Below are 115343 nucleotides of genomic sequence, written 5' to 3'. Positions count from 1 at the left end.
GAGTAGACGTCCGGCTTCTCGGTCGATACGCGCACTGCCCGCACTTTCGGATGCGCCAGCATCGCGGCGGCAACGTCATCGCAAAACGTCTCTTGCAGATGGACGTGTCCGCGCGCGACCCGTTGGGCAATGGTCGAGCGCATGAAATCGTAGTCAACGACCTCGGCCAGCTTGTCGGCGCGCGGCGTCGATTCGGCCAGCGGCACGAACAGGTCGATGTTGACGATGACGCGCTGCTCGGCGCGTTTTTCGAAATCATGCACGCCAATGTTGATGGAAATCTCGTAGTTGCGCAGGAACAGGCGCCGACAGTCTGCGAGGCTTGGGTGCGAAAGGGCGGAGAGCATGGGCGATCCAGTCAAAAGTAGAGGCGGTGGCCGCGCGGCATGGCCCGGCCCGGCAGTAAGCACGCAAGCATCGCGCTCACGTATCCGTCATAAACATCACGTCGCGTGGCGACGGCACGAGGTGCTGGCCGCCATCGACCAGCAGCGTCGCACCCGTCACACCGCGCGCGTCGGCCAGGTAGCACACCGCTTCAACCAAGTCGGCCGGCGTCGATGCGCGTCCAAGCGGCGTGCGCCGGTGCGCGTCGCTAAAGCTTTCATCGGTCTGGCTACCGGAGCGCAGCGTGAGTCCGGGCGCGACGGCCACGACCCGCAGCTTCGGCGCGAGCGCCTGGGCCAGCGCCACGGTGGCCGCCTGCAGCGCGGCTTTCGTTAACGTATACGACAGATAGTCCGGATTCATGTTGTACAGCTTCTGATCGAGCACGTTGATGACCGAGCCACGCAACGTCTCGTCTTCGCGCGCCACCTCCGGAATCGATTCGTGCAGCGCCTGCGCGAGCGCCAGCGGCGCGCCGACATTGATCGCCGTCATGTTCAACAACGTGCCGTATCCGAACGTGGCTGCCGTATCCTCGTCAAACAGCGACGCGTTGTTCACCACGCATTCGATGCGCCCGAGCGCGGTGATGCTATCCGGCACCAGGCGCCGCACCTGTGCCTCGTCGGCCAGATCGGCGCGCAACGCGACAGCACGCTGGCCCAGCGCCTGTATGTCGGCGGTCAGCGACTGCGCGTCAGCCTCGGACGTATGGTAGTGGACCGCAATGTCCCAACCCCGCGCGGCCATGCCAAGCGCCAGCGCACGGCCGATGCGCCGTGCTGCGCCGGTCACCAGTGCGACACGGCGCACGGACGGCGCGTAAGAAGGGGAAGCCGGATACTGACCGGCGCACGACGGGTCGCTCATTTACAATGCGGGAATGAAGCCGAATTCAACGCAGCCTGATAGTTTACCCGTTCCTGGCGATACCGAGCTTGCCCACGTTCGTGCGTTAGTGCAGCACATCGCCGGTCAAATCGCTGCGGCCGGAGGGTGGTTGCCATTCGACCGGTACATGGAACTCGCGCTTTATACACCGGGTCTAGGCTACTACAGCGGTGGTCTAGTCAAGTTCGGCCGCGGTCCCGACGATGGGAGCGACTTCATCACCGCGCCGGAACTCTCGCCGCTGTTTGCACAGACGTTCGCCAAGCCGGTGGCCGAGATACTCGGCGCTACCGGCACACGCCACGTGGTCGAATTCGGAGCGGGAACGGGCAAGTTCGCCGCCGGCCTGCTGCGCACGCTGGATGCGCTCGGTGTCGGGTGTGCGCGTTACACGATCGTGGAATTGTCCGGCGAGTTGCGCGCGCGCCAGCGCGAGTGCATTGCGAAAACTGCACCGCAGTTCGCCTCCTGCGTCCAGTGGGTCGATGCGCTGCCCGAGCGCGTGGAGGGCGTGATGGTTGGCAACGAAGTGCTGGACGCCATGCCAGTGCGTCTGTTTGCGCGGCAAAATGGCTTGTGGCATGAACGCGGCGTCGCTGTGGCGGATGCGAGCCGCTTCGTGTTCGCCGATCGGCCGCTGGATGCCGCCGCCGTGCCGGCCGCGCTCGCGTGCGTTTCTGGCCGGCACGACTACGTGACCGAAACACACGAGGCGGCTGCCGCGTTCGTGCGCACCGTGTGCTCGGTGCTCGACCGCGGCGCCGCGTTGTTCGTCGACTATGGTTTCCCGGCTGCTGAGTATTACCATCCACAGCGCACGGAGGGCACGTTGATGTGCCACTACCGGCACCGTGCACACGGCGATCCGTTCCTTTACCCCGGCCTGCAGGACATCACCGCGCATGTGCAGTTCAGCGCCATCGAGCAGGCTGCCCACGACGCGGGCGCGCATTTGCTCGGATACACGTCGCAAGCACGCTTTCTGATGAACGCAGGCATCACGGACTCGCTGGCGCAACTGGATCCGGCCGATCCGGCTCGCTTCCTGCCCGCGGCTAATGCGGTACAGAAGCTGCTGTCCGAGGCAGAGATGGGCGAACTGTTCAAAGTGATCGCGTTTTGCCGCGGCCTGGATGGCGCATTGGGCGCGTTTGAGCGCGGCGATCGTTCGCACATGCTGTGACTCATGAGGCTGACCTGTCGATGTTCCGCTGGTTGCTGACCACCTTCATTGCCACCGTGATTCTTAGCGCGAGCTGGCCCTGGCTCGCCCGACTGGGCATCGGTCGCTTGCCCGGGGATCTCGCGCTCAGCTGGCGCGGCCGCCGTCTGCCGTTGCCGTTCATGTCGACGCTGCTGTTGACACTGCTGGGCTCGCTAATCGTGCGGCTGCTCTAGTCGCCGCACAGCGGCGTGGCTCGAGCAGCGTCAGAACCCGATTGAGCGTCTGCGCGCGTGGCGATCGAGTACCACGTCGTGCGCGCTCACCGCATCGCGTCCCGCCAGCCGCGCATTGCCGAAGCCGTGGATGATGGCGCGCCGCATCACGCGCGGCGACAAGGTTGACAGCACGTCCAGCGGCGCCTCTTCGAGCGCTTGCGGAAAACGCGCGCCCCATGCGTGCGATTCGCGGATCTCTGAGTAGATCGACTGGGCAATACGGCGCGCGCCATCGCGATCCGGCGTCGGGATCTCATAGACGTTCATCCGGTTCAGGATGGGCTCCGGAATGCAGTGCATGTCGTTGGCCGTCGCGATCCAAAGCACACTGGATGCATCGATGGGCACTTCGGCGAACTCGTCGATGAACGACTGCGCGGTGTCATGCTCGAGCAGCGCATACAGCGCGCCGAGTGGATCGTACTGCGCATCGCCGCCCGCCTTGTCGATTTCGTCGATCAGCACCAGTGGGTTCGCATAGGCGCCGTTGACCAGCGCGTCGAAGATCTTGCCTGGCTTGGCATTCTTCCACTGTGACGACGCCCCGGACAGAATCCAGCCCGCGGTGAGCGAACTCATCGCGACATAGTGATAGCCGGTGCCGATCAGGCGCGCAAGTTGCCGGGCAAAATGCGTTTTGCCGATGCCGGGTTCGCCCAGCAGCAGCATGGGCATTAACTCGAGCCTGTCGTCGGTCTCGGCCACGAGCGCGATCTGTTTGCGCACGTCCTCCAGCGGCTCGCTAAAGTTTGGGGACTCGGCGAGGAGCGCGTCGATTGACGGCAACCGGTTGGGCTTGACGCAAAAGCGCAACGCGCCGACCTTCAGCATTTTCTCGTAGGTGCTTCGCAACGCCTCGCTGGCGCCATCGGACAAGTCATGTAAGGCCGTCTCGATCTGACTTAAGTCATAGATCGGCTTGAAAGCCGCCACCGCGATTTCCTGCTTAACCATTGCGTTAGTCATATTCACCTCCTCTGCTGCCACGCCGCCCCGCGCGGCGCCAATTCAGTGTATCGGCGTCAATAAGTTGTGCAAGCTAGCAGTCACGCGGCGTTGCTGCCAACGCCGCGTGGTGTCCGCGCGCGTGGCCAAACCCCGTTATCATGACCGTTTCGTGCATGCAGAACTCGGCCGCCGTGCGGAGCATGAATCCATCGGGCGATCCGAGTCTGAATCCCTTATGACAAGTCTGTTGAATGCCCTTCGTACACTCGCCACCGGCGTGCTGCTGGCCTCGGTTGCCGCCGTGGCATGCGCGCAGGAGGGTCCGCCGAAGGTACGCTGGGATATTGAAGTCGTGCAGGACGGGCGCAGTGTCGACCATTTTGGCGCAACGACCACGGTCGGCCAAGCGAAGTCGGAGACACACAAGCGTAGCGTCGTGCATGAGCTCGGTTGCCAGAACCAACCGGTGGCCAGCATCGAGTTGTCGCGCACGCTGACCGTGTCGCCGACCCACGTTGACGGCGGCAAGGCGGTTCTGTCGCTGGACGTACAGGAGATCTTTGAGGATACGCGTGCCGCACAGACCGCCGAGGGTTGTGCGCTGCCACCGCAGCCGCGTCGAGTCACCGCTGTCCATCCCGGCCTGCTCGTGCCGCCCGGGCGAACGGTAGCGTGGAAGCTGGTGGACCACGACCCGCAACTCGTCTATCGCGTACAGGCGAGCATTGTGGAACAGTGAACGGGTGATGAACTCGCGTAAGGATAGTCGACCGATGCGACACGGCGATACCTTGCCCAGCGTGCCGCGCACCGGCGACAAGGAATTCGTCGCCGTCAGTTGGAATCTGCATAAGGGCCGCTCGCCGCTCGGCTTGCAGGCATGGCAGTCGATGCAACGCTGGATGCAGGCAACGCCGGCCGACCTGTATTTCCTGCAGGAGGCCATGGCGCGCCGGATGCCCGCGCCCGTGCTGGCCAGCAATGGCTTCGGCGAGCCGCTGCAAGGCGCGCTTACCGACGTATGGCAGTGCCAGGCTACCGAAATAGCGCAAGCATTGCGCTTACAGCTGGCGCTCGGGCCAAATGTGTTCAAGCCATCGTGGCGACACGGCAATGCGATCCTGTCGCCGCATCCGCTCGACCTAGGAGGGCGCTGGGACATTTCCGCGCACCGCTTCGAGAAGCGGGGTTTGCTGGTGGCACGCGCGACGCTTTACAACACGCCGATCACATTGCTGTGCGTCCATCTGGCGCTCACCCGCCAGTCGCGATTGCGCCAGATGAACTGGATCGCCCATTGGATCGCCCGCGAGGCGGCAACCGGCCCGTTGGTGCTCGCCGGCGATTTTAACGACTGGAAGAACGACTCGGAGCCGTTGTTCGCCGAGATCGGTTTGCGCGAGGTGGCCTCAACGCTGGGCGAGGCTGGCAAGACGTTTCCCGCATTCTCGCCCGCGCTGGCGCTGGACAAGATGTTCGTACGGGGCATCACGCCAATGCAATGGCTCGAGCCCGCATCCCGCACCGCGTGGTTATCGGATCACTTGCCGTACATAGCGCGGTTGCGGCTGGACTAGGACGGTTCCACGGCGTTGCAACGCGCCTACTACTCGTTGCCCCGCGTGCCGCTCGTTACGTCTGGCGACGCGCCATTGTCCAAGCACCGAATAACTTTGCCGCGACGCGGTAAAATGGTAACGTGCCTAATATATTTAGCCAGACCGTCGCGCGTGCCGGGCCCGACGGCCATCGATCCGACTGAAACACCATGAGCAACCTGACCCAACAAACCGTTCTCAGCGTGCATCACTGGACTGACACGCTGTTCAGCTTCACTTGCACCCGCGATCCGGGCTTTCGATTCGATAACGGTCAGTTCACCATGGTCGGCCTGGAAGTGGATGGCAAACCGCTGCTGCGCGCGTACAGCCTGGCGAGCGCGAACTACGAGGAAAACCTCGAATTCCTGAGCATCAAGGTGCAGGACGGCCCGCTCACATCGCGGCTGCAGCACCTGAAAGTAGGCGATCAGGTCTACATTGGCAAGAAACCGACCGGCACACTGGTAGTCGACAATCTGTTGCCCGGCAAGACGCTGTGGCTGCTCTCCACTGGCACCGGCTTGGCTCCGTTCATGTCAGTTATCAAGGACCCGGACGTCTACGATCGCTACGAGAAGATCGTGCTCACGCATACCTGCCGTTTCGTCGACGAGCTTGCGTACAAGGAGTACATCACCGAGCATTTGCCGCAGCACGAGCACATCGGCGAGCTGATCCGCGACAAACTGGTGTATTTCCCGACCGTGACGCGTGAGCCGTTCCAGAATCGCGGACGCATCACGGAGCTGATTGAAACGGGCGGATTGTTCGAGCGGCTCGGCGTGCCGCCGTTCTCGATCGACAACGACCGCATCATGTTGTGTGGAAGTCCGCATATGCTGCGTGACACACGGCAACTGCTCGATGGCATGGGCTTCACCGAAGGCAGCAATTCGGCTCCGGGCCACTATGTGGTCGAGAAGGCCTTTGTCGGTTGACACGCCGGACCACGGGCGAAATCATCGCCAGGTCGCTGTCCGCCGTGACCGTGATTTGAGGATGATGAGCATGTCGCGACTCGGCACGGCTTCGTCGGGCAGGCTTTGCAGCACCCTATGCAACGTCGCGAAGCGACAGCGTCTTGGGCGCTCGGTACCCGGTGGGCTTGGGCGTATCACGGCACATGATGCCGCCGCCGCAACACGCCGAATTGCAGACCGCCCAGCCGTCAATATGACGACGCGCCGATAGCCGATAATGGCAAACAGCAAGACCGGTGGCCGTGCGCCCGCACGGCTACCGGTCACTCAGTGCATCACGTCAAAATGCCACATAGGGACCATTGCCTGATGGTGTGGACTTGCCGCTGATCGCCACCGCCACGCGCCGCCCATAGAAAAACGGCATGCCTAGGTCGAAGTAGCGGGGCATCGGTCCGGCCAAATCGTTAAACGCAAACGTATTAGGCGTGCTGAGCAGCATCGACGCATTGCCCACGTTGAGATTGACGGCCTGGGTGGCACCATTCGCGCCCGTCACGGTGAGGATCTTGGTCTGTTGGCCAGGCGGGCAATAGAACGGGTTGCCGGAGCCGCACACGGGCAACGACGCGTCGGTGAAGAACAGGCCGTTGGAGCCGGTATCGGTGAACCCGGTGATCCTCGAGCCGTTGTACGTCGCGCTGAAGCTACCGGAATCATCGGTGGTCGATACCATCACACCGCTGCCCAGCTGGTTGTTGGATGCGGTGCCGATACCCAGCAACAAGGTGCCGCTGACCGAAGACTGTCCCGAGGGGCCGATCGCGGGCATATCGACGATTACGCCATTGTTGTCGATCGGCACGTTCGCCACCGGGTTCGCGATCTGTTGGGCAAGCGGCACGACAGTCTGCACGCAGTTGGACGCACTCGCGCAGTTGAAGTAGGAACTGGCGGCCGCATTGGTCGCGCATCGGTTGCCGCAGTCCACGGCTGCCGCCCCGACACCGAGGATGCCGCGAGAATGCAACTCCGACGTGGTGTTCTCCGAGCGGCCTACGACGCAGTCGGATGGCACTGTCGGGAATTTAGCATCACCGATTAAATGGATCGGGATCGCATTGGCGGTCCGCCCACCTAGCGTCACGTCAGCAATGCGCACCGAACCGAACGAATACCCGTCCGCGAACAACGCGCACGATGCAAGCGGCGCATTCGAATTGGGCACGGTGGCCTGCTGCAGCGCGCCGCGCAATGTGGGTGACAATTCCGCGGCGACCACTCGTAAGCCATACGAACCCGTGTCGAGTTGGATGTTGTCAAGCGTCTGGCACCGCGCGGCGTTACCGGCTGCGCAGATGGTGACGGACACAGTGCCGATGTTGGCCACCCGGTCGAGCCCCCGTGCCACCGTGATCGGCACAACGTTGGCCGCCAGGGGAGCGGAACTGACCGCCGAATTGGAATGGCCGCCGCTTCCGCACGCGGCCAGCGTCATGGCGCCCATGAGCGCCGCGGCGCGCCATGTGAGCCCGCGGCGTGTATTGACTAGGGTCACGATAGCACTCCTGTGTTCAGCGGATATCCGCTTCGGTCATGCCGGCCGGCAAGGCCCGCGGTAGGAAGGCTTGCCCGCTGAAGTCGCCCATGTGCCCGCCCGAATGTACGACTAAGTCACCGCTGCGCATCCACACCGGCCCGTGGCCGCCCTGGTCGCGGCGTTGCATCTGGATATCGCTGACGTACTGTGGGAAGTAGGTACCCAGCAACGTGCGCATCTCGGGCATTTGAGGACCGGACCAGGCGATGCCGATTACGGTGCCATCGGCGATGTACTCGCGTACCACGGTGCCGGTGGGTAGCATGGTCTGCTGCACGGTATAGGGGGTGGTCGTTGCGCTGGCGCCGGACGCCGTCGATGGCGACGCGGCAACGGCCGCGCGCAGCGTGGCCTGGCTGGATGCGGCGTTGCTCGCGTAGCTCGGCGCGCTGCCAAGGGCGGCGCACGCGTCGTGTGCCACCAGTACCACGCCGAACGTGGCACCAGCTAGTGCGGTGCACGCTGTTTGGATATTCATTTTGGCTTCCTCCTTGAAACACTGCCTTTTCACCGGTTTTCCCGGCACGCCCAGGCCATGTACGCGATGTAACGAATCACACCCGACTTCGTCGGCGCCGCCCAAAGCCGTTGACGGCGCACCGCCAGGACCCGCGCCTGCGGTGCCCCGTTCCTGTTCCAATGGATTGCAATCGTACGCAGCGACGCATTTGCGCGCCCATCTTTTACTCAATCTCAGCGCCCAAGACTGGTCAATAGATCATCGACCTGGGGCTGATTGGTGACGCTGTCGGTACGCCCTTCGGGATTGATCTGCGGACCATAGGGCAGGCTCAACGGACTCCCCGTCAAGATGGGGCATGCGCGGCGGCGAGCGGCTCATGCCGATCGGCCGACATGTCCTCGGGCAACTGCACGTTGTTGGCTTATGTCGACACGGGCACTTTCTGCAGGAACGAACGCGTGTCGGCCATCAGTGTACGCACTTGCTCGCCGTCGATCGGTGCGCCATACCACGCTGCCCAACGTGAATCGAGTTTCGTAGAACACTCACGGTGCCTAAATCGGAAAGGAGTATCCCGCCCGCGCTGGAAGGTTTCTATATATGGAGAAAATATTCCTACATGAGCACGGTGCAAATTACACATCGGCAATAGGCCAGTGGCGCGTGGCACAACTCTTAAACCTTTAAGAACAACAAGTTGGCAACGTACTCGCAGGCTGGTTCGAATCTTGCCCCCGCCCCGCCCCGCCCCGCCCCGCCTCGCCTCGCGGTTGAGCGTGGCATGATAGGGTCCATTGGAACTGCGTGGCGACGGACAGTGCTTCCCAGCGCCTTCGCCGCGTCGTGATGTGCGAGCGGCTTTCGTCGCGCCTCACGATGTGCTAATGCGGCGCAATGGATCGGAATGCAATATTGCGCCGATGTTTCGCACTGTAACAAAATTAAGGTTTTGAAAAATTGCTCGAATTCCTCGCTTTCGCCTAGATAATAAAACTTCCGATCGCGATATCGCGATCCGTCGGACTGACCGCAACTGCGGCATACTGGCGGTCCGATTCGCCGATTTTTTTCCGCGTTGCCCACACGCAGCGCCTCCAGCAACGAGGCGCAGGGCGATTTTTCGTAAGGAGAGCACACAATGCGTATCGCACAAATCGCACCGCTGCACGAAGCTGTGCCGCCCAAGCTCTACGGAGGCACCGAGCGCGTGGTGTCATACCTGACGGAAGGGCTGATGGAGCTGGGTCACGATGTGACACTGTTCGCGAGCGGCGATTCGCATACTTCGGCACGCCTTGAAGCGGCGTGGCCCCGCGCATTGCGCCTGGACCCGTCCATCCGCGACTGGATGGCGCCGCATATGTTGATGCTCGAACAGGTGCGCCGCGTGGCCCACGAGTTCGACATCCTGCATTTTCACCTCGATTATTTGCCGTTTCCCCTGTTCTCGCAGATCGACACGCCGTTCGTCACCACACTTCATGGGCGCCTAGACCTGCCGGAGCTGCAACCGATCTTTGACAGCTTCCCGCAGGCACACGTCATTTCGATCTCGGATTCGCAGCGTGGGCCGCTGCCGCGTGCCGGGTGGGTCGATACCATCTATCATGGACTGCCGGAAAACCTACTCGTGCCGCAAACGGACATCAAGCCGACGTACTTGGCGTTCCTAGGCCGCATCTGCCCGGAAAAGCGCGTCGATCACGCGATCCGCATCGCCGCGCAGGCCAGTCTGCCGCTGAAAATCGCCGCCAAGGTCGACAAGGTCGATCGCGAATACTTCAAGAATGAGATCGAGCCTCTACTCTCACTCGGCGATGTCGAGTTCATTGGCGAAATCAACGAAGCACAGAAGCCGGCTTTCTTGTCCGGTGCGAAAGCGTTGTTGTTCCCGATTGACTGGTGTGAGCCGTTCGGACTAGTCATGATCGAATCGATGGCATGTGGCACGCCGGTGATCGCTTTCAACCGCGGCTCAGTGCCCGAGGTGGTCGAGCACGGCGTAACCGGCTTCATTTGCGAGGATGTCAACGGCGCAGTGGCCGCGTTGTCGCAGGTAGAGGCGCTGTCCCGCGAACAAATCCGCGCGCGCTTCGAACAGCGTTTCACGGCGCGGATCATGGCACAGCATTACGTCGACGCGTATGCGTCACTGGCGCGCGGCGCGCGCCAGCCGATGCTTCGCAAGGTCGCGGCAGGCTGACAAAGCCGCCCGCGTGGCGGCATCGATCGCATCGGTCTATGCGCCGCCACCCGCAGTGTATGTCGCTCCTCGCCCCATCTATTATGGCTATGACGACGACTATCTCCGTTTTAAGCGGGCTCGCGCTGCGGCGCGAGCAATGCGCGCAAATGGTGGGCGACACCGGCCTCGAAATTGTTGCCGATGCGCGGGACATGGGGTAGCCGCGCGATCAATCGGGGGTTGGCGTTGCCCATCATGAACGGGTGTCCGACTGACTCCAGCATGTCGATGTCGTTCATGTTGTCGCCGAATGCGATGCACCGTTCGGCCGGCAGGCCAAGTTGCTCGAGCACGAGTGCCAGCGCACGTCCCTTCGACACGCTAGCGGCCATCACCTCGAGGCAATCGGGCAGCGAATACGTCACGTACAACGCATCCCCGAAATGCCGGGCCAGGTTACGCTCGATAACGCGCAGGTCAGCGGTGTCTCCGATGTACAGTACCTTCGCCACCCCTTGGCCATCATGTGCCGCGAGGTTGGCAACCTCGTAGCGAAACCCGGAATCCTGATGGAACGTCAACAGCTGAGGCGCTTCGCGATCGATCAGCCATGCATCGTCGACAAACAAATTGACGATGACACGGCCATGCGTGCCGGCGATATCGGGCGCCATTAGCCGCTTGACGATATCCGCGGGCAGATCGTGCGCATGAATGCGGTTGTCTCGCGCATCGTGCACGCGCGCGCCGTTGGAAGTGACCAGATACGGCCGGATGCCGAGCCGGTCACGGATTCCCGCAACGTCGCGGAAATGTCGCCCGGTCGCGATCACAAAATGCAGGCCGCGCGCTTGCAACTCTTGCAGCGTGGCGACAGTGAACGGATCGACCTGGTGATCGCTATTGAGCAGCGTGCCGTCCAGATCAGTGGCGATGACTTGGTACATAGATAGGTCACTGAGAACGAAGTACGCTGGCGAGATACGGCTTGCACGTACGGCCGCGTGCTACTCACGCGCGTGAAACGCGCTAAAGCATACCACTTTAACGCCACTTCAGCGCAGCATGCTCGGCGATTGTGCGGCGGCCATCGACGCCAGGCGCAACGCGCCATCGGCCGAATCTCCAGCCGGAGATACGAAGCGAACCCTCACTGCAGTTCCGACATATTTCGCCATCGGCAATGCCAGACCGCTGCATAGCGCCGCCGGCAGGTTCTCGCCGGCGTCCAGTGTAGCGACCATCGCGTTGATATCGCGGCCGTCCAGCGCGCGCTGTGCGTGCACGATGGCGCGCAAACCAAGCCAAGCGCCGCTCGCCTCGTCACCCGATGGAAATCCATAATCACTGGCTGCCCTGAACTGGCGCCTTTACCGCTCGGTAAGTTAAGGCTTGTCTTCCCCTTTATTTGCCGGATCGGCTGCACGCGCCACCGGAATACTATTCGTGACACAGCGGCCCACCCGACGGTCGTGTTGCTCAGTTGCCGGCAAAGCATGCACGACAGCTTCAATCATCGCGACTGGCAAGACCGCCTTACCTCGATTGCGCAGCAGTTCGATTTGAGATGCGACTTGCTGTGCCGGGTCACCTGAACCGCATTTCACTCGGCAGCATGGAAGGCATGCGCTAACACTTCCCCGGCATGGGCGAATAGCGTATTGTCGGCAGGTATCTTGCGCAACTACGATTGTGCTCGGTACCTTCGAGCGCAAACTTGGGCCACCGTCATCGACGCAAAGACGACAGACGGCCCATGTCCGGTGGACATGGGCCGTCTGGATCGATGCGTATCCGCCTGCGGGCGGACCGGCAAGCCGTTTAGTGGAGCTTCTTCGGCAGTTGCTGGCTACGCAGGCGACGCTGCAGGCGCTTGACTGCGGCGGCCTTCTTACGCTTGCGCACAGCCGTCGGCTTCTCGTACGACTGGCGCTCGCGCAACTCGGCGATCAGGCCATTGCGCTCGATGGTTCGGCGAAAGCGGCGGATCGCCACTTCGAACGGCTCGTTTTCCTTGATAACAATCGTGGTCATGTTGTCCCTGGCTGGTTCAATACATTCATCGCCCTGGCGCCTTGCATTGCCGCTTTCCCCCCGCTCACGCAAGATGCGTCGACACGCGGAAGCCCGATGGGCGCGCAGCAGTATTGACGGTGCCCGGAAAATCGGACCACAACTGCGCCGCCCGCATGATGGCGGGCAGGCCCTCAGGGAATATAGGGGGAAGCAAACGCGTAGGCGGGCGCGATGAGAAGCGGTGGAACACCGGAACAGGTCAACCGGGACACCCTTCTCGCTCCAAAGCGTGGCAGGATAGCATAGACCCCAGCGTTTTTCCAGCGTCTCGGATCATCGCGGTGTGAATCATCGTCGCAACAATCGCCGCCGTCGGTGCACGTCGGGGCCGCAACGCCCGGATCGGGCATCTAAGCCCGCTACTGCTTTTCCATGACGAGCAAAATGCTGGATTTGTCGGGAGTTTGGACAAACATTTCCAGCTGCGTATCGTGCATCATGGCGATCCCGCTTGCCGAGGTATTCGGGTAGGCGCAACCGGCGCCGCCATTGAAATTCAGCGTCGCGTCATAGACGTTGCTGTCTACGCGCGGCGCGAGCGTACCGGAAAACTGACAATGCTGTGATAGGCCGACGATGCTCCCCTTGGCGTCCACGGTGAGCCGCAGGGCATCGAAATCGACTTGTGTTTTCCGGTGAGCCATCCCCGCGCCGCAAAAGCTGCCGGTCGCGGCCACCAACGTCGCTCGGGTCCAGCACGGATCATAGCGCGCATTCAGCTGTGCCGTTCTGCCGTCCGCATAGGTCGCCTTGGCCGCGATCGCTTGGCGGGCCGCATACCTGCCGCTCCAGGTCAGCGTCGTTACGCCTGGGTCGCCGTAGTTGTAGTCGATGCCGCTGCCATGGGCGACGCTCCCGTCCCCCGACGCGATCGTACCTGCGACCACGCCGGCCAGCGCACTCGGTATGTCGGCCTTCATGTATCGCACATAGAAACGGCCATCATCCAGCACCAGGATCCGGGCGGACTGTCCGTTCCAGGTTCCCGAATACGGGCCGACGATACCCGTCGGCGACACCTGGCTACCGTTGCACGCCGCCACCGCCACACTCAACACGCCTACCACCGCCATAATTGCCCGCATTTTTCCTCTCTTGTCGATATTCAGGCTTTTTGCGGCCGATGATTTTAAGAATTGAAATTAAGGCGGCGCTAAAATTGCCCAATCAGTAACGTTGGCGACTGCCTGGCATAGTCGCGTTCGCGCCACGGTTGCCAATCTCGTGCGTGTGCACACCGTACTCGGTCGTGGTCTGAGCAATCAACCGTCCCAACGCAGGATTGCCCGGGTACCCATACGTCATGTCCTGGATGAAGAACGGCACCTCGTTGCTCGTGTAAGTTCCTCAAAAATGAGCGTTGCGGTTTACGTAGTAGCCGGCATTGACTAGACAGCGCACATCGGAAACGATAAGGGTATCGACGTTCAGCACACGACAGCGTTCGCCGATGATGCGATGGCCGTCGATGGCCGCTTGCCGATCGACGCGCCATGACGTCCGATTTGCCGGGCGCCCGGCCCACCATCACAATAATAGAGGATATCAAGATGCCCGCCACCCCCGCGACGGATCGTTATTCCAAGCCCGCCATTTTCTTGCACTGGGCGATTTTCCTGCTCGTTGCACTCGCCTATGTCGCGATCGAGGTACGCGGCCCGAAGGGCAGCGACAGCCGCACATTCTGGAACACAATTCATTTCTGTTCCGGCTCGCTGGTACTGGCCCTCGCGTCGCTGCGGTTACTCTGGCGCCTGTGGCACGGGGTGCCCGCGGAGGTCGAGTCGACACGCATACTGGTGTTCCTTGCGCGCGTCGTGCACTTGGCGCTGTACCTGTTCATCTTCACGCAGCCGCTGCTCGGCATCCTGATGGTCAACGCCGGTGGCAACCCGGTCTCGCTGCCGATCGTCGGGCTGGACATCCGGCTGATCGGCGCGGATCCTGTCGCGCGGCCACTGCTCAAGGCAATGCACAAGTTCACCGGCAACCTGTTCTACTGGGTGATCGGATTGCATGCGTTGGCCGCGATCGGCCGTCACGTGCTGCTGCGGGACCGGACGCTGCGCCGGATGCTGTAGCCCATGCGCCGCGCGCGGCCGGCGCGGCACCGGCCGTCAGCCCAGATGTCGACGACCCGACGCGCATCGAACGCCGGATTTTCCTATTGCAGTTCGGCCGCCACCCGACTCGTCGTCGCTCGACCATGTCCGAGTCCGAATGGTCAAGTGTCAGGAAGAGAGAGGCCCTGCAGGCTCACACACTCGAGAACCCATACTACACCAACGCTTCGCAACTGCCGGTCGGCTTTACCAACGATCCGGTTAAGGCATTGGAGCACCAGGACGAGCTGCAGCGGAAATACACTGGCGGACCGGGCTTGCATCTGTATATGGCCGAGCCGCTGTCGTCGGCGCACGCACCTGTGTCACGCCACCTAGCAGATAATCAAGTAACTCGCGCACTGGACGGATTGCATGGCCGAACGGCAATGTTTCCGAGCCGCGAAAGAACAATCCTCGCCCGACGTCACCCGAGAGCGCATGGGCCAGCCTCATATCAATGCAAAACTGCCCATGCTTGCCAATGCCATCGCGCAGCCCGCACTGCTGCAGGCAGTCGAATCCGACCGTGCATCGCCGCGGCTTGGCGGCCCGCTGCAGCTTCTGCTCCTTCTCGAGATAGCTGGCCAGCCACGGCGTGCGCACGGCACGCGCAGGCAAGCCGGCCACGCTCATGAACGTCACGATGTCCTCTGGCTTTGCCTCGACCAGCACCTTTTTGAAATTCGGATGCGCGTCACCTTCTTCCGTCACCGCAAACGCGGTGCCCAGTTGCACGGCGCTGGCGCCGAGGTCGAGCAGATGCCGAACCTGCTCGTGACTGTGGATCCCCCCCGCGACAATCAACGGGATGTTCTCCATCTCCAGCCCAAGCGTCTTGAACAATTCGCGCGCGCCTTCCAGCACATGCTGGAACGCATAGTTCGGATGGTCGAACCCATCGAGCGTCGGCGCGCCGAGATGCCCAGCCGCATAACGAGGGTTCTCGATGATAATAGCGTCCGGCAGGCGGTTTCTGCGCATCCACTTTTTCAGCACCAGGCCGATACCGCGTGCATCCGACAAGATTGGAATCAACGCCACGTCCGGAAAGTCGGCAGTCAACTCCGGCAGGTCCAACGGCAGACCCGCGCCGACCACGACCGCACCTGCGCCACTTTCGCATGCCTGGGTGACGTATGAGGCATATGAGGACACCGCGCGCATCACGTTGACCGCAACCAAGCCATTGCCCGAAGCTAGCTGCAATGCGGCCGCTACTTCCCGGCGCAGCGCCTCCAGATTCAGCGAATCGATCAATTGCCGGTCGCGTGAACGCTGGCTTTGTTCCATTAAATCCGGATGGTGACGGCGCAAGTCCACACTCGAGATCGTGCCTACCGCGCCAAGCGATGCGACGGTTCCCGCCAGACGATGTGCAGACACGCCCACGCCCATGCCTCCCTGTACGATCGGCAGCAGTATTCTGCCCTTGATCCTGAGGCGTTCGCATATGACATTTTGCACAAGCACGGTTAAACCTCTCGACGATGGCGGGCAAACCCGCTCAAAGCGACAGTGTGCGACACGCAGGGTTGGCGCACCTTAATCTTCGTCAACAAAATGCGCTGCCGGCGCGCACGCCTGGCACCACACATAAGCAGACCAACGCGTCACCTTGCCGCAACGTCGGACCGTACACGTGCGGGGACATCTGGCGCGCCAGCCGTGCCCCGCGCGAATCGCCGCGCGCGATGCCAAAAGGAGCGAATGACGCCCGTCGTGGACCACGACATCTTGGGCTTATACGTCGCTCGAGCGTTGGACCGAGCAGCGCGTTTGCACGGCTATCCGAAATCGCGCCCAACCGGCCAGGGAGCGGAATTTACATTCGTTGATGGAAGTTCGACAGGCGTTCCGATTACGGCATCGCTAGCGCCATTACGCCAATCATCAGTCATCGCCTATACGGCGATTCTGAGATCGCGCCAATACGTCGATCCAATTCGGCTCCGTAGCGGCGATCATTGACAGGTAGTGCGGGCGCGGTCCGAAAATGCGTTTAAGAGTCCAATAGATTGGGGCACCCAGGTCGCGAATGCGGTTGCTGGCTTGAGTGAGGTGAGTAGTGAGATTGTCGTCAAAACCGTGCAGCATGGCGAGTTCGGCGAGCGGCTGATCAATCAATCAAAGCGAACGCAGCGAATGTGGCAAGTAGCGGGCGACTTTAGCAATGATCGCGATGCCACGGGCAGCGGCCACTGGGATTGTATCGATGGTGGAAGACTGATCGACGACGAAAACATCGACAGCGTCGCATCATTCCAGCCCCCTACCAGCGATCACCAGTCACCCACCAGGTCCGGCGACAATACCTCCCGACTGGGGCGGCAATTGTACCGGGCTTGGCTGACCAAGACCCCGATTATCAGAACAGGAATATAGTAACAGGAGGGATTATTATGCTATCGATCTCAATAGTACTTTTTCTGTAAACTTTCCAAAATGTCTTTAAAATCACCGTCTTTCAGCACACCTGTTTTGGCAGCATCCTGGAGGGCATTAGAGTAATAGCTCAAATAATACTTAAGCCCTTCCCTTCCCAGATTGTGGTCTGCCCTTGACAGCTCTTCCAATTTAAGTATGCGGGGAGCGAGCGACTCAGATAGTGATACACTATTCCCGGATAATTTAAGCTTAATCCTATTTAAATCAATAGGAATATTCATATTATCGTGTTCGTTAAAGTACGACTCGAATTTCTCGCAAACCTCGCTGAAATCGACCAAATTTGGGGTGCCCTGTTCCTGCTCCGCAGATTTTTGCAATAATATTGCTTGAGCTAACACCTTAAGCGCATCACTAAAGAAAAATGGGTTAGGTCTCTCACGCCATGGCTCGGTTTCCATTGCGCTGTGCCTAATTATGTCAAACAATGACGATACGTGTTCGTAGCGCCGATGGTGCTCTTCAGCAGGATCACCATAGACGTCCGACAGAGCGGCATAGTATTCGGGACCACGGTGATATAATTTATTTAGTGCTTTGATCACAAATGGAATACTATCGGCGTCGAGTCGAAACCTACGTATCAGCCTAAATACGAGTCGCTCAAGATTTTCATCTTTAATGTTATGATAGGACGTGTTTGGATTACTCTCCAATGTAGCCCTTATATTCTGTAGAAGGGGAGATGCCGGCTCGGCGCTGGCTCTCTCCACATCGGGTGATCGAGGTGCCAATGGAGTTGCAATTGGAGGCGCTCCCTCCGTTAAAAACGGTAACTGGATATTTTCATTATTTGGGTTGATGTGCTGCTCTGCCGGTGAAGCCCTCAATGCAGCGTTAGCCGCTTGGATGTCCGCAAAACTGGTGGCGATTACCTCCACTGGCTCCACTGTTAAGCGATCTGGTGTCCGGCTCTCCTTCGATAAGACGGATAGTTCAGGTCCGGAAGTAGGTGAAATAATATCCTTATCATTTGGGCTTAAAGTGTTCGGTGTATTGCCTCCGCAACCCACGAGCATCGTGATTACACTGAGCATAACCGACAGACCTTTAGGTTGCAGGCAATGCTTTTTTTCATCCAAGTACCTTATTAACTGTATTAACTAACATCAGAAATTCTAATGAATTAGATCAATGGATTCAGCGCAACCTCCGCTACTTTTAGAGACTGTATGGGGAAAGCCGTTTGAGCAAGTGTTGCCAGGAACTGGGCTACGCAGTGACGCAAAAAGGGAAAACACGAAGGCATTCATGCGGATCAGTTCATTAGCGTCAAGCGGTCAAGCCATACAAAATAAGCCATAGGTGCTGTACGCTACTGATACCCTTGGGTGCGTGAGCCTTAATTTCCGCCTTAGGCGCCCAGGAACTGCCGCCTGACATTTATCCCCGCCCATACCGACGCCCGCTTTGCAGGCGCGTAACACCGTTGATTTGCCCATGTTACTGCGCCTGACCACACAGATAATGTCATCAAATTCAATCATCATTCATTCATCGCCCAATGCAACCGATGTTGCGGGTCGTCATTCTAACCAGCGCTTATAAGCTCACGGTACGCAAAACGTTATTGCTCACTTTACACGACCCGGATCTAGTAAATACTTGTCGTGTGTGAACATCATGACGGACCTGTCCGAATTTTTATAGGTGAGGCATATCATGAAAGGCGAAGTCATGGATAGGCCAATGAAAAAACGCACGGTAGCCTCTAGGCGGAGGCCCTTGGGCTGCTGCCTGAATCGCCTAAGGCATGGCTTGGGCAAGCTAGCGAAGGGAGTGATAACATCGCCCAGGGGCAGGACTTGATGCCGGCGTTCAACGAACTCAAGACCGGCGGTTGCCAGGAAATCCTGATTGCGGTGATCAACGATCAAGGGGACTGGCCGAGCCATCGGCGCAGCCTATCCCAGCACAGCGGCGCAGACCTGGATCGTGTATCTGATTTGCCACAGCATCGAATATGCCAGCCGGAAGGATCGCAAAACCGCCCCCCCAAGCAACGCTGTTCAATCGGTCCCGGTCAAGTTAAACACTCAGAGGCGGCTGACGCGCCCGCCCAGTAGGCCCCGATTAAACCTGCCCGATAAGAATTGATGCGTGAATATTTCCCGGTCTACATCTCTTGCAAGCCAGTGTGCAAATTCCAATGTCCATGCCTCGCTGCACAATGGGCAATTGTGTTCCCCCCTGATCCTAAGACGGCGTAATCGCTGAAGGCCGGGCCCACGTCCCACGGCGTCGGCATCTCGTCGCGTTGCTTCGCTCGCTCCAGGAGTGCGGCACAGATACGCGACTTGCGACAATGTCAGCAAGCCTCCCGGCAGCGAGCGAAGAATGGTGTGTTGTGTCGATAAGATGACTGAAATTAACCGGCAGCTCGCAACGTATTACAAACGCTCGAACAGCAGGCAACCACAGCAAACGGCAAACAGATAGCCCACGCGTGCACGCGCATTCGCAGCGCGTTGCCAGAAGCTAGGCGGCGCATGGTCAATATGGTGGGCGATGGTCTACGGCCCGACTACAGCCCCGCCACGGGCACGGCGTACCCTTGTCTATACTTGTTGTTTCGTCCCGTTTTAGGCCCGATTGTGTACCCGAACGAAGATTGACCAGCCGCCATGCGTACGCAACGTGTTGATTTAAAATTAAAAACTTTCGATCACCCACTGCCCTATGGCAGGCAGAAGTGAAGCGGCCAGCGCTCGGCAGGCTCCCCCTGCCACCCCCTCCCAATTCTCCAGAGCAATCGTCGGAGGACCCACGGGGGAAACCGGGCGGGCACGCGGCGGCGCGGGGCCTTACGAATTAGCAAAGTAAAATTAGGTCCGGGCATCGGGGACGGATGGGTACAAATTTGGGTACACTGAAAGTCCCAAGCTAGGCCATTCCGGGCCTTTTTGGATGCATGACTTGCGCGAAAAATCATGCTAATTATTTGATTTTTCGACAAATTTTGGCGCGCCCGGCTGGGATCGAACCAGCAACCCCTGCCTTCGGAGTTTTACCCACACATTGTAACCCTTTATAAATCAATGCTTTGCGCAACTCGCAATTTGTAAAACCAAAGCTAATCAAGGCCAATCAGGGCTATCCAAGCTCACCCAAACTGTAATTTCACTGTATCTCACACCACATCCGATCATGCGGGTTGGATTTGCGTTGCGGCTGAGGACAAGTTGAGCGCAATCCGTCGATGTGTTCGTTCAAGTTCGGTGGAATTCCTTTCCACATCGGATCGAGGATGAAATCGATACCCTCGCGTCGGGCCTGTTTAGCGGCCGGTACGAAGTCGGCGTCTCCGGCTATCAGAACGATTTGATCAACTTGCTTTTTGAATGCCAACGAAGAAACGTCGATCCCGATGCGCATATCAACGCCTTTCTGGTGCACGTCAACCATGACGTCGTCCGGCGTAATATCCGTCATCTGAATTCGCCCAGCCAGTAGGTCGCCGACCTTCTCCGGCTTGATTACCCAGGGTGTCAGCGTCGACAGGTGGCCTAAGCGAAGTGCAACCTTTCGCATTCCGCGTAGATGCTCATGAAGTGCCAAGCGAAACACAGCTTCAGGGGATTTGCCGAAATCGATTGATCTTCTGCTGACCGGATTGTGCATTTTCTTGTCCAGTGGCGGGCAATCATAGAAGAAAATTCGATAAAGCTCCCGTCGTTGATGGCGCACTTGTTGCCTGTCCGCCTGTTCATCATATCCTCCGCCATTTCGGCGGGGCTTCGGCGTTAGATGAGCACATGCCCACCGGTGCGCACATTCCGCAGCTCGCCGTGCGTCATGCGCGTTGTGCGGTTCGATAGCGCGAAAGCGCTTGATAAAGAAAGCCCCATCAATCAGGATCGCTGTTGGCATGTCATCCGCCCCTGTTTTTATGACCCCGGAACGCAAAAAAGCCCAAGGGTTCGGCGCGGCGCTGGATGATGTGCGTCGGCGTACTGCCAAGGGCTCCATAAAGCAAACCATACCAAAGGATATTTCTTAGTGCAAGGCTATGTATGTCTTCGTTGCGCCGAATAGATGCATTGTGGCGCAATGACGTGCATGAAAACGCACGATTCCCGCACACTGGAAAATGTTTGGAAACCCATGTCACAAGGGCTGGCGAGCTGTGCGGCATGGTGCTCGCGTAAGCACAGCCCGCAGGCGAGGAAAGGTCTCGAAATATCAAAAAGTTGACGCTGTTCCGAATCGATGGCAAGCTATTTCAAGGTGCTGAACACACCTTTTCGTAGGCGGAAAACCGCTCCCGTCAGTCAAGCGGCTTTTTTGCGTCCATAGGTTCCGTGTTGTCCTAGTTACGCTGGCAACACTTGCTTATGGCCGGGTGGCGCGCAGCTATACAAGACCCGTAAGGGGAAATCTGCGGGCGGCCCTACGACCGTGTTCAAGTGCCCGGCCGCCTCTCTGACAGGAGGCGAAATTGAACGATTCGTAGGAGGCTAACATGGCCGTGTGCCCCACTTCTCTTCAACCCTTTCAATGGGATGAAATAGATCTTTTCCAGATTGCCCACCTCAACGGCATTCCCCACGCGACGAAAAGCCGGCTAGCTGTCTGGCCAATGCCGAATTTGGTGCTGGTTAGCCAAGCCATGGTGCAATTGCAGTCGGAGGTGTGATATGTCGCTCACCCGACCACTGCCACCTCTACACGAGGTATCTGAGGCCATCGCCAATGCCAGTCACGGGGTCGATGCGTTGTGCGAGTTGCTTGGCAAGACAGATACTGGACAGGTACATGCACAGTCGGTTTATCTATTGCTAGACCCGTTGCGCCGTCAGTTGATAAGCGCATCGAGTGATCTAGACGACATACTGTGAGCTTTGCCGCCCCTTGCCACCGCGAGGGACACCATGCGCATGAAAGTGCACCATTCGCGCATCAAACCGCATTATTTTGTTGCACGCTCAAATGCCCTCAGGCCCGCACGGTGCGGGCCTTCCCGGCATATTCCGAATGCATTAAAAGTGCTGTGACAAGCGAAGCGGGCAGGCGAGGAGGGGACTGCGCGACGACGGCTACAGCGCTCGCAGGTGCGCCCCCCCTCATCCCTCTGAAATGGCCGCCGCGACGCGACAGCAGGCTCCGCAGCGGCCTCGCGCGGGCCGGCTGACCCTGCGCAAGGCTATGAAAAGGCGACGGCACATAGACGGCGCGCGGGCGCGCGAGCGCGTCGTGCCGAATATCATGAAAACCAGTGCGACGATCATGCACTGCTGACGGCCGCCGCAGGCGCCGCGGCTCGCGTCCATCAGCGGTACGGAATGGAGGGACGCGCGCGAGCAAGCAGGCGCCACATTGTCCCTTATGGGTTACAATAGCGTCATGTTCAAAGTTCTGACCACCCCCCAATTCGATGAGTGGTTCGACGAGGTTCGCGACCCGATCGCAAGCGCGGCGATTAACGTTCGCATCGAACGTGCAAAGCTCGGCAATCTTGGGTACTGGCGTGCTGTCGGCGAAGGCGTCTGCGAGATGAAGATCGACGTTGGTCTAGGCTACCGCGCCTACTTCGTGCGGCGGGGCAAAATCATCGTCGTGCTGCTGTGCGGTGGTGACAAATCAACGCAGAAAAAAGACATCAAACTGGCGAAAAAGCTCGCCGGCGAACTGGAGGATTAAGTATGAAAATCAGCGAACTGACTGAATTCGACGGCTCGAAGTACCTGAAGGACGAAGAAACGGTTCGTCACTATCTGGCGCAAGCGTTCGAAGAGGGAGATCCGCGCCTGATTCAAGCCGCGCTCGGGAACGTCGCGAAGGCGCGCGGGATGACGGCGCTCTCGCGCGAGTCCGGTGTGAAGCGGGAAGCGCTCTATCGCGCTCTGTCGGAAGGCGGAAACGCGGAGTTTGCAACGGTCATGAAGGTTGTGCGCGCGTTGGGACTGCATTTGACCATCACTGCATCGCCCGTGCATGCGGCGGAGCCTGCTCCCGCGCCGGCGCCAACTCGGACGCGCGTGCGTACCGCCGCGCACGCGTAACGTCATTGGCGGCTGAATGCGATCGGTGTCGCTGGCGCAATGGCGTATGGACCGAAGCGAACCTGCCGCGGCTGGATTCCGTGGCGCCCGAATACGCGTGCGGCAGTGTCTGACATGCCGAACCCGCCCGAGTTGCTTGGCACGATGCCGAGCAGTTGCAGCGGCAAGCGATGCGCGGCAAGTCGATCCTCACGCGTTACATTCTTGCAGAACTCGTCTTTCACGGCGATTTCGGATTGAACCCGGCGTGACTGCCGACACGGCATGATGCGTTAGGCTGATGCCACGCCGATGGCTGGCGCGGCACCATTCGCGGCAGGCATATCGATCGCATACGGCACAAACCGCACGATTTCGTCACCCGCCCACTCGTTGAACGCGAGGAACTGCGCCTGCAATGGCACAATTTCATTGCGCCCGAACACCTTCGCGGCGGTATCCGCTGCCCCAAAGCCGCCGGTATTGCCCGGTACGATCCCCAGCAACTGTGGCGGTACGCGGTGCGCAGCGAGCAAATCGTCGCGTGTGACGTTCTTGATATTGAAGAACTCATCCTTGGCGGCCACTTCCGACACCGGAATCAGCTGGATCCCGTCTTTCTTGCCATGGGGCGCGTAGTAAAAAAGGTTACGGAAATTGCCCGGCCCCTTCGCGCTTTTAAGCGCGGCGCGCATGTCGTCGATGTCGTCCTGATTCTGTGCCGGATCCGTCACGTACAAGATGAAACCGGCATGGCTGCCATTCTCGTAGTAGCGACGTCGAAAGAGCGTCGATGACTCGTTGAGCCACGCCGCGTGTAGCGCGCCGAGGTACTCGGGCAAGCCATACACTTCCTGATTTACGTCCGGCTCGGCCAAATGGTGGATTGTGCCGGGTGTAAATTCGTGCACGGGCCGCCATCCATCTGTCTGTGCATACCGCTCCAGGTCCGTTGCGCGACGCACGTACTTGGCCGGCACCGCTTCGAATTTGAGCGTGCCGCCCAGCCGGTTCGTCTGCCGCTCGATATACCCGTTGCCGAACATCAAAAAATCGAGCGCCCAGCGACGGAACGTATCACGCGACAGCAGCCGGTGCGGCACGAACGTGGACGCGAGTACATTGCGCTTGAAGTACAGCGCCGACGCGTGATGCGTGCCAGCCCGGAACGACTTCGCCAGGCCCGACCAGCTCACCGGCGGCTCATACCATCCATTAATGGTCGCCAACTCCGTATAGTCGAGCAGCTCGGCGCGATTGAGCACCGGCACTGGATCGCCAAACGTGAAGGCGCTCGCCCGGCCAGGACGGCGTCGAGCCGACAGGTTGCGAGCGCGCCGTTGCCGCTCAGTTTTTCCCATCATGAACAAATCTCCATAAATCCAGCATGACGAGCCGCCCTGCCTTCGAGCGGCTCGTTCGATATCGCGTGCAGCACTGCCCAAGCGAGATCCGCGTGACCGGTTTGCTCGCTGCGGCTGGCCTCATACGTCACCTGACGGCCGCTGGCGGTCAGCGTCTTGCGAATGGCCATAAACGACTGCGCCATATCGGTCCAGCCTGCATCGAACTGCAACCGGGCATGGCCCACCACCGACAGCCCTTTGAGCACGAGCCGGCCCTTCACTTCCGGCGAGTAATTAAACGCAACCACCCGCGGGTAAAACTGACGCACGAGCTGATAGACGCCCTGCCCAATACCGGTCGTATCGATCGCCATATACGTGACGGTGTAACGCTGCGTGATCTGCTCGATGCTGCGCGCCTGCGCTTCGAAGTCCAGGCCGCGCCACTGGTGCTTTTCCAGTATGCGGAAGGGACCCTCGGCCACCAGCGGCGGCGCCACGACAACGCACCCGGCTGAATCCCCCGACAGCGCCGGGTCGTAACCGACCCACACCGGACGATCACCGAACGGGCGCACCGCAAGCGGTTTGAAGTCGTCCGCCCACTCCTGCCATGAATCGACCATGCAGCGCTGCAAATCCGCGAGCCGGAAAATCGACGCGGTGTCGTCGATGAACTGGCACATTAGCAAGTTCGCGTACTCGTCGGCGCTGTACTCATCACGCAGCTCGGCCAAGTCAAAGAGCGTGCAGCCGGCCGCCGCCGCATCCTCGACGGTGACGATCTGACGCCACTGCCGGTCCTCGCACAGCCGGCCACCGGACAGCGCTTGATGTGAGATGTTGAGGTGGAGGTGCTCGGCCTTTGCCCGTCCGCGGTTGCGGTGCTCGCCACTCCAAAACGGATACGCTTCATGGCTCATGCTCGATGGCGTCGAAAAGTAGGTCTTGCGCCAGTGCTGATGCATCGCCATGCCGGAGGCGACCTTGTTTAACTCGCGAAAGCGCGGCACCCAAAAGTACTCGTCGAAATAGAAGTTGCCGTGATAGCTCTGGGCAGTACGCGCGTTCGTGCCGAGGAAATACAGTATCGCTTCGTTCGGCAACACGATCGGATCGCCCGTCAAATCAACGTCGGCTGCTTCGCGCGCGAACTGCGTGATGTACTGGCGGAACACATGTGCCTGCGCGCGACTGGCGGACAAAAAAATCTGGTTGCGTCCCGTGTCGAGCGCATCGACCAGCGCCTCGCGTGCGAAATACCACGTCGCGCCGATCTGCCGTGACTTCAGAATGTTGCGCGTGCGGTGCTGCCCGGCGCGCCACCACATCTTTTGGTAGTCGAACAGCGACGCGCGAAACGCGTCAACCAGGCTCTCGCGTTGCGCGTCACTGAAATCGTTACGCGTTGGCTTTTTCTTCGGCGCGGCATTACGTGCCGCGATATGAGGATTGAGATCCGCTTCCCGGCCACTTTCGCCGTACTTGCGCACGCGCGCAATGCGTTCGAGTTGGCGCATCAGTAGGTCAATTTCTTTGTAATCGGCGCCATCCTTCTTCTCCTTAGCGATCAGCGTGTTGACACGCCTCTCAGTCGTGAACTCGACCGTATCGATCGGTGACGCGTTATGCCAGCCGTCACGTCGCTTCCATGACTCGACGGTCGCCCGTTTGAGATTCAGATGACGCGCGATGGACGACACGCGCCAGCCCTGCCAGTACAGCGCACGGGCTTGCTTGCGGGGATCAACAGGAGGCGGGCGATAGGCAATGTCCGACATGGCGCACAGCGTACCCGCGACACGCGCGCACGCGCAGCGGCGGCGCTACGTGCCCGGTGCGCACACCGACGCGCATCGTTGAATGTACATGCGCAAACCGCGACCATCTCCTCCACGCTACCTACCGTCCGTTACGCCTCCCATGCCAACCTTGGAACACCCTACCAGCAAGTCGAAGTGGTTTCGCATCGCCGTCGAAGGCGCGACCACCGATGGGCGCACCATCTCGCGCGAGTGGATTGCGCAGATGGCGAAGAACTACAGCCGCACGTTGTACGGTGCACGCGTGAATCTCGAACACATCCGCGGCGTGCTGCCCGATGGCCCCTTTAACGCGTATGGTGACGTGCTCGCACTTGAAGCGCGCGATGAGACCGGCGAGTTTGCCGGCAAGGTGGGGCTGTATGCGCAGATTGAACCGACGCCTAATCTGGTCGAGCTTACGCGCGCCAAGCAAAAGATTTATACGTCATGCGAGGTGGACCCGTCGTTTGCCGACACCAAGCAAGCGTATCTAGTGGGCCTGGCGGTGACCGACAGTCCAGCGAGTCTGGGTACCGAGATGCTCACGTTCGCCGCCAGCGCGCAAGCGAACCCGCTTGCGCCGCGTAAGCAATCGCCACAGAACGTGTTTTCCGAAGCGATTGAAACTGCCATGGAATTTGAGCCGACCGCCCTATCACAGGAGCGCAATGAGTCTGTTTTTTCAAAGATTGCCGACATTTTGGGGCTTATCAAAAAGAAGGGGCAAAGCGACGAAAACCGATTCGGCGATTTGACTCGCGCAATCGAGACCATTGCCGAGCACGGCCGCAATCAAGCCGAACAAATGGAGGCCTTGCATGCCCGGCTTGAGCAGCTTAACGCCGATGTCACCCGCGAGCGCAACGCTCATACAGCCACGGCCCAGGCACTGGCTGAGCTGACTGCCACGCTATCTGAGCCGAGCAACACGCCGCGCCCAGTGGCACTGGGTCAGCGTGGCCCAATCACCACCGATTGCTAACCCGCTCCTCTTTTACGTTTTCCGGAGACCGACTCCATGCGCAACACCACTCGGCAAAAGTTCAACGCGTTCACCGCCCAGCTTGCCGAACTCAATGGCGTGCCAAACGCAGCCGAGAAGTTCACGGTCGAGCCCAGCGTGCAGCAGACGCTCGAAAATCGGCTGACCGAATCAAGCGAATTCCTGCAACGCATCAACGTAATTGGCGTGGTCGAGCAGCAAGGCCAAAAACTGGGCCTGGGAGTGGGTTCACCAATCGCCAGTACGACCGACACGTCGGTCAAAGACCGCACGACGGTCGATGCCACGGACCTAGATCCGAGTGGGTACTTTTGCACAAAGACCGACTTCGATACGCACCTGACCTATGCGAAGCTGGACGCGTGGGCCAAGTTTGACGACTTTCAAATTCGCGTGCGCGATGCGATCGTCAAGCGCCAAGCGCTCGATCGTATTTGCATCGGCTTCAATGGTACGAGCCGCGCGGCGAGCTCCGATCGTCAGCAACACCCGCTCTTGCAAGACGTCAACAAGGGCTGGTTGCAAAAGTACCGCGAACAGTCCCCAGAGCGCGTGCTCAGCGAAGGCAAGACATCGGGCAAGATCGCCATTGGTGGCGCGGGCGCGGATTTTGCCACGCTCGACGCGGCCGTCTACGATGCGCTATCCAATCTGGTCGAACCGTGGTATCAGGACGACACGGCGCTGGTGGTCATCTGCGGTCGAGGCCTGCTACACGACAAGTATTTCCCGATTCTGAACACGCAAAACGTGCCCAGCGAGCAAATGGCCGCCGACATGATCGTGGGCCAAAAGCGCATCGGTGGGCTGCCAGCCGTGTCGGTGCCGTACTTCCCCGCCAACGCGTTCCTGATTCAGCGGCTGGACCACTTGTCGATCTACTGGCAGGAAGGTGCGCGGCGCCGTGCAGTCACCGACAATCCGAAGCGCGACCGCATCGAGAACTACGAGTCGTCGAACGATGCCTATGTGGTCGAGGACTTTGGCTCGGGCTGTCTCGTGGAAAACATCGAGATTGCCGCCAAGCACGATGCGAGCGACGACACGAGCCGGGCTCGCGCGAAGGATACGCCGTGATCAGTCTGGCCAAACGTCACATTGAGCGCGTGCGGGCTGCCAAGACGGCCACGCTGGCGCAGTCGGGCGAATCGCTCATCGGGGCAAGTCACTATGAGTTGATGCTGGCCAAACTCGCCAGTGACAAGCGACGCTTGAAGGCGATCCAGTCCGTGGCCCGCAAAATCGACGTGAAGCGCGAGGTGCTGCCTGACTATGCCGCCTATGTGGACGGTGCCCTTGCAGGCGGGCGCGGTGCGCAGGACGATGTGCTGATGACTGTCATGATTTGGCGCATCGACGCCGGCGATTATGCCGGCGCACTGGACATCGCGCGGTACGCGCTGCGGCATGGCCTGACGCTACCCGACCAGTATGAACGCTCGACGGCTGCCGCCATCGCCGAAGAGTTTGCAGACGCGGCATTGGCCGCACTACGCGATGGTGGCCCGTTCGACGCGACGCAGCTGGCCGAGGTACACGCACTCACGCAGTCGTGCGACATGCACGATCCGATCCGCGCGAAGCTGCACAAAGCGTTGGGGCTGCTGGACATGCGAGCCATCGGTCGCGACAGCCTGGATGACGCCAGCGATCGAGCGCGAGCGCAGGCGGCCTTGGCGAGCCTGCGCGAGGCATTGCGGCTCGACGCGCGATCCGGCGTAAAACAGAGCATCGCTCGACTCGACTCGATGTTGAGCGCCGCGCACGGCTCAGCCGCGCGTTCGTAATGAGCCCTTACGGCCATGGCGGCACCGGCGTTCCTTCGCCACACCTGACGGCAACGCGAGGCGAACGTCGGTCCACCGCCATCTACCGACCTCGAAACCATGAGCGGCTTTTTTGCCATCCCCGATATGCCCGGTCGCGCGGTAGCGCGCCCGCCCGCTACACCAGGCACCGTCGCCAACGACGGGTGGTTTCCTGATATTGATCTCGCCGGCCTGCGCGACGCGATGCGGCTCGATGGCACGGTCACGGACGAACGGCTGCGCCTAGCCACACTGGACGCGCTCGCCAGCGTCAATGACGAATTGGCAACGTGGCAGGCCGCCCAGGTCGCGGCCGGCCACACCGATCTAGCCAGTGTGCCGGCGCCGCACGTGGACAGCGTCAGCGTGCACGTCGTGCGCTATCGCCGTGCGATCTACCACCGCGTGCGAGCCGACGTGTTGGAGCAGTATCGCGGCTACGACATGACCAAGGCCGGTGCCAGTCGCGCTGAAGATGTCACAGACGCGATCAGCGAAGCGCGGCGCAATGTGCGATGGGCAATCAGCGCGATTCGCGGCATCCCGCTGTCAACGATCGAGTTGATTTAATGAAAGTCATCTCACGCCAAGGCGACACGCTTGACGCGCTGTGCTGGCGCCATTACGGACGCACCGATGGCACCGTCGAAGCCGCGCTGCAGGCCAATCCAGGATTGGCGGAGCTGGGCGTGATATTGCCGATCGGCACCGTCGTCGAGCTGCCCGACGCAAGCGCAATCGCGAGCACCGCGCCACTTGTGCAACTGTTTGATTGACAGAGGACCTGTCCGATATGGCCGAACCTAACACCACTACCGCAGCGGCGTTATCCGTTGTGATCGGCATCGTCAGCGTTGTGCCTGGCGTCGACGGTAATGCACTGATTGGTGCCTTCACCGGCGCGGCCCTCGTGGTCGTTTCCTCGAAGGATATGGGGTTATTGAAGCGCACCGCGTACCTACTGATCTCGCTGGTGATGGGGTATCTCGCCGCACCGGAAATTGTGCATGCCACACCGATACGATCGAGCGGCGTGGCCGCGTTCTTCGCTGCGGCACTGGTCATCGTCGTGACGCTGCAATTGATCGAACGAATCCGGTCCGCGGACTTGTTCGCGTTTTGGCGCAAGGAGCGCTAGGCATGCCAACGCTTGCGCTGATTACGCTCGCCGCGCATGGTGCCGCGCTACTGCGCGTGCTGACCTATCGCCGCGTGGGCGCCCGACACCGGCCGGGCATCGCATGGCTGGCGTGGACGCTCGCAGTCGCCCTAGGCGGCTCGATCATCGATCGGCTGCTACAAGAGCGTCCGACGGATTGGTTTGACGCGGCCACGGCCGTCTTGCTTGCCGCGTTCACGTGGGCCGTGCGCGGCAACGTCGCGCGGCTGTTTGGCGCTGGAGCGCATACGCGATGAAGCCGCTGCGCCTGGGCGATCAAGGGCAAGACGTCGCACTGCTACAGCGGCGGCTGATCCGCGCCGGCTACGGGCCGCAACTCACGCATGTGTACGACGCCGCAACTGAGGCGGCCGTCACGGCCTTGCAGATTCACACCGGCCTTGTCGTCGATGGCATCGCCGGCCCCAAGACCCTAAGCGCCCTGGCGCGTGGCGAGCGCCATCGGGCGCATTTGAGCGACGCGGATTTGCAGCGCGCGGCCCACACGCTCGGCGTGTCCATGGCTTGCATTCGCGCAGTCAACGAAGTCGAATCGCGCGGCGCCGGCTTTTTGCCCGACGGCAGACCCACGATCCTGTTCGAGCGGCACGTGTTTTGGCAGCGACTGAAGGCGCGCCAGCTGGATCCGGCGGCGCTCACGGCGAAACACCCAAACATCGTCGCCCCGGTGCGCGGCGGCTACCACGGCGGGGCGGCGGAGTACACGCGACTGGCGATCGCTGCTCAAATCGAGTCAGTCGCTGCGCATGAGTCGGCCAGCTGGGGCGCGTTTCAGATACTGGGCCAGCATTGGGCGCGGCTCGGCTACGCGAGCGTCGACGATTTCGTCGATCGCATGCAAGCAAACGAGGCCGAGCAGCTGGACGCGTTCGTGCGCTTCGTGGCGGCGGACCGCCGGCTGCTCGCCGCGTTGCGTGGCCGTCGATGGGCGCAGTTTGCGCGACTCTACAACGGCCCCGGTTATAGCCGCAATCTGTATGACACAAAGCTTGCGCAAGCCTATCGCAAGTACGCGCGGGCCACCGAACTCGCCGCATGAAGGAGACCGCATGAGATGGGCGCCTTTTCGATGGACGCTGGCCGCCGCCGCGCTGCTGGCGATGGTTACCGAGTGGCACGTCATCGGTACACTGCGCGCGCAATTGGACGGGGCGCGCACCGCTGAGCGGCGTGCCCTCCAGATGCGCATCGAGCGTGACGCGATTATCGAGCGACTGTTGCGCGATGCACGCGAGAAGGACGCGCAGCGTGCGCAACTCGAACGCACGCGCGCTGCGATCGACACGACGCTCGCAGCCTACCAAAAGGCCTTTCGGAGATTGATCGATGACAACCAGGCCGTTCGCTCCTGGGCCGCTACTACTCTGCCTGACGATGTTGTGCGCCTGCACGCCTGCCCCGCCATTACCGGCGCCAAAGATTACACTGAACGAATGCGCACGCGTGTCACCGTGCACGATGCCGTCAATGGCGCCGCGCACGAACGGTGAATTGGCTGAGTCGCTGAGCGCGGCCCGCGCCGCGTGGGCCGCCTGTGCTGCGCAGGTTGACATGATCGTCGAGTGTCAGGTTGCCCATCGCGATGAATAAGCCAGCGAGCTTGCGCGCTGCGCTCGTGGCCGCCCTCCCGCCCTTGCAATCGGCACCCGACGCGTTGAGCGTATTCATTGACCACGGCACGCTAGTGGCCACCGGTACGCGCTCGCTATCGTTTGAGTATCGGTATGTACTGAATGTGCTGCTCCTGGACTATGCAGGCGACGCCGATGCGGTAATGGTAGCCATCATTGAATGGGTACGTGCGAACCAGCCCGATTTGGTCACCCACGCCGAGGCACGCGAGGACGGCATCACGTTCGAGGTGGATCTACTGAATCACGAAACGGCGGATCTATCGATCAAGCTTAAACTCACCGAGAGCGTCGTGGTGCGCACCGATGCGGCGGGACGACGCGTGATCGAGCATGTCGACGACACGATCAACGCAGCTGAGACGCAAACTTGGGTCGCGCCATCATGGACGAGCTAACCGCACTCGAACAGTGGGCCGGCGCGCTGCTCGCACGATTGTCACCGGCCACACGCCGCGCTGCGCTACACGACGTGGCGCGGGCGCTGCGGCAGGCGCAAAAAGCGCGCATTGCTGCACAACGCAATCCCGATGGCACCGCGTACGCGCCACGTAAGGCGCGCACCAACGCCCAGCGATTGCGCAACAAGCGCGGGCGAATTAAGCGTACGATGTTTGTGAAGCTGCGCACCGCGCGGCTAATGCGCACCGAGGTGAACAAGCATGAACTAGCCGTCGGATTCGTTGGCCGTGCCTCGCGCATCGCCCGCGTACACCAGTTCGGCGAACGCGAGCAGGTTGCACCACGTGGACCGTACTACCATTATCCAGCGCGCCGGCTACTTGGCTTGACCGACGCCGAGCGAAGGCTGATTCGCGAGCGACTGCTGGCCCATATAGGTCGATAACTGGCTGCTTCTGCATGCCATGGCCCCTAGCTGGTTAACCCGTTACTTCTGCTCGACCCGCCAACGGCTGTGCGCCGTCATGGCTTAGCCTAAGGTCCTAATCGACAACGCGTGATCCGCCTAAAATCTAGCGAGTGCGGCTCATGATTATGTTTATTCGCCTGCTTTCATCTACATTACGGCGCGGCATCGCTTTGCGCTGCGTGTGTCTAACCTCTTGCTGAACTTGCGAATGGACTTCGATCTAAATGCTGCTTTAAACCATCACCAGGCCTACATCTGCGCGTTGGAAACGTGCCCGCAATCCGCCGCGTCAGCACCACCGCCATTGAAGCCGCCAAGCAGTGCCTTGACTAACACGTCAGCCAGCCGGCGCACGACATACCGCGACTTGCCAGCCGAAATTCTTCAACAAGTGGCTGATCACATGCCGGCTGACGACATCGGCAATCTGTCAACGGTGAACAGCCAGACCTATCAGGCGCTGCAAGAAAGGCGACTGAGCTGGCTCTGCCACCAACGCATTTCCCATATCAGTGCACTGAATCGCACGTCGGTACAACAGTTATTGATCGAAATTGAGCGTATTGGCACCGACTTCCTGCGCGCTGAATTGCTTCAGGCGCTGTGGCTACGGATAAAAAAACAGTACGTAGTGAAGCCCGAGGTATTCATACCGGTCTTCCAAGCCGCAGGCCGTATTCCAAAGCAAGGCTTGCAGGTACAAAAAGACATGATTAAGGGCATACGGGCGATTCCGATCCAGCACCAACGCAATATGTACAGGTTCGTATATGCAGACGCCGAACGACGCTCCCCTGAACAGGGCAGTACCTGGGGGGCGGTTGCGTCGCTGCTAGACAGCTACGTTTATGAAGCGCAGTTTGACCCACCGCAGATTGAAAGCGAATATCGGGCTTTTCTGGGCCGACTTCCCGCATTGGACACATCCGGACAAGCGGAATTGATAGCGGCATTAGCCACGCAGCTGGGAGCATTCTCAAATCGTCCCTCGCCCGAATATCCTCCTCATAGTAATGCTTTTACAAGCGCGACAATTATTGAATTATACGAAACACTGTTCCAATGGATGCAACGCTTGCCAGCGTCGCATCGGGGCGCGCCAATCGGCGAACTAGCCAATCGAGTATGGATGTTGCCAAAGGCACAAAGGCCAGTGTACCTCGCCCATCTACGGCATTTGACGCTGTCACTGCCGGATCATCAATTAGGCAGCGCGTTACACTACCTACCAGGTGCTGTAATGATGCTTCTACCACCCGATCAACATGCGCATGAGCTTTCGCTGCTCGAACCCGCCCTGCAGCGCGTGCTACCTGCGCAGCGCGATCTAGTGGTTCTCGGGCTGCTTGAAGAAACATCGCGGTTGAACGACGTGCTGTTAAAGCAGGTATGGCAGCGCGCAATGCGCTTGCTGGACGGCAGCAAGGGACCCGGCATAGCGGAAGCGTTCCACCATATCCACATATGGACTGGACTGAAACTCAATAGCCAGCAATGGGAAGCCGCAAAAACTGAAATGAAGGCCTTCTTCGCGCGTAACCAATTCGATCAGGCAACCTACAATGAGATGCTGAACTCTGATAACTATAGTTGGTTCCGCATGTATCAGACACCGTAATTGGCTTGCGGCCGCGATGCTGCACCAAAACGCCCACGCGCGCTGGTCCATATTGTCGCACTCAAAATCCTCATAGACCGCCTTTGTGCCACCGTGGATGTACTTGCGCATCGGCGGCTGTGCACGCGTGCTCGCATGCAAGCCGCCCGACGAATACGGCGGGTCAGTGAGGACCATATCAATCGACTGGTCGGGCAATTCGCGTGCAAAGTGCAGCGCGTCGCTCGAATGCAGTCGATTGACGATCTCAGACAGCGCGTTGGAACAGATAGACGTAGAACTCATGCGAATCAAGCGATAAAGCACGATGGGGCCGCATTGTCTGATCGGTGCAGGTGCCGCTGCACGATGCGCCGGCTGTGTGGGCCGCCGCGACATAGGCCAATGCGTGCACCGTGCTCGCGCGCCCGGCAACATGGGCGACATGGATGCCAACGAACTGTGTCGCCTGATCGTCAACCTGGTCCGCAAGGGCGTGGTGCTGGACGTCAATTGCGCGAGCCACCCGCCGACCTGCCGGGTGGCCGTCGGTGACGTGACCGATGCGCAGCGCGCAGGCTTGCAGACCAACTGGATTCCGTGGATGACGCTCGCGGCCGGCACCACACGTGAGTGGCTGCCGCCCACGAAGGGCGAGCAAGTGCTGCTGCTGTGCCCGATGGGTGACCCTGCACAAGGCGTCGCGCTGCGCGGGCTGTTTTCGGACTGCGTTGACACGCCGTCGCGTGATCCGGCCGTGCACACGCGCGTGTATCCGGATGGCGCGCAACTCCTGTACGACCATGCGAACCACACACTGAGCGCCACGTTGCCTGACGGCGCCTGCGCGCAAATCGTCTCGCCCGGTTGCGTGACCGTGCGCACCGACGCGGCCACGATCGTCGCCAACCGCATCACGCTCGACGCCGAGCAAACCACTTGCACCGGCGCGCTGCTCGTTCAAGGCCCGTTCACGTTCGAATCGGGCATGACGGGGCAGGGCGGCCAAGACAGCGGATCCGGCGCGACGATGACCATTGATGGACAAGCGCACTTCACCGGCGACGTCACGTCACAGGGCGTGAGCCTGCCACACCACACGCACCGCGACCAAGGCGACGGGCAACTGGTGAGCGCGCCGCAATGAAAGGCATGAACGCGACCACGGGGCGCCCCGTCACCGGCTTGGCCCACCTGTACCAGTCGATTGCGCGCATCATCACCACGCCGCTGGGCACGTGCATCCAGCGCCGCACATTCGGCTCGGACGTACCAGAACACGTTGACGCGCCCAACAACGGCACGACGCGCACGCGTCTGTACGCGGCGATTGCCACCGCGCTGATGCGTTGGGAGCCGCGACTGATCCTCACGCGCGTGCAGCTCAGTGGCAAGCCTGCCGAAATGCGAGCGGGCAGGCAGATGGTCGATATTGAAGGCATGACGGCCGAGACCGGCGAAGCGTTCAGTGTGCGTGTGCCGATGTCCGCTTCGGGTTCGGAGCGCCGCGCATGAGCACCACCCCGATTGACCTGTCGCAGCTGCCCGCGCCCGATGTCATCGAGCCGCTCGATTACGAAACGCTGCTCGCGCAGCGCAAGGCACGATTGATCGCGCTGTACCCGCTTGAAGACCAGGCTGACATCGCCGCGACGCTCGCGCTCGAGTCCGAACCGATGGTTAAGCTCCTGCAAGAAAGCGCGTACCGCGAACTGGTGCTGCGCCAGCGCGTGAACGATGCGGCGCGCGCGTTGCTGCTCGCGTACGCGACCGGTGCCACGTTAGACCACTTGGGTGCACTGTTCGATGTCAAGCGGCTGCTCATTTCCGCCGGCGACCCTCAAGCCGGTCGCGATCCGGTGTATGAGGATTGCGACGATTACCGCGAGCGTATCCAACTCGCGCCGCGCGGTTTTTCAGTGGCCGGCCCGCTTGATGCGTACGTTTTCCACGCGCGCTCGGCCGATGGCCGCGTGCTGTCAGCCGACGCGTACAGCCGTCGCCGTGCGTGATGGTCGTCACCATTCTGTCGCGCGAAGGCGACGGCACGGCCAGCGACGCGCTGCTGGCGGTCGTGCGCGAAGCATTGGAAAAAAAGCGCCCGCAAACGGATGAAGTGATCGTGCGCAGCGCCAAGATTGTCCCTTACACGATTCGCGCGACGTTGAAATTCTTCAGCGGCCCGGACCGCGCGGTGGCCCTCGCCGAGGCGAACCGGCGCACCGCGCAATTCGCGCACGACATGCATCGCATCGGCCGTGAGGTCACCAAAGATGGGTTGTATGCGTCGATGCGGGTGGCCGGCGTGCAGAAAGTGTTGCTCGACACCCCCGCGGACGGCGTAGCAGTGGCCCGCGATGAAGCGGCCTATTGCACCGGCATTGAGCTGATCGACGGTGGGGTGGCCCATGAGTGAGATCGAGCTAATCGACGGCGGAGTGGTCAATGAGTGAGTTGCTGCCACCGAACGCGACGCGACTGGAGCGGCGTCTTGCGAAAACGAATGCGCGCCTGTCGGACATCGCAGTGCCGCTGGGCACACTGATGAACGCCGACGCGGTGCCGCTCGCGCTACTGCCGTGGCTGGCGTGGCACCTGGGTGTCGACACGTGGAAGGACTATTGGCCCGAATCGGTCAAACGCGCGCGCGTGCGCAGCGCGATTCGCATCGCCCGCCAAAAGGGCACGGCCGAAGCGGTGCGGCAAGTGTGCGCGTCGTTTGGCGCGCATGTCGCGATGCGTGAATGGTTCGAGCAGACACCGCGGGGCAAGCCCGGCACGTTCGAGATTGTCATGACCGTGGGCGAGCGCGGCGACCTGCCCTGCACGGCGCAGTACGTGGCCGACATCATCGCCGAAGTGGATCGCGTCAAGCGCGGCAGCGCGCACTACACGTTCACGCAGCACACGGTGCGCGCCGGAACCGTGGTCGTGGTCGCAGCGACCCGCATTGGGCTGTACCGGCGTCTTTTTCTCTCGGATGTTTGACATGACAGGCACGCTTATTACGGTCGCTGACGCGTTTCGCGCCGCACTGATCGCGCCCGGCCACACGGGCACCACGGCGCACCGGGTCACGCACATTGGCTTGTGCACCGCGTCGTTTGATGCGTCGAACCGGTCACTGACGCAGCTGCCCTATGAACTTAAGCGTATTGATACGTTTGGCGGGCAACCGATCGACGCGACGACGATCCACATCACGATGCACGACGACTCGCCCGATCAGTATGCGCTGTACGGGTTCGGGCTCTACCTTGAGGATGGCACGCTCGCCGCGTATTACAGTCAACCGGTCGGGCACGGCCCGATCATGGAAAAATCCGCGGCCGCCACGCTGCTGCTGTCCACTGATATCCGCTTCGTAACGATTGATGCGGCCACGCTCGAGTTTGGACCGGCGTCATTCTTAAACCCGCCGGCGACGACTGGCGCGCGCGGGGTGGTCGAGCTTGCGACTCAGGCCGAAGTCAACGCCGGCAAAGATGACTCGCGGGTGCTCACGCCGCGCACCGCCGCGCGTCGCTATGCCCCGCGCGATTGGGTGCTCACGCATGCGCTGCCATTGCGCGGGGAGCTTGATGCGCACGCGGACCTGAACACGCTCGTGACCTCGGGCATCTATCATCAAACGTATCAGGCCGGACACGCGGCGACCTCCTTAAATTATCCTGTCCCGGTGCCAGGCCGGCTGCAAGTGTATGCGGCCGGGCGCTCCGTGTACCAAACCTATTCGCTGTTTAACAGCAGTGTGCATTACACGCGCGTGCGCTACAACGGCTTATGGAGCACGTGGCGACGCCTATTGGATGATGCCTCTGACATGCTGGTCAACGGCATCGGCGCGTTTTATGGCACGCTCACCGACCTGCCCACGCCGCGCGCGGGCGTGATAGTGGGCGCCAACAGCGGGGGACGCATTGCCTTTCACTGTCCGCATGCGCCAGCAGACCAGAAGGTCTGGGACGTGAAGACGAGCACAAATGCGTTCGACGCGCGCCTGCTCGATGACACCGGGGCCACGGTCCGCCCTTGGCTAACGGTCAATCGTACGGGCACGAGCGTCACGACAGTGCAGCTTGCGCGCAGCGACGGACGCGTGTTGATCGGCGAAGGCGCCACCGACGACGGGGCGAGCACGTTGCAAGTGGCCGGTATAGCGACCGCCGCCACACCTGCCGTCGGAGATGTGTCACGCAAGCTCGCGACGACACAGTTTGTTGCCAACGCGATCCGTGAGGCGTCCATCGGTCAAATCATCATCGAGGCGCGCACCACCGTGCGGGCGGGCTGCCTGAAACTGGCGGGCATGTTGATCCAGCGGGACGACTATCCGCAATTGTGGACCTACGCGCAGACCTGTGGCGCGCTCGTGTCCGAAGACGAATGGCCCTATCACCCCGGGTGCTTCTCCACCGGCGACGGTGAGACGACGTTTCGTATTCCCGAGGTGCGCGGTCAGCACCTGCGCTTTTGGGATGACGAGTACGGCGTCGATCCAGGCCGCGGCATCGGCACGTGGCAGGACAGCCAGAACCGCCGACACGCCCACATGGCAATCACCAAGGCGGCTGGCGAACATCACCATACTGGGCTGACCGATAAAGGAGGCGACCATCAGCATGGCGGCCACGCACACCCTGTGGGCGACCACCAACACGTATCGCCATGGGGTGAAAACCACCCTTGGTATAACCCACCCTGGGGACATCATGGCAGCAATAATCTACCCGGCGCACACGATCACGACGCCGACAACGTATGGGGCATGACCAGCTGGAGCGGCGGGCATGACCACAGTTTGCATATCGACCCCGCAGGTCAGCACTGCCATACCGTGTACCTCGACGCAGACGGCATACATAACCATGACGTGATCGTTAAACACGACGGCGGCAGGGAAGCGCGCCCGTGCAACATCGCGCTGCTCGCGATGATCCGCGCCTACTAATTGCGATAAAGGTCCCCCTATGCTGATCCACCAATACGACCACCAAACCGGCCAATACGTCAGCAGCCGCCTCGCTGACCCGGACCCGATTAATCCAACCCGTTGGCTCATCCCATCTTGCTGCACCGACGTGCCACTGCCAGAGCGCCAGCGCAATCAATGGCCATTTTTCCGCGACGGCGCATGGGTGCTGCTGCCTGACTTTCGCGGCCAGCGCTTGTTCCGCAAAGTCAATGGCGCGGCGGCAGAAATCCTTGCTCCAGGCATCACCGCCGACGACGCGGGACTCACGCCGATCCCGTGCCCTGGTGACGAATACGTATGGACAGACGACGGCTGGCAGATCGATCCGCACATCGTCGCACAACGCGAGCGCGACGCGGCAATGCGCGAATTTGACCGGCGCATGAGCGAGGCGCAGGCGGCCAACGCGGGCAAAGCCGATGCATATGCGGCGGGCCTGCTGTCCGACGAGCAAGTGGCTCTGTTCAAGGCGTGGAGCCATTACCAGATGGAACTCGTCCGCGTCGTGAATGCCGCTGACTTTCCGGCCCACGTCCAATGGCCGGCGCCCCCGGATGAACAGGCCATTGTCACCAAAGCGCTATCGGAGCGCGTGCTCTCGCAGGTGCACGAGCAAAAAGCACATCGCGCGTCACGCTACGCCGCGCAACACGCCGATGACGCGTCGCTCGACGACGAGCCGGTGCCCGGGCTCGATACAGACACCGCCTCCACGCCCGATGTCTCCGACAGCGAATAGCCGACCATCGTTACCCCATGACCTGCCACCGAAGGAGTGTTTAACATGCCGCAGGACTACCACCACGGCGTGCGCGTCGTTGAAATCAACGAAGGCACGCGCCCGATTCGCGTTATGTCAACGGCGATCGTCGGCGTTATTGCTACCGCCAATGATGCCGATGAGGCGACGTTCCCGCTCAACACACCGGTGCTTATCACCCACGTCGCATCGGCGCTGGGTCAAGCTGGCGAGTGCGGCACGCTGCGCAAAACGCTCGTCGCCATCAGCCAGCAAGCTCAGCCCATCACGATTGTTGTGCGGGTAGCCGAAGGCGACGACGAAGCACAAACCACCAGCCATGTGATCGGCACGGTAACCGACGATGGCCAGTACACCGGCATGAAGGCGCTGCTCGCCGCGCAAGCAAAGTTCGGCATCCAGCCGCGCATATTGGCCGCACCGGGTTTGGATACCGCACCGGTGGCGGCCGCCTTGGGCTCGATCGCGCAGGCGCTGCGCGGCTTTGCGTATGTGTCGGCCCACGGATGCAAAACAAAGCAGGAAGCGGTCGCATACCGTCGGCAATTGAGCCAGCGCGAGTTGATGGTGATCTGGCCGGATTTTCTGGCCTGGGACGACACAGTGAACGCTACGGTCGTGGTCCCAGCCACCGCCTACGCGGTTGGGCTGCGCGCAAAGATCGACAACGATATTGGCTGGCACAAGACACTGTCTAACGTCGCCGTCAATGGCGTCACCGGTATCAGCTGCGACGTGTTTTGGGATTTGCAGGATCCGGCCACCGACGCCGGCTACCTGAACGAGCACGAGGTCACCACGCTGATCAACCGCAACGGGTTCCGGTTCTGGGGCTCGCGCACATGTTCGGACGATCCGCTGTTCGCGTTTGAAAACTACACGCGCACCGCGCAAGTAGTCAAAGACTCGATTGCGCAAGCACAGATGCCGGTGGTCGATGGCCCGCTCAATCCATCGTTGCCGCGCGACATGATCGAGAGTATCAACGGCTGGTTCCGCGCGCAGCGCGCCGCCGGCTATCTCGTGGGCGGCACATCCTGGTTTGATCCTGAGCCGAACACGGCCGCCGTGCTCAAGGCCGGCAAGGCGTACATCGACTACGACTACACGCCGGTGCCGCCACTGGAGAACCTCATGCTACGCCAACGCATCACCGATCGGTATCTGGCCGATTTCGCCGCGCGCGTGGCAGCCTAATAGGAGGGATCGACGATGGGAATGCCCCGAAAACTTAAAGGCTTTAACCTCTTTCACAACGGCACGAACTTCGTGGGCCAAGTGGAAGAGATCACGCTGCCCAAGCTCAAGCGCAAGATGGAGCCGTGGCAAGGCAGCGGCATGAGCGGCCCGGTCAAGATCGACTTTGGCAATGAAGAGATCCAGCTCGAATGGACATGCGGCGGCTTGATGGTCGAAGTGCTCGAACAATACGGCGCGATGCAGCACGACGGCGTGCTGCTGCGCTTTGCGGGCGGCTATCAACGCGAGGACAGCACGGACTACGACTCGGTCGAAATCGTCGTCAAGGGGCGTCACGAGGAAATCGACTTTGGCAGCGCGAAGGCCAAGGAAGACACTCAGTTCAAGGTGACGACCAACGCGAGCTACTACAAGCTATCCGTAAACGGGCGCGAGCTTATCGAGTTGGATTTCATCAACATGGCCGAGCGCATCAACGGTATCGACCTGGCAAGCGGGCTGAGTCAAGCGATCGGCCTCTAACACACGGCCCACGCTACGCATGGGCCACGCATTCGATCTCACCACCGACCCGACACGATCATGACCGAAATCAACACCACGAACACCAGGGCGAGCGCCACCGAACTTGAAGCGAGCGCGCAGAACACGCACACCTTTGACACGCCGATCAGGCGCGGTGAACAAAGCCTCACGCAGGTCACCCTGCACAAGCCGACGGCCGGCGCGCTGCGCGGCACGGCGCTCACCGCGCTCGTGAATCTGGACGTCGATGCGTTGCGCAAGGTGCTGCCGCGCATTAGCACGCCGACGTTGACCGAGATGGACGTGGTCAATATGGACCCGGCCGACCTCGTGGCACTGGGGGGGATGTTCGCCGGTTTTTTGATGCCCAAGGCGCTGAAAGCGAGCATGGAATCGCCGAGCGCGTAGAAGACGCGATGGCCGACATCGCGACAGTCTTCGGTTGGGCGCCGCGCGACATGGACGGTTTGAGCCTTGCCGAGTTGATGGACTGGCGCGAGCGCGCCCGGATACGTAGCCAACACCCGTGACGATGGACAACGCGCTCAAACTGCGGGTCATGTTCGACATGATCGACAATTGCACCCGGCCCCTGAAAACCCTACTCAACAGCACTCATGGGCTCGCGCAGTCGCTCAAGCACACGCGAGCTGAGCTGGCTGAGCTGAGCAAGCAGCACAAGGCGGTGGCGTCGTTTCGCCAGATGCGCACGACTCTAGCCGCGACCGCGTCAAAGCTCAATCAAGCGCGGGCGCGCGTCCAAAGCCTGGCGGCTTCGTTGCACGCGTTCGGCCCACCGTCGCGCCAGATGATTGCTGACTTCGAAGCAGCGAAGCGGGCCGCGGCGCGGCTATCTGGGGAGCACGCCAAACAGTCAGCACGCGTGCGCGAGTTGCGCGGCGAACTCGCCAGCACAGGCATTCACACGCGCAACCTTGCGCAGCACGAGCGGGCGTTGCGCGCGAGCATCGCGTCCACGACCGCGGCGATGCACTCGCAGACACGCCAGCTTGAAGCCATCGCCGAGCGCGAGAAGCAGCTGGGCGCAGCGCGTGGCAAGATGCATGCGCTGCAAAGCGCGGCTGGCGGTATGGCGATCGGTGGCTACGCCGCGCGCGCCACGGGCGCACCGATGCTGGGCGGGCTGCGCCAAGCCCTGGGCGAAACGAAGAGCATCCAGACCGAGCGCGCGCGCATCAAGGCGCTAGGCCTGGGCGAGCAGGCGACACAGGACGCCGAGCAGTACGTGCGCTCGATGAAGATGATGGGCGTCAGCACGTCGGAGAACATGACGCTGATGCGCGATGCGCTATCGATCTTCGCAGACGAGCACCACGCGCAGATGGCGCTGCCAACGCTGGCAAAAATGAAGTTTGCCAATGAGGCGATGTTCGGAGCCGAAGATGCGCACGCGAATGAAGAGCAGTTCATGAACATGCTCAAAGTCATCGAACTGCGCGGCGGCACCAAGGATCAAGCGACATTCGAGCGCGAAGCCAACTACGTGCAGAAAGTGTTGTCGGCCACCGGCGGGCGCGTCGGTGGCGATGAGTGGCGCAAAGTCATCCAGCGTGGCGGCGTCGCCGCAAAACAGATGCGCCCGGACGCGTTCTATTACCAGCTGGAGCCGCTCACTCAAGAAATGGGCGGCGATTCGGTCGGTCAAGCGCTCATGTCGGGCTACCAAAACCTGATCGAAGGGCGCACAACAGTGCGCGCGTCGCGCAAGCTGATGTCGCTGGGACTGCTCGATCAGCACAAAGTCGAGTACGACCCGCTCGGCCGTGTCAAGGCGTTCTCAGACGGCGCGCTGCTCAATTCGCAGCAATTCAAGGCGTCGCCCTTCGAATGGCTGGAGCAAACGCTGCTGCCGGCGCTGAAAAAAAAGGGCATCACCGAAGAAAAGCAGGTATTGAGCGTGATCGGCTCAATTTTTACGAACCGTAGCGCAGCCAACCTGTACTCAACGATGTACCTGCAGCGCGCCCAAATTCATAAAAGCGCGAAGCTCAGCCAGGGCGCGTATGGCATCGAGGACATGCACCAGCTCGCTCAAGCGCAAACAAGCGGCAAGGAGCTAGACGCCTACGCGAAGCTGCGTGATCTTAAAAACGAGATCGGCGAGCGTGTCGCACCGATGTACAACGCTGCGCTGGACAAGACGCGAGAACTTGCCGACAAGCTACTAAAGACAATCCAAGCGCACCCAGAAGCGACGAAAGTGGTCGTCGCGCTGGCGGCGGGCCTGGCCGCACTGCTCGCCGTCGTCGGCACGTTCGCGATCGTGCTCGCCGGAGTACTGGGGCCGCTGGCTGTCGTGCGGTTCAGCCTGACCACGCTGGGTATCCAAGCTGGGGTACTACGCACCGTCTTCGGCGCACTGGCGTCTTTGCTACGCAGCGCGCTGGTGCAAGGCGCTGCCGTGGCGTCACGAGCCTTCGCCCTGCTGGGGCGGGCCATCCTGGTGCTTGGCCGCGTCGCGCACGCGCACCCGTTACTCGCCATCCTCTCACTGATCGCCACCGCGGCCTTCTTGATCTGGCAAAACTGGGACACGCTTGGGCCGAAATTCGCGGCGCTATGGCAGACGATCAAGGGCGCATTCGGTGCGGCTTTCGATTGGATTCAGTCGAAATGGGACGCAATGCTCGACTGGGTGAAATCGAAGTTAGGCGGCATGGGCGCTTGGTTCGGCGATATCGGTGCGCGCTTGACGGAAATCGGGGCACACTTGATTGACGGGCTGGTCGGCGGTATTACCAGCCGGCTAGGTAAAGTGCGAGACGCGATTGCGAGCGTGGCCACGAGCACGGTTAAATGGTTTAAGGACAAGCTCGGCATCCATAGCCCGAGCCGCGTGTTCGCGACGCTCGGTGGCTTTGTCAGCGAAGGCGCGGCGCTTGGCATGCAAGGGCAGCAGCGACACGTCGCAAAAGCTGCACTTAGCTTGGCGACCACCGCCGTCGCGTCGTTCGGCACGCCCGTGCTGTCGGTAGACACGGCGCTCGCCAAGCCGCTCGTGTCGCCCACCGTGCCAATCGACAGCCGGCCGCCACTCGCGAAGGCCCCGGCAGCGCAGACGCCAGCGTCGCCACAGCCAGCATCACACGTGACCATCAACATTTACGCCCAGCCGGGACAAGACGCGCAGGCGATCGCACGCGCCGTCGAAGCAGCGCTCGAACGTCGCGAGCGAGCCAAGCAAGCGCGCGCAGGCTCGCGCCTTTCCGATTGACTCGATCATGCTAATGTCCCTTAACCAGTTCGTCTTTAGCCTGTCGAGTGCACCGTTTCACGAATTGCAGCGGCGGCGCACGTGGAAGCATCCGACCAGCTCGCGCGTCGGGGTGCGCGACGCGCGCCAGTTCGCCGGCGCAGGCGAGGACACGATCACGCTCAACGGGCTGGTTGCGCCCGAGATGGTCGGCACCATCGCATCGATTCGCGAACTTGCGGCCATGGCCGATACCGGCGACGCTTACGTGCTGGTTGACGGCGCAGGCCATGTCTACGGCGCATACGTAATCGCCGCACTCGATGAGACGCAGACATACCATGCCGCCGACGGCACACCGTGCAAGATCGAATTCGTGTTGACACTGGAGCGCGTCGACGATGACGCACTGCGCGTGCAGCGCGGCTGGACAATGCGACAACCAGGCAGATTCTGATGACGGCGTCGTCGAGCAGACACACGCCGCGCATTGCGCGTGTTCATCCGCAACCCGACTACCGGATCTTGCTGGACGGCCGTGACCTGTCGCGCCGCCTTATGCCACGGCTCGTATCGCTGTGTCTGTCGGAGTCGCGATCGGACGAAGCCGACACGATCGACCTCGTGCTTGACGACTCAAAAAACGACCTGGCGATCCCTAACCGCGGCGCGCGGATTAAGGTGGCGCTCGGATGGGTAGGCGAGCCGCTGATCGACAAAGGCAGCTTCGTGGTGAACGAAGTCGAGCACAGCGGCAGCCCCGACATCCTCACTGTCCGTGCACGTTCTGCGGCGATGACTAGCGGCATGCAGGAGCGGCGTGAGAAAAGCTGGCACCGACAGACAATCGGCTCGATCGTGCGCACGATCGCCGCGCGCTACGCGCTGACCCCGGCGGTCGGCGACGCGCTCGCGAAAACCTTGATCGAGCACATTGATCAGACGCACGAATCAGACATGTCGTTTCTCACGCGCTTGGCCAAGCGCTATGACGCGGTGATGAACGTCAAAGACCTGCACTTGCTGTTCATGCCGATCGGCAGCGGGCACACGGCAAGCGGCAAGCCGCTCGCCGTGCTTGAACTGACGCGCGCCAGTGGCGACAGCCATCGCTACCACGTGTCCGAGCGCGAGAACTACGCGGCCGTGCGGGCGCACTACCATTTAAACGGGCGCGCAAAGCGCCAGTCCGTGATCGTCGGTGGCCAAAACAACAAGAACGTTAAGGTGCTGCCCGAGGAGTACGCAACGCAAGCGGAAGCACGCGCGGCAGCGCAAGCCGAGTTTAACCGGATGCAGCGCAGTCAGGCGACGTTAAACTATACACTGGCGCACGGCCGCGCCGAGCTATTCCCCGAGATGCCCGTCACGGTGTCAGGCTTTAAACCGGAAATCGACGAAACGCCCTGGCTGGTGAAGCAGGCCCTGCACACCATCGGCGAAGGGGGATTTACCACCGCGCTTGAACTGGAGGTGCGCGGCGATCCCACCACCGACCGGCACCGATCGCATTTCCGCAAAGGCCAGCGCTAGCCACGGGCGCAGAAAACCGTCCTTAGCGCGGCAACGAAGGCGCTGAGCGGGATATCAGCTTTTGATGAAGTCATGCGAATCAGATTCGAGCACGTGTAGGAAATCCCATCCAGAGCACGCACCCAAATATCTCCCCTGGAATTCGTAACCACAAAAACCTGTTGCGCCAGACGGTTTTCGTTACTACAATAATTTGATGAAGGCCATCTTTGACCCCGCGAAAAATGAAGTCAACAAGTGCAAACACGGTGTTTCGATGGAGCTGGCAGACGCTATCGATTGGTCAATGGTCTGGTGTTTCGCCGACGATCGTGCCGACTACGGCGAGTTGCGCGAGATTGGTTATGTGGTAATCAACCAGCGCCTTTACTGCGTGGTATTCACGCAGCGCGGCGACACGTTTCGTGTGATCAGTTTTCGCAAAGCCAATAACCGGGAGATTAACCGTTATGAACAAGCGATCGACGTTGATTCGTAACACTGCGCAGGAAGAAGCTGCGATCGAACGTGGCATTGCCGCTGACCCCGACACGTTCGTGCCCACCGACGAACAATTTGCGCAGATGAAGCGACGTGGCGGACGGCCGAAACTGGAACAGCCCAAAATCGCTGTGACGGTTCGTTACGATGCGGACGTGCTCCAGCAGTTTCGGGCGAGCGGCGACGGCTGGCAAACGCGTATGAACAATGCGCTGCGCGAGTGGCTCAAAACGCATCCAGTCTGAGGTAGCGTGGTGCGCTTCGCACGCATCAGCTTGCGTGCGTCGGCGCGCGCACGCGGCAGACAGCAGCAGAAAAACGTACAGCCTATACTGAGTAATATTGCAGATTGTTTGCTCAGCAAACCACACTACTGCCTACCTACCTATCGTTCTGCTGACTTAAACGATATGGTGTAGTGCCATTGAATAAAGTGACGCTAAATAGCCCGTCACTGAATTTTTTAGACCACGTCCGTCACAATGCATCGTGGATGGCATCTTGCCGCCGCACACTGCCGGCGCTCCGCGATATGCCGCCGTTCGACAAGGAGCGTGTTCGATCATTGGCTGTACCGTGTCAGCGCGTCTTTTGCATCGCGTAGATTTGCCATCGCCTCCAGCACAATCTCCAGCATGAGTCCGACAGATTTCATCGCCTCGTCTACCGCGGCGCATGCGCTGGCCCGCCCGTCGCATACGACATTGGTACGCAAGTACGAGGCCAACACCGGACAGCCAGTGCCAGGGCGGCACTCAGCGATCGACATCGTATCTGCTGTGTCGCGGTTTTGGTTTGCGTTGCTGTGCATTTTTCTGAACTCCTACTTATATATTTACAGACAGGGCTCCTCACCAAGGTACCGTGCCTCGGAAGGAGAGGCCCGTCCACTTGTCGACTACATTAGCGAAGGGAAAACTGTAAACTGTCCTTAATTTCTTGATACTAGGAGCCAGCCGTATCACGACAGCTGGGTGCGGAAGTGCAAAAGTCGTCGCATGCCGCGCGTCCACTCTCGACCGGACTTGAATCACTCCGGAAGTCAGTGTCCCTATATCCGTGAAGGCAACGCTACTTATTTTTTGCTTTATCTGCCCGCTCGCGACGCAAGCGCTCGATTTCCAATTTCGCCCGTTCGACGTTTTCAGCCGTACGCTGATCAAACATCGCACGGCGATTCTCTGCTAGACGCTTCGCGCGTCGCGGCGTGGACGTCGCACTCATCCCGGGCGCCTTCATACAGGTCGCGAGAAACACCTGCAGGGCGGACTTCCCGGCTTCAGTCAAGCTTCGGTAGCTCTCAATCAATTCGGCTTCGTCAGCGTCGTCCCCAACCTTCCCATCTTCGGCCTGGTGCCGCTCGCCGGTTAGCACATAACAGATGTCGACGCCTATCTCGCGAACAGCTAAGAGGTAGTCAGCATCAGGCGAACGCTCATCCGATTCGTACGCGGATTGCGAGCGTCTCGCGACCCCGCCAACAGACGCAAACTCGTCCTGACTGAGCCCGATCCGCAAACGCTCGTCTCGCAAGCGACTGCCTATTTGTGCCATAAATTACTCATCATTATTGACGATTAGTTTTTTGCTCATTACACTAGCCTTTCATACCGCAAGACTATCGCTGAAGTATACCGATCATGACTCGCACCACAGGCCCACGCCGCACGCCGCGCGGCATGCTATCAGGCAGGTTCGTCTATGTTGGATTGACGTCCGCCGAACGGGCTGAACTCGAACAAATCGCCGCTTATCACCACCGCTCGATCTCGAGCATGGCGCGCGAACTCATTTCCATCGGCAAACGCCACTTCGCCGCAGCCATCGACGCGTCCCAGCCCACCGTTCGCAGTTGAATTGAGGAGCACACATGTACCCCGATCCAAAACGCGTTCGCAACCACAAACACACCATTCGCTTCGACGACTACGAACAGGCGCTGCTGCTCGCCCTGGCGAATTACCAAGGTGAGCAGCTTGCGGTGATGATTCGCGAAATGGCCATGCGCGAAGCCGCAGCACTGCTGGCTGAACGCCAAGCCTCCATTTTTGACCACGCCAGTGCCTGAGCCAAGGCACTCAACCGCCCACCATGAGTAGCTTCTACGATGTCGGATACCAGCACGGACATTTTTATCCTCGATGCGGACTGCGACGTGCTGGAACGCGTGCGCCAATATCACGACCTACCATCGATCGATGCCACCGTCGAATGGCTCGTGAAACGACGCTTGCGTCGCACTGCAAAGCAAATGAACGGCCGGGGCCGCGCACTGTATCTCGTCCGGAGTAAGACGACATGCGGATCCTGAATCGTTGCCCACACTGCCGTACACGCGCCAACGCGCGCAGTAGTCGCGAAATGTCGTTGACCTTTCGTGAGGTTACTTACCAGTGCACCAACGCGCAGTGCGGCCACACTTATGTCGTGAACATGGAGTTCGCCCGCACGCTTTCTCCGTCTGCAACGCCCAACTTGTCGTTGAACCTGCCGCTATCGCCACATGTGCGTAGTCAGCTTGCGCAACAGCTAGAACTGTTGGCCTAGCGGCCCAAGTCACTCAACCCGTTTCCCTCGCATCGCGCCGCGCTGGCGTGAGGGACTTTTTTTGCCTACAAAAAGGAGATCCGCATGGCCACCCTCGCTTCTGCTCCACTCGTTCTTCCCTTCGATCCAGCCTCGCTGCCCATGGAGCAGCGCCGGCAGTACCTGCGCACCCTTTGGGATGCCGACATCGATCCCTTCGTGTTCGCAGGTACCGCACGCAGGCTCGGCTATGTGATCCGTTGCGAGTGGGACATCGCCGCTGGCATGCCCGTTTTGCTGCCAATGGTGGCCACGCTGCATTGATACCGATGCATACGTCTATCTCAGAAAGCGAGCTGCGACGCGCATGGCAGCGCCTTCGCATGGTCGGGGACTTCGATACCGCCATGCGCCACACCGCTGTTCGTCGTGTAGTGGAAAGCGCCGCGCGTGCCATGCGGGCTCGCTCGATTGACCGGAAGCGGCCTACTGTCCACCGCCGACGCACAACCGCCAAGGACCAAGACGAGTAACGCAACCGCACCGGCCGCCGGCGCACTCACAAGGAACCACGCCATGAAGTACTACGTTTTCTGCACGACAGTGCTGTTCATGCTGTTCTTTTCATTGACCGGGCTGTATCTCGCACTCCATAGCGTCCTGCGTCACCTCGATCCGCTATTGGGGCCAGCCACCGCATTCGCCGTCAGCATCTTTACGTTCTGCGCTCTCATTGTTGCGCTGGCATGGTCAGTCCCGTCGCGAAGTGACGCCATGAGCTTGGCTCCCCGCCATGGCGAGCCATTCCATCCGAGCCGCTATCCCATGCAACTCTCTGAGCAACATCCATCACCATGGCCTCGATCGACGAACTGAAACAACACATCGACCTGCACGACCTCGCCGATCGGCTCGGCCTAAGGCGCGGTCGCGGCGGCGACAAGGCGCTCTATCACTCCCCACAGCACGAGGACAAGAGCCCGTCCCTGTCGATCTATGTGAACCACCCGAAGCACGGCACCGGCTGGCGCGACCACAGCGCCGACGCCGGCGGCTCGTGCATCGACTTGGTGATCCATGCCCGTGGCGGCACCGTCGCCGACGCCGTGCGCTACCTGCACGACGCCTACGGCATCCCACTGGACCGGCCAACGCACGCCGAGCACCGTGAGAAATCGGCCGTCGAATACATCGCCGATCGATGCTTGGCCGAACGCGATCGCGTGCGCAACTACCTCAGTAGCCGCGGTATCTGCCCGGCGGCGATGAACGCGGCGATCGCCGCACGCACCCTCGGCTTCAACACCTGGACGAGCTCGAAGGTCGCCGCCGGCGAGGTCGGCTATGCCGGCCCGGCCGCCGCGTTCATCGTGCGCGCGCCGGGCGACGGCCGCGTCGTCGCCGTCGACATGCGCTATGTCGATCCCGCGCTCAACGGTGGCGTCAAGACGCAGACGCAAGGTGACAAAGCCGGTTACGGCTGGAGCGCCGATCCTCGCCAGCTCGACAAAGCGAAGCGCGTGTTCATCGTCGAAAGCGCGATCAATGCGCTGTCGATCGACACCTGCGCGATGTCCAGTACCGCCGCGCTCGCGCTGCGCGGCCTCGCTAACGTCGATGGCATCGATTTCACGTTCCTGCGGGGCAAACAAGTCGTCATTTGCCTGGACAACGACGAGCCGTTCTCGGACAGTCACCCGCGCGCCGGCCACCGCCCCGGCCCCGAAGCGGCGTGGGCACTCTACGAGCGGCTCACGAGCTTGAACATTAGCGCGGTGCTCGTTGACCAGGCCGGCTGGCTCGCTGACCTCGCAGACGGCGAGACGACGCGCAAGCCGATCAATGACGTGAACGACTATCTGCAACTGCGTGGCCCGGCCGAGCTGGCACGCGCACTTGAGCAGCTCGAACCTTGGCTGATCGCGGGTCTCGCCGGCGACGCCACACGCCGCGGCCGGCCACGCATCTTTCTGCCGTCGCACGACTTCGCGCAATACTGGCGCTTTCGCGTGCGCCCGGACTTCACCAGCTACATCACGAAGATGGAGCGCAATGAGGAATCCGGCGTTGAAACGCCCGTGATGACGGATCTGTGCGGCTTTCGCATCGCCGGTATCAGCCGCGTGTCGGTCGCAAGCGCAACATCAACGATGACGGGCGACGCCGACCAAGCGCCGACCGTCTACTTCGCCGTGTCCGTGCAGGCGCCACGGCACGGCGCGCAGCTGATCCGCCGCGTGATGCTTGACGATCAGCTGCACAACGTCGACCAGTGGGGCAAGTTCGGCCCGATCTGGGCGCCAGCGCCGTTCAAGCGCATGGTGAACATCCTGGAGCGCGGCGCCAACCTCGGCGCGCGCCAGGCGGCAAACTTCGTCGGGCTCGCATGGCGCGACGGCCGCCTAATCGTCAACGAAGGCCCAGACTGCTATTTCACCGAAGCAGACAAACAATGTCCGTATCACAACCTGACGTTCCCAAGCGGCCCAGTCAGCGACGCGCGCCGCGTCATCACCGCCTACCAAACGACGTTTAAGCAGAACGCCGCGACAATCCCGCTTGTGTGGTCGCTCGGCGGCCATCTAAAAGCACTGCTCGGCTTCTGGCCACATATCACGATCCAGGCGAACAAGGGTGCAGGTAAGTCAACGCTGATCAAGCGGCTCGAACGCTCGCTCGCATTCACCATGTTCTCCGGGCAGTCGCTGCAAACGGAATTTCGCCTACTGACCAGCATTAGCCACACGAGCCACCCGGTCGGATGGGAAGAGCTGTCCGCGCGCCGGCAGGACGTGATCGATAAGGCGGTTGGACTGCTGCAAGAGAATTACCAGTACACCGTCACGCGCCGCGGCACCGATATGACCGAATACCTGCTGTGTGCGCCGGTGATGCTAGCCGGCGAGGACGTACCAGTGCGCAGTCTGCTCGGCAAACTCGTGCGCACGACGCTGACCGGCAAACGTGGCCCGCTGCTGCCCGACAATCTGCCGCGCTTTCCGGTCCGGCAGTGGCTCGAATTCCTCGCCAGTCTGAACAAGCAGGCCGTGCTTGAGCAATACGCGAAGCTGCGCGACATGGCGCTGGCCCATTGCCGCGCGAGCGGCGAGGACGACGGCGCCAAGCGCATGGCCGGTAACTACGCGGCCGTCGCGCTCGCCTGGCGCTACCTGACCGAGTTCGCCGGCATGGACCCGAGCGAAGGCAACTTCCCGCGCGACCTGCTCACCGAGATGAACGGCCACATCGCCGAGACGAGCGCCGACCGCGAGTCATGGGTCTGGATCATGGAAACCGTGCTGTCCGAGATCGACGGCGGCAATTACAAGCACCCGTTCACGTTCGACACTGTCGATGGTGAGTTCTGTCTGTTGCTGCGCACCGGTCACGTGATGGACCACATCGCGCACACGAGCAGCCTGCGTGATAAGTGGAACGGCCTGCCGGTGAAGTCCGACCGCGTGTTCAAAGCGCAGCTCAAGCACGCCGGTGTCGTCGTCGGCGACAAGGAAGTGGAGCGTCGCATCTATACCCGTCGTGTGCCGTATCTCACACCGGTTTCACTCGAACGCTTGACCGGCTTCGGCCTGCATGTGTCCATTCGTGAAGACTTGGCAACCGACGCGCTTGCAAGGGGGCACGTATGAACCGCTTTCAGCCCTTGCAACCACCGTGCGGCGGTAGCCGCTTCCTTCATTTCACCCAATCGCATAGCGGCCATAGATTGCGCTGTCCAGTGCGCGCCGCCATCGGCATACGCCGTCACGCGAGCGCTACTCAGTTCGCTTCGCCCCACTCCCTAGCGAGCCGAAACGGCCGGGCAACGTCGCGAGCGGCGCGGGCGCAGGGCCGCACACGGGTTTTGCCACGCGGGAACCGCCCAGGTAGCGCACGCGAGTCGTGGTTTTGGGGGGGGTGTGCTCGTAAGTCCTTGATTCTTGAGAAGAGTACCGCCATGAGTCATGCTCGATTTGCCACGAGTTGGGCCGTTTTTGCCACGAGTCTGGTTTTTGTGCCGGCCCTCCCCACCCCTATCTTATATCTCTATAACTTATTGAAAAATAAGAAGAAAGAATACAAAGAAGGCAAGAAATCAGCCCCAACACGCTGCCACGAGTCATGTGCGTTTTGCCATGAGTGACGGGCGCTGCCTATTTTTTAGGCCACGAGTTTTTGACCCTTGCCATGCCTAAATGATGGCAATTGATGGCACAACAAATTGTTAAAAATCAATCACTTATGAGAATTCAGGACGCAATCCATCAATCCACGAGTTGCGCTGCGTGTGCTCCCGCCGCGCGAAGTTCGGCCGCCCCCCAGGCGGCAACGGTTGATTTGCTCGGCGCTGCCGCCATGCTGGGCGCGCATCCCGAAACCGTACGCCTGAAAGCCAAGGCCGGCACGTTGCCCGGTCGGAAGGTCGGCAAACGCTGGATGTTTTCGACAGTTGCTCTGCAGCGCTACCTCGCCGGAGAATGGATTCCGCGAGTTGTGCAGGGCGATCAGCAGGAGGAAGTTAGAAAATGTCGCTCTATAAACGCAGTAACAGTCCCAACTGGTATTACCGCCTCACCCCGCCTGGCGGCGGTCCGGTCGTACAAGGCAGCACTGGCACCAGCAACAAAACGCAGGCCCAGGAGTTCTACGACCGCCTGAAGGTCGAGTTGTGGAATCAGGTGAAGCTCGGCCACAAGCCGCGCTATACCTGGAACGATGCAGTCATCCGGTATGTCGGCGAACGCGAGGGGTTGCCGAGCCTGGAAACATCGAAAACGCACCTGCGCTGGCTTGACCAACACCTATCCGGCGTCGCCCTGGTGGATATCGACCGCAGCCGCATCGACGCGATCGCGCTGGCAAAGCGGCGGGAACCCCGCGTAGTACGAACGAAGCGCGGCATCGTGACAACCGACAGGACGGTCAGCGCCGGCACAGTGCGCCGCGTCATCGGCGTGCTGAAGGCCGTGTTGAACGCTGCCGTCGAATGGGAATGGTTGGATCGCGCACCGATAACGAAGTGCGCGAAGGTCGTGCAAAAGCGGATCCGCTGGCTCACGCCGACGGAAGCCGAACGGTTGCTCGCCGAGCTGCCCGAACATCTTGCCGACATGGCGCACTTCAGCCTCGAAACGGGCCTGCGGCGCTCGAACGTGACCGGGCTGCAATGGTCGCAGGTTGACATCGTGCGCCGCGTCGCGTGGATTCATCCGGACCAGGCGAAGGCGAAAAAGGCGATTACGGTGCCGCTGTCCGATATGGCAATCGCCGTATTGCGGCGCCAACTCCCGAAGAAGCGTTCGCCCAAGTTCGTGGACAGCGTGTTCGTGTACCACGGTAAGCCGGTCTACCAGACGGTGACGGCTGCTTGGCGAAAGGCTCTGAAGCGCGCCGGCATCCGCGATTTCCGCTGGCACGATCTGCGGCACACGTGGGCGAGTTGGCACGTACAGCGCGGCACGCCGTTGCAGGTGCTCAAGGAGTTGGGTGGATGGGAAACGCTCGAAATGGTGCAGCGCTATGCGCACCTGTCGGCCGCTCACCTGGCGCAGTGGGTACGGCCACACCTGCCGGCCGCTCAGGGTATCGAGTTACCGCAGGCAACATCGTCAGCAACGACAGAAACACGGCTAACTGTAATTTCACTGTAGTGGGAGGTAACGGTGCTGTAGCGAAACCGCTGGAAGCCTTATCAGGCTTGGCGCGCCCGGCTGGGATCGAACCAGCAACCCCTGCCTTCGGAGGGCAGTACTCTATCCATTGAGCTACGGGCGCATCATATTGAAGGGCATCCGAGGAAAACGGACGCTAAAGCAGTCCAAAAGTATAGCGCAACTCGACTGTGTCGTCCATCCGATATGGGGGGAAATACCAGCCCCCAGCCATCGCGGGTCCCGCAACGATTCCCGTACATAGACGTCCCCGGCTTACCAAGCTCTCAGTAGGTGATGACACGGGATAAAGATTGGCACCGGTACATTCGGGCTTTGATTGGGTAAACACCCGCTTGATCGCACGGGAAGCTCCGTCACGTCCCGTTTCTTTGCGTCTATAATCGATCGACGGTTGTTATCGGCAGTCGTTTTGGCAGGTCCTGTCGTTCGCTACCACGCTTTACCGAATCCATTGTTAGAGAGACGAGACAGCATGAGCGAAGCACACGAAGCCCCGATCAAAAATCCGAAGCAGCTCATCGCGCTGGTCATTGCCAGCTTTGCGCTCCCGGTCATCATCATTGCGCTGCTCGTCAGTTATGTGGACAACGCCACCCGCACCGGTGCCGGCACCGACGGTTTGTCGCACGAGCAGGTTTCCCGCCGTATTGCACCCGTAGCCCGCGTGGAGATCCGCGACGCGAGCACCCTAGGCGAAGTCCAACGCGCGTCCGACACATCGGCCGCCGCAACGCAATCCGCCGCGGCGGCAAGTAGCAGCAGCGCGCAAGCTGCAGCCGCCGCAATCGCCGCGATTTCTTCGGCGCCGCCGTCCGGCAGCGCCGCCACGTCCGCAAGCGCGGACGCCACGCAGGCTGGCAAGGCACTGTACCAGCAGGTCTGCCAAGCGTGTCATGCCGCCGGCATAGCCGGCGCACCGAAGCTCGGTGACAAGGCGGCCTGGGCGCCACGGCTAAAGGAGTCGATGGACACTGTCTACCACTACGCGCTGCACGGCAAAGGTGCGATGCCGCCCAAAGGCGGCTCGAACGCTTCCGATGCCGACGTGAAGGCGGCCGTTGACTATATGGTAGGCGCAGCCAAATAGCCGGATCGGCACGAAGCGGCGCAGTCAACCCGTCTGCGAACTTTAGGCCCGCGCGGCGCGTCGGCTGTCCACGGCGCGCCGCTGTGTTAGCGCCGCTGTGTTAACATCCCGGTCCCAGCGAACCACATCGTTCGACGCGACGCATCCGTGCAGCGCGCGTCGTCGCCCTCCGCTACGCTCCATGTATGGCCTAAACCCCGCGCAAAGTGCCGCCGTCACCTATCTCGACGGCCCCTGCCTCGTGCTTGCCGGTGCCGGTAGCGGTAAGACGCGTGTCATCACGCAGAAGATCGCTTATCTGATCGAGGCAAAAGGTTTCGAGCCACGTCACATTGCAGCGGTCACCTTCACGAACAAGGCGGCAGCCGAAATGCGCGAACGGGTTGGCAAGCTGCTCGAGGGCAAAACGCTGACGACGCCTGGCAAGGAAGGCCGCAAAGTGCCCGTTAATCAGCTGACGGTATGCACGTTCCATTCACTAGGCGTGCAGATCCTGCGTCAGGAAGCAGCACATGTCGGTTTGAAGCCGCAATTCTCGATCATGGACGCGGACGATTGCTTCGCCATGATCCAGGAGCAGGTCGGCACGACGGATAAGGGACTGATTCGCAGGATCCAGTCGATCATTTCGCTGTGGAAAAACGGCATGGTCACGCCGGAGCAAGCCAGTGTGCTCGCGCAGAATGAGGACGAGATGCAGGCGGCAATCGTATTCCGCAATTACGCGGCAACGCTGCACGCGTATCAGGCGGTAGACTTCGACGACTTGATCCGGCTGCCCACGGAATTGTTCCGCGACAATGAGCCGGTGCGCGACAAATGGCAGAACCGGCTGCGCTACCTGCTGGTGGACGAGTACCAGGACACCAACGCGTGTCAGTACGAGCTGCTGAAGCTGATCGCCGGCCCGCGCGCGGCGTTCACGGCAGTCGGCGACGATGACCAGGCGATCTACGGCTGGCGCGGCGCGACATTGGAGAATCTTGCGCAATTGCAAGTGGACTTCCCTCGTCTGAAGGTCATCAAACTCGAGCAAAATTACCGCTCGACGGTGCGCATCCTGAACGCCGCGAACAGCGTGATCGCACAAAACCCGAAACTGTTCGAGAAGAAGCTGTGGTCCGAACATGGCATGGGTGACACGATTACCGTGACGCCATGCAATGACGAAGAGCACGAAGCGGAATCGGTGGTGTTCCGCCTATCAGCGCACAAGTTCGAACGCCGCGCGCAGTTCCGCGACTATGCGATCCTATACCGGGGCAACTTCCAGGCCCGGATCTTCGAGCAGGTGCTGCGCCGCGAGCGTATCCCGTACGTGTTGTCCGGCGGACAGTCGTTCTTCGATCGCGCCGAAATCAAGGACATCTGCGCCTATCTCCGGCTGATCGCTAATCACGACGACGATCCGGCGTTCATCCGCGCGATCACCACGCCGCGCCGCGGTGTGGGCAACACGACGCTAGAGGCGCTCGGTTCGTTTGCCGGCCAGGCGAAGGTGTCGCTGTTCGAGGCAGTCTATATGGGCGGCATTGAGGCGCGGCTGTCGCCACGTCAGATCGAGCCGCTGCGGGTGTTCTGCGATTTCATTCAGCGCATCGCGGCACGGGCCGGCACCGACCCGGCAACGACGCTGCTGGATGACCTGATGGAAGCCATCCATTACGAAGCGTACCTGTATGACGCATTCGACGAGCGCCAGGCGCAGACCAAGTGGACGAACGTGCTCGAGTTCCTCGAATGGCTCAAGAAGAAAGGCACGAAACCGGAGCGCGACGCCACGCTCGGCGGAGCCGACAAGCCGGGCGGCGAGGATGCCGACGATGATGACGAACAACATGCATACGGCTACGATAATGCGGACGGACTGGCCGATACCGGCAAGAACCTGCTGGGTTTGATTCAGACCGTCGCACTGATGTCGATGCTCGATGGCAAGGACGAGGATCCGGACGCGGTACGCCTGTCCACCATCCATGCGTCGAAGGGCCTCGAGTATCCACACGTATTTTTGGTGGGCGTCGAGGAAGGCATTCTTCCGCACCGAGGTGGCGCCGATGATGAGCCGATCGACGACGCGCGGATCGAGGAGGAGCGCCGCCTGATGTATGTCGCGATCACGCGTGCACAGCGCAGCTTGCATCTGAACTATTGCAAGAAGCGAAAGCGCGCGAGGGAGACGCTCGTGTGCGAGCCGTCCCGCTTTATTGCGGAAATGCGTCTGGACGATGCGCCGCCGCCCACGCAGGACGAAGCGCCGATGACGCCCAAGGACCGGCTGGCGAGCCTGAAGGCCTTGCTGCAGAAACAGCCAGGCTGAATACCGTCACGCCGCGCAGCGGACGCGGTACGGCACGGCACGCCGCTGCCAGTCAGCGCCCGTGATGCGGCCGACGGCCTGGCAATCATCGAAAAGGCGCGTGAAAGCGCGGCAACCGGACGGCGCGTGGGCTTCGCACAATGAAAGCCCGTGCGGGTTCGCCGCCGTCGGCCACCACGACTGGCGCGTCCCGATCCGGATCGGCGCGGACACCGCATGCCGCACGCGCGAGCCGATTGACACAGCGGCGCGCGGCGCGCACAATCGCCACGCGCGCCGGGAGAGCGCACCGGCTTCATGCGACGAATCGCAAGCCGGTGCCGCCGAAGGGGCAACCCACAAACTCTCAGGCAAAAGGACCGTGCGCGCCGGACCGCCGACTCGTCGTCGCACGCCGCGCCGCCCATTGGCGCGTGTGCGCCAATGGGCGGCACCGCACTCTGGAGAGCGGTAGTAGCAGCCGTGCGCGTGCAAACGCAGCGGCGCAAGCTACCCACCGAAGGGGCGCGCGCCGATGCGTGGCAAGCAAGCCGCGCGGCGCAATCTCTCAGGTACCGAGGACAGAGGGGTCATGCATGCATCCACCGCTGCTCGGATGCTCGTGCGCCTTTTTATGTTCGCGCTATCGAGAGCTTTCATGACTCAACTCAAGACCACCCCGCTCAACGCGGTCCATCGTGCGCTCCATGCACGCATGGTCGACTTCGGCGGCTGGGACATGCCGGTGAACTATGGCTCACAGATTGACGAGCACCGCGCGGTGCGCAGTGACGCCGGCATGTTCGACGTGTCACACATGTGCGTCGTGGATATCGCCGGCGCTGGCGCACGGGCGTTCCTGCGCATGGCATTGGCCAACAATGTCGACAAGCTGCAAACGCCGGGCCGAGCACTGTACTCGTGCATGCTGAATGCGAGCGGCGGGGTGGTCGATGATTTGATCGTGTACTACTTCGCCGACGATGCGTTCCGCGTCGTAGTCAACGCCGGTACCGCGGATAAGGACATCGGCTGGCTCGGTCAACTCAACGCGGAAGGCGGCTTCGGCGTCACGCTGACGCCGCGCCGGGACCTGGCAATCCTTGCTGTGCAAGGCCCGAATGCGCGAGTGAAGGTCGGGCAGGCCGTGCCGGCGGTGCAACAGTCGGGCGAAGCGCTCAAGCCCTTTAACGCCGCGCGCGTGGACGGCACGCCGTTCGGCGCACTAATGGTCGCTCGCACCGGCTATACCGGCGAGGACGGCTTCGAGCTCATTGTCGAGGCCGCGCACGTGCAAGCATTATGGCAGGCGCTCGCCGCGCAGAGCGTTAAGCCATGCGGCCTGGGCGCACGCGATACGCTGCGGCTGGAGGCCGGCATGAATCTGTACGGGCAGGACATGGACGAAAACGTGTCGCCGCTTGACGCCGGCCTCGCGTGGACCGTCGATTTGTCGGGCGAGCGGGATTTTGTCGGCAGCGCGGCGCTGCGCGCACAGGGTCAGCGCGCGACGTTCGTGGGCCTGGTGCTAGACAAAGACCCGCAGGGCAAGCCGGCGGGTATCCTGCGCGCACACCAGAAGGTGCTCACTACACACGGCGACGGCGAGGTCACCAGCGGCACGTTCTCACCGTCGTTGCAGCAATCCATCGCATTGGCGCGCGTACCGACGGCTGTGTTGGCCGGCGATACAGTACGGGTCGTGATCCGCGACAAGGCGTTGCCCGCGCGGGTGGTTAAACTGCCGTTCGTGCGCCACGGTAAGCCGCTCGTCTGACGGCGGCGCGCCGCCACCGCCGCGCGCCGGGCACGGTGCGCCCGCGCCGCGCCGGCGCACCGATTCACGACCTCAACGATATCAGGAGTCATCCATGACCATCCCGGCCGAACTCAAATACACCGAATCCCATGAGTGGATTCGCAAGGAAGACGACGGCACGCTGACCGTTGGCATCACCGACCACGCGCAGGAAGCACTGGGCGACGTCGTGTTTCTCGAACTTCCGGAAGCCGGCAAGCAGGTCGAGGCCGGCGACGCGATCGCAGTGATTGAGTCAGTCAAGGCGGCCTCCGACATCTATGCGCCGGTTGCTGGCGAGATCGTCGAGTCCAATGACGCATTGATCAGTGCGCCAGACCAGGTCAACGGCGCGCCGTACGAGTCCTGGTTGTTCCGTATCAAGCCCGCGGATACCGCTGCGATAGAGCAACTGCTCGACGCGGCCGCGTACGGCCAGGCGATCGGCGCCTGATTGACCCCAACGGGTCCACGCCGGCCCCGCACGTCGCGGCGGTGTGGACCGACAGGATTTCGATATGAAGCCAGAACACCCGGATCACCTGATGACTCGCGCCAACCGCCCCACGTTCGCCGAGCTTGAACGACACGACGCTTTCGCCGAACGTCACATCGGGCCTAACGCCGACGATCAGCGGCAGATGCTGGCGGTGCTTGGCTTCGATCACCGCGACGCGCTAATCGACGCGGTGATTCCGCCGAGCATCCGGCGTCGCGACAGCCTGCCGCTTGGCGAATTCACCGCGCCGCGCAGCGAGGCCAAAGCGCTCGCGCGGCTGCGCGAACTGGCGTGCCAAAACGAAGTGTTCCGCAGCTACATTGGCCAGGGCTACTATGGCACACACACGCCCGCAGTGATTCTGCGCAACGTGCTCGAGAACCCAGCGTGGTACACCGCCTATACGCCGTACCAGCCTGAAATCTCGCAAGGCCGGCTCGAGGCGCTGCTCAATTTCCAGCAGATGGTGATTGACCTGACCGGGCTGGACACCGCCAATGCGTCGCTGCTCGACGAAGGCACGGCAGCAGCCGAGGCCATGACGCTGCTGCAGCGCGTGGGCAAGCCGCGCTCGAACGTGTTCTACGTGGCCGACGACGTGCTACCGCAGACGATCGAGGTGGTCCGCACGCGCGCACAGCCGGTGGGCATCGACGTGCGGGTCGGCCCTGCCGCAGCGGCGGCGCAAGCCGGCGCGTTCGGCGTGCTGCTGCAGTATCCGGGCGTCAACGGCGACGTGCGTGACTATCGTGACCTGGCTGCCGCGATCCATGAAGCCGGCGCGCACGTGGTAGCCGCTGCCGATCTGTTGGCGCTGACGCTGTTGACGCCACCTGGCGAATGGGGCGCGGATGTCGCGGTAGGCACCTCGCAACGCTTTGGCGTGCCGCTCGCGTTTGGCGGTCCGCACGCCGCGTATCTTGCCGTGCGCGACGCGTTCAAGCGGCAGATGCCGGGGCGGCTCGTCGGCGTGACCATCGATGCACAAGGCAAGCCCGCGTTGCGGCTGGCATTGCAAACCCGCGAACAGCATATCCGTCGCGAGAAGGCGACCTCGAACGTGTGCACCGCACAGGCATTGCTGGCCATCATGGCCAGCATGTACGCGGTCTACCACGGTCCGCGAGGCCTGCGGCAGATCGCCGAGCGCGTGCACCGCACCGCGGCAATTCTGGCGGCCGGCGTGCAGCAGCTCGGTTACGCGCTCGCCAATGACACGTTCTTCGACACGCTGACGATCGAGTCGGGCACGCGCACCGAAGCGCTGCACGAGGCTGCGTGCGCGCGGCGGATCAACCTGCGCCGGATCGACGGCGCGCGCGTGGGCGTATCGGTCGATGAGACGACGACGCGTTCGGATCTGGCCGATTTGCTCGCGCTGTTCGCCGAAGCGGCTAATGAGGCGCCCGCGCTCGCCAGCGTGCAGCCGAGCACCGTGCACACACAAGACGGCGCGCCGACGTTGGACATCGACGCGCTGGACGCCAGCGTCGAAGACGCGCTGCCTAACGCGCTGTTGCGCCGCAGTGCGTACCTGACGCATCCGGTGTTCAACCGCCACCACTCCGAGACGGAAATGCTGCGCTACCTGCGCCGGCTCGCCGACAAGGACCTTGCGCTGGATCGCGCGATGATCCCGCTCGGTTCGTGCACGATGAAACTGAACGCCACGTCGGAGATGCTGCCCGTCACGTGGCCCGAGTTCGCGCAGATCCATCCGTTCGCGCCCGCGTCGCAAACCGTCGGCTATCGCAAGATGATCGAGCAGCTCGAGCAGATGCTGGTGGCATGCACGGGCTATGCCGCAGTGTCGCTGCAACCGAATGCCGGCTCGCAGGGCGAGTACGCCGGGTTGCTGATCATCCACGCGTACCACGCGTCGCGCGGCGAAGGACATCGCAACGTTTGCTTGATCCCGGCTTCCGCGCACGGCACTAATCCGGCATCCGCCCAGATGGCCGGCATGCAAGTCGTGGTCGTCGCGTGCGATGCGCAGGGCAATGTCGACGTCGAGGACCTGAAGACCAAGGCCGCGCGCCATGCAGACAAGCTGGCGGCGATCATGATCACGTACCCGTCCACGCATGGCGTGTTCGAGCAAAACGTGCGGGAGATCTGCGAGATCGTCCACGCGCACGGGGGCCAGGTGTACGTCGACGGCGCGAACATGAACGCCATGGTGGGCCTGACCGCGCCCGGCCAGTTCGGCGGCGACGTGTCACATCTGAATCTGCATAAAACTTTTTGTATCCCGCATGGCGGCGGTGGCCCCGGCGTCGGGCCGGTGGCGGTGGCCGCCCATCTGGCGCGCTTCCTACCGAACCAGCGTTCGGTAGGCTATGTGCGCGAAGACGCAGCGACGCCGGCTGGCAATCCGGACGGGATCGGCGCGGTCTCGTCGGCGCCGTACGGCTCAGCTGCCATTCTGCCGATCTCGTGGATGTATATTGCAATGATGGGTGCGTGCGGCCTCAAGTCAGCGACCGAGACGGCGATCCTAAACGCGAACTACATCGCCAAGCGTCTCGCCCCGCACTACCCGGTGCTGTATTCGGGAGCCGGCGGCCTGATCGCGCATGAATGCATCCTGGACCTGCGGCCGATCAAGGACGCAAGCGGCGTGACCGTCGAGGACGTCGCAAAGCGGCTGATCGACTACGGTTTCCATGCTCCGACGATGAGCTTCCCGGTGCCCGGCACGTTGATGATCGAGCCGACCGAGTCGGAATCGAAGGCGGAGCTGGACCGTTTCATCGACGCGATGATCACGATCCGCGATGAAATCCGCGCGGTCGAGCAAGGCCGCGCGGACCGGGACGACAACCCGCTCAAATATGCCCCGCACACAGCCGCGGTCATTGGTGCCGACACTTGGTCTCATGCCTACGGGCGCGAACAGGCTGCGTATCCGGTCCCGTCGCTGGCGGCCGGCAAGTACTGGCCGCCCGTGGGCCGCGCCGACAACGTGTACGGCGATCGCAATCTATTTTGCTCGTGCGTGCCAGTCTCCGACTATGCGTAGCGCGGCACTGTCATGTTAGCGCTGAACGAGCCCCACGCATGTGTCGTTCATGTTCCCGCGTGGGTTGTTCACTCGTCCAGTTGCTTCACGAACACATGGACCTTGCACGCGGCTCCGTCGCGACCGAGACTCGGCACAGTTCAGCGCACAGCACCGCATCGTTTGCGTGAGCCATCCGCGAAGAAAGGCTAACATCTCGATCTGACCGCAGCCGAGACAGTGGAGCCCCGCATAGTGGACGCGTTTCGATCTGATCCAACACACCGCCGTGCCGCCGCATGCGCCACGATCGCGCTCGTCGCGATAGCGGGCCTGTTGGGCCTGCTCTGCGCGGTGCCGGTGCGCGCAGCGATGAACTTTTGCGCGGCGCCAGCGCTGCAGAGCAGCGAGCGCACCCATGCCGACCCCGGGGTGCAAGCGCTGGTGCAACAGAGCTTGGTGGGGCTCAGCAACGCGCCACGCGCGGTGGATCGATTGCATACCGAAGGCACGCTGCCCCACCAGGGCATCTACGATCAAAGTGTCGACGCGCAAAAGGATTTCGCGCTGATGCGCAACGCCGCGCTCGCGTGGCGCGCAACCGGCAACGAGCGCTTCCTGCGTTATGTTGCACGCCTGCTCGACGCGTGGGTCACGACTTACCAGCCAAGTTTCAATCCGATCGACGAGACGAAACTCGATGGCTTGATTCTCGCGTACGACCTGACCGCCAGCGCACTGCCGGTCAAGACTCGCAACGCGACGATCGCGTTCCTACGCAAACTGGCGCGCGGCTATGTCGAGCGCATCGACAGCCAACCCCGGCCACTTCGGCATACGTTCGCGAACAACTGGCAAAGCCATCGCGTCAAGCTGATCGCGATGACTGCGTTCACGCTGGATGATCGCAAGTTGATCGCTGCCGCGCAGCGGTTATTCGTGGAACAGGTCAGCACAAACATTGCCTCGGATGGCACAACATGGGATTTTGACGAGCGCGACGCGCTGCACTACGTGACCTATGATTTGCAGCCGCTGGTGATGGCCGCACTGGCCGCGCGCCGGCATAACCGCAACTGGCTGCGCGAGCGCAGCGCCTCCGGTGCGACATTGGAGCACGCGCTCGATTGGCTCGTCCCGTATGCGCTCGGCCGCACAAGCCATGAGGAGTTCGTCCACAGCCGCGTGCCGTTCGATGAAACACGTCGCGCCGCCGGACTGCGCGGCTTCAGTGGTGCGTGGGATCCTAGTCGCGCAACAGAGCTGTTCCATCTCGCCGCGCGGCTAAACGGACGGTACCAGCCCGTGGCGCTGCACCTGGCGCCAATGCCGCCGCCATGGCTCGCCGCCTGCCTGCCGCTGCCCGCGCGCTCGAGCGAGCGATGAAACGACGCGAGCGCAACATCGACATTGCAACCGCCTACCCCGCTGGCCCAGCCGCGGGCGTGGCGTGACACATCTGGAGCCGTCATGGCCGTCAGCGTATTCGATTTGTTCAAAATTGGCATTGGCCCGTCGAGCTCGCACACGGTCGGCCCGATGCGCGCCGCACTGCTGTTCGCGCAAGGCCTGCAGCACGACCACTTGCTGCCAGCCGTCGCATCGGTCAAGGTCGAACTCTATGGCTCGCTCGGCGCGACCGGCAAGGGCCATGGCACCGACCGCGGCGTCATGCTCGGCCTGCTTGGCGAAGCGCCGGACACCGTGCAGGCCGAGACGATCGCAGACAAGCTCGAGCACGTCGCCTCGTCGCGCACGCTTGCGCTGCTTGGCACGCACCCAATCCCGTTCCTGCCGAAGGAGCACATCGTGTTCTACCGTCAGGCGTTGCCTGAGCATCCGAACGGCCTGAAGCTGCGGGCGCTCGACGCCGCCGGCAGCGTGCTGTGCGAGTCGACCTATCTGTCCGTGGGGGGCGGCTTCGTGGTCACAGCCGGTGCGTCCAACACACGCGTGCTTAATGCGTACGAGCAGCTGCCGCACCCGTTCTCGACCGGCAGTGAGCTGTTGCAGCGATGTACGCAGACTGGTCGCACCATCGCGCAACTGATGTTTGAAAACGAGCGGGTATGGCGCAGCGACGACGCGATCCGTGCTGATCTGCTGCGTATTTGGAATGTGATGCAGTCATGCGTCGCGCGCGGTTGTGGCATCGGCAATCCTGCGGCGGACGGCAACCTGCCGGGGCCGTTCCAAGTGCGCCGGCGAGCACCGCAATTATATCGCGACCTGTCGGGCAAGCCGGAGGTGGCATTGCGCGATCCGCTGTCGATGGTGGATTGGATCAATTTGTACGCGATCGCGGTCAACGAGGAAAACGCAGCCGGAGCCCGCGTGGTGACAGCGCCAACGAACGGCGCAGCCGGCATCATCCCAGCCGTACTGCATTACTACACACGGTTCGTGCCCGGCGCAAATGACGCGGGCGTCATCGATTTCCTGTTGACCGCCGGCGCGATCGGCATCCTGTACAAGCTCAATGCATCGATCTCCGGCGCCGAGGTCGGTTGCCAGGGTGAGGTCGGGGTCGCTTGCTCGATGGCGGCTGGCGCGCTGGCCGCGGTCATGGGGGCCACGCCCGCGCAAGTCGAGAATGCCGCGGAGATCGGCATGGAGCACAACCTGGGATTGACTTGCGACCCGGTGGGCGGCATGGTGCAAATCCCCTGCATCGAGCGCAATGCGATGGCATCGGTTAAGGCCGTCAATGCCGCGCGGATGGCACTGCGCGGCGACGGCTTGCACTACGTGTCGCTCGATTCGGTGATCAAGACGATGCTCGAGACCGGCGCCGACATGAAAACGAAGTACAAGGAGACGTCCCGCGGCGGTCTCGCCGTGAACATTGTCGAATGCTGACACGGTACGCGGATGCCCTGCTCACATACGGCGCCGATTGAATATTCTGCATGCCTGAAGAGAGATTTCTGGCGGTACTGGGCGCACATACGACGTGCCCGGCCGGATTCGCACCAACGTGTGCCGCCATGAAGCGGCGACTTACTTACCGCCTACGCTTTGCAGCGGGGTCCATTGGCCATTGACGACCTTGTACAGCGTGATGCCGCCGTTCTTCAAATCGCCCTTCGCGTCATACGCGACGTGCTTGGCCGTGACGCCCGACATATCGGTCTTCGCCAGCGCTGGCAGGTACTTCGCCGGATCGGTCGAGTTGGCCTTCTTCATCGCTTCGAACATGGCCATCGCGCCATCGTACGCATACGGTGAATAGGTTTGCACATCTTCGCCGAAACGCTTCTTGTACTTTGCGACGTAGTCCTTGCCACCTGGCATTTCTCCCAGCGGCAGGCCTGCCAGCGACGCGATCGTACCGTTGGCGGCGTCGCTCGCGAGCTTCAGGAACGTGTCAGTCTTGACCATTTCGCCAGCCATCAGCGGCGCCTTGATACCCAGCGCCTTCATTTGCTTGACCATCGGGCCGGCTTGCGCGTCCGCGCCGCCGTAGTAGACTAGATCCGGCATCATCGACTTCACCTTGGTCAGGATCGCCTTGAAGTCGACCGCCTTGTCGTTCGTGTACTCGCGGTCAAGAATCTTCGCGCCCGAAGACTTCGCGGCCTTTTCGAACTGATCAGCCAGGCCCTGACCATACGCAGTTCGATCGTCGATGATCACAATCTTTTTTAGTTTCAGCGTCTTCGCCGCGAACGTGCCGGCCACCAAGCCTTGCTGCGTGTCAGAGGTCATCATCCGGAACGTCGTTTTGTAGCCCTGCTGCGTGTATTCCGGCGCGGTTGCCATCGCGATCTGCGCAATCCCGGCGTTCGCATAAATGCGCGATGCCGGTATCGTCGTCCCCGAGTTGAAATGGCCGAGCATGCCTTTGATACCGTCGTCGACAAGCTTTTGCGCAACGGTCGTACCGGTACGCGGGTCGGCCTGGTCATCGCCGGTGTCCAGCACGATTTGCACCGGCTTGCCGTCAATCACCGGCTTGGTTGCGTTGAAGTCCTCGATTGCAAGCACGATGCCGTTCTGCATATCCTTGCCATAGTGGGCCTGAGCGCCGGTCATCGGTGCGGCAAAGCCCACCTTCACCTGCTCTGCCTGCTGCGCGTACGCTACACTCCCCGCGACCGACAAGGCGGCGAGCAACGTCGCGCCTGTCAGCTTTTTCATCGTGTGCTCCATTGAGACATCTCCTTTTGGCTTTAAGGGTGAAGCGTCGCCCGGAGTCCGCCGTGCCCCGCCTCGCTTCGTGTCAAGTGACCCAGTGGTGTTTAGCCGATTGCCATCAAACTGGCATTACCGCCCGCGGCGGCCGTGTTGACGCTCACCGAGCGCTCGATCAACAGCCGCTCAAGCACATAGTCGTCGCCGGAGGAGCCATCGTCGAAAGCGCCCGCCGCAACGCCCTGCACGCCGACGATCGGGCCACCGCGCGCGGCGATTTGCCGCATCAGCAATTGCAACGCATCGCTGTCACCCTCGAACAGCACAGCATCATACTCGACGCCGAGGTCACCGTCGCAGCTCACCGCCGCGTGGCTGTGCAACGCGGCCGGCAGCGCACCGACCAGTTGCTCGCCGCTCGCGCCAATGAACAGCGCGCGATTGCCGGTGGCTAGCACCGCCGCCAGCTGTACGCGTGCGCCGCTGGCCGTCGACGCGATGCAGAGTACCGTGCCACGTGCGCTGAGCGCATAGGTATTGCACTCCCCCGTCGGGCCCGACAGCGCGGCCGTGGCGCCGACGAGCATCTGGTTCAGGTAGCCGTCGCAACGGGCAGCGAGTTGGGCATCACGCTCGCCGATCAACCAGTCGCGATACGCTGTGAGCGCCGGTCTGCCGCCGGCCGGCATCTTCTTGCTCAGCGATCTAGCCAGCAACGCGGGTATGCCATTCGGACGCTTGGCCAGCAGCCGCTGCAGGTACAGTGGTCCGCCCGCCTTCGGCCCCGTGCCCGAAAGCCCTTCTCCGCCGAACGGCTGCACGCCGACCACCGCGCCAATCATGTTGCGGTTCACATAGATATTGCCCACATGCGCGCGTTCGATGACATGGTCGATCGTCTCGTCGAGCCGCGTGTGGATTCCTAGCGTCAGCCCATAGCCGGTCGCATGAATGGCCTCTAGCAGCGATTCCAGCGCATGGCGGCGGTAGCGCACTACATGCAGCACCGGCCCGAATACCTCGCGTGCCAGCTCGTCAATGCTGTCGAGCTCGATCAATGTCGGCGGCACGAACATGCCATACTGACAGCCGTCCGGCAGCGGCAATTGGAACACCTTGCGGCCCTTATCGCGCATCGCCGCGATATGCGCTTCGATGCCGCGCTTGGCTTGGGCATCGATAACCGGGCCGACATCGGTGGACAAACGCTCTGGATTGCCAACCGACAATTCGCGCATTGCACCGGTCAGCATCTGCAACGTGCGCTGCGCCACGTCATCCTGCAGGCACAGCACGCGTAGCGCCGAGCAACGCTGGCCGGCCGAGTCGAATGCCGACTGCAGCACGTCCGCGACGACCTGCTCGGCCAGCGCCGACGAATCGACGATCATCGCATTCTGGCCGCCGGTTTCGGCGATCAGCGCAATCGGCTTACCGTCCGGGTCTAGTCGTTCGGATAGCGTACGGTTGATGAGGCGTGCGACCTCGATGGAGCCGGTAAACATCACGCCACGGGTACGCGGATCGGCGACCAGCGCAGCACCCACCGTCTCCCCGTCGCCGGGCAGCAATTGCACAGCACCAGTTGGAACGCCGGCCTCGTGCAAGATGCGCACTGCTTGCGCAGCGATTAACGGCGTCTGCTCAGCGGGTTTCGCCAGCACCGTATTGCCGGCGGCCAGCGCCGCCGCCACCTGGCCCATGAAAATCGCCAGCGGGAAATTCCATGGACTGATACAGACGATCGGCCCGAGCGGACGATGCGTGTCATTGGAAAACTCGCTGCGGATCTGGGTCGAGTAGTAGCGCAGGAAATCAATCGCCTCGCGGATCTCGGAAATCGCATTCGGCAGCGACTTGCCCGCCTCGCGCACGACCAGCCCCATCAGCGTAGGGATCTGCGCTTCGAGCAGGTCGGCGGCACGGGCTAGGCAGTCGGCGCGCGCCTGCACGGGAGTGGCCTGCCAAATCGGCGCGGTGGCGAGTGCATGAGCGAGCGCGGCTTGCACGTGCTCTGCTGTCGCGTCTACCACCGTGCCGACTACGTCGCGATGATCGGCGGGGTTGCGCACCTCACGCGGCGTGCCGCTCACCACCTCGCCGGGCTGCAGCGTCGGCGCGGCATGCCACATCACGTTGGTGCTCGCGAGTAATGCCGACGACAGCGATGCGAGGCGATGCTCATTGGACAGGTCCAGCCCCATTGAATTGACTCGTTCGCTGCCATACAACGCGCGCGGCAACGGGATCTTAGGGTGCGGCGTACCGAGCGGCACGATCTGCAATGCCTCGTCGACAGGATCTGCCACCAGTTCGGCCACCGACACCGACTCATCGGCAATCCGGTTCACGAATGATGTGTTCGCACCGTTTTCCAGCAGCCGACGCACTAGGTACGCGAGCAGTGTCTCATGGGTACCAACCGGTGCGTACACGCGGCATGGGCGACTGAGCTTGTCGCGGCCGGTCACTTCCTCATACAGCGGCTCACCCATCCCGTGCAGGCACTGGAACTCGTACTGGCCCGGATAATAATTTTGACCTGCCAAATGGTAGATCGCCGACAACGTGTGGGCGTTATGCGTGGCGAATTGAGGGTACACCGCATCGGGAACACCCAGCAGTTTCTTGGCACAAGCGAGATAGGACACGTCAGTGTAGACCTTGCGGGTGTAGACGGGGTAGCCTTCGAGCCCATCCACCTGCGCCCGCTTGATCTCGCTGTCCCAGTACGCGCCTTTGACCAGCCGCACCATCAGGCGATGTCGGCTGCGGCGGGCCAAATCGATCAAGTAGTCGATGACGAACGGACAGCGTTTCTGGTACGCCTGCACGACAAAGCCGATACCGTTCCAGCCGGCCAGCTCCGGATCGAAGCACAACGCCTCGAGCAAATCCAGTGAGATCTCCAGCCGGTCCGCTTCCTCTGCATCGATGTTCAGGCCAATATCGTAGCGGCGCGCCAGGCGCGCCAGCGCCCGCACCCGCGGCAGCAACTCGCTCATTACACGGTCGCACTGCGCGCGCGAGTATCGCGCATGCAACGCCGACAGCTTAATGGAGATCCCCGGTCCGTCGTAGATGCCGCGCCCGCCGGCGGCCTTGCCAATCGCGTGGATCGTCTGCTCGTACAATGCATAGTAGTGCTGAGCGTTTTCCTCGGTCGTTGCCGCCTCGCCGAGCATGTCATACGAATAGCGGAAGCCGCGCGCCTCGTATTTTCGGCTGTTCGCCAGCGCCTCGGAAATCGTCTCGCCGGTGACGAATTGCTCGCCCATCAACCGCATTGCCATGTCCACGCCTTTGCGAATCAACGGCTCGCCGCCCTTGCCGATCATCCGCGTGAGTGCGCACGACAGGCCCGCCTCGCTGTTGGTCGCAACCAGCTTGCCCGTGATCATCAGGCCCCATGTTACGGCGTTGACGAACAGTGACGGAGCATGGCCGACGTGCGATTTCCAGTCGCCCTTGCTGATCTTGTCACGGATCAGCGCATCGCGCGTGGCCCGGTCCGGAATCCGCAGCAGCGCCTCGGCCAGACACATCAGCGCGACGCCTTCCTGGCTCGATAGCGAGAACTCATGGATCAATCCTTCGACGCCACCGCCGGTACGCTTGGCGCGCAACGCCTCGACCAAGCGCGTGGCGAGCACCTGCACGTCGCTGGCCAGCGGCACCGCCAGCTGCGCCTGCCCGATTAGGAACGGCACGCACTCTGGCTCCGCACGCCGATAGGCCGCGGTGATCGCCGCACGCAGCATCGACTGCGGCTGCACGTTCTGCGCAAATGCCAGGAACGGGTGCGGCGTGCGCTCCAGGCGCAGGGCCGCTTCTTTGAGCCGGGTCCGCAGCAAATCGTCGACCTTAACGCCAAGGGTGGTGCTAGCCATGATTCCTTTCCATCGGCGTCGCCGCCGGACCACTCGAAAAATCTGGCTGATCCTACTTCGTACATTAAAAAGGTGCAACCTTTCCGGCCGATGGTTGCGTCTGCATAAAATGTTTTATTTACAATGACTTACTAAGTTGCTCCCACAACGAATCGAGCGGCTGGGCGTCGGTGTTTTCCCTAGTCATCGGAATAGGGCGGTCCGCCGTTAACAAGACGAAGGGCGCAGCAAGACGGAGCGAGCGCATCGCACCCGTCGCGCGGTGACACGAATTAATCATCGAACCGGCGCCGGCGGCTATCGGCCACGCCAGGATCGAAGCACAAACTGAATACGGAGAGGCCTGCCATGATGTGCTCGAGACTTTTTGCGTCGGCGTCGCGGTGCCGGCAATCGGCACAACTACCGTACACCCGCATCGGCTCGCCGACAGACACGCCGCTGCGGCGCTCGCCCGTCACCGGGGAACGCATTGGCCAGCCCAGTAGTTACCGAGCACGTGCACTGACAGCACGCAGCCGGCTACTCCGTTGACGGTGCGGCTCGTCTCCGTCTTCCGGTTCTGTCTCTGCGTTCCGCGGTTTTGTCTTTCCGTTTCGAGCGGCCAGTGCAGGTGCCGTCGCGACGCTGCCGCGCGATTTGAACCAGTCAGATGCGGCGCGCAAAGCGACGGCTTCGCCGAAGGATAGGGCGTCATGCTAGGCGCGCTTAGATATCTAGCGGATCGACTTCCACATTCCAGCGTAGCGCCCCCTTAAGTTCGCGCAGCCGCGGCACCCAGGCGCGCAGCGTGCGCTGCAGCGCGGCGCGCGAAGCGCTTTCGAGCAGCAGTTGTGCGCGGTGCACGTGCATCACCTTGACGATGTTCAGCGGCACCGGATCATAGCGCGTCACGCACTCGGCGCCGGGTACCGCGTCGAGTATCGCAGCGGCCTCATTGAGAAACCGCAGCGCATCGTCCAAGCTGCGTGCTTCGGCGCGCAGCAAAGCCTGGAAAACGAAGGGCGGCAGATGCGCGTCGCGTCGCTCGGCCAGTGTCGTCTCGGCAAAGCCCACGTAATCGTGGCGCGCCAGCGCCGCATATAACGCGTGCCGCGCATGCCCGGTCTGGATCAGCACCTCGCCGTGGGCGCCGCTCCGACCGGCCCGGCCCGAGACTTGCATCAATTGCGCAAACAGCCGCTCCCCCGCGCGAAAATCATGTGAGAACAACGCGGCGTCCGCATTCAGCACACCGACCAGCGTGACCCGTTGGAAGTCATGTCCCTTCGCGATCATCTGCGTGCCGACCAGGATATCGACATCGCCGGCGTGCACCCCTGACAACAAAGTCTGTGCACTGCCCTTGCGCCGCGTGCTATCCGCATCGATGCGCAACACCCGCGCACCAGGTACCGCCGCACCGAGCGCCTCCTCGATACGCTGCGTACCGCGGCCGAACGGCGCCAAGTCGACGTTGCCACACGCCGGGCATGCCCGCGGGATGCGGCTTTCCCCACCGCAGTGATGGCATCGCATGCGCTGCTCGGGCTTGTGTAGCACCATATACGCGCTGCAGCGCGGGCAGCCTGCGACCCAGCCGCACGCGTCGCAGGCCAGCACCGGCGCGTAGCCGCGGCGGTTCAGGAACACCAAGCTTTGTTCACCGCGCGCCAAGCGCTCCTGCAACGCTTTCACGAGCGGCATCGACAACCCGTCCGCGCGATGGCGCCCCGCCTGTTTCTCCGCCTCCATGTCGATTAACCGGACCCTGGGCAATGCCGCGTCTGCTACCGCGCGCCGCGACAATGCCAATGTCGTATAGCGGCGCTGGCACGCGTGCCACCATGTTTCGAGCGACGGCGTAGCCGAGCCGAGCACGACGGGGAGGCCCAACTGTTTGGCTCGCCACACCGCCAGGTCCCGTGCAGAGTAGCGCAGCCCTTCTTGTTGCTTATAGGCAGGCTCGTGTTCTTCATCGACGATAATCAGCGCCAGCCGCGGCAACGAAGCGAGCACCGCCATCCGCGTGCCCAGTACGATCCGCGCACCAGCGGCGTGCGCCGCCAGCCAATTGCGCGCTCGCTCGCCGTCCGCCAGACCACTGTGCAAGGTCACCAAGGCGGTGGCCGGCCAGTGCGAAAAACGCGCCCGGAACACCGCTTCGAATTGCGGCGTCAGGTTGATCTCCGGCACCATCACCAGCGCCTGCGCATCGGGCCGGCGGGCGAACAAGGCAGCTAAGCCGTGCAGGTACACCTCGGTTTTGCCACTGCCGGTCACGCCATGCAGTACGAACGGTGCGAAGCCGCGGGCGGCATCGATCGCCGCGACCGCCGCACGCTGTTCAGCATTGAGATCGGGCACCGCGCACCGGTCCAGCTGTGACGAGACATCATGCCCGGCCCGCCCCGGTGGCTGCGTCGCGCCGCTCATTTCCAGTGCCTCGACGGCACCGCGCCATTGCACGTGGACCCATCCGTGCTCCTGCCACTGCTCGAGCGTCGCAACAGCCTTCGGGTGTATCACGCGGGCTTCATCGGCGCCCAGCGTGTCCGCCCGCAATAATGCTTGGGCAAGCCGTCGCAGCGCTGCCGCACGGGCCGGCAATGCGTCAGGCAACTTGTTGCGCCCGGCCGCCGTCAGCCGATAAGCCGGCTCGCGGGCGAACAACCGTGGCCAACGGGCAGCATCGCGCAACGCCTGCGGCAACGCTGGCAACGCCACCTCGCCGCGGCCGCGCTGATAGTAATCTGCGGCAAACGCGATCAATTGAAGCCAGTCCGCACTCAGCGGCGGACAATCGATGCACGCGCTCTGGACGTCTCGCAATCGATCCTGTGGCACGTCAGTCTCATCCGCGACCTCGATGACCAGTCCTACTGTCTGCCGGCGACCAAATGGCACTTGCACGAGCATGCCGGGCAGCGGCTGCAACGGCAGGGTCCAGCGGTAGTCGTACAGAACCGAAAGCGGATGGTCCAGCGCGACTCGGACGTAACGAGAAAGCGTCGGTTGCATGGGTCGTGTGTCGGCGCAGCCACAGCGGTCCGAGCCGGCGCGGCGAAGCGTCACAAAAATAAGGGACAGGGCATCGTGAAGTTAAAGTAAAACATCGCAACCACCGCTAAGCCATGGATTCATCATAACAATTCATGGTCGCTCGGCACCCTGTGGATAACTTTGTGTAAAAACCCGCAGCCATCGCCGTGGAACGACCAAGTGGCGCGCCTTTCACCGAAATCGGGCATTGTGTTGGCTCGATTCGAGTTCTTTACAAATCAATAACTTATTCAAATAGGCTGCACATGATGCTACCGTGCTACACCAAAATCCACGGCGTAGCAAAGGTGGCGAAAAACTGTGTATAAGTGGCCGTCGGCAGATCTTGACAAGTCGCGGCTACCGCGGTTTACGCGAGTCTGGGCCCCGGACGTTCAGCGCCCACGCTATGGCATTGCCGCAACGACCGGCGGTCATTCGCCGGCGCGCATCACGCGGCTGTACTGGTGTACTTCGTCGACCAGTTCGGTGACCGCCTGCGCTGGCGTGAATTGCGAAATGCCATGCCCGAGGTTGAATACGTGCCCTGGGTGATTGCCGTAGGCGTCCAGCACCTGCCGGGCCTGCGCGCGAATCACCTCGGGCGGGGCAAACAACACGTTCGGGTCAAGATTGCCTTGCAAGGCAACCCGGCCGCCCACTCGCGTCCGCGCCCGCGCCAGATCAACGGTCCAGTCCAAGCCCACCGCATCGACGCCGCTCGCGGCAATGGCCTCAAGCCACTGCCCGCCGCCCTTGGTAAAGGCAATCACGGGGACGTGCTCGCCGTCATGTTCGCGCTTGAGCGCCGCGACGACCTGGGACATGTACTGCAGTGAAAACGACTGGTAAATGCGGTCGGCCAGCACGCCGCCCCAGGTATCGAAGATCATCACCGCTTGCGCGCCGGCATCGATCTGTGCGTTCAGATAATCGGCGACCGCGCGCGCATTGACCTCCAGGATCCGATGCATCAGATCGGGCCTGGCATACAGCATCGACTTCACGGTACGGAAGTCGTCACTGCCACCTCCCTCGACCATGTAGCACGCCAGCGTCCACGGCGACCCAGAAAAGCCGATCAGCGGCACGCGCTGGCGGCCGTCGGCACCGGTCAACGCGCGACGGATCTGCGCAAGCGCATCGGTCACGTAGCGTAACGTCGCATCGATGTCAGGCACTGCGAGCCGGGCGACGTCGGCCTCGGTGCGCACCGGGCGCGCGAAGCGCGGCCCCTCGCCGGGCGTGAATTCGAGCCCCAGCCCCATCGCATCGGGGATCGTCAGGATATCCGAGAATAGGATGGCCGCATCGAGCGCGTAGCGATCGAGTGGCTGTAGCGTCACCTCAGTCGCGTAGTCGGGCTGCTTGGCCAAACCGAGAAAACTGCCTGCACGGGCGCGTGTGGCGTTGTACTCGGGCAAATAGCGGCCCGCCTGACGCATCAACCAGATCGGCGTGTACTCAGTCGGTTCGCACCGCAGTGCGCGCAGGAAAGTGTCGTTGGCGAGATTGTGGGGCACGGTGCGCTCTGCCTGGGAAAAGCACCATTTTAACGGACGTGCGCCGCGCATCGACGATTCGGGTAATGCTTGTGGAAAACGTGAACGACCGTAACACAAGGCCGCAACGCACGCGCGCAGCGACAGTCGGATTACGAAAACAACCCACTTGCAAATGGCAATCGGAAGGACGTTACAACCTGAAACACTTTGTTACCCCACGCATGGCGGGTTTCGCCCAAAATGCTTGTAATGGGTTCCAACACGGATGTGGTCTGACGTGTCGTATGAGCGGATACGACGCGTGAAGACCGGTCGGCACTGCCGAAGCCCTCCTGCACAGGGGCATCCTTGTTGGAGCCGCGTCAGACGCGGTAACGCAACGCCACCCATGGTCTCCTCGCGCTAACCCCGTAGCGTGTGGTTTTTAGCGGGCTCCGAGCCCGCTTTTTTTTGTCCGCGCTGGCTGCCTACGCGCTCTTTCCCGACGATAGCTTCAATTCGTCGATCATCTTGGCGCGCATCACAAATTTCTGCACCTTGCCCGTTACCGTCATCGGCAAGTCCGACACGAATCGTACGTATTTCGGGATTTTATAGTGAGCGATCTGGCCGTGGCAAAAGTCCCGGATGTCCTGTTCGGTCGCCGTCTCGCCGGGCCGCAACACGATCCAGGCGCACAACTCCTCGCCATATTGCGCGTCCGGCACCCCGAAGACCTGCACCGACTGTATCGTCGGATGTCGAAATAAGAACTCCTCGATCTCCCGCGGATAGATGTTCTCGCCGCCACGAATCACCATGTCCTTGAGTCGCCCTACGATACTGCAGTACCCTTGAGCGTCCAGGGTCGCCAGGTCGCCCGTATGCATCCAGCCGTCGATGATCGACTCGCGCGTCTTTTTGTCGTCGTCCCAATAGCCTTGCATCACCGAATAGCCTTTGGTGCAAAGCTCACCGGTCTGCCCGACCGGCACGATATTGCCCAACGCATCAATGATCTTCGCCTCCAGGTGCGGCTGGATCCGGCCCACTGTCGTGGTGCGCTTTTCGAGCGGGTCTGACGTCGAACTCTGGAATGACACAGGGCTCGTCTCGGTCATCCCATACGCAATCGTAAGCTCGCCCAGGTGCATGCGTGCGACAACCCGCTTCATCGTTTCGATTGGACACGGTGAGCCAGCCATGATGCCAGTGCGCAGTTGGCTCAAGTCATATTGCTCGAAATCGGGGTGGTCAAGCTCGGCAATGAACATCGTCGGCACGCCATGCAGCGCCGTGCAGCGCTCGAGCGCCACTGCGGCAAGCGTGGCCGCCGGATCGAATCCTTCCCCCGGGAATACCATCACGGCACCGGTGGACACACAGGCGAGCACCGCGAGTACCATGCCAAAACAGTGATACAGCGGCACCGGGATGCACAACCGGTCTTGTTCGCTCAGACGCATCGACCTCGCAATAAAGCGCGCGTTATTAACGATGTTGTGATGGGTCAACGTAGCGCCCTTCGGGTTGCCGGTGGTGCCGCTGGTGAACTGAATATTGATCGGCTCATGCGCATCGAGCTTGCCGCTTATCGCGGCGAGCTGCGCCATGTTTAGGCGACTGCGTCCTTGCTGCACCAGATCGTCGTAGCGAAGCATGCCCGGCGTCTGGCCAGTGCCCATCTTGATCACGTGGCGCAGCTCGGGCAGGCGCGCTGCCTGCAGTTCCCCCGGCGCGTGCTGCGCAAGTTCCGGTGCAAGCGTCTGCAGCATTTCGGGATACCGCGACGTCTTGAATTGCTCCGCGGCCACAATCGCGCGGCAGCCAACTTTATTCAACGCATAGTCGAGTTCGGCCAGCCGATAAGCGGGGTTAATGTTGACGAGAATCGCACCGATGCGCGCGGTCGCAAACTGCGTGACCAGCCATTCGACGCGGTTCGGCGACCAAATGCCGACTCGGTCCCCCTTGCCAATGCCCAGCGACGCCAACCCGGCAGCCAACACGTCGACCTCCTGGGAGAATTCGCGCCACGTCCAGCGCACGCCCTGCTCCCGGAACACGACGGCAAGACGGTCAGCGAAGCGGTGCGCGGTCAGCCCAAGGAACTCGCCCACCGTCGCCCCGGACAGTGAGACATCGGTACGGCCACGAACATAGGACAAACCGTCCTTGGGCTCGATTTGCGCCGGCGGCAAGGCGAGTGCAGTGGCCATGATCGTCTCCGGTTTTATCCTCTGATTCGTTCAGGGGAACGTTGACGTATTGGGAAACTTTCAATCGGATTGTGACCGTGCAATATCTCATTGGACATCGATTGAAACCCGGGCGCAACTGCAACGCTCAAAAAGGCGAAAAAAAACCCACATCGTTCGATGTGGGTCCGTTCAGACTGGCGTGGCCGCGCGCTTGCCGCAGCTACGTCTGGGTCAATGCTGTCCGCGACGACGACGCAGTTGCGCGATGGCCGCAAGTTGAGCAGTGGCATAGGCCAGCTCGGCTTGCGCCGTAGCGTACTCGAGGTTCGAGTCGGTGTTTTGCAAGGCCTCTTCGGCACGCTTGCGCGCCTGCTCGGCCTTTGCCTCGTCCAGTTCCGCGCCACGGATCGCGGTGTCCGCGAGCACCGTCACCGCGCCGGGCTGCACTTCGAGGGTGCCGCCGGCAACGAACACGAACTGCTCGTCGCCATTCTCGTCCTCGATACGCACAGAGCCCGGGCGGATACGCGTGATGAGTGGCGTGTGACCGGGCAAAATACCCAGTTCACCCGCTTCGCCCGGCAGCGCGACGAATCTCGCGTGTCCCGAGAAAATACTTTCCTCGGCGCTGACGACGTCTACTTTGATGGTTGCCATATCGACTCCTGGTTGAGCGTGAATCGCTGGGGTAAGAACGGTCAGTTTTGACTATCCCGGCGCCCTCAACAAGAGGACGCCTCCCTGCTACGAACACCCGACCGATTAGATCTTCTTTGCCTTCTCGAAGGCTTCGTCGATCGTACCCACCATATAGAACGCCTGCTCCGGCAGATGATCGCATTCGCCATCGACGATCATCTTGAAGCCGCGGATCGTTTCCTTCAATGGCACGTATTTGCCAGGCGAGCCCGTGAACACTTCTGCCACGTGGAACGGCTGTGACAGGAAGCGCTGGATCTTACGCGCACGAGCCACCGTGAGCTTGTCTTCCGGCGACAGTTCGTCCATCCCGAGAATCGCGATGATGTCGCGCAGTTCCTTGAAGCGTTGCAGCGTCTGCTGCACGCTGCGCGTAATCTTATAGTGCTCCTCGCCAATCACGTTCGGGTCAATCTGGCGCGACGTCGAATCGAGCGGGTCGACCGCCGGGTAGATACCGAGCGACGCGATGTCACGCGACAACACGACGGTGGCATCCAAGTGGCCGAACGTGGTCGCCGGCGACGGATCGGTCAAGTCATCCGCTGGAACATACACGGCCTGCACCGACGTAATCGAGCCGGCCTTCGTCGATGTGATGCGCTCTTGCAGCTTGCCCATTTCCTCGGCGAGCGTCGGCTGGTAGCCCACCGCGGATGGCATCCGGCCCAGCAGCGCCGACACTTCCGTACCCGCCAGCGTAAACCGGTAGATGTTGTCGACGAAGAACAGCACGTCACGGCCTTCGTCACGGAAGTGCTCGGCCATCGTCAGGCCCGTCAACGCCACGCGCAGGCGGTTGCCCGGCGGCTCGTTCATCTGGCCGTACACCAGCGCAACCTTGTCCAGGACGTTCGAGTCCTTCATTTCATGATAGAAGTCGTTCCCTTCGCGGGTCCGCTCACCGACACCGGCGAACACGGAGTAACCGCCGTGCTCCTTCGCGATGTTGTTGATTAACTCCATCATGTTCACGGTCTTGCCCACGCCGGCGCCGCCGAACAGACCCACCTTTCCGCCTTTTGCGAACGGGCAAATCAGGTCGATCACCTTGATGCCCGTTTCAAGCAGCTCCGTCGATGGCGACAGTTCGTCGAATGCCGGGGCCTTCTGATGGATCGAGCGCGTGTTCTCGTGCGAGATCGGGCCCGCTTCATCGATCGGCCGGCCGAGCACGTCCATAATCCGGCCGAGCGTCGGCGTGCCGACTGGCACGGTAATCGGGTTGCCCGTGTTCTTTACCGTCAGCCCACGGCGCAAGCCTTCGGACGATCCCAAACAGATCGTACGCACGACGCCGTCGCCGAGTTGCTGCTGGACTTCGAGCGTCAGATCGCTGCCTTCCAGAATCAGTGCGTCGTAGATCTTCGGCATCTGCTCGCGCGGGAACTCCACGTCGATAACGGCGCCGATGCACTGTACGATCTTGCCTTCTACCAAAGCAGTAGTACTCATCGCATTTCCTTTAGATACTTGATTCTTTCCCCGCGCGCAGCGCGTGGTTCCGAGCTTTGTCCAGGCGTGGCTCAGACCGCCGCCGCACCGCCGACGATCTCCGACAGTTCCTTCGTGATCGCTGCCTGACGGCTCTTGTTGTAGACGAGCTGCAGGTCGTTGATCACCGTCTTCGCGTTGTCGGATGCCGCCTTCATCGCCACCATCCGTGCCGATTGCTCGGACGCCATGTTTTCGGCCACAGCTTGGTACACCAGCGCTTCCACATAGCGCACCAGCAGGTCATCGACCACCGCCTGCGCATCGGGCTCGTAGAGGTAGTCCCACGACGACTTCGGCGTCGGGCCCTCCTCTGCGCGTTTATCGAAACGTTCGTCGGTCAACGGCAGCAGTTGCTCGATCACCGGCTCCTGCTTCATCGTATTGACGAAACGTGTGTAAGCCAGGTACACCGCCGACAACTCGCCTTGCGAATACCGGTCGAGCTGGACCTTGATCGCGCCGATCAACTTCTCCAAATGCGGGGTATCACCCAGATGCGTGACCTGCGACACGACCTTGCCGCCGAAGCGGTTCAAAAAGGCAAGGCCCTTGCCGCCGATTGCGGTTGACTCGGTCTTGATACCCTGTGCGTCGAGGTCCTTGAACTTCTGCACCAGCGCACGCAGCACGTTCGTGTTCATGCCGCCGCACAAGCCCTTGTCGGTGGTCACCACGATGACGCCCGCCGTCTTCGCGCTGACGTTCTTCACCATGAACGGATGACGATACTCCGGATTCGCCTCGCTCATATGCGCGGCAATATCGCGAACCTTGTCGGCGTACGGACGAGCCGCCCGCATGCGTTCCTGCGCGCGTCGCATCTTCGACGCGGCCACCATTTCCATCGCCTTGGTGATCTTGCGCGTGTTCTGCACGCTCTTGATCTTGCCGCGGATTTCCTTCATGCCAGCCATTGCTTACTCCTTGTCCGAAGCGGCGCGGCCCGTCGTGACGGCGCACGATGCAGGCCGCATTCTGTCCGCATTCCCGAGATCAGTAAGCGCCGGACTTTTTGAAGTCCTTGATCGCCGCATGCAACGCAGCTTCATCGTCCTTCGCTAAGTCCTTGTTGTCTTCGATACGCTTAATCAGCGCGGCATGACTGGTTTTTAGAAACTCGCCCAGGCCCTTTTCGAACGGCAGCACGTGCTTCACTTCCAGGTCGTCTAGGTAGCCGTTGTTCGCGGCGAACAGCGCGACCGCCAGCTCCCAAACCTGTAGCGGCTGATACTGCGGCTGCTTGAGCAGTTCCGTCACGCGACGGCCACGCTCGAGTTGCTTACGGGTCGCTTCGTCCAGGTCCGATGCAAACTGTGCGAACGCCGCAAGCTCGCGGTACTGTGCCAAGTCAGTACGGATGCCGCCGGACAGCTTCTTGATCACCTTCGTCTGTGCCGCGCCACCAACGCGTGACACCGAGATACCGGCGTTGATCGCGGGACGAATACCGGCATTGAACAAATCGGTTTCCAAGAAGATCTGGCCGTCGGTAATCGAGATGACGTTGGTCGGCACGAACGCAGTCACGTCACCGGCCTGCGTCTCGATCACCGGCAGCGCGGTCAGCGAGCCGCTCTTGCCCTTCACTTCGCCGTTCGTCAACTTCTCGACATATTCTTCGGACACGCGGGCCGCCCGCTCAAGCAGACGCGAGTGCAGATAGAACACGTCGCCAGGATACGCTTCGCGGCCTGGCGGACGACGCAGCAGCAGCGAGATCTGGCGGTACGCCCACGCTTGCTTGGTCAGGTCATCATAGATAATCAGCGCGTCCTGGCCGCGATCGCGGAAGTATTCGCCCATCGTGCAGCCGGCGTACGGCGCGATGAATTGCATCGCGGCGGAGTCGGATGCCGAGGCGGCCACGACGATTGTGTAGTCCATCGCGCCATGCTCTTCGAGCTTGCGCACGACGTTCATGATCGACGACGCTTTCTGGCCGATCGCGACGTAAATACACGTCAGGTTCTTGCCCTTTTGGTTGATGATCGCGTCAACGGCCACGGCGGTCTTGCCGGTCTGGCGGTCGCCGATGATCAGCTCGCGCTGGCCACGGCCGATGGGCACCATCGAATCGATCGACTTTAAGCCGGTCTGCACCGGCTCGGACACCGACTTACGCCAGATCACGCCCGGCGCGATCTTTTCGATCGCATCGGTGGTCTTCGCGTTGATCGGACCCTTGCCATCGATTGGGTTGCCCAGCGCATCGACGACGCGGCCGATCAGTTCCGGACCGACCGGCACCTCAAGGATGCGGCCCGTCGTCTTGACCGTGTCGCCTTCGCAGATGTGCTCGAATTCACCGAGAATCACCGCGCCGACCGAGTCGCGCTCCAGATTCAGCGCCAAGCCGAACGTGTTGCCCGGAAACTCCAGCATTTCGCCTTGCATCACATCCGACAGACCGTGGATGCGGACGATACCGTCGGTCACGGAGACCACAGTTCCCTGATTGCGGACGTCAGCGTCGGCCTCCAGTCCCTGGATCCGGCTCTTGATCAGCTCGCTGATTTCAGAGGGGTTGAGTTGCATAATCGCTCCTGATGTTCAATTCTGTTGCGCGTCGCGTTGGCTTGACGCTGGCGGATCGCAATTCGGTTATGCGGTCAACGCCGTTTGCATCGCCGCGAGCCGCGCGCGGACCGAGGTATCGAGCACTTCGTCACCGACCGTCACCCGCACGCCGCCGATCAGTGCAGGCTCGAGCTTTACCGCCGGCTTCAGCTTGCGCTGGAACTTGCGCTCAAGCGCCGCGACCAGATCGGCAAGCGACTGCCCGTCCAGCGCAAACGCACTCTCGATGGTCACGTCGGCCGCACCTTCGTGTGCATTCTTCAATGCATCGAACTGGGCAGCGATTTCGGGCAGCAACTGAACCCGGTGGTTTTCCACCAGCAACTGCACAAAGTTCTTCGCGGCAGACGAGTCCTTTGCCGGCGACTTCAGCGCGGCAAGTAGCACGTCGACGACTTGCTGGCGGCCCACCTTCGGGCTCGATACAATCGACAGCACCTCGGGAAGACGCGCAACCTGCGCCAACTCCTGCACCAGTGCAGACCAGGCGGCCAGATCGGCGGCTCGATCGGTCGACGCTACGCCAAACAGCGCCTCGGCGTACGGACGGGCGATGGTTGCTAGTTCGGCCATGATCAGAGCTCGGCTTTCAGTTGGTTCAGCAGTTCGGCGTGCGCGTTCTGGTCGATTTCGCGCCTTAAGATCTGCTCAGCACCCTTGACCGCCAATGCGGCTACATCGCCGCGCAACGCGTCGCGGACCTTGACCACTTGTTGCTCGGCTTCGGCCTTCGCTTGCGCGATGATCCGCGCCGCTTCAGCTTGGGCGTTGCGTTTGACCTCGTCGGCCATGAGCTGCGCGCGCTTTTCCGCCTCCGCGATGCGCTGCTGCCCTTCGTTGCGCGCATTCGCCAACTCCTGGTCGATCCGCTTGTGTGCCGCCTCAAGTTCCGTCTTGCCCTTGTCGGCGGCGGCCAGCCCATCGGCGATCTTCTTCGCACGTTCGTCGAGCGCGCTGATCAGCGGTGGCCACACGAACTTCATCGTGAACCACGCGAGGACCAGGAACACGACCATTTGCGCAATCAAAGTTGCGTTCAGATTCACGGTGTTTCCTTAACGATAGCTTTGCCGGAATGGAAAGCGGGCGCGTTCGCAGGATCTAGCGAAGCTCGCGCCCGTTTCTTCAATACGCCGCGCATCATGCGGCGCGTGGTAACCGAAAACCTTAGCCAGCGAGCTTGGACAGCAGTGGGTTCGCAAACGCAAACAGCATGGCCACACCGACACCGATCAGGAACGCCGCGTCGATCAGACCTGCAAGCAGGAACATTTTGGTCTGCAGCGGGTTCATCAATTCCGGCTGGCGCGCGCACGCTTCGATGTACTTGCCACCCATCAACGCGATACCGAGGCAGGCACCGATCGCACCCAGGCCAATGATGATGCCGATACCGATGGCGGTCAGACCTTGGATGTTGGCGATGAAAGCTTGCATGATCACTCCTTTTTAAAAGACTTGAGAACTGAAAATCTGAACTTGTTAGGCCGGGGGCGCTTTAGTGGGCGTCATGTGCCTGGCCGAGGTAAACCAACGTCAGCATCATGAAAATGAAGGCTTGTAACAGCACGATCAGGATGTGGAAAATCGCCCAGATGCTGCCAGCCAGCACGTGACCGACAAAGCCGAGCACCGTGGTGTCCGCACCAAAGCTCCAGATACTGCCTAGCAGCGCGATCAGCAAGAACAGCAGTTCGCCTGCGTACATGTTCCCAAACAACCGCATGCCGAGCGAAACGGTCTTCGCGAGAAACTCGATGAGGTTAAGCAACAGGTTCGGCAACCAAAGCAACGGGTTCGAGCCGAATGGCGCCGACACTAGCTCACGTACAAAACCGCCGGGCCCCTTGATCTTCACGTTGTAATACAACATCAGCACGAGCACGCCGAGCGCGATACCCAGCGTGCCGTTCAAGTCGGCGGTCGGCACGAGCCGATGATGTGAAATCGTGTTCGACAGGCCGATCCATTCGATGATGCGGCCCGGCAGGTCGACCGGAATAAAGTCCAGCGAATTCATCAACGCAACCCAGACAAACACGGTCAACGCCAGCGGGGCGATAAAGCGACGATTGCCATGGACGATTGCCTTGGACTGGTCCTCGACCATCTCGACCAGCATTTCGATCGCGCATTGGAAACGGCCCGGAACACCTGGTGTCGCGGCGCGCGCAGCCATCGCCAATATCACGATCGTGACAAATCCCATCGCAATCGACCAGAACAACGTGTCGAGGTTGATGATCGAAAAGTCAACGATCGAAGTCTGGTGCTTCGTCGCGAAATTCTGTAAGTGGTGCTGGATATACTCGGACGGATCCAGATGCGTTCCTGCGCTAGCGGCCATGACGTGTCAATCCAATAAATCGAAAACCTGCTTCGTCGGGTACCGCACCGCTCAGCGCCATGCCAGCGCGAGCCAGTACGTTTTCAGCGCAATGAGGTAGGTGACAAGCAGCGCCAGCCAGTGGACGTTCCGATACAGCATCGCGGTCGCAACAAACATCGCGACCGTCGATGCGATCTTGACCGCCTCGCCCAGCACCCAGGCAAGAATGCTCTCGGTGCTGCCCTTTCTCCTCAGGCGTGCCGCGAACAACGCACTCGGCACCCAGCATATCGCCCCGCCCAACACCGCGGACAGCGCAGCATGACCCGGCGACTTTGAAAACAGCCACCACGCGAGCGCCGCTGCCAGGGATACAACCATTTGCGCTGCCACGACCTTTGTCGGCGTGACACGCGATGGACGGCTCACCTGCGGCCCGAACATACGTTCGGCTTCGCCCCGGGTGAGCGGAACGATGTCGTTATCTTCCAGCTCGTCGTCCCGATCGTTGCGCGCAGTGGCGGGCCGGTTTGATGGCTTGCAAGGCGATGGCGTCGAACCCGACGCAACGGCCGGATCACGCTCGTTTTCCGGTACGCCGGTTGTCATCACAAATCCTCTGCAGCCCCACCACGCTTACGCGCGCCTTTCAGGGTAGGCAAGCTGATAAATCCGGGCGATTGTAAGCGATTGTTGCAGCGTATTCAAGGCTTTATTGCCGCCGGCACACGCGCATCCGGCCTGGCGTGCAGCGATGCACTGCATCGTTTGCCGCAGGTTTTTCCTTACTGCACGCTAACGCGGACAGGCGTCATGGGGCATGCCTGCGCTATAACAATACTCCGCCCAACAGCAACGCAAGCACGTAAAATGGCAGCGAAATCGCGTGAAAGCGCCACCAGCAGCCATGCGCACCGACCAAACGCATCGCAACGAGGTTCGCCAGCGAACCGATCGCGATGCCAAAGCCGCCAACGCTGACGCCGAATGCGAGCGCGCGCCAATTCTGCGAGAACTCGGCGAGCATGATCGCAGCCGGCACATTGCTAACGAGCTGCGACACCAGTGCGCCGGCAAGGTAAGCTGGCCCCGGCCGCGTGAGATCAGCGCCCGCTAGCAGCTGGTGCACGGTCGGCAACGACGCGGCACTGCGCAGCACGACGAACATCAGCACGAAGATCAGTAGCAACAGCCAGTCGATGCGCATCACGATGTCGCGCCGCCACGCCCCCAAGCCCAGTGCCACCAACGCAAGACCGATTCCGGCATGATGTGCGTCGGCCAGCGCCACGAAGCCGGCAAACGAGACCGCGGCGGCGCAGAACAACGGCCAATCAAGCATGCCCGGCAATGGATCACGCGACAGGACCAATGGCCGCGAGCGGCAGGTCACCAGCGTCAATGCCACCAGCACGGCCATCAGCGCGGCGCACAGCGGCGCAAGCGCGACGATGAACGCGAGGAACGACTCGCCGCTGCGCTGCCACAGGAACAGGTTCTGCGGATTGCCGAACGGCGTCAGGATGGAGCCGGCATTGACCGCCAAAGCCACGAGGACCACCAGGCGGCCGACGGGCAGCGGCACGAGCGCATGCAGCGACAGCATCAAAGGAACAACCACAAATAACGCAACGTCATTGGTGAGCAGCGTTGACAAGCCGGCGGCGAGCAGCACGAGCCACAACGCGAGGCCACGTTCACTATGGATACGACGCACCAGGCGATGCGACGCCCATGTCAGAAATCCTGAATATTCGACCGCTTTGGCCAGCATCAGCAGACCGGCCAGCGTCATCACGGTTTGCCAGTCGACTTGGGCCGGCATGGTGCGCCAGGGCTGCGGGTGAACGCACTGCAATAGTACGAACGCAGCGACCAGCGTCGTCAGTATGGGCTCCTTAGCAAACCCGCGACGCACTGCCACGATGACGCGACGGATCCGGCGATAGGCGGCGCCCGTGCTGCGTAGCACAGCGTCGGGCTGCGCGGAACCAGCGCCCTGCTCGCGTTGCACGAGGCGCGACGACTCCTGGTGAGGCAGCTTCACGCAGTCGCGTCGCGACGCAGGCGTGCCAGGATGCCATCCAATGCATCGAGGCTGCCAAAGTCGATTGTCAGCTGCCCACGGCCACGTCGGCCCATCTTAATCCTGACCGTGGCCGCGACCAGGTCAGACACCTCCTCTTCGAGCCGCATGATGTCACGGCTGCGCTCCTGGCTCGCCCGCTTGGCCGATGGCGGTGTCTCCTTGGCGGTGGCCGCAACCAGCTTCTCCGTTTCACGGACCGACAATCGGTGGTTGACCACCTGGTTCGCCAACGTAATCTGAGTCGCACCATCCACTGCCAACAGTGCCCGGGCATGTCCCATGTCGAGATCGCCCGCCAGCAGCATGGTCTGAACCGGCTGTGCCAGATTGAGCAGCCGCAGCAGGTTCGACACCGCGCTACGCGAACGTCCGAGCGACTCGGCTGCTTGCTCGTGCGTGAACTTGAATTCGTCGAGCAGTCGCTGGATGCCCTGCGCCTCCTCGAGCGGATTAAGATCCTCGCGCTGAATATTCTCGATCAGCGCCATCGCGGCCGCCGCTTCGTCCGCGACCTGCTTGACCAGCACCGGCACCTCGTCGAGGCCAGCGAGCCGTGCCGCGCGAAAGCGCCGCTCCCCGGCAATGATCTCGTAGCGCTGCGCCGCCACCGGTCGCACCAGAATTGGCTGCATCAACCCCTGCGCGCGGATGCTCGCAGCAAGCTCCTGTAATGCACCTTCGTCCATCTGCGTGCGCGGCTGGTATTTGCCGGGTTGCAGCCGGTCCAGCGGCAGCACGCTCGGCAAGCCCTGCTGCTTGACGGCCTCGGTAATGTCGGCACTGCCCCCAAGCAGTGCATCGAGGCCCCGGCCCAATCCCTTCTTCTTGACTGCTGCTGCGTTCATCATCGTCCCTCACGACACGGCTTCGCCGCGACGCCTGTTTCACCCGACCTGTCCATGCGCAAACAGGCCCTATAGCGCACGCACGCGCTCAATCATTTCTGCACCGAATTGCAGGTATGCCTGGGCGCCCCGTGACGCACCATCGAATACGATGCCCGGCATCCCATAGCTAGGCGCCTCGGCCAACCGGACATTGCGCGGAATCACCGCATTGAATACCTTGTCGCCAAAATGCTGCTTCAATTGGTCTGATACCTGCTGTTGCAGCGTGATTCGTGGATCGAACATGACCCGCAGCAGGCCAATCACGGTCAACTCGCGATTCAGGTTCGCGTGAATCTGCTTGATGGTATTGACCAGGTCGGACAATCCCTCGAGCGCGAAGTACTCGCACTGCATCGGGATGATTACACCATGTGCTGCGCACAAACCATTCAGAGTCAGCAACGATAATGCCGGCGGGCAGTCGATCAGCACGAAGTCGTAAGCATCGGCGACCTTAGCTAGCGCGTCCTTGAGTCGTCGCTCGCGTTGCGGCGCGCTCACGAGTTCGACTTCGGCGCCCGCAAGCTCACGATTTGCCGGTAACACGTCGTATCCCGACGTCGGCGCGCGGGTGCAGGCATCGGCGATCGCCACGCCGTCGACCAGTACCTCATAGACAGTGTTATCGCAATTGGCCTTGTCCACGCCACTGCCCATCGTCGCGTTGCCTTGTGGATCGAGATCGATCAGCAACACGCGCTGTCCCTGCATCACCAGGCTCGCGGCGAGGTTAACCGACGTCGTAGTCTTGCCAACTCCGCCCTTCTGGTTCGCGATACAAAAGATTTTGGCCACGGCTTGCTGGCCTGCGGGACTGGTCGCGTTCACCACGCGCGACTCGGCCAGGGTGTTGTCAGCATCGCTCATTCAGGCTCCACAGCTATTTCAACAAGATGACGCTCGGCATCGAGCGACGGAACAGTCAGACGAATGACCTGGCGCACTATCGCGCCGGCCGGCAACCGAGCGATCTCCTCATCCGGACGAACGCCCTTCATGGCCCACAACGCGCCGCCTGGCGTGACCAAATGCCGAGCGAGCGTAACAAAATCGGCCAACTCCGCGAACGCGCGCGATACGATCGCATTGAATCGACCCGGTACGTCAGTCTCAGCACGCAACGTCTGCACGCGGCCGGTCACGATAGACAGGTTCGGCAAGCGCAAGCATCCCTTGGCTTGCTGCTGAAATGCGGTTTTCTTGTGCACGATATCGTTGGTCACTACGTCGCAGAACGGCATAGCGAGCGCGATCACGATCCCAGGCAGACCACCGCCCGAACCGACATCAAGCAACGACGCTGGCGAACGGGACGCGATATGCGGCACGATCGCCAGCGAATCGAGCAGGTGCTGGATCACCATTTGGCGCGGCTCGCGGATCGCCGTCAGGTTGTAGACCGCATTCCATTTCGCCAACAAGCCGACATAGTCCAACAATCCGCCGATCTGCCCTTCCGACAGCGGAACGCCCAACTCAGTGGCACCACTACGCAACAATCGCTCAAGCTCGGGCCGTTGCGCCGCGAAGTCTTCGGGCGTGTTGCGAACTGCTCCATTCCCGGTACGGATCATTGCGCGGTAGACCGAGTGGAGGAAGCGCCCGTTGTGGCATCGACGGCTTCCGATTCAGTGAGAGGGGTATTCGCCGCCACCGCGCTTTTTTTCGGTGTCGAGCGACCCAGACCTTTCTTCAGATGAACCATCAACAGCGAAATGGCCGCGGGTGTCACGCCGGAAATCCGTGAGGCTTGGCCGATAGTTTCAGGACGATGATGATTCAGCTTTTGGCGGACCTCGAACGACAACCCGCGGACCTGCGCGTAATCCAAGTTCGCCGGCAGCCGGGTGTTCTCATGCGCTTCGTTTCGCTCGATTTCGCCTGCTTGTCGCTCGATATAGCCTTGATACTTGATCCCGATCTCGATCTGGTACTTGACCTGCTCGAGTAGCCCCGGATCGTCGACCAATACGTCGGGTGGCGCATAGCGGCTGGCCTGCAGTGCCATCAAGCCGTCGTAGCCTACTCCAGGACGACGCAACAAATCCGCCAGGCTGTATTCATGGTCGATCGGCTTGCCCAGCAACGCAATCGCGTCCTCCTGTGGCAACGTCTTAGGATTGACCCATATCGACTTCAAACGGGCTGTTTCACGTGAAACAGCATCGCGTTTACGCGAGAATGCCTCCCACCGCGTGTCGTCGACGACACCCAATTCCCGGCCGATTTCCGTCAGCCGCATATCGGCGTTGTCTTCGCGCAGGCTCAACCGGTATTCAGCCCGGCTGGTGAACATGCGGTAAGGCTCGGAGACGCCCCGCGTCACAAGATCGTCGACGAGCACACCCAAGTACGCCTGGTCGCGACGGGGCACCCATGCATCGCGCTGTTGCACAAAGCGCCCTGCATTGATGCCCGCCAGTAGCCCCTGAGCGGCGGCTTCTTCATACCCGGTCGTTCCGTTAATTTGTCCGGCAAAAAACAATCCTGTGATCGCCTTCGTCTCCAGCGATGCCTTCAGTGCCCGCGGATCGAAATAATCATATTCGATTGCATAGCCCGGTCGCAGGATATGAGCGTGCTCGAGACCTTTCATCGAACGAATCAGGTCCAGTTGCACGTCGAACGGCAAGCTGGTCGAGACACCATTCGGATAGAACTCGTTCGTCGTCAGCCCTTCCGGCTCCAAAAAAATTTGATGGGAGTCCTTGGTGGCAAATCGATGAATTTTGTCCTCGATCGAGGGGCAATAGCGGGGGCCTACACCTTCGATCACGCCAGCGTACATCGGTGAGCGATCCAGACCATTACGGATGATCTCGTGCGTCCGCGCGTTCGTATGCGTCACCCAGCACGGCACTTGCCGCGGGTGCTGATCGACGCAACCTAGAAACGAGAATACCGGGATTGGATCCAAATCACCCGGCTGCTCTTCCAGCTTCGAGAAATCGATGGATCGGCCATCGATCCGGGGCGGTGTGCCGGTCTTCAATCGTCCCTGTGGTAGCTTCAGTTTCTTCAGGCGCGCTGACAGCGACACCGCGGCCGGATCGCCGGCGCGACCGCCCGTATAGTTGTTCAGGCCGACATGGATTTTGCCGTCCAGAAAGGTGCCCGCGGTCAAGACAACCGCACGAGAACGGAAGCGAATGCCGACCTGCGTGACAGCACCTGCTACACAGTCGCCTTCGATAATCAAGTCGTCGACGGATTGCTGGAACAACCACAGGTTCGGTTGACTTTCCAAACGGCGTCGAATCGCCGCCTTGTACAAGATACGGTCGGCTTGTGCGCGAGTCGCTCGAACGGCGGGGCCTTTGGACGAATTGAGAATACGGAATTGGATTCCGGCTTCATCGGTGGCAGCCGCCATTGCTCCACCTAAAGCATCGACCTCCTTAACCAGATGTCCTTTCCCAATACCCCCAATCGAGGGATTGCAACTCATCTGGCCAAGCGTCTCGATGTTATGGGTCAGCAGCAACGTCTTCGCGCCCATCCGGGCGGAAGCAAGCGCGGCTTCGGTGCCGGCATGTCCGCCGCCAACCACAATGACATCAAATTCGGTGGGGTAAAGCATGATGATGACGCGCCGAACAACCGTGCGCGCCCCTGCAAAGAGATAAGGGAATCAGCGAATTATAGCGGCTCAGCCACGCTAGTGAATTAACCCGCACGACCTATGCGTGAAAAAAGCGTCGTGTTTCACGTGAAACAACTATGAATTATCGCCCCACCCTGGGCGAAGCGGCGCTGACTGGATGCCCACAGCATTGCGCCCCAAGGGTTTGCGCCGAAAACGACAAAGCCACCGGACGACTCCGGCGACCTTGTTAGCCCGTATCCCCTTCTCTGCGTCCCCACCGCACCGGCCCTAGCCGCGAAGCCGGTCGCGAAGAAACGCTACGCTGCGGTCTCCTTGGCAGGGTCCAAGTAGGTCGCAATCATGCGTGGATTCAACGCACGCGATACCGCAGGGCCTTCCCACACCAAGTCGCCAGTCTCTATCATGTAGTCGTAGTCGGGCGTCTGCAACGCGGCGTGCACGTTCTGCTCAATCAACAACGTCGCCACGCCGGTCCTGCGCAGGTTCGCGATGATATGCAAGACTCCTTCGTGATCAGCGGCGCCAATCCTAGGCTAGGCTCGTCGAGCATCAACAGATCGGGCTTGCCCATCAACGCGCGGGCTCACTGCCAACATTTGTCGCTCCCCCGCCGGACAGCGTGCCCGCGGCTTGCTTGCGCCGCTCCTTGAGCCGGAAGAACAAGCTGAAAACCGGCTCGGTCTGATCCAGGTAGTGGCGTCTCCGGCACGCTTGCGTCGATAGGCACAAGCAACAGGTTACCCTCGTCCGTCATCAACACAAACAACTCGCGCTTTTCCAGCACCAAACACGTGCTACGCGCGACGCGGCGCTCCACCTCGATGCCGTTGACGTCTTCGCCCAGATAGCGAATCAAGCCCTGAGCGTGGCCCGTTTTTGGCAACGATCCCATGATAGCGTTAGCAACGTGGACTTGCCCGCGCCATCCGCCCGATGACCGTAACGTTCTGCCCCGCGCCCACCTTGATGTACGTATCGCGCAGCGCGTCGATCTTGCATAGTGCACGTCAAATGCGACACGTCGAGGATGGTTTTATCCGGATTGTTACCGGTGGCCTTCGGACTCTATCCCCAAATACGCTTCGAGCACTACGGGGTCCGCTTGCACTTCGCTGGGCAATCCCACTGCGATCTTCGTCCCGAATTCCATGATGACCCAATGGTCGGTCAAGTTCATCACGCAATCCATGCCGTGCTCGACCAGTAACACGCTCACGTCTTCAGTCTTGAGGCGACGCAATAACTCGGCAAACTACTGTTTTTTTCTGATATTGCAAGCCCGGCTGCCGGCTCGTCCAGCAGCCGCATTAGGTTGTAGCACAACGCGCCGGCAATTTTCAAAATCCGTTTTTGGCCAGGGCGAGGCTGCCAGCTTCGTCATACATCTGCTTCTTCAGCCCCACGCGCTTGATATGCATCGCCGCTTCACCCCGCAAGCGCATCTCGTCCGCGCGTTTCAATTTTCGTGATACTGCGCCATACGCCGGTCGTTCCATGCAGATGGTCGCCAAATCAGGTAGTAGATGCTGCGGCCACTATCCAGTATCCAACCGAACAACTCGAGCGCCGGGATACCGTTGATCCCGTCGTACTTGACCAGCAATTCCATATTGCCGAGCAGGCAGAACAGCGAAAGGCCCCAAGCAATCGTACTCAGCGGCAGGAAGTGCCCGGACATCCGCATCATGAGGGCGCCGATCGCCAGCGCGGCCAGCGCCGTGATGGCGACGCCGCCACCAAGCCGATCCATGGCGAGATCCCATAGCGGATAGCCAGGAACGCAGTCGCATAGGCCTATAGCGGCAAAGTCGCGGCTCCGTATGCGCGCGCATATGCCGTTGATTGGCTATTTATTTAAATTATTAATATTATTTCGGAAAAACCGCGCGTCGTTTCCCCGACACTCAGCAGGCGAATGGGCATGTTGCGCATACATTGCATCGTCCGTCGACGACGCAGAAAAGACGGCGAATCGGTGCACGCCTTTAAGTCGAACAGATCTCACGCTTTCCTCCATTTCGCGATTCTCCATACGCCCGTTACGCTAATACCGCATCGTGCACAGTGATCGAACGTACACCGGCTTCGCCCGCACGCCGCTGCCGCGCATCAGACAATCGAGTTGGTCCACGTCAGGCTCGCTATACCCAACCGGCCGGTTATGTAATTTTGCATAGCGAGTGCGGCAGTGCAGCGCGGCTGCGGCAAGCGCGATCGTGACGACAGGTGCGGCCGCCGGCGCAGGGTAGGCGCAGTCCGGGCACGATCGTAACAGTCATCATGATGGTGACCGCGCCCGGCACACGCAACAGTCACACCGCGTGACACGGCCTCTTGAATCGTGGCTGACATACAATCGGCGACCGCGCAATTGTCTAATAAATATTAATAGACGGTGCAAATAAAAAGCGCTGTTGGACACTTATCCAACAGCGCTTTCGTTTTCGGGCGCTTTACGCCACTTGTCTCCTCATTCTCCACCTGCAATGCGGTGCGTCGAACGGTTTGAAGATTAAACAATCACTTCCCCAGTAACAACTAGCATTTACCCTAGTGGTGCATGACGCTCGAAATAGGTGCCCCCATTGCATCGCCGTGATACGCCACACCGCTGTTGCAGTCGCAACGCACGGTACAGCCACGCAGACGTCCTCTGTGCCCTCTGTCGCCCGCGATGGGCGGCGTGCACAGGCAAGCTCCCATGCACCCTTTCCAGCGAAATTGGGTTAGCGTTGAAACAAGTGGTCTTGCCGGTGCCGTTGGGTCCGATCAGTGCATGAATGGAACCGTGCCCCAGGTGCGGGTCGAATTCATCGCCGCGCCATTTCCGTGCGGCGTCGCTGCCGCTTGCCGTGTTGCACGGCAAGCGGTTTTCCCCCGGCACTGTTTGTTGCGCAGCGGCTCGTTTGTTATGGATGGCCCCCCACCTTGAGCCGACGCGCCAGTTCCACGGCCACCCAATTCAGTCGCGCCGGCTTTTCAAAGGGTTTCACGTCGTATTGCTGAATAACCCGCGCCACCTCATCCTCGTTCGCCTCGCCTGTCACCAGCTTGCCCGTGAGCAGCAAAATGGGTGCGTCGCCGTGACGCGACTGACGGATCGACTGGATAATCGCTTCGGCCGTGCCCGTCTCCAGTAGCCAGTCAACGATGAACCCGTCGAACACATTCTCCCCAAGCGCCGCGCGGAACGTGGCCTCCGTATTGTACGGCCGGGCAATATAGCCATGCGAATGGAAATACGAGCACATCTCTGCGGTCAATAGCGGATCATCGTCCACTATCGCAATGACCGGGCTCGACTCAGGCGCGTCACGAGGGCGAATCAGTATCTGCTCCACCACGAAATAGTCGCCACCCGGTGCCGACTCCACCGGATACACCTTCCAGCGACTGCCCTCCCTTAGCGCAACGAACTCCAGCCCCGATACGTCATGCGCCCTCTCTCCAATATCGGCTAGGCAACGATACTCAGCATCTCCCACATAAAACACCGCTTCTTGCATCTTCGCGGCCAGCGCCCCAACCGGCTCGCCTGAGTCCAGCCCATCGAGCAGCATCGCCGCAGATTCACCATACGCTTGCGCCACAGCCTTGACCTGCGCAATGGTCCACGGATTGGCGCCCTTCATCTTCCGGTGAGCCTGCGAATAACTTAGCCCAAGGATGCGCTGTACCTCCGCCGCATGTTGGCGTTTGCCAACACCATGGCGGTTCAGTAAATCATGAATTCGCATGGCAATCGCCAGCGACTCTTCTGAAATCTTGTCTTCGCTTGAAAACATGTCATGTCTGGATCATCTGCTCGACCCCCGGCCCGGATGCCCGGATCCACCGAGAACCGGTTCGCCAGCATGCAGCATGGCGTGCCCGCCCCCACAATGATGTAGTCATACTCGCCGGCGCCACCACGAGCCAGCGATTGCTGCTGCGCTGCGACTAGTCGAACAACAATGGGCACAATGACACGATGATACGCTAAGCTGCATGAGCAGCCGCGCGGCAAGCGCCGTTCGGCCATTTACCGCACCCATCGTCGTGGAGAGATCAATGGCACGTAACATCGAAATGAAGGCCCGGATTCCGAACATCGACGCGCTGCGCGAGCGCGCGGCGGCGCTCGCCAACGGCGACGCCCCGTTGGTGTACCGCCAGCAGGATCACTTCTACGATGTGCCGCGCGGCAGGCTGAAACTACGGCAGTTCGAGGATGGCACGCCAGCCGAGTTGATCTTCTACCAACGCGATGACCGCGATGGTCCAAAGGTGTCGTTCTACCAGCGCTGTCCGGTCGCGAATCCGCACGCCACGCATGCGCTCCTAGCTGCGGCACTGGGCACGAGCGGCATCGTCACAAAGGAGCGCACCGTCTACCTGGCCGGCCGCACCCGGATCCATCTGGATCGCGTCGACAGCCTAGGTGATTTCGTCGAACTTGAAGTCGTGCTCGCACAGGATGACGAGGAGGCGGGTGGCGAAGCTGAAGCACTCGATATCTTCGGCAAGCTGGGTGTATCCGACACAGACCTCGTGCCGCATGCCTATGTTGACCTGCTGCAGAAACAAGTGACGACATGATCCAGAAACTCAGCGCCGACGAGCGCTCGAAGCTCGGCTCGACATTGCCCGCATGGCAGCCGGTCAGCGGCCGTGACGCGATTCAGCGCAAGTTGCAGTTCGCCGACTTCAACGCGGCGTTCGGCTTCATGACTCGTGTGGCGATCAAGGCGCAGGAAATGAACCATCATCCGGAATGGTTCAATGTCTACAATCGGGTCGAGATCACACTGGCCACGCACGAGGCAGGCGGCATCACCACGCGTGACGTCGAGCTGGCCGGCTTCATCGATTCGATCGTCGGCGCGTCATGCTGTTAAAGGCTCGCGCGGGCGCTGCCTTTCACAAATGTCAGCGCCCGTTCAACCGTATGTAAGCCTGCCACGCCTCGCGCGCCACGGGGTCTAGCGCGTCCTCCGGAATGGCGTGCTGACGCGTTACAATCAAAAGCGCATAAGGTTTCGATAACGCGCTCGCCTCGTTGCCCAGGCGCAATTCATCACCGGTGGACGGCGAGCGAGCACGCCAGTAGTTGATTGCAGCTTCCAGTTCGTGAATCGAGATATTGGACATCGCGGGCCCTTGTGCAAAACGCGGGGCCTTGTCGCCCCGGCAGGCGGTCCAACCCATTGTACTTGAGCGACTTTCATGCGACTTCTCCTGATCGAAGATGACCGCCCCATCGCACGGGGTATCCAGAGCAGCCTAGAGCAGGCGGGCTTTACGGTGGACATGGTCCACGACGGCATTTTTGCGGAACAGGCCTTGACACAGAACCGGCATGAACTTGTGATTCTCGATTTGGGTTTGCCGGGCATCGACGGCATGACGTTGCTGGCGCGATTCAGGCAGACGAATCGCCATACGCCGGTCATCGTGCTAACCGCCCGCGACGAATTGGACGACCGCGTGCAGGGCTTGAACAGCGGCGCCGACGACTACATGATCAAACCGTTCGAGCCGGCCGAACTCGAGGCCCGGATCCGTGCGATCATGCGCCGCAGCGGGTCGCATGGCGACATGCCGCGTCCGGAGGTAAGCCTCGGCGGCCTGAGGCTATCCGGCGTCGATCGGCGCATCTTCAACGACGACAAGCCGCTCGAGTTGTCGCCGCGCGAGTTCGCGGTGCTTGAGATGCTGCTGTTGCGCCACGGGCGCGTGGTCAGCAAGGCGCAGTTGCAGGACCACCTGACGCACTTCGGCGGCGACCTCGGCGACACGGCGATCGAGGTCTATGTGCACCGCGTACGCAAGAAGCTTGAGCATTGCCGCGTTGAAATCGTGACCGTGCGCGGCTTCGGCTACCTGCTTCAGGAAATCCGCCAGAATCCGTGACTGCTGCCAAGAGTCTACGCCGCTCCCTGCTGCGCAAGCTGGCGGCGCCGTTGTCAATGCTAGCGTTGATGAGCGGACTCATCGCGTACTGGCTCGCGTGGGAATACACCGAGCGAGTCGTTGACCGTTCGATGATCGACCTGGCCAGCGCGATTGCACGGCAGGTCGAGCTGTCTGGGCCGGACGCGCCGCGGACCGTGCCGCCGCTCACGCATGCGATGTTTTCCGATCCGGTGCAGCAGTTAATCTACCGGGTGAGCCGCGGCAATCAGCTGATCGCTGGCGACCCGGCATTGCCGCTGCACGGCACGCGGGTGCGCCACATGCACTACGCGTACGTGTTCGACGCCCGCTATGGCGACAGCCTGGTGCGGGTGGCCCAGGTACGGGTCGAACAGGTAAACGGCGATGCAATCATCATCGAGGTGGGCCAGCACGTCACACACGGCTACCAAATCGCCGCTGAATTCCTCGTCGCGATCATGATACCGCTGCTAATTTTGCTGTTCGCCGGCTGGGCAATCGTATGGCGTGTAGTCAACCAGCAATTGAATCCGCTCACCGACCTGGCTGACTCGCTGAACCGCCAGACGCACCGATCGCTGGAGCCCGTGGATGAAACACACGTGCCACTGGAAATCCGCCCATTGACCAGTGCACTGAACGCGTTACTCGATCGGTTAAAAGCGGCGCTAGACGCACAGCGCAAGTTCATTGCCGATGCCGCGCACCAACTGCGCACGCCGTTGACCGCAGTCAAGCTGCATGCCGAACAGGCCAGCGTGGCCAAGGACAATACGACGTTGCGGCTTGCGCTACACGAGCTGCGCACCTCGGCAGACCGCGCAGTGCGCCTATCTAACCAATTGTTGTCGTTAGCCCGTGCGGAACCGGAGGAGCAAAACGCGCGATTTGTCGATATCGACCTGACCGAGCTTGCGTTCGACACCGGCGCGGAATGGGTGCCCCGTGCGCTGGCCGCGCAGCTGGATCTGGGCTTTCACTACGATCCACCACCGGATGGCAAACCGCTGATCGTGCGGGGTAATCCAGTGCTGCTACGCGAGGTCATCGGCAACTTGATTGATAACGCGCTCAAATATGTACCACCGGCGCGGCCCAGCGGCGGCGGCACCGTCACGGTCACGGTCGGCCATGTCGATGTCCTGCTCTCCGAGGCCGAATCGGCCGACGATCGCGCGACTGTGGCCGTCGAATCAGCCAAGCGCGCCCCCGGAGCCCGGCCGCCCGCCAACCTGCGCCGCTGGGCGGAAGTGGTTGTCGAGGATAACGGCCCCGGTGTGCCAAAGGCGCTGCATGCCGACCTGTTCAAGCGCTTTTTCCGCGGCGATGCGCAGACCGGCAGCGAAGGGCCGATGGGCGCGGGCCTGGGGCTGGCCATCGTGCGGGACATCATCGCGCTGCACGGTGGCTCGATCCACTATGAAGACACGCCAGGCGGCGGATCACGATTTATCGTGCGCCTGCCGCTGCCGTCGTTGCGCCAGCCTGGACACGATGATCCGCCGCCGGGACCGGCCCACTGAACTCTGGCGCGGCCTACGAATACAACCCGGCCTAGCCGGCACGGGCCCCGCCGCGTTCAGCGCTTTTTCTTCACCGAGGCCAAATTGCCGTGCTGGCGACTGCTGTTGCGCGGCTTCACGTCGCCGCTGCTGGCACGCGGCTTTTTACCGCCGCTGCCGGACACCGGCGACGATGTTGCGAGCATCGTACCGCGGCACTTCTTCGCGCCGCACCGGCATTCATATTCCTTCTTCAGCTTCTTTGTCAGTCGTGCGTCGATGACCAGCCCATAGTCGTAGAACAACTCCTCATCCGGCTCGATCGTACGGATCGCATGGATGAATACGCGCCCGTCGACCTCCTGCGCTTCGCAGTTCGGCGCACACGAATGATTGATCCAGCGCGCACTGTTGCCGTCAACCTTACCATCGATCACTGTGCCATCATCTAGCGCAAAATAAAATGTATGGTTCGGCTGCTCAGGATCGTGCGGATGGCGACGCAGCGCTTCCTTCCAGGAAATGCGCTCTCCTTTGTATTCGATCAGCTGCTCGCCCGGCGCAATCCTGCTGGTCGCGAACACGCCTTTGCCATGCACTCCAGAGCGGCGTACGGCGATCCTGCGTGAACTCATCGAATCGTCCTTCCCCGAAGAATCAACTGTGAAACTCCGCATCGTACACGCACACCATTGCGCTGTTCAACGCGGGCACGCATCGAATGCATCGCGAATCGCACCGACGAGCCGTACCGCGCATGTCTCACAATCCGAGGTCCGCTGGCGTGATACGGCCAGCCGGTTCCACCGCGCTCGCCTCGATGGTCCAGTATGCCGGCCCTGGACAGCGCCAGTTGGCCCAAACTGATCATGTGCCAGTTTGCGGCCCGGCCCTGCAACGCTGAATACCGGCACATCGGCGACATGACGATCCGGTTCGCGAGCGTCATGTCGCGCAGCCGACGACGTTGCGGCGCTCCCCTTCAGACAGCTTGCGAGAAGATCTTCCAGGTTCTCTTCTGTGTGGGTACGTCGGCTTCTTCAAAGACCGAACAATCGAGCCGCAGGTCTGTGTCGCCCATCGACAGATCGAGCAACTCGCACCGGTGCGGTGTCTTCTTCGGCGTTTTGCTCGGCACAAAATGAGTACATGAGACACACATCCGATGACGTGGAATATGGTCCTTCTCCTGCATCTGCCAGATCATCTTCAACAACGAGCGATAGAAGTGCGATTGCTCCTCCGTGCGCAGCACACTGAGTGCATGCCCGATGAAGTCGGGCCATTGCAACGCCTTTTTGGCAGCCGTCTTGCCACGCGCGCTCAGGCGCACCGCGAGCGCCCGCCCATCGTCCAGCGCGCGGCGTTTCTCGACCAAGCCCTTGCTCTCCAAGGTACTGACTGCATCGCTGGTGGTGGCCGGTGTCAATGCCGTTTCACGCGCGATCTCGCCTAGACGCATCGGTCCCTTGCGCTGCATCAACAACACCAGGATTTCTCCCTGGGTCGGCGTTAGGCCCACGCCTTCTGCCCAGCCCCAGGCCTGACTGCGCATTGCCGTACTCAGCCGCAGCAACCCATGGGTAATTCGACCGGTTACCCTATCGCCGTAGACCCCTTCGCTCATAGTCGTGTTTTGCAATCCATCCAAGATAATTATAAAGATGGGAACCTGCAGCAATGCACTGCAGCTCCCGCCGCCCGGTTCACTGTTGGCGCCGCGCAGCCATGCGCCAGAACGCCAACAATGAAAGTTCGTACCACGATGTTCTGTGGCCACGTTACCGGATCGACGTGTCCATTCTATGCGATCCTGAATGATAGGTCATGTCGCAATCAAACATAAACGGTGGATAAACCCGTGAAAAAACGGCGTCGATCATGGTGCATCAATTCTGAATAAGTGTCCGACGGTAGCGGCAAGCTAACCTCTGTTCATCGCGATCCAACGTAGCAACGCCGCAATCTCTATTGTTATCATTTTCATAACATATTGATGTACTAGTGTTTTCTGCAGTTTTCCACGCTGTGGGCCCGCCTTTGTTAACGACTATTATTGTTCTATACGAAAATTCTGATAATCTTGGTGAGGATGTCGAATCGAGCCCACTACCGTATTAAGCGCAAACATTTCGAACCTTTACCAAGCTTTCCGGATGCCTACATATTATGGCGGACAACGATAAATTACTGGGGTTCCGTGGGGCTATTCGTTATTCAATAAGTCGATCCGGGCGCGGCCACCACACGCCATACATCCGGGATTACGAAACAATTGCCGGCACAGCGATAGTGGCAACGCGGCAATGTGTCAGCCTCGCCAGCGTAGCGTCTGCTGCCGCACCACTTCGGGTAACGACTGTTCCAGGCTGAAGACATTGCGCAGCCATGTCGCATCATTCTCGCCGCCTCGCGCAATTCGCTCGATATCGGTCAGCGCGCCGATCGAGCCCAGCGCGCGTGCATGCGGCTCTAGTGCAGCAAGCGTTGCCAGGATATCTTCACCGATCGTGCGCCGCTCACGGGTCTGTGGATTGACAAATACACCGGAAAGTCCGAAACGGCATGCCTCAAAACGGTTGAACGTATAGACGAGATAGTCGTCCTCGGACAGCGTCAGCGGCCGCTCGAGCAGCAAGTAACGTGCGAGCGCCTGGATGTACGACGCAATCGCCGCAGCCCGATCGATCGACAGCGGCGTATCCATCACGCGTACCTCAATGGTGCCGTAGCCGGGCTTCGGCCGGATGTCCCAGTAGAAATCCTTCATGCTGTTCACCACGCCGGTGCTGACCATTTTCGAGAAATACGTCTCGAAACCTTTCCACGTCAGCTCGTACGGCGCGCGGCCCGAGAGCGGAAATGCAAATACCGAATTTAGCCGTGCCGAATGAAATCCCGTATCCACACCTTGCACGTATGGCGATGAGGCTGACAACGCGATGAAATGCGGAATATACCGCGACATCGAATGCAATAGGAACAATGCACTGTCCGCGTCCGGGCAGCCGACGTGCACATGCTGGCCGAACACGGTGAATTGCTTGGCCAGATAGCCGTACAGTTCCGATAGATACTGGAACCGCGGCATGTCGAAGATCTGCCGCTCGTTCCATTGCTGGAATGCATGCGTGCCGCCGCCGCATAGCCCGACATTGAGTTGATCGGCCGCGCAAACCAGCATGTCACGCAGCGCGCGAAGCTCGTCCAGCGCCTGTGCATGGGAGCGGCAAATGCCGGTCGACAGTTCGATCATGCTTTCGGTGATCTCGGGTGTGACCACGCCTGGGGCCTTTTGGTCCTTGATCAGCCGCATCAGATCGGATGCGGCCTTGGTCAGGTCATAGTCGTGCGTATTGACGACCTGGATCTCTAGCTCGATGCCGAACGTGAACGGCTCCGAATTGATGAAGGGTTCGAGTGCCATAATCAACGCCTCTGGATGCTTCGCTTGTTGTACACCTGGCCGCAGCCGCATATCGCGGCTGCACCAATTGTCATTGACGCCGTTCACCCGCGCGCGCCAGTCCCCAATACACGAGCAGTGGCGCAGCCAGTTGCAGCGTGACAATCGAGCACATCAGCACGGCTCGAAACGCGGGGTCGAAGTCAGGATACAACGCATAGGTGTCGTCCATCAGCAAGTACGCGAGCGCGGACATCGGCGCAAGCGACACGCCCAGCGCAGTACCTTGACGCAGGTCGATACCGCTGGGCTTAGCAAATGCCAGTACACCCACCAGCTTGGCGACGAAGCGCGCGACGATTAACACAAGCGCGGCCAATCCACCCATGGCGATCTGCGACCATTGGAAGCTAAGTAGCGTCAACACAAACAGGATCACGGTTAGCAGCCAGCCGGCGCTGCCGAAATGCTCAGGCCACAGCTGCGGGCGCTCATCCAAGTTCTTGAAGATGATTCCCGCTGCGAGCAAGGCCAGAACCGTGGACAACTTGAACAGATGCGCGATGGCGATCGCCAGGAGCACGAGGCCAAAGATCGCGACAAATGAATGCTCGTCTTGCAAACCGATACGCCGGTACAGGAAATTACAACTGCGCGCAAGCCCATAGGCCAACACCGACGAGCCGACAATTAAGTAAATCGGCTGCACAATCGTGGCGAACGCGTTGCCGTAGTACTCCTGGTGCAACCAGCCAGACACCAGCTTCACCAATACGACAGCGTACATGCTGTTGAGTGCCGCGAGGGTCAGCAAACGCTGCGTGACCTGCCCCTGTGCACGCAGTTCGGTCTTTAACTGGATTACCATCGCAGGCGAAGTGGCGATCGCGATCGCCGCCAGCACGGTTGCCTCGACGACCGGCATCTTCAACGACAGCAATGCGCCAAACACCGCGATGAACGTCAACGCCCCCTCGGCCAGGCTCGATACGATCAGCCATGGATTCTTGCGCAACCAACGCAAGTCGACACGGCTGCCAAGCTCAAACAGCAATAAGCCGAGTGCCACGTCCATTAACAAGCGTGTCGAAAAACCCAATGTCGCATCAATCGCATGCGCACCGGTGCCCGAAGCCACCAGGCCGATGATCGCATAGCCGGTAATGCGCGGTAAGCGAAACGCCCGCCAACAGGCTTCACCGCACAACCCGGCGATCAGTAAGATGAGGCCGGCATAGAAAACCGCGTCGGGAACCAGCGGCCAGCTCGGAAAAAAAGAAAACGCCGACTTCATCGTGATGCCTTCTCCTGTCAAGTATCCAGCGTTTCTGCAAAGTATTTGCCTAGAGGACAGTCGTTGCGCACCACCGGCGCGGCTGGCTCATTATCTACGATCGTCGCCGGTTTGCGCGTGGCCGCCGGGCGGCACGCGTGGCGATATACCCTGTGCGAACACCGCATCGAAATACCACGGCGTGAAGCAATCCACAGCCTGATACGACCGGTTGGGCACGTTCCGTCAAGGTGGCGGCTGCGTCGCCTGACGGGCGCGTCCGCTGTTGCACCGCAGATCGTTGTAGCTATGTGTCCCGTGCGATGCCGGATAAGCCGGATTGGCTGCCCGAGCAAATACGAGCAGAGTAGAAAGTGCCCGATTTTGCCATAGCCCGGCTATCTCGAAGCAACTTTGTGGATTTCAAACGAAATCGATACGCCTGAGTCGGTAAAAACAACGTGGTACGCATTGGTTAGGCACGAGTGATGGGTGATTTTGACCGATGTATGCCACTCGCGATGCTATTTGAGGAGTTTGACGGATGTGCGTCTGTTCCCGAGTAGCTGCTCGATGCATTGGCACTGGGTCTTGTTCACTTGACTCCCACGTAATCAAACCACCCTTAGTACATGCGACAGCTGGGTTAGCAAACCGTACTGCATGGGTGGAATGGCCAATTGTTTACAGCGCACGAAGAACAGCGAGTAGTGAATTTAGTTGACTTGATGCATGACGAAACCTGGCTGTGTTGTGTAGGTGATCCTGACATATCGCCCATTTGTCTAACTCGGCATGACCGAGTGTTGGTTTTAAGGTTTACCGTATATGTAAACGTAGTAGCAGTTAACAACGCGGTGCTCTGCCTGTGGATAACCTAAGTTAACCTCTTGTAAACATCTACTTGCCATACTGAGAAGTCTTCGGAAAAAATGTGTGGCGCGCACTGCTTTCGCCGAACAACTTTCTGACCGCAAGTTCACAGCCAGCTGTTACCCAGAATGGGTCCACATGCCGTGCGTCAGTAACCCATACGGTTATCCACAGCACGAGGTGGATAACCGCGAACGGACGTCAGGTCACTGCGCCGCTCTATCGCTGAGCTGCAGCGCGCAGTGCCCGCAGCAGGTAACGCGCCGGATCCAATGCGTCGGCCAGGTCCCGCTCCAGGGGCCAAGGCTCGCCGTTGATCTGGCTGGCGAGCAATTCGCCGCCTATCGCCGACCACACGAGTCCTCGTGAACCATAAGCGAATGCACCGTACAGGCCAGAGCGCCGTTGCAGATCCGGCAGCCGAGCGCCGGACTGGGAGGCGCCGGCTGCCATCGGATTCGCTTCGTCCGCTAGCGGACCAACCATGGGTAGCCGGTCACTGACCACGCAGCGTAGGCCCACCCGCCCCTGTACCTTGGCCCAGTCGATTGACGGCGCAATTCCCGGTATTAGCGCGCGCAGACGGGCGAGATTCTCGTCGTGTGACGCGCGCCGCTCGTCCAAGCCGGTGTCATCCATGTCGTAGCTGGCACCGGTCATCAGGCGGCCGTTATCCAGTGCTAGTGCGTAGCCATCGCCCATTACGGGCACACGAAGCGAAGTCGGTGCGGCATGTGGTAATATTGTCAATTGCCCGCGGGCCGATCGCACCGGCGCGTGTGCTAAATGGCACAGACGGACCGCGTCGTGCGCGTTGGCGATGACCGCGACGGGTGCCGTGGCGATCCGCCTGCCCGTTGCATCAAGCGCGTGCCAGCCTTCCACATCATGGACGAGTTGCTCAACGCGCACGCTGAACAGCGTGCGCCACGCCGGGCTTTGGCCGTTTGCGGCGAGCGCGGTACGGGCCGCGGCCAATTGGGCGCAGCACAGCGATGGCGGCGCGATCCATCCGCCATAGGGAAACCAGACGCCGCCGCGTTCAAGCGTGACGCCAGCGTAGGCGCTGGCTGCATCGCGGTCCACCGCGACGGCGAATCCAGTCGGCAGTCGGGCCGCGGCGAGGGCGTTGCGTAACGCCGCGGCCTCGACGTCGTCTTGCGCGAGCTGCAGCAGCCCGCCGGCGTGCCAATGCAGCGTATGGCCGGCGTCGGCCAATGTCTGCCAGGCTCGCAGCGCATACAGAAAGCCCGCACTCGAGAGCCGCGTGGCGGGTGTCACCGTGCGCGCGATCATCGGATGGAACACGCCCGCCGGGTTACCTGACGCTTCGCTCGCCGGTGCTTCGCGCTGTTCCAGCAGTGTGATCGCCCAGCCACGCGCAGCCAGCCGCTCGGCTACTGCGCAGCCGGCCAGTCCCGCACCGACCACGATCGCATGGCGGTGCGTCCAGGCAGCGCGCGGCGGCGGTTCGTGGCGTCGGACCCGGTAGGCCGGTGCAAATTCACCGACCAGCATGTCGCGCTTGGCGCCGTAGCCCTGTGCCTTACGGTGCACGAAACCGGCGCCGGTGAGCGCGGCTTTGACCTTGCCGGCCGAGGTATAAGTGGCGAACGTGGCGCCGACTTCGGCCATCCTGGCCAGCGCCTTGAAGATGGCGGGCGACCATAGCGCGTCGTTCTTGGCCGGCGAGAAGCCGTCGAGATAGAACGCATCGGCGCGCACGGCCAGTTTGGGCAGCATTTGCGCTGCATCGCCCAGTGCCAGTGTCAATGTGACGCGTCCGTTATCGAACACCAGCCGATGGAGGCCGGGCGTGAGCATGGGCCAGGCGCTTACTAGCTCGCGCGCAAGGCCTGCCAGTTCGGCATGCGAATCGAGCAGGCGCGTGAGTAGCGTGTCAAGATCGTCGCGGCTGAACGGATGTTTTTCGACGGAAACAAAATGTAGCCGATCGCATCGCGAGGGGTCGCCGCGCCATTGCGACCATGTGACGAGAAAGTTTAAGCCGAGCCCGAAGCCGGTCTCCACGATCGAAAACACCGCTTTGTGTTGCCAATTGGCGGGCAGTCGGTTTCCCGTAACGAATACGTGCAGCGCCTGGCCGATACCTCCCATCGCGCTATGGTAGACATCATTGAACAGCGGCGAATAAGGGGTGCCGTCCTCGCGCAATGCAAGCTGCGCGGCAATGAGCGGGCCAGTCATTGGGCTCTAACGTTGGCAAAAACCAACGCTGGCCGGGTTTTTATCGGGATGGGAGCGAACATCGCGTTCCTTTTCGGCATAAACTGCGCACAGCGCATGAAAGAGCAGGTAAATTCTGCAGAACCCTTGTCAATAAAGGGTTTGCCGTGGTTATCATAGCAAGTACCGTCTACGCACGTAGGGGTGCACCAGTTCGAGATGGGAGGCGGCAACGCTATACGTTGCATCGTCGCAGGTGGCTTGCGGAACGCTTGCAGCAAGATCGCGGGACTCGACGCCAGGGCTCGCGCACGTATAATCGGCGCGTTTGTGGCGTTCATAATCAACCAACTTTAGAAGGATACGTATGAACAAACAGGAACTGATCGACACGGTCGCCGCGCAGACCGGTGCCAGCAAGGCGCAAACCGGTGAGACGCTCGACACGCTACTCGAAGTTATTAAGAAGGCTGTGTCCAAGGGCGACAGCGTCCAGTTGATTGGCTTTGGCAGCTTCGGCTCGGGCAAGCGCGCAGCGCGCACTGGCCGTAACCCGAAGACCGGCGAGACGATCAAGATTCCCGCTGCAAAGACGGTCAAGTTCACGGCCGGCAAGGCGTTCAAGGATGCCGTCAACAAGCGGTAAGCGCTGACGCAGGCAGCCGTGCCGCCCGCCGCCCGCGAGCGGGTGCACTTTCCCCGCGCCACGTCCGGCGAACGCGCCGGACGTGGCGCGCGGCACCGCGGTGTACATTGATCGGCTAGCGAACGCCGGCAACCCCGGGTGTGTTCTTGGGTGGGTCATCGGCATCGCTGACGTGATCGAACGCTTCGCTCCATTGCGGAAACGGGTCGGCGAATTCCTGCCATGCCGACGGATCGGCGCCCTCCTGTCCTGCTTGCCATTGCGTCGCGCAACGTGCAGCAGATGCAGCCATTCGAAAGCTCGACGAGCCGTTCATCGACGTGCGACAGCTCGCTCGCGCCGCGTACCAGTTGCGCATCGATATTGACCGACGCGACATCATTGACAATGACGGCCACGCGCAAGCCGGCGCGGTTCGCGAGGATATGATTGAGCAGTGTGGTCTTGCCGCCGCCAAGAAAGCCGCAGAGTACGGTGACAGGGAGGGGGGCGGAAGTTATCGTCACATTCTACGCCTGCCGCCGCCGTCGCTTGTGCCGCTTAGCTCAGCGTTGTGCGAGCAGGTTCCACTTGTTCAGGATCGCCATGATTTGCTTAGCGTACTTGTCGCGCAGCGCCGGTGTTTCGGAATGGTAAGAACCGACCGCCTGCCAGGTATTGCCGTATTTGTCCATTTGGCGCCGTAAGTGCCAGGCGGCGATGTAGACGGCTTTGCATGGTTCCATGAGCGTTTGGTGCGAGATGCCGTACGACGCAAGCTTGGGTAGGTGGATCGAGTTGATCTGCATCAGGCCGTAGTCGGTCGAGCCATTCGCGTTCTTGTGCAGCGCATCAGGTCGGTTGTGCGACTCCTGCCACGCGATCGCGCGCAGGATCAGTGGATTCACGTGATGATAGGCAGCCGCGTTGTCGAAGCAGTCCGCATGCGCGCGCGGTGACGTCAGCGCGAGCAGGCTGGCGGCAAAGGCGATCGAGGTGACGGATCTCAATTTCATCGTTTCGGACAGGAGCAGTTTCAAGGCGGCACCCGGCGTGTACAATGCGACTCCGGCACGGCCGGCGCGTGTACCCTCGTGCCACTTCGTCGCTCATGGTAACGCATTGGGATGCCCGGTTTGGGGCGTGGCTTCGCGCCGGCACGCGTCACTGCGCGGCACGCCACCGAGTTGTGCCGCGCGTGGCCCATTATCTGGCACGATAGGCGGCGGAACTAGGCGGTTGCTCGCAGAGGCGGCAGGCGGAATAATCCGCCGCCGGCATTTTTGCCATGGTGAGCAATGCGTGCGCAAGTAAGGATCGGTTAGAGATAGCTTTTTGTCCGAATTCGACGAATGATCGTTCTTGTGATAGTTCAGCGTTAAAAAGCTGTTAATGTTGCAATTTTGGCACCCCGCATGGCATCTTTTGCGGCATCACACCAAACTACTTGCATAATTGATCGGCCTGGGCACCGCCCGGCCGGCGCCAAACACCACTATCCAATGACACAGAATCGTTTTCCTGCGCGGCGCATGGCGCGTTCGCTGCTGGTCGCGGGTCTGATCGCCGCCGTGCTCGGGGCGTCGCCCGCTCGCGCGCAGGTCACCTTGAATTTCGTCGATGCCGATATTGACCAGGTCGCCAAGGCAGTCGGCGCGGCGACCAACAAGACGATCATTGTCGACCCCCGCGTTAAGGGGCAATTGAACCTCGTTTCCGAGCAGCCGGTGCCGCAGGATCAAGCGCTCAAGACGCTGCAGTCCGCGTTGCGGATGCAGGGGTTCGCGCTGGTGCAGGACCATGGGGTGCTGAAGGTCGTGCCGGAAGCCGATGCGAAGCTGCAAGGCGTGCCGACCTATATCGGCAACACGACGCCGGCCCGCGGCGACCAAGTGGTCACCCAGGTGTTCCAACTGCGCAATGAGTCAGCGAACAACCTGCTGCCGGTGTTGCGCCCATTGATCTCGCCAAATAACCAAATTGCCGCCTATCCGGCGAACAATACGCTGGTGGTGACCGACTACGCGGACAACGTGCGCCGTATCGGCCGGATCATCCAGGGCATCGACACGTCGGCCGGGACACAAGTGCAGATCGTGCCGTTGAAGAACGCCAGCGCGGTCGATGTTGCGCAACAACTGGGCAAGCTGCTCGACCCGGGTGCAATCGGGGGCACCGATGCGACGCTGCGCGTGAGCGTGAACGCCGACCCGCGGACCAATTCGGTGCTACTGCGCGCGGTGAGCCCGTCAAGGCTGGCGGCGGCGAAATCGTTGATTGCGACGCTGGACGCGCCGACGACGCAACCGGGCAATATCCATGTGGTGCCGCTGCGCAACGCGGAAGCGGTGCGCTTGGCCAAGACGCTGCGCGGCATGCTCGGACAGGGCAGCCGCGGCGCAACGGGCTCGGAATCGCTAGGCAGCGGCGGTAAATCCGATTCATTCGGCGGCGGTCTTGGCAACTCCACTGGCGCCTCTGGGCTGCCACCGCTGCCGTCGGGCTCGTCCAGTGCGATGAGCCGCAACCCGCTGTTGGGCAGTGGCGGCATCGGCGGATTCGGCTCCGGGCAGTCGAGGGACCAGAGTTTCAGCGACAAGGAAATTAGCAACGACGACAATGCGCAGGGCGGCATCGTGCAGGCCGACCCAGCCACCAATTCGCTCATCATCACCGCGCCAGAGCCGTTGTACCGGAACATCCGCAACGTGATCGACCAGCTCGACCAGCGCCGGGCGCAGGTCTACATCGAAGCGGTAATCGTGGACATGAACGCGACCACCGGTGCCAACCTCGGTATCCAATGGCAGGGCGCGCTGTTGTCGAACAACGGCAACAATGGGTTGTATGGCGGCTCGAACTTCAATGCAAACGGCAGCCAGGGCATCGTCGGCTTGAGCGCCACCGGCGCCATCGTCGCGCAGGACCCGGCCACCGCGGCTGCACAGATTGGCCCGAACAATTTGCTCAACAACGGCCTGAACATCGGCCTGTTGCACCGCTTCGGTAAGGTCTTCGGTCTGGGCGGCCTGTTGCAGGCACTGGCCACGAGCAGCGATACCAACATCCTGTCCACGCCTAACCTAATCACGCTGGACAATGAAGAGGCGCGGATCGTGGTCGGCCAAAACGTACCGGTGGTGACCGGTTCGTACGCGACGCCGACCGCCAATACGACGACGTCGGTCAGCGCGTTCAACACGTTCGATCGCCAGGACGTGGGGATCACGCTGCATATCAAGCCGCAGATCAGCGAGGGCGGTGTGCTGAAGCTGCAAATCTACCAGGAGGATTCCGCCGTGCAGCAAGGCACGCAGTCCAACCCTGGTGGGGTGTCGATCACCAAGCGCTCGATCCAGTCCACCGTGCTCGCGGACGACGGCGAGATTATCGTGCTCGGCGGCCTGATCCAGGACAACTACATGAACGGCAATTCGAAGGTGCCGTGGCTGGGCAATATCCCCGTGCTCGGCAGCCTGTTCCGTAGCGAACAGAAGGCGCGCACGAAATCGAACCTGATGGTGTTCCTGCGTCCGGTGATCGTACGCGACCAGAGCACCAGTAGCCAATTGGCGCTGGACCGCTACGAGTACTTGCGTGCTGAGCAGGCTGCATACCAATCGGATAACCGGATCATCAAGGACCGCGAAACGCCGTTGCTGCCGCCCGCGCCGCTGGGGCCGAACGAGGGAGGCGGGCCCGCAGCGAACAACGTGTTCGACCTGCGCTCGACATATGGCCGCGGCGGACCGTACCATGGCAATGGAGTTGATGCGCGCGACAATGGCGCGGCAGCGGCGAGCGCACCGCCCTCTGTTGATACTGCACCGGGTGCACCCGGTGCAACCAACGCGTCCGTCGACGATGCTGCTGCACCGGTGGGCGCGTTGCCGGCGCCCGCGTCGCCGGTCGATTCTACGGTGACGCCCGAACAGCGTCCGTGACGCCCGCCCTTTCTGTAACGACAGGTCCGTTGATGCGTACCGTGACTGCTTCGAACGAAACCGTTGTCGGCCGCGAGCCGCCGTCGCCATTGGCCGCGCGGCTGCTGCCTTACGCGTTCTCGCGCAGCGGCCAGATCCTGATCGCGCACCAGCACGCCAGCGGACTGGATGTCTGGATCAGCGAGCGCACCAGTGCCGCGGCGCTGGCTGAGGTGGCGCGCAACTTCGGCGCGCTGACGCTGACCCGCTTGCCGTCAGATGAATTGACGCAGGCGATCAACAGCGCGTACGCGCGGCAGGATGGCAGCGCTGCGCAAGTGGTCGGCGAGGTCGAGGGCGAAGTCGACTTGTCCAGGCTGATGCAGGACATTCCGGAGGTCGAGGATCTGCTCGAGTCCGAGGACGACGCGCCGATTATTCGGATGATCAATGCGCTGCTCACACAAGCTGCGCGCGAAGGCGCGTCGGATATCCACATCGAGCCGTTTGAGCACACGTCGGTCGTGCGTTTTCGCGTGGACGGCACGTTGCGCGACGTGGTGCGGCCAAAAAAGGCGCTGCATGGCGCGCTGATCTCGCGCATCAAGATCATGGCGCAACTGGACATCGCCGAAAAGCGCTTGCCGCAGGACGGGCGCATCACGTTGCGCGTCGGCGGGCGTCCGGTTGATGTTCGGGTATCGACGCTGCCCACTGGTCACGGTGAACGCGCGGTGCTGCGGCTGCTCGAGAAGGATGCGCAGCGACTGAACCTAGAGCGGCTGGGAATGGGCCCCGATACGCTTGCGCAATTCGACAAGCTGATTGGACGCCCGCACGGCATCGTGCTGGTGACCGGCCCGACTGGCTCGGGCAAGACCACGACGTTGTATGCGGCGCTGTCGCGGCTGGAGACCGAGACGTCGAACATCATGACGGTCGAGGATCCGATTGAGTACGACTTGTCCGGCATTGGGCAGACGCAGGTCAATGATCGCATCGGGATGAATTTTGCTCGCGCGCTGCGCTCAATCCTGCGGCAGGATCCGGACATCATCATGATTGGAGAAATCCGCGACCTGGAAACGGCGCAGATCGCGGTGCAGGCGTCGCTGACCGGGCACTTGGTGCTGGCCACGTTGCACACCAACGATGCGGCATCCGCGGTGACGCGGCTTACCGACATGGGCGTGGAGCCCTATCTGCTCGCGTCGAGCTTGCTGGGCGTGCTTGCGCAACGTCTGGTGCGCCAGTTGTGTCCGGTATGTAAGCGGCAGAGCGTTGATGATGGCCGCGTGCAGTGGCATCCGGTCGGTTGCGACCAATGTGGCCACTCAGGTTATACCGGCCGCCGTGGTGTCTATGAACTGTTGGTGATTGATGACGCGATCCGCACGCTGATTCACCGCAATGCATCGGATGCCGAACTGCTCCAGCGCGCACGCGCGGGCGGCATGCGTACATTGCGCGAGGATGCGCAGCGCTGGCTCGACACCGGCGTGACCTCGCTCGAGGAAGTGCTGCGCGTGACCGGCGGGGAATAACACGGACCGCTTATGCCCGCTTTCCGATTCGAGGCGATTGACGCCACAGGCAAGTCGCAACGCGGCGTCGTCGAGGCCGACAGCGCGCGCGCCGCGCGTGCGCAGCTGCGCACGCAAGGGTTGACGCCGCTACTGGTTGAGGCCGCTGGCAGCCGCGCGCGTGGCGAGCGCAGCCAGCGGCTGGTATTCGGTCGCAAGCTGTCGCAGCGTGAGCAGGCACTTTTTACGCGCCAGCTGGCTAGCTTGTTGATCGCCGGGCTGCCGTTGGACGAAGCGCTCGGTGTGCTGACGGACCAGGCCGAGCGCGAGTACATCCGCGAGTTGATTGCTGCCATCCGTGCCGAAGTGCTCGGCGGTCAGTCACTGGCCGGCGCGCTGGCGCAGCATCCGCGCGATTTCCCAGAGATCTATCGCGCACTGGTGTCGGCCGGCGAGCATACCGGCAAGCTTGGGCTCGTGCTGTCCCGGCTGGCTGACTATATCGAGCAGCGCAACGCGCTGCGCTCGAAGATCCAACTCGCCTTCACGTACCCTGCCATTGTCACGCTGGTGGCGTTCAGCATTGTGACGTTCCTGCTCAGCTACGTGGTGCCGCAGGTGGTCAGCGTGTTCGCGAGCACGAAACAGCAATTGCCACTGCTAACGGTGATGATGATGTCGCTGTCGTCGTTCGTGCGGCACGGCTGGTGGGCGATTCTGTTGACCGTGGTGGTCACGATCTGGCTCGTGCGTCGCATCCTGCAGCAAAGCGGGCCGCGCCTGGCGTTTGATCGCTGGCTGCTCGGCGCGCCGCTCGCCGGCAAGCTGGTGCGCGGCTATAACACGGTGCGCTTCGCGTCGACGCTCGGGATCCTGACCGCCGCCGGCGTGCCGATTCTGCGCGCGCTTCAGGCCGCCGGGGAAACATTGAACAATCGTGCCATGCGTTCGCTGGTGGATGAGGCGATCGTACGCGTGCGCGAGGGGACCTCGCTGTCACGCGCGTTGGGTAACACGCGTACCTTTCCGCCAGTGTTAGTGCATCTCATTCGCTCCGGCGAAGCGACGGGCGACGTGACGTCGATGCTCGACCGTGCATCGGAAGGCGAGGCGCTGGAACTGGAGCGACGCACGATGTTCCTGACCAGCTTGCTGGAACCGCTGTTGATCCTCGCGATGGGCGGGGTGGTGCTGATGATCGTGCTGGCGGTGATGCTGCCGATCATCGAGTTGAACAGCATGGTGGGCTGAGCGCCGCGACGCGGCGGGGGTCGCCACGCCGTGGTTCATTGCCTGTGGTTCAGCGCACGTAGATCGTTGGTTGGCCTTGTGCGTTGGGGGGCAGGAAGATTTCTGAGCGCCCGCCATTGCGTTCGACGACGATCGAGCGCTGCCGCACGGCGACGAGCTTCACACCCCGCGCAATCGGGCTGTTTAGCGATATCGCGCGGGCCGGGTCAGCGCCGTACGACACGATCGCGGCCGCGCCGTCGGCCAGCGCGAGGATGCCGGACAGGTGGATGTTGGCCGCACGCGTGTCGCCGGCGTGCGAGCCGAACAGGGTCTGCGCCGCGTCGATGGTGACCGGCAGACGGCCCGGCGCGGCGGCTGGAAGCGGTGCGGTGTCGCGGGAGCCGAGCGTGACGACCCAGTAAGTGACGGTCGCGCACAGCACGGCGAACAAGGCGAGCGATGCAAGCCGCACCGCAAGGCGTTGAGTCAGAAAGTTCATGGCAGATATTGTACGAGCTTATATGACATTGAGAAGAGTGCATGGCGTTAGATCACAGCAGACGGCATGGCGAGCGCGTGCGTCATGGCGCCACGGGGGAGCGCAAAACGGCG

Annotated in this window: 108 protein-coding genes, 1 tRNA gene, 12 pseudogenes and 2 riboswitches (1 of these 123 only partly in view); of the genes and pseudogenes, 66 read left to right on the top strand and 55 right to left on the bottom strand. The window is 61.3% G+C overall.

Features of this window, described 5'->3' with window-relative positions:
- On the bottom strand, positions 1-347 hold the 5' portion of the coding sequence (locus tag B0B13_RS13185) for a dihydroneopterin aldolase (protein ID WP_076785695.1). 49 nt of this gene lie to the left of the window's left edge; only the first 347 of its 396 coding nucleotides appear in the window; it begins with the start codon at positions 345-347; its stop codon lies beyond the left edge, outside the window.
- A gap of 76 nt (positions 348-423) precedes the next feature.
- Positions 424-1257 (bottom strand): SDR family oxidoreductase, encoded by an 834-nt coding sequence (locus B0B13_RS13180; RefSeq protein WP_076796796.1) that lies wholly within the window; start codon positions 1255-1257, stop codon positions 424-426.
- Positions 1258-1270: 13 nt separating this feature from the next.
- Here B0B13_RS13180 and B0B13_RS13175 point away from each other — a divergent pair, with 13 nt between their 5' ends.
- Complete coding sequence (locus tag B0B13_RS13175; RefSeq protein ID WP_076796795.1) at positions 1271-2461, top strand: class I SAM-dependent methyltransferase; 1191 nt, start codon at positions 1271-1273, stop codon at positions 2459-2461.
- A gap of 20 nt (positions 2462-2481) precedes the next feature.
- The gene (locus B0B13_RS13170) at positions 2482-2676 is read left to right on the top strand and encodes a DUF2905 family protein (RefSeq protein ID WP_076787500.1); all 195 of its coding nucleotides are present in this window, start codon (positions 2482-2484) and stop codon (positions 2674-2676) included.
- Between the two features lie 30 nt (positions 2677-2706).
- Here the strand turns inward: B0B13_RS13170 and B0B13_RS13165 are convergent, their stop codons facing one another.
- Positions 2707-3684, bottom strand: coding sequence for an AAA family ATPase (locus B0B13_RS13165; RefSeq protein WP_076787502.1), 978 nt, complete (start codon positions 3682-3684; stop codon positions 2707-2709).
- A 229-nt stretch (positions 3685-3913) separates the two neighbouring features.
- On the opposite strand from B0B13_RS13165, the gene B0B13_RS13160 reads away from it, so the two are divergent.
- From B0B13_RS13160 to B0B13_RS13150, 3 genes are all read left to right on the top strand, one after another.
- Entirely contained in the window at positions 3914-4405 is a 492-nt protein-coding gene (locus B0B13_RS13160; RefSeq protein WP_212667369.1) for a hypothetical protein, read from the top strand.
- Positions 4406-4439: 34 nt separating this feature from the next.
- Positions 4440-5243, top strand: coding sequence for an endonuclease/exonuclease/phosphatase family protein (locus B0B13_RS13155; RefSeq protein WP_076797330.1), 804 nt, complete (start codon positions 4440-4442; stop codon positions 5241-5243).
- Between the two features lie 191 nt (positions 5244-5434).
- Entirely contained in the window at positions 5435-6205 is a 771-nt protein-coding gene (locus B0B13_RS13150) for a ferredoxin--NADP reductase (RefSeq protein ID WP_076796794.1), read from the top strand.
- Positions 6206-6527: 322 nt separating this feature from the next.
- Here B0B13_RS13150 and B0B13_RS13145 read toward each other — a convergent pair whose 3' ends face one another.
- The 3 genes from B0B13_RS13145 to B0B13_RS19530 all read right to left on the bottom strand — a co-directional run bounded on the left by B0B13_RS13145 (position 6528) and on the right by B0B13_RS19530 (position 8582).
- Positions 6528-7745: a DUF3443 domain-containing protein gene (locus tag B0B13_RS13145; protein ID WP_237573789.1), complete on the bottom strand. Its 1218-nt coding sequence runs from the start codon at positions 7743-7745 to the stop codon at positions 6528-6530.
- Positions 7746-7761: 16 nt separating this feature from the next.
- Positions 7762-8265 carry a DUF2844 domain-containing protein gene (locus B0B13_RS13140; RefSeq protein WP_076787509.1) on the bottom strand — a complete coding sequence of 168 codons (504 nt, stop codon included), beginning with the start codon at positions 8263-8265 and terminating at the stop codon, positions 7762-7764.
- Positions 8266-8480: 215 nt separating this feature from the next.
- Positions 8481-8582 carry a protein phosphatase CheZ gene (locus B0B13_RS19530; RefSeq protein WP_076785700.1) on the bottom strand — a complete coding sequence of 34 codons (102 nt, stop codon included), beginning with the start codon at positions 8580-8582 and terminating at the stop codon, positions 8481-8483.
- Between the two features lie 806 nt (positions 8583-9388).
- On the opposite strand from B0B13_RS19530, the gene B0B13_RS13130 reads away from it, so the two are divergent.
- Positions 9389-10453: a glycosyltransferase family 4 protein gene (locus B0B13_RS13130; protein ID WP_076796792.1), complete on the top strand. Its 1065-nt coding sequence runs from the start codon at positions 9389-9391 to the stop codon at positions 10451-10453.
- 110 nt (positions 10454-10563) lie between these two features.
- Here the strand turns inward: B0B13_RS13130 and B0B13_RS13125 are convergent, their stop codons facing one another.
- The 5 genes and pseudogenes from B0B13_RS13125 to B0B13_RS13105 form a co-directional block, all read right to left on the bottom strand.
- Positions 10564-11382, bottom strand: a complete 819-nt coding sequence (locus B0B13_RS13125) for a Cof-type HAD-IIB family hydrolase (protein WP_076796791.1) — start codon at positions 11380-11382, stop codon at positions 10564-10566.
- A gap of 108 nt (positions 11383-11490) precedes the next feature.
- On the bottom strand, positions 11491-11721 hold the full coding sequence (locus B0B13_RS13120; protein WP_139337427.1) for a hypothetical protein: 231 nt from the start codon (positions 11719-11721) through the stop codon (positions 11491-11493).
- 535 nt (positions 11722-12256) lie between these two features.
- Positions 12257-12469, bottom strand: coding sequence for a 30S ribosomal protein S21 (gene rpsU, locus B0B13_RS13115; protein ID WP_041752963.1), 213 nt, complete (start codon positions 12467-12469; stop codon positions 12257-12259).
- 401 nt (positions 12470-12870) lie between these two features.
- A complete protein-coding gene (locus tag B0B13_RS13110; protein WP_139337426.1) occupies positions 12871-13560 on the bottom strand; it encodes a hypothetical protein in 690 nt (229 codons plus the stop codon).
- A 169-nt stretch (positions 13561-13729) separates the two neighbouring features.
- Positions 13730-13993, bottom strand: a pseudogene (locus tag B0B13_RS13105) (DODA-type extradiol aromatic ring-opening family dioxygenase); the annotation flags it as partial.
- Between the two features lie 68 nt (positions 13994-14061).
- Here B0B13_RS13105 and B0B13_RS13100 point away from each other — a divergent pair.
- Together B0B13_RS13100 and B0B13_RS19525 are read left to right on the top strand one after the other, a co-directional pair.
- Positions 14062-14592, top strand: a complete 531-nt coding sequence (locus B0B13_RS13100) for a cytochrome b (protein WP_076787512.1) — start codon at positions 14062-14064, stop codon at positions 14590-14592.
- A gap of 125 nt (positions 14593-14717) precedes the next feature.
- A pseudogene (locus tag B0B13_RS19525) lies at positions 14718-14870 on the top strand (hypothetical protein); the annotation flags it as partial.
- Here the strand turns inward: B0B13_RS19525 and B0B13_RS19520 are convergent.
- A complete protein-coding gene (locus tag B0B13_RS19520; RefSeq protein ID WP_139337474.1) occupies positions 14836-16011 on the bottom strand; it encodes an NAD(P)H-dependent flavin oxidoreductase in 1176 nt (391 codons plus the stop codon). The pseudogene B0B13_RS19525 and the gene B0B13_RS19520 overlap by 35 nt on opposite strands.
- A gap of 285 nt (positions 16012-16296) precedes the next feature.
- Between B0B13_RS19520 and B0B13_RS19515 the strand changes: the two are divergent.
- Together B0B13_RS19515 and B0B13_RS20110 are read left to right on the top strand one after the other, a co-directional pair.
- Positions 16297-16443: pseudogene (locus B0B13_RS19515) on the top strand (IS3-like element IS407 family transposase); the annotation flags it as partial.
- A 222-nt stretch (positions 16444-16665) separates the two neighbouring features.
- Positions 16666-16998 (top strand): hypothetical protein, encoded by a 333-nt coding sequence (locus B0B13_RS20110; RefSeq protein ID WP_212667368.1) that lies wholly within the window; start codon positions 16666-16668, stop codon positions 16996-16998.
- Positions 16999-17027: 29 nt separating this feature from the next.
- Here B0B13_RS20110 and B0B13_RS18070 read toward each other — a convergent pair whose 3' ends face one another.
- Together B0B13_RS18070 and B0B13_RS13065 are read right to left on the bottom strand one after the other, a co-directional pair.
- On the bottom strand, positions 17028-18143 hold the full coding sequence (locus B0B13_RS18070; protein ID WP_139337425.1) for a hypothetical protein: 1116 nt from the start codon (positions 18141-18143) through the stop codon (positions 17028-17030).
- A 2038-nt stretch (positions 18144-20181) separates the two neighbouring features.
- Positions 20182-21021: an NYN domain-containing protein gene (locus tag B0B13_RS13065; protein WP_370643167.1), complete on the bottom strand. Its 840-nt coding sequence runs from the start codon at positions 21019-21021 to the stop codon at positions 20182-20184.
- Between the two features lie 502 nt (positions 21022-21523).
- Between B0B13_RS13065 and B0B13_RS18520 the strand changes: the two genes are divergently transcribed.
- The 4 genes from B0B13_RS18520 to B0B13_RS13050 all read left to right on the top strand — a co-directional run bounded on the left by B0B13_RS18520 (position 21524) and on the right by B0B13_RS13050 (position 23063).
- Positions 21524-21697, top strand: coding sequence for a hypothetical protein (locus tag B0B13_RS18520; RefSeq protein ID WP_170872435.1), 174 nt, complete (start codon positions 21524-21526; stop codon positions 21695-21697).
- Between the two features lies 1 nt (position 21698).
- A complete protein-coding gene (locus B0B13_RS13060; RefSeq protein WP_076796784.1) occupies positions 21699-21899 on the top strand; it encodes a hypothetical protein in 201 nt (66 codons plus the stop codon).
- Positions 21900-22404: 505 nt separating this feature from the next.
- On the top strand, positions 22405-22701 hold the full coding sequence (locus B0B13_RS13055; protein ID WP_076787514.1) for a type II toxin-antitoxin system RelE/ParE family toxin: 297 nt from the start codon (positions 22405-22407) through the stop codon (positions 22699-22701).
- Between the two features lie 2 nt (positions 22702-22703).
- Positions 22704-23063 (top strand): addiction module antidote protein, encoded by a 360-nt coding sequence (locus B0B13_RS13050; protein ID WP_076785712.1) that lies wholly within the window; start codon positions 22704-22706, stop codon positions 23061-23063.
- A gap of 53 nt (positions 23064-23116) precedes the next feature.
- On the opposite strand, the pseudogene B0B13_RS19500 reads toward B0B13_RS13050, so the two are convergent.
- The 3 genes and pseudogenes from B0B13_RS19500 to B0B13_RS13035 all read right to left on the bottom strand — a co-directional run.
- Positions 23117-23299: pseudogene (locus tag B0B13_RS19500) on the bottom strand (phage portal protein); the annotation flags it as partial.
- Between the two features lie 36 nt (positions 23300-23335).
- Positions 23336-24403: a phage portal protein gene (locus tag B0B13_RS13040; RefSeq protein WP_076796783.1), complete on the bottom strand. Its 1068-nt coding sequence runs from the start codon at positions 24401-24403 to the stop codon at positions 23336-23338.
- Positions 24403-26169 carry a terminase ATPase subunit family protein gene (locus tag B0B13_RS13035; RefSeq protein ID WP_076796782.1) on the bottom strand — a complete coding sequence of 589 codons (1767 nt, stop codon included), beginning with the start codon at positions 26167-26169 and terminating at the stop codon, positions 24403-24405. Before B0B13_RS13035 ends, B0B13_RS13040 begins: the two co-directional genes overlap by 1 nt.
- Positions 26170-26311: 142 nt before the next feature.
- Between B0B13_RS13035 and B0B13_RS13030 the strand changes: the two genes are divergently transcribed.
- The 13 genes and pseudogenes from B0B13_RS13030 (at position 26312) to B0B13_RS12970 (ending at position 34304) form a co-directional block, all read left to right on the top strand.
- Positions 26312-27175, top strand: coding sequence for a GPO family capsid scaffolding protein (locus B0B13_RS13030; protein WP_076796781.1), 864 nt, complete (start codon positions 26312-26314; stop codon positions 27173-27175).
- A gap of 36 nt (positions 27176-27211) precedes the next feature.
- Complete coding sequence (locus B0B13_RS13025; RefSeq protein WP_076785716.1) at positions 27212-28273, top strand: phage major capsid protein, P2 family; 1062 nt, start codon at positions 27212-27214, stop codon at positions 28271-28273.
- Entirely contained in the window at positions 28270-28983 is a 714-nt protein-coding gene (gene gpM / locus B0B13_RS13020; protein WP_076796780.1) for a phage terminase small subunit, read from the top strand. The genes B0B13_RS13025 and gpM overlap by 4 nt, the downstream gene beginning before the upstream one ends.
- A gap of 99 nt (positions 28984-29082) precedes the next feature.
- The gene (locus B0B13_RS13015) at positions 29083-29574 is read left to right on the top strand and encodes a head completion/stabilization protein (protein WP_076796779.1); all 492 of its coding nucleotides are present in this window, start codon (positions 29083-29085) and stop codon (positions 29572-29574) included.
- A complete protein-coding gene (locus B0B13_RS13010; protein WP_076785719.1) occupies positions 29574-29780 on the top strand; it encodes a tail protein X in 207 nt (68 codons plus the stop codon). Before B0B13_RS13015 ends, B0B13_RS13010 begins: the two co-directional genes overlap by 1 nt.
- Before the next feature lie 17 nt (positions 29781-29797).
- Positions 29798-30142 carry a putative holin gene (locus B0B13_RS13005; RefSeq protein WP_076796778.1) on the top strand — a complete coding sequence of 115 codons (345 nt, stop codon included), beginning with the start codon at positions 29798-29800 and terminating at the stop codon, positions 30140-30142.
- 2 nt (positions 30143-30144) lie between these two features.
- A complete protein-coding gene (locus tag B0B13_RS13000; RefSeq protein WP_076796777.1) occupies positions 30145-30420 on the top strand; it encodes a phage holin family protein in 276 nt (91 codons plus the stop codon).
- Positions 30417-31223, top strand: a complete 807-nt coding sequence (locus B0B13_RS12995; protein WP_076796776.1) for an N-acetylmuramidase domain-containing protein — start codon at positions 30417-30419, stop codon at positions 31221-31223. Before B0B13_RS13000 ends, B0B13_RS12995 begins: the two co-directional genes overlap by 4 nt.
- Positions 31162-31587: pseudogene (locus B0B13_RS12990) on the top strand (hypothetical protein); the annotation flags it as partial. The gene B0B13_RS12995 and the pseudogene B0B13_RS12990, both read left to right, overlap by 62 nt.
- A complete protein-coding gene (gene lysC / locus B0B13_RS19495) occupies positions 31511-31774 on the top strand; it encodes an Rz1-like lysis system protein LysC (protein ID WP_235091392.1) in 264 nt (87 codons plus the stop codon). The pseudogene B0B13_RS12990 and the gene lysC, both read left to right, overlap by 77 nt.
- Positions 31767-32213: a phage tail protein gene (locus tag B0B13_RS12980; protein WP_076796773.1), complete on the top strand. Its 447-nt coding sequence runs from the start codon at positions 31767-31769 to the stop codon at positions 32211-32213. Before lysC ends, B0B13_RS12980 begins: the two co-directional genes overlap by 8 nt.
- Positions 32198-32662 (top strand): phage virion morphogenesis protein, encoded by a 465-nt coding sequence (locus B0B13_RS12975; RefSeq protein WP_076797329.1) that lies wholly within the window; start codon positions 32198-32200, stop codon positions 32660-32662. The genes B0B13_RS12980 and B0B13_RS12975 overlap by 16 nt, the downstream gene beginning before the upstream one ends.
- Before the next feature lie 391 nt (positions 32663-33053).
- Entirely contained in the window at positions 33054-34304 is a 1251-nt protein-coding gene (locus tag B0B13_RS12970) for an F-box domain-containing protein (RefSeq protein WP_235091393.1), read from the top strand.
- Positions 34305-34325: 21 nt separating this feature from the next.
- On the opposite strand, the pseudogene B0B13_RS19490 reads toward B0B13_RS12970, so the two are convergent.
- Positions 34326-34589, bottom strand: a pseudogene (locus tag B0B13_RS19490) (site-specific DNA-methyltransferase); the annotation flags it as partial.
- Between the two features lie 139 nt (positions 34590-34728).
- Here B0B13_RS19490 and B0B13_RS12960 point away from each other — a divergent pair.
- From B0B13_RS12960 to B0B13_RS12885, 15 genes and pseudogenes are all read left to right on the top strand, one after another.
- Positions 34729-35430, top strand: a complete 702-nt coding sequence (locus B0B13_RS12960) for a phage baseplate assembly protein V (protein ID WP_076797328.1) — start codon at positions 34729-34731, stop codon at positions 35428-35430.
- Complete coding sequence (locus tag B0B13_RS12955; RefSeq protein WP_076796771.1) at positions 35427-35798, top strand: GPW/gp25 family protein; 372 nt, start codon at positions 35427-35429, stop codon at positions 35796-35798. The genes B0B13_RS12960 and B0B13_RS12955 overlap by 4 nt, the downstream gene beginning before the upstream one ends.
- Positions 35795-36699 (top strand): annotated as a pseudogene (locus B0B13_RS17295) (baseplate J/gp47 family protein). Before B0B13_RS12955 ends, B0B13_RS17295 begins: the two are co-directional and overlap by 4 nt.
- Positions 36700-36728: 29 nt before the next feature.
- Positions 36729-37271 carry a phage tail protein I gene (locus B0B13_RS12940; RefSeq protein WP_076796768.1) on the top strand — a complete coding sequence of 181 codons (543 nt, stop codon included), beginning with the start codon at positions 36729-36731 and terminating at the stop codon, positions 37269-37271.
- 1 nt (position 37272) lies between these two features.
- Entirely contained in the window at positions 37273-39234 is a 1962-nt protein-coding gene (locus B0B13_RS12935) for a hypothetical protein (protein ID WP_076796767.1), read from the top strand.
- Between the two features lie 19 nt (positions 39235-39253).
- Positions 39254-39997, top strand: a complete 744-nt coding sequence (locus B0B13_RS12930) for a tail fiber assembly protein (protein WP_076796766.1) — start codon at positions 39254-39256, stop codon at positions 39995-39997.
- Positions 39998-40042: 45 nt separating this feature from the next.
- A complete protein-coding gene (locus tag B0B13_RS12925; protein ID WP_076796765.1) occupies positions 40043-41215 on the top strand; it encodes a phage tail sheath protein in 1173 nt (390 codons plus the stop codon).
- 15 nt (positions 41216-41230) lie between these two features.
- Positions 41231-41740, top strand: coding sequence for a phage major tail tube protein (locus tag B0B13_RS12920; protein ID WP_076785733.1), 510 nt, complete (start codon positions 41231-41233; stop codon positions 41738-41740).
- A 60-nt stretch (positions 41741-41800) separates the two neighbouring features.
- Positions 41801-42151 carry a phage tail assembly protein gene (locus B0B13_RS12915; protein WP_076796764.1) on the top strand — a complete coding sequence of 117 codons (351 nt, stop codon included), beginning with the start codon at positions 41801-41803 and terminating at the stop codon, positions 42149-42151.
- An 8-nt stretch (positions 42152-42159) separates the two neighbouring features.
- Complete coding sequence (locus tag B0B13_RS12910; RefSeq protein WP_076785735.1) at positions 42160-42273, top strand: GpE family phage tail protein; 114 nt, start codon at positions 42160-42162, stop codon at positions 42271-42273.
- Between the two features lie 2 nt (positions 42274-42275).
- Complete coding sequence (locus tag B0B13_RS12905; RefSeq protein WP_076796763.1) at positions 42276-44978, top strand: phage tail tape measure protein; 2703 nt, start codon at positions 42276-42278, stop codon at positions 44976-44978.
- 7 nt (positions 44979-44985) lie between these two features.
- The gene (locus B0B13_RS12900) at positions 44986-45414 is read left to right on the top strand and encodes a phage tail protein (RefSeq protein WP_076796762.1); all 429 of its coding nucleotides are present in this window, start codon (positions 44986-44988) and stop codon (positions 45412-45414) included.
- Positions 45414-46490, top strand: a complete 1077-nt coding sequence (locus tag B0B13_RS12895) for a phage late control D family protein (protein ID WP_076796761.1) — start codon at positions 45414-45416, stop codon at positions 46488-46490. Before B0B13_RS12900 ends, B0B13_RS12895 begins: the two co-directional genes overlap by 1 nt.
- 196 nt (positions 46491-46686) lie before the next feature.
- Positions 46687-46968 (top strand): BrnT family toxin, encoded by a 282-nt coding sequence (locus B0B13_RS12890; protein WP_076796760.1) that lies wholly within the window; start codon positions 46687-46689, stop codon positions 46966-46968.
- The gene (locus tag B0B13_RS12885) at positions 46940-47215 is read left to right on the top strand and encodes a BrnA antitoxin family protein (RefSeq protein WP_076785740.1); all 276 of its coding nucleotides are present in this window, start codon (positions 46940-46942) and stop codon (positions 47213-47215) included. Before B0B13_RS12890 ends, B0B13_RS12885 begins: the two co-directional genes overlap by 29 nt.
- 317 nt (positions 47216-47532) lie before the next feature.
- Here the strand turns inward: B0B13_RS12885 and B0B13_RS12880 are convergent, their stop codons facing one another.
- On the bottom strand, positions 47533-47781 hold the full coding sequence (locus tag B0B13_RS12880) for a hypothetical protein (protein ID WP_076796759.1): 249 nt from the start codon (positions 47779-47781) through the stop codon (positions 47533-47535).
- A 260-nt stretch (positions 47782-48041) separates the two neighbouring features.
- On the bottom strand, positions 48042-48524 hold the full coding sequence (locus tag B0B13_RS12875) for a helix-turn-helix domain-containing protein (RefSeq protein WP_076796758.1): 483 nt from the start codon (positions 48522-48524) through the stop codon (positions 48042-48044).
- A gap of 86 nt (positions 48525-48610) precedes the next feature.
- Here B0B13_RS12875 and B0B13_RS12870 point away from each other — a divergent pair, with 86 nt between their 5' ends.
- The 9 genes and pseudogenes from B0B13_RS12870 to B0B13_RS12830 all read left to right on the top strand — a co-directional run bounded on the left by B0B13_RS12870 (position 48611) and on the right by B0B13_RS12830 (position 55144).
- Positions 48611-48826 (top strand): hypothetical protein, encoded by a 216-nt coding sequence (locus B0B13_RS12870; RefSeq protein ID WP_076796757.1) that lies wholly within the window; start codon positions 48611-48613, stop codon positions 48824-48826.
- Between the two features lie 14 nt (positions 48827-48840).
- The gene (locus tag B0B13_RS12865) at positions 48841-49038 is read left to right on the top strand and encodes a hypothetical protein (protein ID WP_076785744.1); all 198 of its coding nucleotides are present in this window, start codon (positions 48841-48843) and stop codon (positions 49036-49038) included.
- A gap of 230 nt (positions 49039-49268) precedes the next feature.
- Positions 49269-49517: an Ogr/Delta-like zinc finger protein gene (locus B0B13_RS12855; protein ID WP_076785746.1), complete on the top strand. Its 249-nt coding sequence runs from the start codon at positions 49269-49271 to the stop codon at positions 49515-49517.
- 84 nt (positions 49518-49601) lie between these two features.
- The gene (locus tag B0B13_RS12850) at positions 49602-49820 is read left to right on the top strand and encodes a hypothetical protein (protein WP_076796755.1); all 219 of its coding nucleotides are present in this window, start codon (positions 49602-49604) and stop codon (positions 49818-49820) included.
- A 5-nt stretch (positions 49821-49825) separates the two neighbouring features.
- Positions 49826-50029 (top strand): hypothetical protein, encoded by a 204-nt coding sequence (locus B0B13_RS20105; protein ID WP_076796754.1) that lies wholly within the window; start codon positions 49826-49828, stop codon positions 50027-50029.
- Between the two features lie 43 nt (positions 50030-50072).
- Positions 50073-50372: a hypothetical protein gene (locus tag B0B13_RS18755; RefSeq protein WP_212667367.1), complete on the top strand. Its 300-nt coding sequence runs from the start codon at positions 50073-50075 to the stop codon at positions 50370-50372.
- A complete protein-coding gene (locus B0B13_RS12840) occupies positions 50351-53143 on the top strand; it encodes a toprim domain-containing protein (protein WP_076796753.1) in 2793 nt (930 codons plus the stop codon). Before B0B13_RS18755 ends, B0B13_RS12840 begins: the two co-directional genes overlap by 22 nt.
- Before the next feature lie 559 nt (positions 53144-53702).
- A pseudogene (locus tag B0B13_RS19825) lies at positions 53703-53906 on the top strand (hypothetical protein); the annotation flags it as partial.
- Between the two features lie 113 nt (positions 53907-54019).
- Positions 54020-55144 (top strand): tyrosine-type recombinase/integrase, encoded by a 1125-nt coding sequence (locus B0B13_RS12830; RefSeq protein WP_076796751.1) that lies wholly within the window; start codon positions 54020-54022, stop codon positions 55142-55144.
- A 48-nt stretch (positions 55145-55192) separates the two neighbouring features.
- Here B0B13_RS12830 and B0B13_RS12825 read toward each other — a convergent pair.
- A tRNA-Arg gene (locus B0B13_RS12825) sits at positions 55193-55268 on the bottom strand.
- A 372-nt stretch (positions 55269-55640) separates the two neighbouring features.
- Here B0B13_RS12825 and B0B13_RS12820 point away from each other — a divergent pair.
- The 7 genes from B0B13_RS12820 (at position 55641) to B0B13_RS12790 (ending at position 66711) form a co-directional block, all read left to right on the top strand.
- Positions 55641-56255, top strand: a complete 615-nt coding sequence (locus B0B13_RS12820; RefSeq protein ID WP_076796750.1) for a c-type cytochrome — start codon at positions 55641-55643, stop codon at positions 56253-56255.
- A 181-nt stretch (positions 56256-56436) separates the two neighbouring features.
- A complete protein-coding gene (locus B0B13_RS12815) occupies positions 56437-58575 on the top strand; it encodes a UvrD-helicase domain-containing protein (protein WP_076796749.1) in 2139 nt (712 codons plus the stop codon).
- A gap of 267 nt (positions 58576-58842) precedes the next feature.
- A riboswitch (glycine riboswitch) is annotated at positions 58843-58946 on the top strand.
- A 59-nt stretch (positions 58947-59005) separates the two neighbouring features.
- Positions 59006-59149, top strand: a riboswitch (glycine riboswitch).
- A 63-nt stretch (positions 59150-59212) separates the two neighbouring features.
- The gene (gcvT, locus tag B0B13_RS12810) at positions 59213-60331 is read left to right on the top strand and encodes a glycine cleavage system aminomethyltransferase GcvT (RefSeq protein ID WP_076796748.1); all 1119 of its coding nucleotides are present in this window, start codon (positions 59213-59215) and stop codon (positions 60329-60331) included.
- A gap of 94 nt (positions 60332-60425) precedes the next feature.
- On the top strand, positions 60426-60806 hold the full coding sequence (gene gcvH / locus B0B13_RS12805; protein ID WP_076785876.1) for a glycine cleavage system protein GcvH: 381 nt from the start codon (positions 60426-60428) through the stop codon (positions 60804-60806).
- 64 nt (positions 60807-60870) lie between these two features.
- Positions 60871-63873 (top strand): aminomethyl-transferring glycine dehydrogenase, encoded by a 3003-nt coding sequence (gcvP, locus tag B0B13_RS12800; protein ID WP_076796747.1) that lies wholly within the window; start codon positions 60871-60873, stop codon positions 63871-63873.
- Positions 63874-64224: 351 nt separating this feature from the next.
- Positions 64225-65238 carry an alginate lyase family protein gene (locus tag B0B13_RS12795; protein WP_255785418.1) on the top strand — a complete coding sequence of 338 codons (1014 nt, stop codon included), beginning with the start codon at positions 64225-64227 and terminating at the stop codon, positions 65236-65238.
- 84 nt (positions 65239-65322) lie between these two features.
- On the top strand, positions 65323-66711 hold the full coding sequence (locus tag B0B13_RS12790; protein ID WP_076785873.1) for an L-serine ammonia-lyase: 1389 nt from the start codon (positions 65323-65325) through the stop codon (positions 66709-66711).
- Between the two features lie 141 nt (positions 66712-66852).
- Here B0B13_RS12790 and B0B13_RS12785 read toward each other — a convergent pair whose 3' ends face one another.
- From B0B13_RS12785 to B0B13_RS12670, 23 genes and pseudogenes are all read right to left on the bottom strand, one after another.
- Positions 66853-68004, bottom strand: a complete 1152-nt coding sequence (locus B0B13_RS12785; RefSeq protein WP_076785872.1) for a branched-chain amino acid ABC transporter substrate-binding protein — start codon at positions 68002-68004, stop codon at positions 66853-66855.
- An 89-nt stretch (positions 68005-68093) separates the two neighbouring features.
- Positions 68094-71876: a trifunctional transcriptional regulator/proline dehydrogenase/L-glutamate gamma-semialdehyde dehydrogenase gene (gene putA / locus B0B13_RS12780; protein ID WP_076796745.1), complete on the bottom strand. Its 3783-nt coding sequence runs from the start codon at positions 71874-71876 to the stop codon at positions 68094-68096.
- A 708-nt stretch (positions 71877-72584) separates the two neighbouring features.
- Positions 72585-74876, bottom strand: a complete 2292-nt coding sequence (locus B0B13_RS12770) for a primosomal protein N' (RefSeq protein ID WP_076797327.1) — start codon at positions 74874-74876, stop codon at positions 72585-72587.
- A 455-nt stretch (positions 74877-75331) separates the two neighbouring features.
- Complete coding sequence (gene hemE, locus B0B13_RS12765; RefSeq protein ID WP_076787548.1) at positions 75332-76420, bottom strand: uroporphyrinogen decarboxylase; 1089 nt, start codon at positions 76418-76420, stop codon at positions 75332-75334.
- Positions 76421-76869: 449 nt separating this feature from the next.
- Positions 76870-78600 carry an AMP-binding protein gene (locus B0B13_RS12760; protein ID WP_076796744.1) on the bottom strand — a complete coding sequence of 577 codons (1731 nt, stop codon included), beginning with the start codon at positions 78598-78600 and terminating at the stop codon, positions 76870-76872.
- Positions 78601-78813: 213 nt separating this feature from the next.
- The gene (locus B0B13_RS12755) at positions 78814-79239 is read right to left on the bottom strand and encodes a F0F1 ATP synthase subunit epsilon (RefSeq protein ID WP_076796743.1); all 426 of its coding nucleotides are present in this window, start codon (positions 79237-79239) and stop codon (positions 78814-78816) included.
- 105 nt (positions 79240-79344) lie between these two features.
- Positions 79345-80736, bottom strand: a complete 1392-nt coding sequence (gene atpD / locus B0B13_RS12750) for a F0F1 ATP synthase subunit beta (RefSeq protein ID WP_076785868.1) — start codon at positions 80734-80736, stop codon at positions 79345-79347.
- 71 nt (positions 80737-80807) lie between these two features.
- Positions 80808-81692: a F0F1 ATP synthase subunit gamma gene (gene atpG / locus B0B13_RS12745; protein ID WP_076796742.1), complete on the bottom strand. Its 885-nt coding sequence runs from the start codon at positions 81690-81692 to the stop codon at positions 80808-80810.
- 79 nt (positions 81693-81771) lie between these two features.
- Positions 81772-83313, bottom strand: coding sequence for a F0F1 ATP synthase subunit alpha (gene atpA / locus B0B13_RS12740; RefSeq protein WP_076785866.1), 1542 nt, complete (start codon positions 83311-83313; stop codon positions 81772-81774).
- A 66-nt stretch (positions 83314-83379) separates the two neighbouring features.
- Positions 83380-83928, bottom strand: coding sequence for a F0F1 ATP synthase subunit delta (locus B0B13_RS12735; RefSeq protein WP_076796741.1), 549 nt, complete (start codon positions 83926-83928; stop codon positions 83380-83382).
- Between the two features lie 2 nt (positions 83929-83930).
- Positions 83931-84401, bottom strand: a complete 471-nt coding sequence (locus tag B0B13_RS12730) for a F0F1 ATP synthase subunit B (protein ID WP_076785864.1) — start codon at positions 84399-84401, stop codon at positions 83931-83933.
- A gap of 121 nt (positions 84402-84522) precedes the next feature.
- A complete protein-coding gene (atpE, locus tag B0B13_RS12725) occupies positions 84523-84792 on the bottom strand; it encodes a F0F1 ATP synthase subunit C (protein ID WP_041752938.1) in 270 nt (89 codons plus the stop codon).
- A 61-nt stretch (positions 84793-84853) separates the two neighbouring features.
- Positions 84854-85702 carry a F0F1 ATP synthase subunit A gene (gene atpB, locus B0B13_RS12720; RefSeq protein ID WP_076796740.1) on the bottom strand — a complete coding sequence of 283 codons (849 nt, stop codon included), beginning with the start codon at positions 85700-85702 and terminating at the stop codon, positions 84854-84856.
- Positions 85703-85753: 51 nt separating this feature from the next.
- A complete protein-coding gene (locus tag B0B13_RS12715) occupies positions 85754-86293 on the bottom strand; it encodes an ATP synthase subunit I (RefSeq protein WP_076785862.1) in 540 nt (179 codons plus the stop codon).
- Between the two features lie 220 nt (positions 86294-86513).
- Entirely contained in the window at positions 86514-87623 is a 1110-nt protein-coding gene (locus B0B13_RS12710; RefSeq protein ID WP_076787546.1) for an SLC13 family permease, read from the bottom strand.
- Positions 87624-87727: 104 nt separating this feature from the next.
- Entirely contained in the window at positions 87728-88618 is an 891-nt protein-coding gene (locus B0B13_RS12705; protein ID WP_076787544.1) for a ParB/RepB/Spo0J family partition protein, read from the bottom strand.
- 69 nt (positions 88619-88687) lie between these two features.
- Positions 88688-89458, bottom strand: coding sequence for a ParA family protein (locus tag B0B13_RS12700; protein WP_076787542.1), 771 nt, complete (start codon positions 89456-89458; stop codon positions 88688-88690).
- A 68-nt stretch (positions 89459-89526) separates the two neighbouring features.
- Positions 89527-90237 carry a 16S rRNA (guanine(527)-N(7))-methyltransferase RsmG gene (rsmG, locus tag B0B13_RS12695; protein ID WP_076796739.1) on the bottom strand — a complete coding sequence of 237 codons (711 nt, stop codon included), beginning with the start codon at positions 90235-90237 and terminating at the stop codon, positions 89527-89529.
- Complete coding sequence (mnmG, locus tag B0B13_RS12690) at positions 90234-92243, bottom strand: tRNA uridine-5-carboxymethylaminomethyl(34) synthesis enzyme MnmG (protein WP_076796738.1); 2010 nt, start codon at positions 92241-92243, stop codon at positions 90234-90236. The genes rsmG and mnmG overlap by 4 nt, the downstream gene beginning before the upstream one ends.
- A gap of 323 nt (positions 92244-92566) precedes the next feature.
- Positions 92567-93262 (bottom strand): annotated as a pseudogene (locus tag B0B13_RS12685) (ABC transporter ATP-binding protein).
- Positions 93263-93315: 53 nt separating this feature from the next.
- Positions 93316-93779, bottom strand: a pseudogene (locus B0B13_RS20100) (ABC transporter ATP-binding protein C-terminal domain-containing protein); the annotation flags it as partial.
- On the bottom strand, positions 93727-94020 hold the full coding sequence (locus B0B13_RS20095) for a hypothetical protein (protein ID WP_076796737.1): 294 nt from the start codon (positions 94018-94020) through the stop codon (positions 93727-93729). The pseudogene B0B13_RS20100 and the gene B0B13_RS20095, both read right to left, overlap by 53 nt.
- Before the next feature lie 1159 nt (positions 94021-95179).
- Positions 95180-96055 carry a helix-turn-helix domain-containing protein gene (locus B0B13_RS12670; protein WP_076785857.1) on the bottom strand — a complete coding sequence of 292 codons (876 nt, stop codon included), beginning with the start codon at positions 96053-96055 and terminating at the stop codon, positions 95180-95182.
- Positions 96056-96320: 265 nt separating this feature from the next.
- Between B0B13_RS12670 and B0B13_RS12665 the strand changes: the two genes are divergently transcribed.
- Both B0B13_RS12665 and B0B13_RS12660 read left to right on the top strand, forming a co-directional pair.
- Positions 96321-96848: a class IV adenylate cyclase gene (locus tag B0B13_RS12665; protein WP_076796736.1), complete on the top strand. Its 528-nt coding sequence runs from the start codon at positions 96321-96323 to the stop codon at positions 96846-96848.
- Positions 96845-97147: a 4a-hydroxytetrahydrobiopterin dehydratase gene (locus B0B13_RS12660; protein WP_076785855.1), complete on the top strand. Its 303-nt coding sequence runs from the start codon at positions 96845-96847 to the stop codon at positions 97145-97147. The genes B0B13_RS12665 and B0B13_RS12660 overlap by 4 nt, the downstream gene beginning before the upstream one ends.
- Positions 97148-97178: 31 nt before the next feature.
- On the opposite strand, the gene B0B13_RS12655 is transcribed toward B0B13_RS12660, so the two are convergent.
- Entirely contained in the window at positions 97179-97400 is a 222-nt protein-coding gene (locus B0B13_RS12655; RefSeq protein WP_076785854.1) for a DUF3717 domain-containing protein, read from the bottom strand.
- A gap of 75 nt (positions 97401-97475) precedes the next feature.
- On the opposite strand from B0B13_RS12655, the gene B0B13_RS12650 reads away from it, so the two are divergent.
- Both B0B13_RS12650 and B0B13_RS12645 read left to right on the top strand, forming a co-directional pair.
- Positions 97476-98162: a response regulator gene (locus B0B13_RS12650; RefSeq protein WP_076785853.1), complete on the top strand. Its 687-nt coding sequence runs from the start codon at positions 97476-97478 to the stop codon at positions 98160-98162.
- A gap of 56 nt (positions 98163-98218) precedes the next feature.
- Positions 98219-99709: a sensor histidine kinase gene (locus B0B13_RS12645; RefSeq protein ID WP_237573785.1), complete on the top strand. Its 1491-nt coding sequence runs from the start codon at positions 98219-98221 to the stop codon at positions 99707-99709.
- Positions 99710-99765: 56 nt separating this feature from the next.
- On the opposite strand, the gene B0B13_RS12640 is transcribed toward B0B13_RS12645, so the two are convergent.
- The 6 genes and pseudogenes from B0B13_RS12640 to mnmC all read right to left on the bottom strand — a co-directional run bounded on the left by B0B13_RS12640 (position 99766) and on the right by mnmC (position 107448).
- Positions 99766-100323 (bottom strand): SET domain-containing protein, encoded by a 558-nt coding sequence (locus B0B13_RS12640; RefSeq protein ID WP_076785851.1) that lies wholly within the window; start codon positions 100321-100323, stop codon positions 99766-99768.
- Between the two features lie 130 nt (positions 100324-100453).
- A pseudogene (locus B0B13_RS19470) lies at positions 100454-100637 on the bottom strand (oxidoreductase); the annotation flags it as partial.
- A gap of 33 nt (positions 100638-100670) precedes the next feature.
- On the bottom strand, positions 100671-101315 hold the full coding sequence (locus tag B0B13_RS12630) for a MarR family winged helix-turn-helix transcriptional regulator (RefSeq protein ID WP_076785850.1): 645 nt from the start codon (positions 101313-101315) through the stop codon (positions 100671-100673).
- Positions 101316-101999: 684 nt separating this feature from the next.
- Positions 102000-103115 (bottom strand): YbdK family carboxylate-amine ligase, encoded by a 1116-nt coding sequence (locus B0B13_RS12625; RefSeq protein WP_076787538.1) that lies wholly within the window; start codon positions 103113-103115, stop codon positions 102000-102002.
- A gap of 70 nt (positions 103116-103185) precedes the next feature.
- On the bottom strand, positions 103186-104388 hold the full coding sequence (locus tag B0B13_RS12620; protein WP_076785849.1) for a cation:proton antiporter: 1203 nt from the start codon (positions 104386-104388) through the stop codon (positions 103186-103188).
- A 1071-nt stretch (positions 104389-105459) separates the two neighbouring features.
- On the bottom strand, positions 105460-107448 hold the full coding sequence (gene mnmC, locus B0B13_RS12615; protein WP_076796734.1) for a bifunctional tRNA (5-methylaminomethyl-2-thiouridine)(34)-methyltransferase MnmC2/FAD-dependent 5-carboxymethylaminomethyl-2-thiouridine(34) oxidoreductase MnmC1: 1989 nt from the start codon (positions 107446-107448) through the stop codon (positions 105460-105462).
- A gap of 346 nt (positions 107449-107794) precedes the next feature.
- On the opposite strand from mnmC, the gene B0B13_RS12610 reads away from it, so the two are divergent.
- A complete protein-coding gene (locus tag B0B13_RS12610) occupies positions 107795-108073 on the top strand; it encodes an HU family DNA-binding protein (protein ID WP_076785847.1) in 279 nt (92 codons plus the stop codon).
- A gap of 115 nt (positions 108074-108188) precedes the next feature.
- Here B0B13_RS12610 and B0B13_RS18505 read toward each other — a convergent pair whose 3' ends face one another.
- The 3 genes and pseudogenes from B0B13_RS18505 to B0B13_RS12600 form a co-directional block, all read right to left on the bottom strand.
- Positions 108189-108365, bottom strand: coding sequence for a hypothetical protein (locus B0B13_RS18505; protein ID WP_170872373.1), 177 nt, complete (start codon positions 108363-108365; stop codon positions 108189-108191).
- A pseudogene (locus B0B13_RS12605) lies at positions 108337-108573 on the bottom strand (GTP-binding protein); the annotation flags it as partial. The gene B0B13_RS18505 and the pseudogene B0B13_RS12605, both read right to left, overlap by 29 nt.
- A gap of 45 nt (positions 108574-108618) precedes the next feature.
- Complete coding sequence (locus tag B0B13_RS12600) at positions 108619-109068, bottom strand: lytic transglycosylase domain-containing protein (protein WP_076797326.1); 450 nt, start codon at positions 109066-109068, stop codon at positions 108619-108621.
- A gap of 486 nt (positions 109069-109554) precedes the next feature.
- Between B0B13_RS12600 and gspD the strand changes: the two genes are divergently transcribed.
- The 3 genes from gspD to gspF are packed head-to-tail and all read left to right on the top strand — an operon-like array spanning position 109555 to position 114749.
- Positions 109555-111996, top strand: a complete 2442-nt coding sequence (gene gspD / locus B0B13_RS12595) for a type II secretion system secretin GspD (protein ID WP_076796733.1) — start codon at positions 109555-109557, stop codon at positions 111994-111996.
- A gap of 32 nt (positions 111997-112028) precedes the next feature.
- Positions 112029-113519, top strand: coding sequence for a type II secretion system ATPase GspE (gene gspE, locus B0B13_RS12590; RefSeq protein WP_076796732.1), 1491 nt, complete (start codon positions 112029-112031; stop codon positions 113517-113519).
- A 12-nt stretch (positions 113520-113531) separates the two neighbouring features.
- Entirely contained in the window at positions 113532-114749 is a 1218-nt protein-coding gene (gene gspF / locus B0B13_RS12585; protein WP_076796731.1) for a type II secretion system inner membrane protein GspF, read from the top strand.
- A 49-nt stretch (positions 114750-114798) separates the two neighbouring features.
- Here gspF and B0B13_RS12580 read toward each other — a convergent pair whose 3' ends face one another.
- Positions 114799-115230 (bottom strand): general secretion pathway protein GspC, encoded by a 432-nt coding sequence (locus B0B13_RS12580; protein ID WP_076785843.1) that lies wholly within the window; start codon positions 115228-115230, stop codon positions 114799-114801.
- Positions 115231-115343: the final 113 nt, after the last annotated feature.

The organism is Burkholderia sp. b14 (assembly GCF_900156195.1).
Lineage (GTDB): Bacteria > Pseudomonadota > Gammaproteobacteria > Burkholderiales > Burkholderiaceae > Mycetohabitans.
This window is presented reverse-complemented; position numbering and strand designations above follow the sequence as displayed.

Coding starts and splice junctions, on each gene's coding strand:
- B0B13_RS12660 (WP_076785855.1), top strand. CDS start 96,845: ATGATCCAGAAACTCAGCGCCGACGAGCGCTCGAAGCTCGGCTCGACA.
- B0B13_RS13165 (WP_076787502.1), bottom strand. CDS start 3,684: ATGACTAACGCAATGGTTAAGCAGGAAATCGCGGTGGCGGCTTTCAAG.
- B0B13_RS13130 (WP_076796792.1), top strand. CDS start 9,389: ATGCGTATCGCACAAATCGCACCGCTGCACGAAGCTGTGCCGCCCAAG.
- B0B13_RS12910 (WP_076785735.1), top strand. CDS start 42,160: ATGGCCGACATCGCGACAGTCTTCGGTTGGGCGCCGCGCGACATGGAC.
- B0B13_RS12770 (WP_076797327.1), bottom strand. CDS start 74,876: ATGCAACCGACGCTTTCTCGTTACGTCCGAGTCGCGCTGGACCATCCG.
- B0B13_RS12620 (WP_076785849.1), bottom strand. CDS start 104,388: ATGAAGTCGGCGTTTTCTTTTTTTCCGAGCTGGCCGCTGGTTCCCGAC.
- B0B13_RS13010 (WP_076785719.1), top strand. CDS start 29,574: ATGAAAGTCATCTCACGCCAAGGCGACACGCTTGACGCGCTGTGCTGG.
- B0B13_RS12645 (WP_237573785.1), top strand. CDS start 98,219: ATGCTAGCGTTGATGAGCGGACTCATCGCGTACTGGCTCGCGTGGGAA.
- B0B13_RS12790 (WP_076785873.1), top strand. CDS start 65,323: ATGGCCGTCAGCGTATTCGATTTGTTCAAAATTGGCATTGGCCCGTCG.
- B0B13_RS13035 (WP_076796782.1), bottom strand. CDS start 26,169: ATGTCGGACATTGCCTATCGCCCGCCTCCTGTTGATCCCCGCAAGCAA.
- B0B13_RS12875 (WP_076796758.1), bottom strand. CDS start 48,524: ATGGCACAAATAGGCAGTCGCTTGCGAGACGAGCGTTTGCGGATCGGG.
- B0B13_RS12890 (WP_076796760.1), top strand. CDS start 46,687: ATGAAGGCCATCTTTGACCCCGCGAAAAATGAAGTCAACAAGTGCAAA.
- B0B13_RS13030 (WP_076796781.1), top strand. CDS start 26,312: ATGCCAACCTTGGAACACCCTACCAGCAAGTCGAAGTGGTTTCGCATC.
- B0B13_RS13140 (WP_076787509.1), bottom strand. CDS start 8,265: ATGAATATCCAAACAGCGTGCACCGCACTAGCTGGTGCCACGTTCGGC.
- B0B13_RS12865 (WP_076785744.1), top strand. CDS start 48,841: ATGTACCCCGATCCAAAACGCGTTCGCAACCACAAACACACCATTCGC.
- mnmG (WP_076796738.1), bottom strand. CDS start 92,243: ATGCTTTACCCCACCGAATTTGATGTCATTGTGGTTGGCGGCGGACAT.
- B0B13_RS13150 (WP_076796794.1), top strand. CDS start 5,435: ATGAGCAACCTGACCCAACAAACCGTTCTCAGCGTGCATCACTGGACT.
- B0B13_RS12650 (WP_076785853.1), top strand. CDS start 97,476: ATGCGACTTCTCCTGATCGAAGATGACCGCCCCATCGCACGGGGTATC.
- rsmG (WP_076796739.1), bottom strand. CDS start 90,237: ATGATCCGTACCGGGAATGGAGCAGTTCGCAACACGCCCGAAGACTTC.
- putA (WP_076796745.1), bottom strand. CDS start 71,876: ATGGCTAGCACCACCCTTGGCGTTAAGGTCGACGATTTGCTGCGGACC.
- B0B13_RS18755 (WP_212667367.1), top strand. CDS start 50,073: ATGAAGTACTACGTTTTCTGCACGACAGTGCTGTTCATGCTGTTCTTT.
- B0B13_RS12735 (WP_076796741.1), bottom strand. CDS start 83,928: ATGGCCGAACTAGCAACCATCGCCCGTCCGTACGCCGAGGCGCTGTTT.
- B0B13_RS12630 (WP_076785850.1), bottom strand. CDS start 101,315: ATGAGCGAAGGGGTCTACGGCGATAGGGTAACCGGTCGAATTACCCAT.
- B0B13_RS13040 (WP_076796783.1), bottom strand. CDS start 24,403: ATGGGAAAAACTGAGCGGCAACGGCGCGCTCGCAACCTGTCGGCTCGA.
- atpA (WP_076785866.1), bottom strand. CDS start 83,313: ATGCAACTCAACCCCTCTGAAATCAGCGAGCTGATCAAGAGCCGGATC.
- B0B13_RS12880 (WP_076796759.1), bottom strand. CDS start 47,781: ATGCACAGCAACGCAAACCAAAACCGCGACACAGCAGATACGATGTCG.
- B0B13_RS12895 (WP_076796761.1), top strand. CDS start 45,414: ATGACGGCGTCGTCGAGCAGACACACGCCGCGCATTGCGCGTGTTCAT.
- B0B13_RS12830 (WP_076796751.1), top strand. CDS start 54,020: ATGTCGCTCTATAAACGCAGTAACAGTCCCAACTGGTATTACCGCCTC.
- B0B13_RS12580 (WP_076785843.1), bottom strand. CDS start 115,230: ATGAACTTTCTGACTCAACGCCTTGCGGTGCGGCTTGCATCGCTCGCC.
- B0B13_RS13180 (WP_076796796.1), bottom strand. CDS start 1,257: ATGAGCGACCCGTCGTGCGCCGGTCAGTATCCGGCTTCCCCTTCTTAC.
- B0B13_RS13100 (WP_076787512.1), top strand. CDS start 14,062: ATGCCCGCCACCCCCGCGACGGATCGTTATTCCAAGCCCGCCATTTTC.
- B0B13_RS12885 (WP_076785740.1), top strand. CDS start 46,940: ATGAACAAGCGATCGACGTTGATTCGTAACACTGCGCAGGAAGAAGCT.
- B0B13_RS12610 (WP_076785847.1), top strand. CDS start 107,795: ATGAACAAACAGGAACTGATCGACACGGTCGCCGCGCAGACCGGTGCC.
- B0B13_RS12960 (WP_076797328.1), top strand. CDS start 34,729: ATGGATGCCAACGAACTGTGTCGCCTGATCGTCAACCTGGTCCGCAAG.
- mnmC (WP_076796734.1), bottom strand. CDS start 107,448: ATGACTGGCCCGCTCATTGCCGCGCAGCTTGCATTGCGCGAGGACGGC.
- gspD (WP_076796733.1), top strand. CDS start 109,555: ATGACACAGAATCGTTTTCCTGCGCGGCGCATGGCGCGTTCGCTGCTG.
- B0B13_RS12705 (WP_076787544.1), bottom strand. CDS start 88,618: ATGAACGCAGCAGCAGTCAAGAAGAAGGGATTGGGCCGGGGCCTCGAT.
- B0B13_RS12670 (WP_076785857.1), bottom strand. CDS start 96,055: ATGTTTTCAAGCGAAGACAAGATTTCAGAAGAGTCGCTGGCGATTGCC.
- B0B13_RS12715 (WP_076785862.1), bottom strand. CDS start 86,293: ATGACAACCGGCGTACCGGAAAACGAGCGTGATCCGGCCGTTGCGTCG.
- B0B13_RS13015 (WP_076796779.1), top strand. CDS start 29,083: ATGAGCGGCTTTTTTGCCATCCCCGATATGCCCGGTCGCGCGGTAGCG.
- B0B13_RS12940 (WP_076796768.1), top strand. CDS start 36,729: ATGAGTGAGTTGCTGCCACCGAACGCGACGCGACTGGAGCGGCGTCTT.
- B0B13_RS12815 (WP_076796749.1), top strand. CDS start 56,437: ATGTATGGCCTAAACCCCGCGCAAAGTGCCGCCGTCACCTATCTCGAC.
- B0B13_RS13175 (WP_076796795.1), top strand. CDS start 1,271: ATGAAGCCGAATTCAACGCAGCCTGATAGTTTACCCGTTCCTGGCGAT.
- B0B13_RS12760 (WP_076796744.1), bottom strand. CDS start 78,600: ATGGCCACTGCACTCGCCTTGCCGCCGGCGCAAATCGAGCCCAAGGAC.
- B0B13_RS12665 (WP_076796736.1), top strand. CDS start 96,321: ATGGCACGTAACATCGAAATGAAGGCCCGGATTCCGAACATCGACGCG.
- B0B13_RS13155 (WP_076797330.1), top strand. CDS start 4,440: ATGCGACACGGCGATACCTTGCCCAGCGTGCCGCGCACCGGCGACAAG.
- B0B13_RS18505 (WP_170872373.1), bottom strand. CDS start 108,365: ATGGCTGCATCTGCTGCACGTTGCGCGACGCAATGGCAAGCAGGACAG.
- B0B13_RS12925 (WP_076796765.1), top strand. CDS start 40,043: ATGCCGCAGGACTACCACCACGGCGTGCGCGTCGTTGAAATCAACGAA.
- B0B13_RS12855 (WP_076785746.1), top strand. CDS start 49,269: ATGCGGATCCTGAATCGTTGCCCACACTGCCGTACACGCGCCAACGCG.
- B0B13_RS12795 (WP_255785418.1), top strand. CDS start 64,225: ATGAACTTTTGCGCGGCGCCAGCGCTGCAGAGCAGCGAGCGCACCCAT.
- B0B13_RS12920 (WP_076785733.1), top strand. CDS start 41,231: ATGGGAATGCCCCGAAAACTTAAAGGCTTTAACCTCTTTCACAACGGC.
- B0B13_RS12995 (WP_076796776.1), top strand. CDS start 30,417: ATGAAGCCGCTGCGCCTGGGCGATCAAGGGCAAGACGTCGCACTGCTA.
- B0B13_RS12600 (WP_076797326.1), bottom strand. CDS start 109,068: ATGAAATTGAGATCCGTCACCTCGATCGCCTTTGCCGCCAGCCTGCTC.
- lysC (WP_235091392.1), top strand. CDS start 31,511: ATGACAACCAGGCCGTTCGCTCCTGGGCCGCTACTACTCTGCCTGACG.
- gspE (WP_076796732.1), top strand. CDS start 112,029: ATGCGTACCGTGACTGCTTCGAACGAAACCGTTGTCGGCCGCGAGCCG.
- B0B13_RS12840 (WP_076796753.1), top strand. CDS start 50,351: ATGGCCTCGATCGACGAACTGAAACAACACATCGACCTGCACGACCTC.
- B0B13_RS12955 (WP_076796771.1), top strand. CDS start 35,427: ATGAAAGGCATGAACGCGACCACGGGGCGCCCCGTCACCGGCTTGGCC.
- B0B13_RS12905 (WP_076796763.1), top strand. CDS start 42,276: ATGGACAACGCGCTCAAACTGCGGGTCATGTTCGACATGATCGACAAT.
- B0B13_RS13055 (WP_076787514.1), top strand. CDS start 22,405: ATGTTCAAAGTTCTGACCACCCCCCAATTCGATGAGTGGTTCGACGAG.
- B0B13_RS19520 (WP_139337474.1), bottom strand. CDS start 16,011: ATGGGCGTGGGCGTGTCTGCACATCGTCTGGCGGGAACCGTCGCATCG.
- B0B13_RS12930 (WP_076796766.1), top strand. CDS start 39,254: ATGCTGATCCACCAATACGACCACCAAACCGGCCAATACGTCAGCAGC.
- B0B13_RS12785 (WP_076785872.1), bottom strand. CDS start 68,004: ATGGAGCACACGATGAAAAAGCTGACAGGCGCGACGTTGCTCGCCGCC.
- B0B13_RS13125 (WP_076796791.1), bottom strand. CDS start 11,382: ATGTACCAAGTCATCGCCACTGATCTGGACGGCACGCTGCTCAATAGC.
- B0B13_RS13050 (WP_076785712.1), top strand. CDS start 22,704: ATGAAAATCAGCGAACTGACTGAATTCGACGGCTCGAAGTACCTGAAG.
- rpsU (WP_041752963.1), bottom strand. CDS start 12,469: ATGACCACGATTGTTATCAAGGAAAACGAGCCGTTCGAAGTGGCGATC.
- atpG (WP_076796742.1), bottom strand. CDS start 81,692: ATGGCTGGCATGAAGGAAATCCGCGGCAAGATCAAGAGCGTGCAGAAC.
- B0B13_RS12625 (WP_076787538.1), bottom strand. CDS start 103,115: ATGGCACTCGAACCCTTCATCAATTCGGAGCCGTTCACGTTCGGCATC.
- B0B13_RS13005 (WP_076796778.1), top strand. CDS start 29,798: ATGGCCGAACCTAACACCACTACCGCAGCGGCGTTATCCGTTGTGATC.
- B0B13_RS18520 (WP_170872435.1), top strand. CDS start 21,524: ATGGCCGTGTGCCCCACTTCTCTTCAACCCTTTCAATGGGATGAAATA.
- gcvP (WP_076796747.1), top strand. CDS start 60,871: ATGAAGCCAGAACACCCGGATCACCTGATGACTCGCGCCAACCGCCCC.
- B0B13_RS13000 (WP_076796777.1), top strand. CDS start 30,145: ATGCCAACGCTTGCGCTGATTACGCTCGCCGCGCATGGTGCCGCGCTA.
- B0B13_RS12655 (WP_076785854.1), bottom strand. CDS start 97,400: ATGTCCAATATCTCGATTCACGAACTGGAAGCTGCAATCAACTACTGG.
- B0B13_RS13025 (WP_076785716.1), top strand. CDS start 27,212: ATGCGCAACACCACTCGGCAAAAGTTCAACGCGTTCACCGCCCAGCTT.
- B0B13_RS20105 (WP_076796754.1), top strand. CDS start 49,826: ATGCATACGTCTATCTCAGAAAGCGAGCTGCGACGCGCATGGCAGCGC.
- B0B13_RS12870 (WP_076796757.1), top strand. CDS start 48,611: ATGACTCGCACCACAGGCCCACGCCGCACGCCGCGCGGCATGCTATCA.
- B0B13_RS12900 (WP_076796762.1), top strand. CDS start 44,986: ATGCTAATGTCCCTTAACCAGTTCGTCTTTAGCCTGTCGAGTGCACCG.
- atpE (WP_041752938.1), bottom strand. CDS start 84,792: ATGCAAGCTTTCATCGCCAACATCCAAGGTCTGACCGCCATCGGTATC.
- B0B13_RS13060 (WP_076796784.1), top strand. CDS start 21,699: ATGTCGCTCACCCGACCACTGCCACCTCTACACGAGGTATCTGAGGCC.
- atpB (WP_076796740.1), bottom strand. CDS start 85,702: ATGGCCGCTAGCGCAGGAACGCATCTGGATCCGTCCGAGTATATCCAG.
- B0B13_RS20095 (WP_076796737.1), bottom strand. CDS start 94,020: ATGGATCGGCTTGGTGGCGGCGTCGCCATCACGGCGCTGGCCGCGCTG.
- B0B13_RS12935 (WP_076796767.1), top strand. CDS start 37,273: ATGACAGGCACGCTTATTACGGTCGCTGACGCGTTTCGCGCCGCACTG.
- atpD (WP_076785868.1), bottom strand. CDS start 80,736: ATGAGTACTACTGCTTTGGTAGAAGGCAAGATCGTACAGTGCATCGGC.
- gspF (WP_076796731.1), top strand. CDS start 113,532: ATGCCCGCTTTCCGATTCGAGGCGATTGACGCCACAGGCAAGTCGCAA.
- B0B13_RS12980 (WP_076796773.1), top strand. CDS start 31,767: ATGAATAAGCCAGCGAGCTTGCGCGCTGCGCTCGTGGCCGCCCTCCCG.
- gcvT (WP_076796748.1), top strand. CDS start 59,213: ATGACTCAACTCAAGACCACCCCGCTCAACGCGGTCCATCGTGCGCTC.
- gcvH (WP_076785876.1), top strand. CDS start 60,426: ATGACCATCCCGGCCGAACTCAAATACACCGAATCCCATGAGTGGATT.
- B0B13_RS12820 (WP_076796750.1), top strand. CDS start 55,641: ATGAGCGAAGCACACGAAGCCCCGATCAAAAATCCGAAGCAGCTCATC.
- B0B13_RS13170 (WP_076787500.1), top strand. CDS start 2,482: ATGTTCCGCTGGTTGCTGACCACCTTCATTGCCACCGTGATTCTTAGC.
- B0B13_RS12640 (WP_076785851.1), bottom strand. CDS start 100,323: ATGAGTTCACGCAGGATCGCCGTACGCCGCTCTGGAGTGCATGGCAAA.
- B0B13_RS12755 (WP_076796743.1), bottom strand. CDS start 79,239: ATGGCAACCATCAAAGTAGACGTCGTCAGCGCCGAGGAAAGTATTTTC.
- B0B13_RS12915 (WP_076796764.1), top strand. CDS start 41,801: ATGACCGAAATCAACACCACGAACACCAGGGCGAGCGCCACCGAACTT.
- B0B13_RS12850 (WP_076796755.1), top strand. CDS start 49,602: ATGGCCACCCTCGCTTCTGCTCCACTCGTTCTTCCCTTCGATCCAGCC.